The 113,912-nt window shown below is 68.5% G+C and carries 108 protein-coding genes and 18 pseudogenes (2 of these 126 only partly in view); 65 read left to right on the top strand and 61 right to left on the bottom strand.

All coding sequences use genetic code 11. The features are described from left to right. From JIX56_RS47530 to JIX56_RS47520, 3 genes are all read left to right on the top strand, one after another. Positions 1–132 carry the final stretch of a TnsA-like heteromeric transposase endonuclease subunit gene (locus JIX56_RS47530; RefSeq protein WP_257536691.1) on the top strand. 603 nt of this gene lie to the left of the window's left edge, so 132 of the gene's 735 nt are visible here — the last part of the coding sequence; its start codon lies off the left edge, out of view; it ends in the stop codon at positions 130–132. Next, entirely contained in the window at positions 129–737 is a 609-nt protein-coding gene (locus JIX56_RS47815) for a hypothetical protein (protein ID WP_306819809.1), read from the top strand. The genes JIX56_RS47530 and JIX56_RS47815 overlap by 4 nt, the downstream gene beginning before the upstream one ends. Before the next feature lie 1,565 nt (positions 738–2,302). Next, positions 2,303–3,274, top strand: coding sequence for a TniB family NTP-binding protein (locus tag JIX56_RS47520; RefSeq protein WP_257550676.1), 972 nt, complete (start codon positions 2,303–2,305; stop codon positions 3,272–3,274). A gap of 230 nt (positions 3,275–3,504) precedes the next feature. Here JIX56_RS47520 and JIX56_RS47515 read toward each other — a convergent pair. The 3 genes and pseudogenes from JIX56_RS47515 to JIX56_RS47505 form a co-directional block, all read right to left on the bottom strand. Then, positions 3,505–4,074: pseudogene (locus JIX56_RS47515) on the bottom strand (NAD-dependent epimerase/dehydratase family protein); the annotation flags it as partial. 106 nt (positions 4,075–4,180) lie between these two features. Further along, a pseudogene (locus JIX56_RS47510) lies at positions 4,181–4,513 on the bottom strand (helix-turn-helix domain-containing protein); the annotation flags it as partial. A gap of 161 nt (positions 4,514–4,674) precedes the next feature. Then, positions 4,675–5,409, bottom strand: coding sequence for a prepilin peptidase (locus JIX56_RS47505; RefSeq protein ID WP_257536692.1), 735 nt, complete (start codon positions 5,407–5,409; stop codon positions 4,675–4,677). Positions 5,410–6,428: 1,019 nt separating this feature from the next. Here JIX56_RS47505 and JIX56_RS47500 point away from each other — a divergent pair. Further along, positions 6,429–6,572, top strand: a complete 144-nt coding sequence (locus JIX56_RS47500; protein WP_257536693.1) for a hypothetical protein — start codon at positions 6,429–6,431, stop codon at positions 6,570–6,572. A 38-nt stretch (positions 6,573–6,610) separates the two neighbouring features. Here JIX56_RS47500 and JIX56_RS47495 read toward each other — a convergent pair whose 3' ends face one another. Next, positions 6,611–8,014 (bottom strand): NF041680 family putative transposase, encoded by a 1,404-nt coding sequence (locus JIX56_RS47495; RefSeq protein ID WP_306819932.1) that lies wholly within the window; start codon positions 8,012–8,014, stop codon positions 6,611–6,613. A 274-nt stretch (positions 8,015–8,288) separates the two neighbouring features. On the opposite strand from JIX56_RS47495, the gene JIX56_RS47490 reads away from it, so the two are divergent. Next, on the top strand, positions 8,289–8,444 hold the full coding sequence (locus JIX56_RS47490; protein WP_257550674.1) for a hypothetical protein: 156 nt from the start codon (positions 8,289–8,291) through the stop codon (positions 8,442–8,444). Here JIX56_RS47490 and JIX56_RS47485 read toward each other — a convergent pair. The 3 genes from JIX56_RS47485 to JIX56_RS47475 form a co-directional block, all read right to left on the bottom strand. Next, positions 8,431–8,781: a hypothetical protein gene (locus JIX56_RS47485; RefSeq protein ID WP_257550672.1), complete on the bottom strand. Its 351-nt coding sequence runs from the start codon at positions 8,779–8,781 to the stop codon at positions 8,431–8,433. The genes JIX56_RS47490 and JIX56_RS47485 overlap by 14 nt on opposite strands. A gap of 40 nt (positions 8,782–8,821) precedes the next feature. Next, the gene (locus JIX56_RS48310) at positions 8,822–8,965 is read right to left on the bottom strand and encodes a hypothetical protein (RefSeq protein ID WP_443032098.1); all 144 of its coding nucleotides are present in this window, start codon (positions 8,963–8,965) and stop codon (positions 8,822–8,824) included. A gap of 264 nt (positions 8,966–9,229) precedes the next feature. Further along, the gene (locus tag JIX56_RS47475) at positions 9,230–10,897 is read right to left on the bottom strand and encodes an IS1182 family transposase (protein WP_257550670.1); all 1,668 of its coding nucleotides are present in this window, start codon (positions 10,895–10,897) and stop codon (positions 9,230–9,232) included. Positions 10,898–10,976: 79 nt separating this feature from the next. Here JIX56_RS47475 and JIX56_RS47470 point away from each other — a divergent pair. The 8 genes and pseudogenes from JIX56_RS47470 to JIX56_RS47440 form a co-directional block, all read left to right on the top strand. Continuing rightward, a pseudogene (locus JIX56_RS47470) lies at positions 10,977–11,433 on the top strand (transposase); the annotation flags it as partial. A gap of 129 nt (positions 11,434–11,562) precedes the next feature. Beyond that, positions 11,563–11,763, top strand: a pseudogene (locus JIX56_RS47805) (SDR family NAD(P)-dependent oxidoreductase); the annotation flags it as partial. 121 nt (positions 11,764–11,884) lie between these two features. Next, entirely contained in the window at positions 11,885–12,286 is a 402-nt protein-coding gene (locus JIX56_RS47800; RefSeq protein ID WP_306819931.1) for an SDR family NAD(P)-dependent oxidoreductase, read from the top strand. 279 nt (positions 12,287–12,565) lie between these two features. Beyond that, the gene (locus JIX56_RS47460; protein WP_257550668.1) at positions 12,566–12,736 is read left to right on the top strand and encodes a hypothetical protein; all 171 of its coding nucleotides are present in this window, start codon (positions 12,566–12,568) and stop codon (positions 12,734–12,736) included. 79 nt (positions 12,737–12,815) lie between these two features. Continuing rightward, complete coding sequence (locus tag JIX56_RS47455; RefSeq protein WP_306819930.1) at positions 12,816–13,337, top strand: nuclear transport factor 2 family protein; 522 nt, start codon at positions 12,816–12,818, stop codon at positions 13,335–13,337. A gap of 58 nt (positions 13,338–13,395) precedes the next feature. Further along, complete coding sequence (locus tag JIX56_RS48305) at positions 13,396–13,914, top strand: Mu transposase domain-containing protein (RefSeq protein ID WP_443032014.1); 519 nt, start codon at positions 13,396–13,398, stop codon at positions 13,912–13,914. A gap of 4 nt (positions 13,915–13,918) precedes the next feature. Beyond that, positions 13,919–15,100, top strand: a complete 1,182-nt coding sequence (gene istB, locus JIX56_RS47795) for an IS21-like element helper ATPase IstB (protein WP_306819929.1) — start codon at positions 13,919–13,921, stop codon at positions 15,098–15,100. Between the two features lie 226 nt (positions 15,101–15,326). Further along, positions 15,327–15,515 (top strand): hypothetical protein, encoded by a 189-nt coding sequence (locus JIX56_RS47440; protein WP_257550666.1) that lies wholly within the window; start codon positions 15,327–15,329, stop codon positions 15,513–15,515. Positions 15,516–15,761: 246 nt separating this feature from the next. Here the strand turns inward: JIX56_RS47440 and JIX56_RS47435 are convergent, their stop codons facing one another. Then, the gene (locus JIX56_RS47435) at positions 15,762–15,989 is read right to left on the bottom strand and encodes a hypothetical protein (RefSeq protein WP_257550664.1); all 228 of its coding nucleotides are present in this window, start codon (positions 15,987–15,989) and stop codon (positions 15,762–15,764) included. 150 nt (positions 15,990–16,139) lie between these two features. Then, on the bottom strand, positions 16,140–16,475 hold the full coding sequence (locus JIX56_RS47430; RefSeq protein WP_257550662.1) for a hypothetical protein: 336 nt from the start codon (positions 16,473–16,475) through the stop codon (positions 16,140–16,142). A 265-nt stretch (positions 16,476–16,740) separates the two neighbouring features. Between JIX56_RS47430 and JIX56_RS47425 the strand changes: the two genes are divergently transcribed. From JIX56_RS47425 to JIX56_RS47415, 3 genes are all read left to right on the top strand, one after another. Then, positions 16,741–17,049 carry a transposase gene (locus JIX56_RS47425; RefSeq protein ID WP_257550660.1) on the top strand — a complete coding sequence of 103 codons (309 nt, stop codon included), beginning with the start codon at positions 16,741–16,743 and terminating at the stop codon, positions 17,047–17,049. After that, a complete protein-coding gene (locus tag JIX56_RS47420; protein WP_257550658.1) occupies positions 17,046–17,966 on the top strand; it encodes an IS3 family transposase in 921 nt (306 codons plus the stop codon). Before JIX56_RS47425 ends, JIX56_RS47420 begins: the two co-directional genes overlap by 4 nt. A gap of 141 nt (positions 17,967–18,107) precedes the next feature. Continuing rightward, the gene (locus JIX56_RS47415) at positions 18,108–19,160 is read left to right on the top strand and encodes a winged helix-turn-helix domain-containing protein (RefSeq protein WP_257550656.1); all 1,053 of its coding nucleotides are present in this window, start codon (positions 18,108–18,110) and stop codon (positions 19,158–19,160) included. Positions 19,161–19,439: 279 nt separating this feature from the next. On the opposite strand, the gene JIX56_RS47410 is transcribed toward JIX56_RS47415, so the two are convergent. Next, positions 19,440–20,120 (bottom strand): isochorismatase family cysteine hydrolase, encoded by a 681-nt coding sequence (locus JIX56_RS47410; RefSeq protein ID WP_257550654.1) that lies wholly within the window; start codon positions 20,118–20,120, stop codon positions 19,440–19,442. 171 nt (positions 20,121–20,291) lie between these two features. Here JIX56_RS47410 and JIX56_RS47405 point away from each other — a divergent pair, with 171 nt between their 5' ends. Both JIX56_RS47405 and JIX56_RS47400 read left to right on the top strand, forming a co-directional pair. Continuing rightward, positions 20,292–20,810: a winged helix-turn-helix transcriptional regulator gene (locus JIX56_RS47405; RefSeq protein ID WP_257550652.1), complete on the top strand. Its 519-nt coding sequence runs from the start codon at positions 20,292–20,294 to the stop codon at positions 20,808–20,810. 121 nt (positions 20,811–20,931) lie between these two features. Then, positions 20,932–21,486, top strand: a complete 555-nt coding sequence (locus JIX56_RS47400; RefSeq protein WP_443032012.1) for a transposase — start codon at positions 20,932–20,934, stop codon at positions 21,484–21,486. Between the two features lie 150 nt (positions 21,487–21,636). Here JIX56_RS47400 and JIX56_RS48300 read toward each other — a convergent pair whose 3' ends face one another. Next, positions 21,637–22,020, bottom strand: a complete 384-nt coding sequence (locus JIX56_RS48300) for an IS3 family transposase (protein WP_443032011.1) — start codon at positions 22,018–22,020, stop codon at positions 21,637–21,639. Between JIX56_RS48300 and JIX56_RS47390 the strand changes: the two genes are divergently transcribed. Together JIX56_RS47390 and JIX56_RS47385 are read left to right on the top strand one after the other, a co-directional pair. Continuing rightward, positions 21,952–22,422: a transposase gene (locus JIX56_RS47390; protein ID WP_443032010.1), complete on the top strand. Its 471-nt coding sequence runs from the start codon at positions 21,952–21,954 to the stop codon at positions 22,420–22,422. The two genes, JIX56_RS48300 and JIX56_RS47390, sit on opposite strands and share 69 nt — an antisense overlap. Positions 22,423–22,655: 233 nt before the next feature. Beyond that, positions 22,656–23,030 carry a hypothetical protein gene (locus JIX56_RS47385; protein ID WP_257550650.1) on the top strand — a complete coding sequence of 125 codons (375 nt, stop codon included), beginning with the start codon at positions 22,656–22,658 and terminating at the stop codon, positions 23,028–23,030. A 516-nt stretch (positions 23,031–23,546) separates the two neighbouring features. Here JIX56_RS47385 and JIX56_RS47380 read toward each other — a convergent pair. Both JIX56_RS47380 and JIX56_RS47375 read right to left on the bottom strand, forming a co-directional pair. Next, positions 23,547–24,251 (bottom strand): alpha/beta hydrolase family protein, encoded by a 705-nt coding sequence (locus tag JIX56_RS47380; protein ID WP_257550648.1) that lies wholly within the window; start codon positions 24,249–24,251, stop codon positions 23,547–23,549. Positions 24,252–24,590: 339 nt separating this feature from the next. Further along, positions 24,591–24,941: a winged helix-turn-helix transcriptional regulator gene (locus JIX56_RS47375; RefSeq protein ID WP_257550646.1), complete on the bottom strand. Its 351-nt coding sequence runs from the start codon at positions 24,939–24,941 to the stop codon at positions 24,591–24,593. 87 nt (positions 24,942–25,028) lie between these two features. On the opposite strand from JIX56_RS47375, the gene JIX56_RS47370 reads away from it, so the two are divergent. Further along, positions 25,029–25,496 carry an ester cyclase gene (locus tag JIX56_RS47370; RefSeq protein WP_257550645.1) on the top strand — a complete coding sequence of 156 codons (468 nt, stop codon included), beginning with the start codon at positions 25,029–25,031 and terminating at the stop codon, positions 25,494–25,496. Between the two features lie 331 nt (positions 25,497–25,827). Here the strand turns inward: JIX56_RS47370 and JIX56_RS47365 are convergent, their stop codons facing one another. Further along, positions 25,828–26,925, bottom strand: a complete 1,098-nt coding sequence (locus JIX56_RS47365; protein ID WP_257550643.1) for an NmrA family NAD(P)-binding protein — start codon at positions 26,923–26,925, stop codon at positions 25,828–25,830. A gap of 665 nt (positions 26,926–27,590) precedes the next feature. Between JIX56_RS47365 and JIX56_RS47360 the strand changes: the two genes are divergently transcribed. Continuing rightward, entirely contained in the window at positions 27,591–28,469 is an 879-nt protein-coding gene (locus JIX56_RS47360; protein WP_257550641.1) for an alpha/beta fold hydrolase, read from the top strand. Positions 28,470–29,259: 790 nt separating this feature from the next. Here the strand turns inward: JIX56_RS47360 and JIX56_RS47355 are convergent. Further along, positions 29,260–29,730 carry an Lrp/AsnC family transcriptional regulator gene (locus tag JIX56_RS47355; protein ID WP_257550639.1) on the bottom strand — a complete coding sequence of 157 codons (471 nt, stop codon included), beginning with the start codon at positions 29,728–29,730 and terminating at the stop codon, positions 29,260–29,262. 185 nt (positions 29,731–29,915) lie between these two features. Here JIX56_RS47355 and JIX56_RS47350 point away from each other — a divergent pair, with 185 nt between their 5' ends. The 3 genes from JIX56_RS47350 to JIX56_RS47340 all read left to right on the top strand — a co-directional run bounded on the left by JIX56_RS47350 (position 29,916) and on the right by JIX56_RS47340 (position 32,984). Next, positions 29,916–31,223 (top strand): pyridoxal phosphate-dependent decarboxylase family protein, encoded by a 1,308-nt coding sequence (locus JIX56_RS47350; protein WP_257550637.1) that lies wholly within the window; start codon positions 29,916–29,918, stop codon positions 31,221–31,223. A 247-nt stretch (positions 31,224–31,470) separates the two neighbouring features. After that, a complete protein-coding gene (locus JIX56_RS47345) occupies positions 31,471–32,397 on the top strand; it encodes a hypothetical protein (RefSeq protein WP_257550635.1) in 927 nt (308 codons plus the stop codon). Positions 32,398–32,510: 113 nt separating this feature from the next. Next, a complete protein-coding gene (locus JIX56_RS47340) occupies positions 32,511–32,984 on the top strand; it encodes a hypothetical protein (RefSeq protein ID WP_257550634.1) in 474 nt (157 codons plus the stop codon). Between the two features lie 165 nt (positions 32,985–33,149). On the opposite strand, the pseudogene JIX56_RS47335 reads toward JIX56_RS47340, so the two are convergent. Next, positions 33,150–33,588, bottom strand: a pseudogene (locus JIX56_RS47335) (pyridoxamine 5'-phosphate oxidase family protein). A gap of 48 nt (positions 33,589–33,636) precedes the next feature. After that, a pseudogene (locus JIX56_RS47330) lies at positions 33,637–34,146 on the bottom strand (MFS transporter); the annotation flags it as partial. Positions 34,147–34,148: 2 nt separating this feature from the next. Between JIX56_RS47330 and JIX56_RS47325 the strand changes: the two are divergent. Next, a pseudogene (locus JIX56_RS47325) lies at positions 34,149–35,624 on the top strand (IS200/IS605 family accessory protein TnpB-related protein); the annotation flags it as partial. A gap of 20 nt (positions 35,625–35,644) precedes the next feature. On the opposite strand, the gene JIX56_RS47320 reads toward JIX56_RS47325, so the two are convergent. Then, positions 35,645–36,691, bottom strand: a complete 1,047-nt coding sequence (locus tag JIX56_RS47320; RefSeq protein ID WP_257550632.1) for a WD40 repeat domain-containing protein — start codon at positions 36,689–36,691, stop codon at positions 35,645–35,647. Positions 36,692–37,019: 328 nt separating this feature from the next. On the opposite strand from JIX56_RS47320, the gene JIX56_RS47315 reads away from it, so the two are divergent. The 6 genes and pseudogenes from JIX56_RS47315 to JIX56_RS47295 all read left to right on the top strand — a co-directional run bounded on the left by JIX56_RS47315 (position 37,020) and on the right by JIX56_RS47295 (position 44,302). Next, positions 37,020–39,866, top strand: coding sequence for a helix-turn-helix transcriptional regulator (locus JIX56_RS47315; protein WP_257550630.1), 2,847 nt, complete (start codon positions 37,020–37,022; stop codon positions 39,864–39,866). A gap of 60 nt (positions 39,867–39,926) precedes the next feature. Further along, positions 39,927–40,241, top strand: a pseudogene (locus tag JIX56_RS48295) (helix-turn-helix domain-containing protein); the annotation flags it as partial. Between the two features lie 239 nt (positions 40,242–40,480). Further along, complete coding sequence (locus JIX56_RS47310) at positions 40,481–41,410, top strand: ABC transporter ATP-binding protein (protein ID WP_257550628.1); 930 nt, start codon at positions 40,481–40,483, stop codon at positions 41,408–41,410. Further along, positions 41,410–42,243, top strand: a complete 834-nt coding sequence (locus JIX56_RS47305) for an ABC transporter permease (RefSeq protein WP_257550626.1) — start codon at positions 41,410–41,412, stop codon at positions 42,241–42,243. The genes JIX56_RS47310 and JIX56_RS47305 overlap by 1 nt, the downstream gene beginning before the upstream one ends. Before the next feature lie 26 nt (positions 42,244–42,269). Next, positions 42,270–43,637 carry a sensor histidine kinase gene (locus JIX56_RS47300; RefSeq protein WP_257550624.1) on the top strand — a complete coding sequence of 456 codons (1,368 nt, stop codon included), beginning with the start codon at positions 42,270–42,272 and terminating at the stop codon, positions 43,635–43,637. Beyond that, positions 43,634–44,302, top strand: coding sequence for a response regulator (locus JIX56_RS47295; protein ID WP_257550622.1), 669 nt, complete (start codon positions 43,634–43,636; stop codon positions 44,300–44,302). Before JIX56_RS47300 ends, JIX56_RS47295 begins: the two co-directional genes overlap by 4 nt. Here JIX56_RS47295 and JIX56_RS48290 read toward each other — a convergent pair. From JIX56_RS48290 to JIX56_RS47265, 7 genes are all read right to left on the bottom strand, one after another. Beyond that, positions 44,286–44,543: a transposase gene (locus JIX56_RS48290; RefSeq protein WP_443032097.1), complete on the bottom strand. Its 258-nt coding sequence runs from the start codon at positions 44,541–44,543 to the stop codon at positions 44,286–44,288. The genes JIX56_RS47295 and JIX56_RS48290 overlap by 17 nt on opposite strands. A 27-nt stretch (positions 44,544–44,570) precedes the next feature. Further along, the gene (locus tag JIX56_RS47290) at positions 44,571–46,703 is read right to left on the bottom strand and encodes a glycoside hydrolase family 127 protein (protein ID WP_257550620.1); all 2,133 of its coding nucleotides are present in this window, start codon (positions 46,701–46,703) and stop codon (positions 44,571–44,573) included. A gap of 62 nt (positions 46,704–46,765) precedes the next feature. Beyond that, a complete protein-coding gene (locus tag JIX56_RS47285) occupies positions 46,766–50,917 on the bottom strand; it encodes an Ig-like domain-containing protein (protein ID WP_257550618.1) in 4,152 nt (1,383 codons plus the stop codon). Beyond that, complete coding sequence (locus JIX56_RS47280) at positions 50,914–52,881, bottom strand: glycoside hydrolase family 127 protein (protein WP_257550616.1); 1,968 nt, start codon at positions 52,879–52,881, stop codon at positions 50,914–50,916. The genes JIX56_RS47285 and JIX56_RS47280 overlap by 4 nt, the downstream gene beginning before the upstream one ends. Before the next feature lie 54 nt (positions 52,882–52,935). Continuing rightward, a complete protein-coding gene (locus JIX56_RS47275) occupies positions 52,936–53,757 on the bottom strand; it encodes a carbohydrate ABC transporter permease (RefSeq protein ID WP_257550614.1) in 822 nt (273 codons plus the stop codon). Between the two features lie 29 nt (positions 53,758–53,786). Then, positions 53,787–54,752, bottom strand: coding sequence for a carbohydrate ABC transporter permease (locus JIX56_RS47270; protein WP_257550612.1), 966 nt, complete (start codon positions 54,750–54,752; stop codon positions 53,787–53,789). A gap of 69 nt (positions 54,753–54,821) precedes the next feature. Next, a complete protein-coding gene (locus JIX56_RS47265) occupies positions 54,822–56,138 on the bottom strand; it encodes an ABC transporter substrate-binding protein (RefSeq protein WP_257550611.1) in 1,317 nt (438 codons plus the stop codon). A gap of 222 nt (positions 56,139–56,360) precedes the next feature. Here JIX56_RS47265 and JIX56_RS47260 point away from each other — a divergent pair, with 222 nt between their 5' ends. The 4 genes from JIX56_RS47260 to JIX56_RS47245 all read left to right on the top strand — a co-directional run bounded on the left by JIX56_RS47260 (position 56,361) and on the right by JIX56_RS47245 (position 62,285). Next, a complete protein-coding gene (locus JIX56_RS47260; RefSeq protein WP_257550609.1) occupies positions 56,361–57,389 on the top strand; it encodes a LacI family DNA-binding transcriptional regulator in 1,029 nt (342 codons plus the stop codon). Between the two features lie 151 nt (positions 57,390–57,540). Beyond that, positions 57,541–58,530, top strand: a complete 990-nt coding sequence (locus tag JIX56_RS47255) for a hypothetical protein (protein WP_257550608.1) — start codon at positions 57,541–57,543, stop codon at positions 58,528–58,530. Between the two features lie 27 nt (positions 58,531–58,557). Further along, complete coding sequence (locus JIX56_RS47250) at positions 58,558–60,792, top strand: discoidin domain-containing protein (RefSeq protein ID WP_257550606.1); 2,235 nt, start codon at positions 58,558–58,560, stop codon at positions 60,790–60,792. Continuing rightward, positions 60,789–62,285, top strand: coding sequence for a family 43 glycosylhydrolase (locus JIX56_RS47245; RefSeq protein WP_257550604.1), 1,497 nt, complete (start codon positions 60,789–60,791; stop codon positions 62,283–62,285). The genes JIX56_RS47250 and JIX56_RS47245 overlap by 4 nt, the downstream gene beginning before the upstream one ends. Positions 62,286–62,516: 231 nt before the next feature. On the opposite strand, the gene JIX56_RS47240 is transcribed toward JIX56_RS47245, so the two are convergent. The 11 genes from JIX56_RS47240 to JIX56_RS47190 form a co-directional block, all read right to left on the bottom strand. Further along, entirely contained in the window at positions 62,517–62,930 is a 414-nt protein-coding gene (locus JIX56_RS47240; protein ID WP_257550602.1) for a hypothetical protein, read from the bottom strand. Next, entirely contained in the window at positions 62,927–63,961 is a 1,035-nt protein-coding gene (locus tag JIX56_RS47235) for an FG-GAP and VCBS repeat-containing protein (protein WP_257550600.1), read from the bottom strand. Before JIX56_RS47235 ends, JIX56_RS47240 begins: the two co-directional genes overlap by 4 nt. Positions 63,962–64,103: 142 nt before the next feature. Beyond that, positions 64,104–64,400: a hypothetical protein gene (locus JIX56_RS47230; protein ID WP_257550598.1), complete on the bottom strand. Its 297-nt coding sequence runs from the start codon at positions 64,398–64,400 to the stop codon at positions 64,104–64,106. Positions 64,401–64,495: 95 nt separating this feature from the next. Further along, entirely contained in the window at positions 64,496–64,636 is a 141-nt protein-coding gene (locus tag JIX56_RS47225) for a hypothetical protein (protein WP_257550596.1), read from the bottom strand. Further along, positions 64,633–65,391, bottom strand: coding sequence for a replication-relaxation family protein (locus tag JIX56_RS47220; protein WP_257550594.1), 759 nt, complete (start codon positions 65,389–65,391; stop codon positions 64,633–64,635). Before JIX56_RS47220 ends, JIX56_RS47225 begins: the two co-directional genes overlap by 4 nt. 149 nt (positions 65,392–65,540) lie before the next feature. Continuing rightward, positions 65,541–65,861 (bottom strand): hypothetical protein, encoded by a 321-nt coding sequence (locus tag JIX56_RS47215; RefSeq protein ID WP_257550592.1) that lies wholly within the window; start codon positions 65,859–65,861, stop codon positions 65,541–65,543. A gap of 284 nt (positions 65,862–66,145) precedes the next feature. Next, entirely contained in the window at positions 66,146–66,694 is a 549-nt protein-coding gene (locus tag JIX56_RS47210) for a transposase family protein (protein ID WP_257550590.1), read from the bottom strand. A gap of 51 nt (positions 66,695–66,745) precedes the next feature. Next, on the bottom strand, positions 66,746–67,006 hold the full coding sequence (locus tag JIX56_RS47205) for a helix-turn-helix domain-containing protein (protein ID WP_257550589.1): 261 nt from the start codon (positions 67,004–67,006) through the stop codon (positions 66,746–66,748). Further along, on the bottom strand, positions 67,006–67,497 hold the full coding sequence (locus JIX56_RS47200) for a DUF2975 domain-containing protein (RefSeq protein ID WP_257550587.1): 492 nt from the start codon (positions 67,495–67,497) through the stop codon (positions 67,006–67,008). Before JIX56_RS47200 ends, JIX56_RS47205 begins: the two co-directional genes overlap by 1 nt. A gap of 409 nt (positions 67,498–67,906) precedes the next feature. Further along, entirely contained in the window at positions 67,907–70,060 is a 2,154-nt protein-coding gene (locus JIX56_RS47195) for a CHAT domain-containing protein (protein WP_257550585.1), read from the bottom strand. Between the two features lie 2 nt (positions 70,061–70,062). Next, positions 70,063–70,356 carry a hypothetical protein gene (locus tag JIX56_RS47190; protein WP_257550583.1) on the bottom strand — a complete coding sequence of 98 codons (294 nt, stop codon included), beginning with the start codon at positions 70,354–70,356 and terminating at the stop codon, positions 70,063–70,065. Between the two features lie 246 nt (positions 70,357–70,602). Between JIX56_RS47190 and JIX56_RS47180 the strand changes: the two genes are divergently transcribed. The 4 genes and pseudogenes from JIX56_RS47180 to JIX56_RS47165 all read left to right on the top strand — a co-directional run bounded on the left by JIX56_RS47180 (position 70,603) and on the right by JIX56_RS47165 (position 73,059). Next, positions 70,603–71,457 carry an IS5 family transposase gene (locus JIX56_RS47180; RefSeq protein ID WP_257550581.1) on the top strand — a complete coding sequence of 285 codons (855 nt, stop codon included), beginning with the start codon at positions 70,603–70,605 and terminating at the stop codon, positions 71,455–71,457. After that, positions 71,454–71,810 carry a hypothetical protein gene (locus JIX56_RS47175; protein ID WP_257550579.1) on the top strand — a complete coding sequence of 119 codons (357 nt, stop codon included), beginning with the start codon at positions 71,454–71,456 and terminating at the stop codon, positions 71,808–71,810. The genes JIX56_RS47180 and JIX56_RS47175 overlap by 4 nt, the downstream gene beginning before the upstream one ends. 145 nt (positions 71,811–71,955) lie before the next feature. Then, positions 71,956–72,108 (top strand): annotated as a pseudogene (locus tag JIX56_RS47790) (IS630 family transposase); the annotation flags it as partial. 291 nt (positions 72,109–72,399) lie between these two features. Further along, entirely contained in the window at positions 72,400–73,059 is a 660-nt protein-coding gene (locus tag JIX56_RS47165; protein ID WP_257551534.1) for a hypothetical protein, read from the top strand. Positions 73,060–73,086: 27 nt separating this feature from the next. Here the strand turns inward: JIX56_RS47165 and JIX56_RS47160 are convergent. Continuing rightward, positions 73,087–73,269: pseudogene (locus JIX56_RS47160) on the bottom strand (DUF3459 domain-containing protein); the annotation flags it as partial. On the opposite strand from JIX56_RS47160, the pseudogene JIX56_RS47155 reads away from it, so the two are divergent. Beyond that, positions 73,268–73,453: pseudogene (locus JIX56_RS47155) on the top strand (IS3 family transposase); the annotation flags it as partial. The pseudogenes JIX56_RS47160 and JIX56_RS47155 sit on opposite strands and share 2 nt — an antisense overlap. Positions 73,454–73,629: 176 nt before the next feature. Then, positions 73,630–74,649: a S66 peptidase family protein gene (locus tag JIX56_RS47150; RefSeq protein ID WP_257550577.1), complete on the top strand. Its 1,020-nt coding sequence runs from the start codon at positions 73,630–73,632 to the stop codon at positions 74,647–74,649. Between the two features lie 307 nt (positions 74,650–74,956). On the opposite strand, the gene JIX56_RS47145 is transcribed toward JIX56_RS47150, so the two are convergent. Further along, positions 74,957–76,012, bottom strand: coding sequence for an IS630 family transposase (locus JIX56_RS47145; protein ID WP_257550575.1), 1,056 nt, complete (start codon positions 76,010–76,012; stop codon positions 74,957–74,959). Between the two features lie 336 nt (positions 76,013–76,348). On the opposite strand from JIX56_RS47145, the gene JIX56_RS47140 reads away from it, so the two are divergent. Further along, positions 76,349–77,743, top strand: a complete 1,395-nt coding sequence (locus tag JIX56_RS47140) for a hypothetical protein (RefSeq protein ID WP_257550573.1) — start codon at positions 76,349–76,351, stop codon at positions 77,741–77,743. 22 nt (positions 77,744–77,765) lie between these two features. Here JIX56_RS47140 and JIX56_RS47135 read toward each other — a convergent pair whose 3' ends face one another. Continuing rightward, positions 77,766–79,226, bottom strand: a complete 1,461-nt coding sequence (locus JIX56_RS47135; RefSeq protein ID WP_257550571.1) for a Yip1 family protein — start codon at positions 79,224–79,226, stop codon at positions 77,766–77,768. Positions 79,227–79,430: 204 nt separating this feature from the next. Here JIX56_RS47135 and JIX56_RS47130 point away from each other — a divergent pair. The 3 genes and pseudogenes from JIX56_RS47130 to JIX56_RS47120 all read left to right on the top strand — a co-directional run. Further along, positions 79,431–80,021 (top strand): annotated as a pseudogene (locus tag JIX56_RS47130) (transposase family protein); the annotation flags it as partial. Between the two features lie 291 nt (positions 80,022–80,312). Then, positions 80,313–81,272, top strand: coding sequence for a transposase (locus JIX56_RS47125; protein WP_257551532.1), 960 nt, complete (start codon positions 80,313–80,315; stop codon positions 81,270–81,272). Positions 81,273–81,323: 51 nt separating this feature from the next. Further along, on the top strand, positions 81,324–81,818 hold the full coding sequence (locus JIX56_RS47120; protein WP_257550570.1) for a transposase: 495 nt from the start codon (positions 81,324–81,326) through the stop codon (positions 81,816–81,818). Here JIX56_RS47120 and JIX56_RS47115 read toward each other — a convergent pair. Next, complete coding sequence (locus JIX56_RS47115; RefSeq protein ID WP_257551592.1) at positions 81,780–82,097, bottom strand: hypothetical protein; 318 nt, start codon at positions 82,095–82,097, stop codon at positions 81,780–81,782. The genes JIX56_RS47120 and JIX56_RS47115 overlap by 39 nt on opposite strands. A 221-nt stretch (positions 82,098–82,318) precedes the next feature. Beyond that, positions 82,319–82,711: a hypothetical protein gene (locus tag JIX56_RS47110; protein WP_257550568.1), complete on the bottom strand. Its 393-nt coding sequence runs from the start codon at positions 82,709–82,711 to the stop codon at positions 82,319–82,321. 959 nt (positions 82,712–83,670) lie between these two features. Between JIX56_RS47110 and JIX56_RS48285 the strand changes: the two are divergent. Further along, positions 83,671–83,855, top strand: a pseudogene (locus JIX56_RS48285) (ISKra4 family transposase); the annotation flags it as partial. 44 nt (positions 83,856–83,899) lie between these two features. Here JIX56_RS48285 and JIX56_RS47105 read toward each other — a convergent pair. The 6 genes and pseudogenes from JIX56_RS47105 to JIX56_RS47080 form a co-directional block, all read right to left on the bottom strand. Then, positions 83,900–84,445 carry a hypothetical protein gene (locus tag JIX56_RS47105; protein ID WP_257550566.1) on the bottom strand — a complete coding sequence of 182 codons (546 nt, stop codon included), beginning with the start codon at positions 84,443–84,445 and terminating at the stop codon, positions 83,900–83,902. Between the two features lie 177 nt (positions 84,446–84,622). After that, the gene (locus JIX56_RS47100; protein WP_257550565.1) at positions 84,623–84,826 is read right to left on the bottom strand and encodes a cold-shock protein; all 204 of its coding nucleotides are present in this window, start codon (positions 84,824–84,826) and stop codon (positions 84,623–84,625) included. Positions 84,827–84,914: 88 nt separating this feature from the next. Continuing rightward, positions 84,915–86,060 (bottom strand): hemolysin family protein, encoded by a 1,146-nt coding sequence (locus tag JIX56_RS47095; RefSeq protein WP_257550564.1) that lies wholly within the window; start codon positions 86,058–86,060, stop codon positions 84,915–84,917. Further along, complete coding sequence (locus JIX56_RS47090) at positions 86,057–86,455, bottom strand: transporter associated domain-containing protein (RefSeq protein ID WP_443032009.1); 399 nt, start codon at positions 86,453–86,455, stop codon at positions 86,057–86,059. The genes JIX56_RS47095 and JIX56_RS47090 overlap by 4 nt, the downstream gene beginning before the upstream one ends. Before the next feature lie 157 nt (positions 86,456–86,612). Then, a complete protein-coding gene (locus JIX56_RS47085; protein WP_257550562.1) occupies positions 86,613–87,413 on the bottom strand; it encodes an alpha/beta fold hydrolase in 801 nt (266 codons plus the stop codon). An 86-nt stretch (positions 87,414–87,499) separates the two neighbouring features. Further along, positions 87,500–87,640 (bottom strand): annotated as a pseudogene (locus JIX56_RS47080) (transposase); the annotation flags it as partial. Here JIX56_RS47080 and JIX56_RS47075 point away from each other — a divergent pair. After that, positions 87,630–88,565 (top strand): site-specific integrase, encoded by a 936-nt coding sequence (locus tag JIX56_RS47075; protein ID WP_257550560.1) that lies wholly within the window; start codon positions 87,630–87,632, stop codon positions 88,563–88,565. The pseudogene JIX56_RS47080 and the gene JIX56_RS47075 overlap by 11 nt on opposite strands. A 71-nt stretch (positions 88,566–88,636) precedes the next feature. On the opposite strand, the gene JIX56_RS47070 is transcribed toward JIX56_RS47075, so the two are convergent. The 4 genes from JIX56_RS47070 to JIX56_RS47055 form a co-directional block, all read right to left on the bottom strand. Next, a complete protein-coding gene (locus JIX56_RS47070; protein ID WP_257550558.1) occupies positions 88,637–89,419 on the bottom strand; it encodes a sulfite exporter TauE/SafE family protein in 783 nt (260 codons plus the stop codon). A gap of 174 nt (positions 89,420–89,593) precedes the next feature. Then, entirely contained in the window at positions 89,594–90,055 is a 462-nt protein-coding gene (locus tag JIX56_RS47065) for a GNAT family N-acetyltransferase (protein ID WP_257550556.1), read from the bottom strand. A 65-nt stretch (positions 90,056–90,120) separates the two neighbouring features. After that, a complete protein-coding gene (locus tag JIX56_RS47060; RefSeq protein WP_257550554.1) occupies positions 90,121–90,648 on the bottom strand; it encodes an aspartate carbamoyltransferase in 528 nt (175 codons plus the stop codon). A gap of 150 nt (positions 90,649–90,798) precedes the next feature. Further along, a complete protein-coding gene (locus tag JIX56_RS47055; RefSeq protein WP_257550552.1) occupies positions 90,799–92,193 on the bottom strand; it encodes an MFS transporter in 1,395 nt (464 codons plus the stop codon). 105 nt (positions 92,194–92,298) lie between these two features. On the opposite strand from JIX56_RS47055, the gene JIX56_RS47050 reads away from it, so the two are divergent. Then, the gene (locus JIX56_RS47050) at positions 92,299–92,913 is read left to right on the top strand and encodes a TetR/AcrR family transcriptional regulator (protein ID WP_257550551.1); all 615 of its coding nucleotides are present in this window, start codon (positions 92,299–92,301) and stop codon (positions 92,911–92,913) included. 505 nt (positions 92,914–93,418) lie between these two features. Here JIX56_RS47050 and JIX56_RS47045 read toward each other — a convergent pair. The 4 genes from JIX56_RS47045 to JIX56_RS47030 all read right to left on the bottom strand — a co-directional run bounded on the left by JIX56_RS47045 (position 93,419) and on the right by JIX56_RS47030 (position 95,968). Beyond that, positions 93,419–93,790 (bottom strand): fic family toxin-antitoxin system, toxin component, encoded by a 372-nt coding sequence (locus JIX56_RS47045; RefSeq protein ID WP_257550549.1) that lies wholly within the window; start codon positions 93,788–93,790, stop codon positions 93,419–93,421. Further along, positions 93,787–94,041 carry a hypothetical protein gene (locus JIX56_RS47040; RefSeq protein WP_257550547.1) on the bottom strand — a complete coding sequence of 85 codons (255 nt, stop codon included), beginning with the start codon at positions 94,039–94,041 and terminating at the stop codon, positions 93,787–93,789. Before JIX56_RS47040 ends, JIX56_RS47045 begins: the two co-directional genes overlap by 4 nt. 237 nt (positions 94,042–94,278) lie before the next feature. Next, the gene (locus JIX56_RS47035; protein WP_257550545.1) at positions 94,279–94,725 is read right to left on the bottom strand and encodes a hypothetical protein; all 447 of its coding nucleotides are present in this window, start codon (positions 94,723–94,725) and stop codon (positions 94,279–94,281) included. Positions 94,726–94,846: 121 nt separating this feature from the next. Next, a complete protein-coding gene (locus tag JIX56_RS47030; protein WP_257551530.1) occupies positions 94,847–95,968 on the bottom strand; it encodes a M20/M25/M40 family metallo-hydrolase in 1,122 nt (373 codons plus the stop codon). A gap of 204 nt (positions 95,969–96,172) precedes the next feature. On the opposite strand from JIX56_RS47030, the gene JIX56_RS47025 reads away from it, so the two are divergent. From JIX56_RS47025 to JIX56_RS47005, 5 genes are all read left to right on the top strand, one after another. Next, positions 96,173–97,057, top strand: coding sequence for a LysR family transcriptional regulator (locus JIX56_RS47025; protein ID WP_257550543.1), 885 nt, complete (start codon positions 96,173–96,175; stop codon positions 97,055–97,057). Between the two features lie 336 nt (positions 97,058–97,393). Next, complete coding sequence (locus tag JIX56_RS47020; protein ID WP_257550541.1) at positions 97,394–97,573, top strand: hypothetical protein; 180 nt, start codon at positions 97,394–97,396, stop codon at positions 97,571–97,573. Then, positions 97,570–97,968, top strand: coding sequence for a hypothetical protein (locus JIX56_RS47015; RefSeq protein ID WP_257550540.1), 399 nt, complete (start codon positions 97,570–97,572; stop codon positions 97,966–97,968). The genes JIX56_RS47020 and JIX56_RS47015 overlap by 4 nt, the downstream gene beginning before the upstream one ends. After that, positions 97,965–98,156 (top strand): helix-turn-helix transcriptional regulator, encoded by a 192-nt coding sequence (locus JIX56_RS47010; RefSeq protein ID WP_257550538.1) that lies wholly within the window; start codon positions 97,965–97,967, stop codon positions 98,154–98,156. Before JIX56_RS47015 ends, JIX56_RS47010 begins: the two co-directional genes overlap by 4 nt. Positions 98,157–98,312: 156 nt before the next feature. Further along, positions 98,313–98,873 carry a hypothetical protein gene (locus JIX56_RS47005; RefSeq protein ID WP_257551590.1) on the top strand — a complete coding sequence of 187 codons (561 nt, stop codon included), beginning with the start codon at positions 98,313–98,315 and terminating at the stop codon, positions 98,871–98,873. Here JIX56_RS47005 and JIX56_RS47000 read toward each other — a convergent pair. Continuing rightward, positions 98,775–99,795, bottom strand: a pseudogene (locus JIX56_RS47000) (transposase); the annotation flags it as partial. The gene JIX56_RS47005 and the pseudogene JIX56_RS47000 overlap by 99 nt on opposite strands. Positions 99,796–100,029: 234 nt before the next feature. Here JIX56_RS47000 and JIX56_RS46995 point away from each other — a divergent pair. The 5 genes and pseudogenes from JIX56_RS46995 to JIX56_RS46975 all read left to right on the top strand — a co-directional run bounded on the left by JIX56_RS46995 (position 100,030) and on the right by JIX56_RS46975 (position 104,536). Then, positions 100,030–100,482 (top strand): hypothetical protein, encoded by a 453-nt coding sequence (locus tag JIX56_RS46995; RefSeq protein ID WP_257550537.1) that lies wholly within the window; start codon positions 100,030–100,032, stop codon positions 100,480–100,482. Positions 100,483–100,672: 190 nt separating this feature from the next. After that, positions 100,673–101,629, top strand: coding sequence for a hypothetical protein (locus tag JIX56_RS46990; RefSeq protein WP_257550535.1), 957 nt, complete (start codon positions 100,673–100,675; stop codon positions 101,627–101,629). Between the two features lie 65 nt (positions 101,630–101,694). After that, on the top strand, positions 101,695–101,883 hold the full coding sequence (locus tag JIX56_RS46985; RefSeq protein WP_257550533.1) for a hypothetical protein: 189 nt from the start codon (positions 101,695–101,697) through the stop codon (positions 101,881–101,883). A 61-nt stretch (positions 101,884–101,944) separates the two neighbouring features. Continuing rightward, positions 101,945–102,945 (top strand): annotated as a pseudogene (locus JIX56_RS46980) (IS5 family transposase). Between the two features lie 49 nt (positions 102,946–102,994). Next, positions 102,995–104,536: a tyrosine-type recombinase/integrase gene (locus JIX56_RS46975; protein ID WP_257550531.1), complete on the top strand. Its 1,542-nt coding sequence runs from the start codon at positions 102,995–102,997 to the stop codon at positions 104,534–104,536. Positions 104,537–104,569: 33 nt separating this feature from the next. Here JIX56_RS46975 and JIX56_RS46970 read toward each other — a convergent pair whose 3' ends face one another. Next, the gene (locus JIX56_RS46970) at positions 104,570–104,971 is read right to left on the bottom strand and encodes a hypothetical protein (RefSeq protein WP_257550529.1); all 402 of its coding nucleotides are present in this window, start codon (positions 104,969–104,971) and stop codon (positions 104,570–104,572) included. Between the two features lie 51 nt (positions 104,972–105,022). On the opposite strand from JIX56_RS46970, the pseudogene JIX56_RS46965 reads away from it, so the two are divergent. Continuing rightward, positions 105,023–106,006 (top strand): annotated as a pseudogene (locus tag JIX56_RS46965) (Mu transposase domain-containing protein); the annotation flags it as partial. Next, complete coding sequence (istB, locus tag JIX56_RS46960) at positions 106,003–106,764, top strand: IS21-like element helper ATPase IstB (protein ID WP_257550528.1); 762 nt, start codon at positions 106,003–106,005, stop codon at positions 106,762–106,764. The pseudogene JIX56_RS46965 and the gene istB (JIX56_RS46960), both read left to right, overlap by 4 nt. A gap of 270 nt (positions 106,765–107,034) precedes the next feature. On the opposite strand, the gene JIX56_RS46955 is transcribed toward istB (JIX56_RS46960), so the two are convergent. Further along, positions 107,035–107,487: a leucine zipper domain-containing protein gene (locus tag JIX56_RS46955; RefSeq protein WP_257550526.1), complete on the bottom strand. Its 453-nt coding sequence runs from the start codon at positions 107,485–107,487 to the stop codon at positions 107,035–107,037. Positions 107,488–107,600: 113 nt separating this feature from the next. Further along, complete coding sequence (locus JIX56_RS46950; RefSeq protein WP_257550524.1) at positions 107,601–108,413, bottom strand: class I SAM-dependent methyltransferase; 813 nt, start codon at positions 108,411–108,413, stop codon at positions 107,601–107,603. Between the two features lie 773 nt (positions 108,414–109,186). Between JIX56_RS46950 and JIX56_RS46945 the strand changes: the two genes are divergently transcribed. Next, the gene (locus JIX56_RS46945; RefSeq protein ID WP_257550523.1) at positions 109,187–109,819 is read left to right on the top strand and encodes a hypothetical protein; all 633 of its coding nucleotides are present in this window, start codon (positions 109,187–109,189) and stop codon (positions 109,817–109,819) included. Between the two features lie 573 nt (positions 109,820–110,392). Here JIX56_RS46945 and JIX56_RS46940 read toward each other — a convergent pair. Then, entirely contained in the window at positions 110,393–110,752 is a 360-nt protein-coding gene (locus tag JIX56_RS46940) for a hypothetical protein (protein WP_257550521.1), read from the bottom strand. Between the two features lie 302 nt (positions 110,753–111,054). Here JIX56_RS46940 and JIX56_RS46935 point away from each other — a divergent pair, with 302 nt between their 5' ends. From JIX56_RS46935 to JIX56_RS46925, 3 genes and pseudogenes are all read left to right on the top strand, one after another. Then, positions 111,055–111,288, top strand: a complete 234-nt coding sequence (locus tag JIX56_RS46935; RefSeq protein ID WP_257550519.1) for a hypothetical protein — start codon at positions 111,055–111,057, stop codon at positions 111,286–111,288. A gap of 746 nt (positions 111,289–112,034) precedes the next feature. Then, on the top strand, positions 112,035–112,592 hold the full coding sequence (locus JIX56_RS46930) for a GNAT family N-acetyltransferase (protein WP_257550517.1): 558 nt from the start codon (positions 112,035–112,037) through the stop codon (positions 112,590–112,592). A gap of 135 nt (positions 112,593–112,727) precedes the next feature. Continuing rightward, a pseudogene (locus JIX56_RS46925) lies at positions 112,728–113,606 on the top strand (transposase); the annotation flags it as partial. A 173-nt stretch (positions 113,607–113,779) separates the two neighbouring features. Here the strand turns inward: JIX56_RS46925 and JIX56_RS46920 are convergent. Beyond that, positions 113,780–113,912: the final stretch of a salicylate synthase gene (locus tag JIX56_RS46920; protein ID WP_257550516.1), read on the bottom strand. Its footprint extends 1,157 nt past the window's final position; only the last 133 of its 1,290 coding nucleotides appear in the window; the start codon falls outside the window, past its right edge — the gene reads right to left on this strand; it ends in the stop codon at positions 113,780–113,782.

The raw sequence follows: 113,912 nt of genomic DNA, 5'->3' as shown, positions 1-113,912 counted from the left end.
GTCCTCCCCGCCGTCTTCCACGCCCTGTGGCACAGACAGCTGACAGCAGACCTGGAAACGCCACTGCACGAACGCGTCCTGATCGGCCCGCAGGGCTGGAGCGGCCCCGGCAAGACGGAAGGTGCCGGGTGAGCGCGCGGCGCAATGCCCGGCCGGCCGTGAAGGTCGGAGCTCACGTCCGCTTCCGCGGCGTGAAGTGGCAGGTGGTCGCCCTGTCCGGGCAGGACATCCACCTCGTCGGCCCGGACGGCGGCGGCCAGGCCGTGCTCGCCGGGCACCTGTTCGCCGACCCCGGCTTCACCGTCATCGGGGCTGATGTGCCCCAGGCGGCCCCGCAGTGGGGGCTGTTCGAGACCGCCCCCGCCGCGGCGCGCGAGAAGGCACTGGCCTGGCAGCGGCACGTGAGAGAGGTTGAATGCGGCCTTGCCGGCGGACCCGGCAGCGACGGCGCGGTGCGGCCGCAGTACGACCCCGAACAGTACACGCTGGCCCAGCGCGAGCAGGCCAAAGCCGAGGAACTGACCGCGCTCGGCTTCGCCGCGTCTCACGCACCACGGTGCAGCGCATGCGGCTCGCCTACCGCAAACAAGGTCTGTGGGGGCTTCTCGACCACCGCAGCACGCGCGCCCCCAGTCCCACGGGGCGGGCCGACGAACGGGTCGTCGCCGCCGTCCGCGAGGCGCTGCGCCGCCGGCGCGGCCGCTCCAAGGGCACCATCAACGGCCTGTTCCCGCTGATCAACCAGATCCTTCAGGACCGGCACGGGCCCGGTACGGTGCCCGCGCCGTCCCAGGCCACCCTGTACCGGCTCGTCACCACCCTCGCCCGCCCCGGCGAACTACCCGCAGGGCCCGTGCGGCAGACGCCCGCGAGCTTCGACGGGCGGGCCTTCACCCCCACCACGGCCTTGCGGCCCGGCGAGCAGGTCCAGGTCGACACCACCCGCCTGGACGTCCTCGCCCTCTTCGACGACGGCACCCTCGCCCGCCCCGAACTCACCATCGCCATCGACGTCGCCACCCGCGCCATCCTCGCCGCCGTGCTGCGCCCGAGTGCGACCAAGGCCGTCGACGCGGCCCTGCTGCTGGCGGAGATGGCCGTCCCGCACCCCGCCCGCCCCACCTGGCCCAACATCCTGCGCATGGACCACGCCCCCGCACTCCCCTACCAACGGCTGACCACGCTCGATGAGCGCCTGGCGGGGGCGGCGGCTAGGCCGGTCGTCCTGCCCGAGACGATCGTCGTCGACCGGGGCAAAGTTTTCGTCTCCCGGGCGTTCACCGCCGCCTGCGAAACCCTCGGCATCAGCGTCCAGCCCGCCCCGCCCTTCGCTCCCACCGCCAAAGGCATCGTCGAGCGCGCCTTCGGCACCATCAACCATCTGTTCTGCCAGCACCTGCCCGGCTACACCGGATCCGACGTCACCCGCCGCGGCCCCGACGCCGAACAAGACGCCTGCTACAGCGTCGCCCAGCTGCAGGACCTGCTTGATGAGTGGCTGGTGCACTACCACCACCGCCCCCACGAAGGCCTGCGCCACCCGATGATGCCCCGCAAGGCCCTCACTCCGAACCAGATGTGGGCCGCGCTCGTCGCCGTCGCCGGATACGTCCCCGTCCCGTTGACCGGCCACGACTACCTCGAACTGCTGCCCGTGCGCTGGCAGGCCATCACCGCCTCCGGCATCCGCATCCACCACCGCACCTACGACGCGGACCTCCTCGCCCCCTACCGCGGCCAGCCCTCCCCCCACACCGGCCGAGGCGGGAAATGGGAGATCCACTACAACCCCCAACGTCCGCCAGATCTGGATCCGCCTGCCCGACGGCCAGCTCACCGAGATCGGCTGGATCCACCGCGACCACGTCCACCAGCCGTTCAACGACCGCACCTGGCAGCACATCAGAACCCTCACCCTGCACGGCAACCACCACGACGCCGAGCAGTACGAAGCCGACCTCGCCGACGCTCTCGACCAGCTCATGCGACGCGTCCACAGCGGCCACGCCACCAAAGCAGAACAGGCACTCGTAGCCCGCACCGCCGCCCTCCCCCTCCCCGCAGCCCGCCGCCCAGAACACGACACGGGCCAGAGCGCCGACGACCCAGCGCAGTGGGACGAGGACGACAGCATCGACGACCTCCCCCACGACGACACCCACCCCGCCGCGGCCACCGGATTCGGGCTCTACGACGCATACGAGGAAGCCGACAAGTGGTAAGCCCATGCCCACAGAGCCCAAGCAGCACAGCAGCCACCGCCGGCGGCGCGGACGGCGGTGCCGCCGAGCCGTCGTGGCCCCTGACCACCTGGCAGGGCTGGCACCGCTTCGCCACCGCCGCCCCCGTCACCCCGCCCCAGCCCGGCGCCCCGCCCCGCAGTACCGAAGAGCGCCTCGCCTACCACTCCAGCTTCGTCACCATCCGCACCCCCGCGATCAGCACCCTCGCCACCCAGGTCCGCACCCTGATGATCCTCGGCCGCCACCAACAGGCCACCGCACGACCCTCACTGATCGTCACCGGACCCGCCGCAGCCGGGAAAACCACCGCCCTCCTCCACGTCGGCCGCGCCTGCCACCTCGCCCACACCCGCAAAAACCCCGCACCACCCGGGTCAACCCACGCCGCGGTACCCGTCGCGTACGTCCTCGTCCCGCCCGGCGCCACCGCGAAAACCCTCATCACCGAATTCGCCCGCTACCTCGGCATCCCCACCACCACCCGCATGACCCAGACCCAGATCACCGACGCCGTCTGCCACACCTACACCCAGGCGGGTGTCCAACTCGTCCTCATCGACGAAATCCACCGCCTCAACCCCCGCACCACCACCGGCGCGCAGGCCGCCGACCTCTTGAAAGATCTCACCGAACGCCTGCGGGCCACGTTCGTCTACGCCGGCATCGACGTCACCGACACACCTCTCTTCTCCGGCACCCGCGGCGCCCAGCTCGCCGGACGCGCCACCCTCATCACCTGCGGCCCCCTCCCCGCCCGCCACGGATCACGTGAACCCTTCCGCGACGTCATCACCGACATCGAGAACAACCTCGACCTCACCCACCACAAAAACGGCGCCCTCCCCCGCCACGCCCCCTACCTCCACCAGCGCACCGCCGGCCGCATCGGATCCCTCACACGACTCATCCGCCAAGCCGCCATCACCGCCATCAGTGACGGCACCGAACGCATCACCAAGCAATCACTCGAGGCCATCCGCCTCGACCACCTCGCCGAAACCCACCACCGCCCCCGCACACGAGGCCGCTAACCCCACCACCCCGCCAGCACAAACAGCCCTGACCAGCACAAACACCGGCCGATCCTTTTCACGCCAGAGCTACCAACGACGAACCAAGCCAGACTCAGCACACAACACACAACCCCAGCTCACACACCCCGGCCACCCCGCTGGAACCGGTCACCCGGCCTCTCAACAAACCAGCAACACACCAGGCCAGCCGCCACCCTGTACACCAACAAGCCCTCCCTCGAGCGTCAGCCGCGGGTGGCGCGGTGGAGCCACCACGGGAGCCGGCCGACGTACTCGCCGGGCCCGAGGATGACGCCTGGGCGCAGTATCACCGCCCGGTCTTCACCGAACGCTGCGGTGGTCGCCCTCTCCGCGCCCGCCTTCTGCCTGCCGTAGTACCAGTCCGGGCCGTCCCAGTCGTCCGGGAGCCGCCCGTAGTCGGCGTCGGCATCCGGCGGGCCGTCCAGGACTTCAGAGTCCTCCGTCAGCGGATCGTTCGGCCATCCACGGTAGGCGTTCACGGTGGAGACGTACACGTACCGGCCGGATACCGGCTCCAGCGCGCGGGCGCCGGCGAGGACATCGCGCGGCGCCATCTCGGAGGCGGACGTGTCCACGACGGCATCCCACGGGCCTTCACCGGCCAGGCGCGCGAGGTCTGCGGCGTCTGTGCGGTCGCCGCGGACCGTCCGGGCTCCTTCTGGTGCGGAGCCGGAACGGCCGCGATTGAACACCGTCACTTCCCAGCCGCGATCGAACGCGGTCTGCGCGACCGCCCGCCCCAGGAACCAGGTCCCGCCGAGTACAAGAATTCTCATGGCGGCGATCCTGCCGTGTCGAGTCGGCTTGACGGAAGAAAGGTCAGTCGGGCACGCCCGACCGTGCTCGGATAGCCGTCAGTCTTCTGTGCCCGCCGCTGGGTTGTGCGGAGAAAGAGCTGTGGCTCGAAGCACCGACCTTGCGGTCGTGGACCGGGACAAGTGTGCCGTCCACGATCCACAGCCGGTCCGCGGCATCGACCGGACGGGAGGCCGGCTCAAGCGCGAGGAGAGGTCGGAGCCGCTGGATGACCCAGCACACCGTGGCAGGCGAGAGCCCGAACAGCGGCGCAAGCTGCCGCATGGTCAGGTTCGTCCGGTAGTAGACAGCCACCACCAGCACCCGGTCGGCAAGCGGCAGACACCACGATCACCCGATCCGCGGCCCGTCGCCACCCCGCTCCCGCACCATCTTCAGCAACCGCTCGAACTGCTTCATGCGCAGCACCGTGAACGTCTCCACCCACAACGGATCAGCCCTCAACACCCCAGTCGCACAAGGGAAATGCCCTGATCACGGCCTTCTGCACCACGCTTTACAGGGCGTTCCCGGACTCCTTCAGTTCGCCGCCGCGTAGCCGGGGGCAGACCGGCCCAAGGTCACTGGGCGCACGAGCCAAGAAGCGTGCCCACAAGCGTCCCGGCGAGAACGAACGGCCCGACCGGGATCGCCTTGGTACGGCTCGAGCGGCGAGTGAGGATGAGGCCGATCCCGTACAGGGAGAACAGCAGGTATCCGGCGAAGGTGCCGGCCAGCAAGATTCCCCAGCCGCGCCAGCCCAGAACAGCGCCGAGGGCGAGGGCGAGCTTCACATCGCCGAACCCCAAGCCCCGGGGTGCGATCAGGAACATCGCGAAGAAGCCCGCGCCCAGCGCGACCGAGCCGAGCAGCGCGGTCTTCCAACTGCCGTCGGCCCCGGGCAGCAACGCGACAACGCCGAGCAGAACGAGCACGGCCACGGCAAGCGGCAGCGTAAGCACGTCGGGCAGCCGGTGCGCCCTGGCGTCGACGATGGCGAGCAGCACCCCGGCCGGGGCGAGCAGCAGCCAGACCACCAGCTCGGGGCGCACACCCGTGGCGGCCGCCAGGACGGCGCAGGCCGCAGCTGAAACGGTGGCGAGGACGGGCATGCTGGGGCCGTACGAGTCGCCGTCGGCGCAGCGGGCTCGCCCCAGCCAACCGTTCCCGGCACCGGCGACGGGGTGTCCAGCAGGACACACCGCCCGCCACGGCTCACCGGGCGGTACGGAAAGCCGGTACGCGGCGCGCGGTATGAGCAGGCCCGTGCCGACACCCCACAGGACGGCAGCCGCAGTGATCCAGAACGTCTCCACCGGACGGAGCTTAGGCTCAGCCCCGTCCGGTGTTGCGGACGGCCTGCACCGTGCCGTGTGACGAGCAGGCAGGACAGCGGACGGTCAGGGTTTCCAGGTGCGCAGCAGGGAGGCAATCTGGGTAGCGGTGCAGCGCGGGTTGTCCAGTTCAGCGTTCAGGCTGCTCCTCGGGACCCCTCCCCGCCTCAGATTGTTACCGTGCTGGTCCGTCTCATGGAGCGCAGAGGAGGAAGCAGCAAGTCGGCTACGCGGCGTTCGACATGCTGAGCCATGAACAACAGTCGGCGTGATCGGGACGGTGCTGGCCGTCGCGATCGCGGTAGAGACGGACGATCAGATACCTGGCGGCGGCCCTCCGGTGGAACTTCTCGGTCTCGGAGGCCACGCGCCTCGTCGGCCCTCGCGGCGAAGGGTGCGCCAGCGAGCTCGAGCGGATGGACGGTGAGATGAGGCGATGAGGCGTCTTGTGATCCCGGCCGTGGCAGCAGTCGTGGCCCTGGTCGGTGGCTGCGCCGACGAGCCGAGCGGCTGCGATGCGAAGCCGAAGCTCTCGGAGGCAGAGGGCGAGAAGCGGCCGGTGGAGATCGAACCGAGCCAACGGCATCCCGGCATCGTCGACTCCGAGTTGGAGGACGCCCTCCCGTCGCCGGAGCTCGAGGCGGAGCCCGTCGAGAAGGTGCTCAACCACCTGCGGCAGGAGACGCTGCGCATGGCCGGCGTCATCGGCGAGACCGGTCCCGGCAAGTGCGATGGCGAGGTCATGCGGCCACGCGGCGAGACCGTCCGCTGCACCGTGTCCTTCGAGGGGGTGACGGTACCGTGGCTGGTCACCAGCAAGGGCAACACGTCGGGCAGCGCCGGGGCCTTCAGCCAGGACTTCGTCTACACGGCCCAGCCGCTGAAGACCGTTCACACCGCCCAGTCGGTCTACGACAGGTTCGCCTGGGAGACCGGGAAGAACGGGACGACGGAAGGGCCCAACGGCACCGGTGGATCCGCGGTGCGACCGGCTTCCGAAGGTGTTCACCGCAGAGCCCGGCGAGGAAACCGGCTACTTCTGCCAGGACATCGATGTGGGCTGCACCGACGACGTCCAGCACGTCGAGTGGTCCGACCATGCCATCCACGTCGACAAGCTCGGGCGGCTGTCGTTCCTCGCCTAGCTCCACTGACCGGCCCATCAGTCACAGAACGTCACAGATCACCGGATCTGACACAGCTTCTCAGCTTGTTCCTTATCGTCGGCTGTCACGCAGAGCGACGAGTGTTTCGGGTCGTTTGACGGTCTTGCCCACGTCGTAGCGGGTGGCGGGCCGCCGGTTCTTCGAGCCGAGCGGCCGTCCCGGACCCGGACGGGACGGTTTGGGTGCACGGGCCGGACAGCGCAGGTGTGGGCGGAGGTTCCGAAACCCTCGGGGACCCGGGCCGGAGCGAGCCGGCCATGCTCGGCGGGCTTCTCCCACGGCCGCCGCAAGTCGGCGGCGGCGTCGCGCAGAAGACGGATCTGGGTGTGCGCGGCGATGATCAGCCAGGTCCAGCCCTCGCTGGCCTCGGGGGTTCGCAGCTTCGGACGGGTCCACCCGAGAGTCTGTTTCATCATCCTAAAGAGGTGTTCGATGTCGAATCTCCTCAGGAACGCCTGCCAGCACACATCGACGTCCCCGCTGTTCAGGCCAGTGGCCGACGACCACAGCCAGAGGGGCAGCGGGTCTCCGCCGCCGGGCAGGCGGTCGACCTGGAGGCGGATCAGCGTGCCTTCGATGATGGGGAGCTCGCCGGTGTGGTCGATCCATGCGGAGCGGGTGGTCAGGCGGGGGTGGATGCGGTCCCAGGCCATCGCGCGGGCGGTGCCGTACCGGTCGGTGACCCGCACCGTGGCCGCGTCCGGATCACCCCAGGTCTCAGGCTTGGCGAAGCGGAACTCCTTGCCGTGCTTGGGCGGTCGCCCGCCCTGGGGATAGGCCAGGGCGTACTCCTTGAGCGAGGGCGTCGGCCGTCGCATCACCCGGTCCGAGCGCATGCGTCCAAGGACCTCGACCGGCAGCCCGCGCAGGAGGTGGGCCATGCGCGGGGCGTCGTAGCCGGCGTCGAAGACAACCAGGATGTCGCGGTCGCCGACGTGCCACCGGCCCATCTCGATCAGGTCCGTGACCACCCGGCGGAGTTGGGTAGCGGTGGCCTCGGCGAGGTCGTCCTCGGGGCCGAGACGGACGGCGTCCAGGAGCTGGCACCAGGACGTCCGGCCCGATTCGAGGGCGGCGACGAACGAGTACGGCCAGCCGGGCACGAACTGGTCCGAGGACCGTCCGCTGCGGCCGTAGACATGACAGAACAGGCGGTCCGCGCTGGTCGGCGCGTCGGGGCGGAGCCAGTTGCTGACATCGACCGCCAGGACCAGGCGGCCGTCGGCGGCCCGCGGCATGGGCAGGCCGGCCAGCACCTGCCGCAGCCGGGGCACGTCGATGTTCCCGCTGTTCAGGGCGTCGTACATGGCGCCGTGCCCACGCCGGTGCTCAGCCACCAGCGTCAGGTCCACCGGCGACGTCACCGGGCCATCCGCGCACAGCAACGCGTCCACGAGCTCGAACAGCTCGTCCCCACGCATGGTCAGACAGTCGAATAAGTCCTCCCGGAAGCGTGACGCTTGCGCGAACGCTTCTGCGGGACCGGCGTCAGGCAGCAGACTCACCCTCACGGCCTTCGTCTCGATCGGTGCACCTTGGTCGGAGCACAGGATCAGACGAAGGCCGCTCCAGCGTCCGGCGAACGCCCAGGTCAGCGGCCCAGTTCGAGGCCCAATTCGACCTCAGACCATAAAGAACAAGCTGACACCGCCTGTACCTCCGGCCGGCGAGTCCCGGTCGCCTCGGCGGAGGGGCGTGGTTCCCCTACGCCGCGCCATCCCTGTGGACAGGCATGGGCGGGCCGACGCCGCGGCCGCCGTCGGCCCGCCCCACCTGCTGCTTACCGCGGCGGTCGCCCCGCTCGCCACCGCCGCCGTCGTGCACGCCTGGCGGCGCCTTACCAAGGTGTGATCCCCGCCTGCCGCTGCTGCCGCACACGCCGCGTCATGGCCGCACCGGGGATGGCGACCGCGAGCAGGACTGGGATCGCGGCGGCGATCCCGACCCAGAGAACGATGGCGAGGTAACCGTAGGCAGCGTTCCGCGTGTCCGCGTTCGCCTTTACAAGGAGGACAACGCTCACCGCGAACGCAACCACCATGAGGACCGCGATGATGACTGCGAGCCAGATGAGAATGCCGGCCCATCGCCGGTAGCCGGCGCTGACCGGCCAGGCTTGCGGTGGCGCGTACGCCCAGGGCGCACCGGGCATCTGGGCCGGGTGAGGGGCTGGCTGCTGTTCAGACATGGGGCCCAGTTCTACTGTGCGCGGCCCCGAAACACCACCCTCACCGCCGCAGCGCGCGCCGCGCCAGAGCGTTCCGCAGCCAGTACTCGGCCCATCCGGCCAGCTCGGAGCGCTTGACGGTCTCGCGTGAGCGGCCGCACTCCACCGGCGTGGAGTCCACGATCCACACGGAACACTGTGGCACCGGGGCCTCCTCCTACTCGATGATTCGACACCAACGAGCTGTTCAGGAGGCCCCGCCCGTATGCGCCCGGCACCCCGCGACCACCCAATCGGGACTCCCGTTCGACGCGCATCTCTCAAAATCGGAACGACAACAGCTCTCTTGAAAATCACCTGAGCTACTCAACGGGCTCGACGTTCGGCACCAAGCTGACTCGACGTCCTCCAGACGGGCACACGCCCCCGATTTCCCCGGCCACGGGGATCCTGCTGGCCAAATGTGAGGTCATGCCGCAAGGTTGAGGTCGAGGCGTGCGAGGTGGCTGGTGCGTGTGTGGTCAAGGGGCTGGCCGTTCCACCAGGCGTCGAGGCGGATCAGGTTGAGAGCGACGGCGCAGTAGACGTGCTCAAGATGAGTCTTCGCGGGCCCGCGGTAGCGGGCGCGGCGGCTGCCGGTGACCGCCATGGCCTGGCGGATGGTGCCCTCGACGCCGGCCCGCAGGGCGTACTCTGCCCGCCATTCCTGGTTTTCCTGAGCGGTGTGGTTTGCGTGGATGAGTTCTTGCAACGGCCGTGGCCGCAGGGTGAGTTGGCGGCCCCAGCGGGTGGCGTTGGTGCATTCTGCTCTGACGGGGCAAGGGCCGCAGTCAGCCTGGTCGAAGCGGACCACGATCACGTCGCGGCCCTTCTGTTTGGCCGGGCTCCAGAACCGGCTGGTGGCGCCCTGGGGGCAAGTCGCCCTGTGGGCGTCCCAGTCGATGGCGAAGGCTTCGCGCTGGTAGCCGGCGTTCTCTCGGTACTGGCGGGACGTGCCCGTCAGCAACGGCGTGACCAGCGTGACGCCGAAGGCGGCCCGGGCTCCGACGACGAGTTCGACGCTCGCGTAGCCCGAGTCCAGGTAGTGCTCGGCGGGCAGCAGGCCCCGGCCGGCGAGGGCTTGGTGGACGGGCTCGACCAACTTCACGTCGGGCACGGTCGCATCGGTGGTTGCGACATGCATGATCAGATTCGGGACGGGAGGCCGTGCCCGCCGACCGACCCGCGAAACCCCGTCATCGGGCCGGGGCAACTGGCAGATCTCGCTGATGTGCAGCTTGTACCCGGTCCAGTGCAGATCTTCCTTGGTGCCGTAGCGGGCATCGAGGTCATAGGGCGAGGTCAGACGCACTCTGCCGGGCGGGAGACCATCCTTGTTCGCCTCCCGCCGCTTGACCACCTCCCGCCCATGGCTGTCGGTGGTGATCAGGTAGTTCTGCACGATGATCTGCCGCAGCACCTGGACCGCGGGCAGCTCCCGCAGCCAGACCGGCGCGTCCGAGTGGTAGACCGCCCGCAGCAGAGCCACAGCGTCGCGGCCGTAGCCCAGAGCGAGTTCGTCCCGCTGAGTCTGGGAGCCGGGCGGGCGCCAGTACGCGTCGATCCGTCGCCCGTAGCGTCGGTTCCACTCGCCGACCTCCAGCACCTGTGCCACCCAATGCGGGGCCGCGGCGGACAGGGTCTCCAGCGCGGCCCGTACTGTCTCCCCGGCCAGCTCCAGCCGGTTCAACTCCCGTACCGCCGCCAGCACATGAGTGGAGTCAGTGCGCTGCTTGCCTCCTGCCTTGACCAGGCCCTTCTCCTTCAGCGCCGCCGGCAGCAGATCCAGCACCCGTTCCTCCAAGCCGTGGTCGACCACCGGGGTGCGGAACTCCGAAAGCACCGAGGCATCGAAGCCGACGTCCTCCAGCTCCAGGCCCAGGCAGTACTTCCACGACAGATCGAACCTGACTCGCTGAACTGCGGCGCGGTCGGTCAGGTTCTCCGCCATCTGCAGCACGGTCACCATCGCCAGACGTCCCGGCGACCATCCACGCCGGCCCCGGCGTCCGAACGCCTCGGCGAACTCCGCATCCGCGAAGAGCCCGCCCAACTCGTCCCGCACCCGCATCGCCAACGGCGGTGCCCCGCGTCCCACCGCTGCCCGCGCGACCTTCGCAGTCGCCTTGGGAACCTCGGGCCACTCTTCCGGCCGCAACGACATAACCCCACCCCTGGCGGCCGACACTGATGGTGAACTGCGCGAACACGCCGAGGTCTGCGAGTTCACCGGATCGTTCGACGCGGCCGGCTGGCCGCAAGGCACCCGGTTCCTGGTCCGGCGGGAACGCCCGCATCCCGGCGCTCAACTGTCGCTTTCGACACCATCGAGGGCTGGCGGCATCAGGTCGTCGCCACCGACACCCCACCCGGCGGCGGCAGCATCCAGTTCCTGGAGGCCCGGCATCGGGCGCACGCCCGGGTCGAGGACCGCATCCGCACCGGCAAGAACGGGACGGCGACCTCGCCAGCGCCGAACCCAAGAAACTGCGATACCGGCTGCTGCACGTCGCCGCCCGGATCACCCGCACCGCCCGGCGGACCCGCCTCGCTATCGCCGCCAACTGGCCCTGGAGCGACGCCCTGACCAGCGCATTCAGCAAGCTCGCCGCGCTACCCAGGCCCACCGGCTGACCCCAAGGCTCACGCCCCGACCAGCAAAACGGAGGAAACCGGCCTCGCGCCGGGCCCTCGGCATGCCCTCAACCAGCGACAAATACGCGAATCGCGTCCATCGAACAATACCTATGGACCGACGCTCAAATGACCGGCGGCACCTCGGGTATCGGGCTCGGACTGGCCCTGCGCCTGCACGAGGCCGGCAACACGGTGATCGTCGCCGGCCGGCGTAAGGACCTGCTCGACCAGATCGCCACCGAGCACCCGGGCATCGAGACGCTCGTCCTGGACGTGGCGGACCCCGCCTCGATCACCCGCGCCGCAAGCACCCTGGCCGCGAGCCATCCTCAGCTCAACGTGCTGGTCAACAACGCCGGCATCATGCTGCCGGAGAACCTGCTCGATCCGGCCTGCCTGTCGACCGCCGAGGACCACGTCACGACCAAACCTGCTCGGCCCGATCCGGATGACGTACGCCTTCCTGCCGCACCTGGTGACCAGGGACGACGACGCCGTCCTGAACGTCACCTCGGCGCTGGCGTTCGTGCCGTGGCCGGTAACCCCGACCTACAACGCGACCAAGGCCGCCCTGCACTCGTTCTCCGAGAGCCTGCGCGTCCAACTGGCCGGCACGCCCGTCCAGGTGATCGAGGTGGCCCCGCCGGGGGTCCGGACCGGACTGATGGGCCAGCAGGACAACTGGCAGGCCATGCCGCTGGACGAGTTCCTGACCGAGACACTGACACTGCTGGACGCCCAACCCGACGCCAAGGAAATCGTCGTGGAAGGCGCCAAGTTCGCCCGCTACGCCGAGGCCACCGGCACCTACGACCAGGTCCTGACCATGCTCAGCAGCTTCAAAGCCTGACCCGCACAACCCGCGGCCCTGTCCAGCACGCAGATCGAAACGCTCGATGTGATCGCCGGGTACTTCTCGCTCATTGCTCGGTGAGCGTGAGGCGGGTGTTGAGCATGGCCGCCCGTGCGGCCGATGCGACAGCGAATCGGGAGTTGGTGATCCAGGAAACGACGACCTGATCGCTGGTAGCAGACCTGCTACCGACGGAGGACTGACCATGACCCACGAGGGAACGACCGACCCGGTCGACACCTTCGCGATGAACACCTTGGCCGTTGCGCTGCTCGGTTGCTGCTCGACGCTGGACTGCCCGCGCCGTTCGCCGCCCTCCTGGTCGACTCCGACCTCGGCGTGAGCCGCGGCGAACTCTTCACCGCCAGCACCGACCTGCAACGACTCATCGGACGCCCGAGCAAGCCGCTCACCGACGTCGTCGCCGCCGCGGTCAAGACAGCCTGAACCGGCCGCAGCACCAACCGGGCAGCCGTCTCAAAGTGTCCCGGCCTTCTGTCCCATTCTCCTTAAGGAGCGCCACCCCGTGACCCCTACCACGCGTGCCCGCAGCGCACTTGTCGCAGTCCTCGCCTCAACCGCCCTGCTGGGTGCCGCCGGCATGCCCGCCGCCGCGGTACCGCCGACCGCCTCCGCCGACCACGCCGGTTACGCCGGTAACGACTCCTTCGCCCGCCTCGGCTACCAGAAGGCCGTCGCCGTCCGCGTCCTCAAGGGCGTGTTCGAGCAGGGCGACACCAACGTCGTCGACCGCTACGTACGCCCCGACTACATCCAGCACAACCCGTTCGCACCGGACGGCGCCGAGACGCTGAAGAATCTGGGCGTCGGCTTTCATCAGCAGTTCCCGGACGCCGAGTACGACGTCAAGCGGGTGATCTCCGAGGGCGACCTGGTGGTGGTCCACTCGAACATGGTGACGACGCCGGGCACGCGGGGCGCGGCGGTGTTCGACATCTTCCGCTTCCAGGACGGGAAGATCGCCGAACACTGGGACGTGAGCCAGAACGTGCCGGAGACCTCCGCGAACGACAACACCATGTTCTAGCCCCGTTTGAGATCTTGGTTCAGGCCCGGGTTGTAGGGCGGCCACCGCGTGATCGTCTGTGTGTTGTGGACAACACTCGAATCTCGCGGTGGCCGCTGGTCACCACGCAGACGTCGCCGGAGGGCGGCAGGTCGTGGCCTCGCTGGCCGCGAAGGCGGCCGGGGTGAGACCGGTGCGGTCGTGTCTGTGTGCTGGCGGGCGCCGTCTACGGCCTCAAGCGCCTACGGGCCGGCACCGACGTGGGGGCTCAGTGCGGATCGGCCGGGACCACTACATCCGCCTGGACACCTGCGACTACTCCGTCGACCCGGCCGCGATCGGACGGATCGTGCGGATCGAGGCGGACACCGAAACGGTGCGGGCTCATCTGGACGGCCGCCTGGTCGCCGAGCATGCCCGCTGCTGGGCCCGCCACCAGACGCTGACCGATCCCGACCACGCCGAGGCCGCCACCGCGATGCGGCACAAGTACCGCCAAAGCGGGGCCGTCGCCGCGGCGGTGGAGGTTGCACCCCCGGACCTTCCGGCCTACGACCGCGTCTTCCATCTGATCGAGGGCGGCGGCGGACAGGAGTGAAGCCATGGCCACCCGCACCACCACGTCCCGGGACATCGCCGCCGAACTGGCTTTCCTCAGCCGTGCGTTGAAAGCACCGGCGTTGCTGGATGCTGCCGACCGGCTCGCCGAACGCGCCACCGCGGCGTCCTGGACACACCAGGAGTATTTGGCTGCCTGTCTGCAGCGCGAGGTCGCCGCCCGCGAGTCTCACGGCGGAGAAGGCCGCATCCGCGCGGCCCGTTTCCCCGCCCGCAAGACCCTGGAGGAGTTCGACTTCCACCACCTGCGCGGGCTGAAGCGGGAGGCGGTGGCCCACCTGGGCACTCTGGACTTCATCACCGGCAAGGAGAACGTGGTCTTCCTCGGTCCGCCCGGCACCGGCAAGACCCACCTGGCCATCGCCCTGGGCATCCGTGCCTGCCAGGCCGGGCACCGTGTCGCGTTCGCCACCGCCTCCCAGTGGGTCGACCGCCTGGCCGCCGCCCACACCACCGGAAAACTCCAGGACGAGCTCCTCCGCCTCGCGCGCGTCCCCGTTTTGGTGATCGATGAGGTCGGTTACATCCCGTTCGAGCCGGAAGCAGCGAACCTGTTTTTCCAGCTGATCTCGGGCCGCTACGAACGTGCGTCCGTGATCGTGACAAGCAACAAGCCGTTCGGACGCTGGGGCGAGGTCTTCGGCGACGACACCGTCGCCGCCGCCATGATCGACCGCCTCGTCCATCACGCCGATGTGCTCTCCTTGAAGGGAGACTCCTACCGGCTCAAAGACCGAGACATAGGCCACCCACCGGGTGAACAACTGCACACGGGGTCAAAACTCACCGACCCCGAAGGGGTCCAGGTTCAGAGACCGCCGACAGCGCACTCACCATCCGCACCAGGGGGTGTCGGGGAGAACGTTGTCCGGGTAGTCGACGTAGTAGCTCGCCATCCAGCCGTAGAAGTTCGGCGTACGAATTGCTACCCAGTAGGGATTGCCGCCGATGGTGGCTCCCTCCTTTTGGCACAGCACCTCAAACCAGACGCCCGGGTTCACCTGGCCGACCACATTGGGGCAGGCGGAGGGGGATGGCCAGGCCTCACACTCGACGAAGTCGGCGTGGTTGTTGCGGACATTGACGTTCGTGGCCCACGTGGTGAATGCCCGCTTGATCGATGGAGTGCCCGTCTCAGCCTGGACAGCTACCCCCTGAGAAGTTGACCGGTCCACCGGCTGGACTTCCGCCGCAACGGCCGGGGCGGTCATGCCCGCCGCCGCCATTATCCCCGCTGCTGCTGTGGTCATGAGCTTGGTCATCGTGCGCACGAAAATCTCCCCCTCGTTGGTCATCTATCGGGTTTTGCTCTTTCGATGCTGCTCGAAAGGCACTCGCACCCTCCCCCCAGCCTCCGAAGCGATGGTCATCCTCAAAAGGGGCAGGGTGAGCGTGCCGGACCAGCCTGGCCTGGCGAGCGGGCCGGGCAGCGCCTCGGAGGCGACTGTGCGGCTGAACCACATCGAGCGTGACGGCCTAGCCTCGATCCTCAGCGTGATCCTGTCGGTGCCGGACCTCGGCTGCCGAGGTCCCGCTCTCGCCGACCGCCAGAAGGCCCTCGCTGGAAGCGACAACCGGTGAGCGCCTCTTCCCACCTACCCGTTCACTCCAGGCGATCTCCCGGCCGGTGACGAGTGGTGGCGCGGCTGTCAGGGCTGCCACCTGCCGATCCAGGGCGGGGCCGCCGGCCTCGCCGCGCACCGCCGCACCGTCCACACGGGCGCCGGTGACCCCCGGCGCCCGATCACGATCCGCCTGGAGTTCGGTGTTCTTCAACAGCGCCACGTCGGTGGGGCTGCCCGGAACATGGACCGCCGCGCCGGACGGTCAGCCCAGCGGGCTTGGGTTGTTCAGCGCATCGCCGGTGCGGTACGGCGCCTGGAACACGGCTTCGGCCACCGTCTCCTCGGTCGGCTTGTAGGGGCCTCCGGCCACCGTCTCCTCGGCCCCCGGGACGCTGTGCGTCTGGTGATGGCCCGCTTGGGCCGCACCGGCGGTCAGGGCGACAAGAGCGAACGCTCCGCCTATCACTGCTGCGACAGTCTTGGCACGCATAGTCGTTGTGCTCCCCGTTTTGGTATTGGATGAAATGAGCCGTGTCGGTCTGGCAGGAGGCCGTAACCGATCAAGCGAACTGGCCGATGGGACAACACGGCCCGGGCGACGGTGCGCTCATGGACTTGTGTTGCGGCTACGGCGCCGCAACTACCACCTGCCAGCGTTGAATGTCCCGTACTGGTTGTTCGGGTTGTGGGCCTCGTAGGCCCCGGCAGTGTTCGATGCTTCCGACGGCTGCGCGAGCTGCCCGCCCGCAACTGCATCCGCGCAGCCGCCGCCGCTGCAGAGGATGGTGTACTGCCCTGCCGTCGATGCGTCAGTGCTCGATGCCTGCGACGGCTGTGCGAGCGCTCCGAAATCAACCGAGGCAAGCCGACTCTCGCCGCTGCTGTCGGCAAGGGCAACGCCCGAACCCACAGTCAGCGTTGCCACGGCCGCCGCCGTGGTGAAGACACCCGCGAAGAAACGCTGCCGAGCACGCATAAACCCTCCAGGATCATTCGGTTTCATATCGACGCGGCCCACGCCTTCCGTGGCGGATAGCCGCGTCAGACATCACCGCTCGGTGGGCAGTGCCACTCCCTGCGCTCTGATGCTCACTCATGCTCTCCTGGCAGAGAAGCTTTTCGATCCTGTTCGAAAGGCATTGACAGACAGGCTTCTCACGCATCGCCGATACTGAGGTTCCCCCGAGATGCGGGGAAAGGTGACAGCAGGTCAGATGGGTCTCATGAGAGGAGCCCAGACGATGCCTGCCCCGAGGAAGTACCCGCTGGAGTTGCGTGAGCGTGCGGTGCGGATGTACCGGACAGCCGAGCCGAAGCCGGTGATCCGCCGCATGGCCGAGGAACTCGGCGTGCATCACGAAGCCCTGCGGAACTGGATCCGGCAGGCCGAGGCCGACGCCGGCGAACGGAACGACCTGCTCACCACCGAAGAGAAGAACGAGCTCGCCCAGCTGCGGCGCGAGGTGCGGGACCTGCGCCGGGCGAACGAGGTCCTGCGGACGGCCTCGGCTTTTTTCGCCGCGCAGCTCGACCCGACCCGGCCCAGGTGAGAGCACTCCTCGACGAGCACCCGCACCTGGGGGTCGAGCCCGTACTGCGGGAACTGCACATCCCCTCCTCCACCTACTACCGCTGGCGCCAGGCCGAGAGGGACCCCTGCGAACGGATCCGCCAGGACACCGAGCTGACCGGGCAGATCCGGCAGATCCACCAGGACTCCGGCGGGATCTACGGATCGCCCAGGATCCATGCCGTCCTGAAGCGCGAGGGTGTCCACGTCGGCCGCAAGCGGGTCGAACGGCTCATGCGCCAGTCCGGCCTGGCCGGGATCAGCCCCCGCAGGAGCAAGGGCTTCACCCGCCGCGACCCGGACGCCGACCTCGCCCCTGACCTGGTGCAACGCGACTTCACGGCACACGCGCCGAACAGGCTGTGGGTCACCGACCTGACCATGATCCCCACCCTGGAGGGGCCACTGTGGCTCTCGGCGATCCGCGACGCCTTCTCCCGCAGAGTCGTGGCCTGGGAGACCTCCGCCCGCGCGGACGCCGACCTGGTCCTCACCTCCCTCGAGTACGCGCTGGCCAGCCGCGAGGCCGCCCCTGGCGAACTCGTCCACCATGCCGATCACGGCACGCAATACACGTCTATCAAGCTCACAACACGCCTGGTCAGAGCAGGAGTTCAGGCGTCCATGGGCTCGGTCGGCGACTCCTTCGACAATGCCCTGGCGGAGAACCTGTGGATGCTGACCAAGACCGAGTGCATCCGCGGCCGCGTCTTCGTGACCAGGGCCGAGGCGAATCTCGCGCTCTTCGAGTACATCGACGGCTTCTACAACCCCCGCCGCATCCAGAAGCGGCTCGGCTACCGCAGTCCCATCGAGTTCGAAGAGAAGCACTACGCCGACCAGGCAGCGGCCGAACCAGTGAACCTGAAACCACGTCAACCCGCCCTGACCTTCTAGTCAGCCACTCCCGCACAGCGGGGGAACCTCAATACTCAGGCCGACATCGATGTCCATGCTTACGCCGAGGCGGGCCTCGGCTGCTGCCGCCCGACGCCTGGGCGCCGTGGAATCGGCGGTACGGCGGAGCTGTTGAGAGACGTGGCACCAGCCGCATACCGTCAGCGCGGCGACGAACTGACCGATCGCCAGACGAGGGGGAAAGCCTTGGACGGGTATTCAGTGCGGGTCGGGCAGCTGGACCGCATACCGCTCACGGTCAGTCGCCAACCCGGAGCGACACTGTTCTCGCTGGTGTTCAATGTCCTCGGTCGCCGGCACCGACACGGCGTACCTGCGCCCCTGCGCGACCTGGTACGCAACGCCATGCCGCCATCGGGCGCCGAAGTGCTGCACACGGTGTTCGCCCCCGGAGTCTGGGCGCCCGACTCCCTGTCGCTGACGCGCGACCTCGACACTAGCGGTTCCTCAGCCGTGCTGGACGAACTGGATGCGCTGGATGCGGAAGACTTCATGGAGGAACTGCACCTCCAGCACGACAGCACCCCACCGCCGCACTGGCGTGCCGCCGCTGCCCAGCCGCGCGCCTTCCTGTCGGCCTACCGCGACATGCTGCGCGCGGTCTGGGACGCCCTCACCCCCCTGTGGCAGGAGGCTGCACCTTACCTGCGACGAGAACAGGAACGTGTCGGCCTGGCTACGGTGACCAACAACCTGGAAGCGCTCTTCGCCTCCCTGGGCGGTCATGTCAGTTACGCCGACGGCGCTTTCCACCTTCCCTATCCGTGTCCCAGCCACCTCACCACACTCGGACAGCGGCGCATCGTCCTGGTGCCCCTCGCGTCCGATTACGCCACGGGCACCTACAGTGCCGAACGCGACGACGTCCTGTGGCTCGGCTACCCGCTGCCAGGGCTGGCACAACTCATCTCCTCCTCGACGCCAGCCGCACTGACGGATACCGATCGGCTCGCCGTCCTCCTCGGACGCGCTCGCGCGGGCATCCTGCGCCATGCCCACCGACGCCCCTCGCTCTCCGACACCGCGCGGCACGTGGGTATCTCGGTCAGTACGGCGTCGTACCACTGCGACCAACTAACCCACGCCGGGCTTCTGGTGAGACAACGCCAGGGACAACAAGTCCGTCTGTACCTCACAGACAAGGGCAACGCGCTCATGGACCTCCTGGCCTGAGCAGCATGCGCGCTTCACTGATCCACAGGTCTTGACGATTACTCCTCCCAGGCGGGCCTGTCCCTATGACTAGGCCGAGCCCGGGGCAGCCTACTTCCAGCCGCCGTGCGCGCCGAGAGCGTTGCTGGTTCTCATCGACATTTCCGAGCCCTGTGATCGCTAACCTCCCCGTTTCACTTGGGGATGGCTGACTCTGGGGCGGAAATACGAAAGTGCCTCCCTGGCCTGGGACGATGAACCTTGCTGAGGGGTTCTGTCGGTCCAGCCGGAGGGCACCTTCTACGTGCTGGCTATCGGGTTGCCCCGATGAGCGGTTCTGCGATGAGCGTCAGACCTGTGGCCCTTGAACGCAGTGACGATCTCGTCGGCACTCACGATGGCGTGGGCGTAGGACGGGCCGTTCAACTCGTGGGCCGCGTGCAGCATCTCCCGGGTCCACGCGGCGGTCGCTCCGCGTACCAGGGTCACGTGGTAGCCCAGCTCCATGGCGTAGCGGCTGGTCGACTCGATGCAGGTGTTGGCCAGCATGCCGACGGTCACCACGTGGGTGATGCCGTGCTTCTTGAGCTGGAAGTCGAGATCGGTGTTGGCGAACCCGCTCTGTCCCCAGTGCTCGTGGACGACGACATCGTTCTCCTGGGGAACGAAGTCCGGGTGCCAGTCACCGCCCCAGGCTCCGTCTTCGAACACCCGGTTCTGGTTGCCGCCGGCCTGGTCCGCGGTGAGGAAGTTCCAGTTCGCGTAGTTGCCCTCGCGCCAGCGACGGTGCGGGACGACGAAGACCTGGATGCCGGCCGCACGCGCGGCGGCCGTCACCGCGCGCAGGTTGTCGAGCAGGCCGACCTCCGTGGCGACCTCTTCGACCAGAGGCCACAGCTTCCCCCCTTCGGAGAGGAAGTCGTTGTAGGGGTCCATCAGAAGCAGGCCCGTGTGGGCCGGCTCGTAGTGCGTATCGGTCATGAGTGGTGCCTCCAGTAGCGCCAAGGAGTCCGCGTCTTGTGCGACGGCCGCTCGCTCGGCCCGTTCACACCGTAACTCAAGAAATCATAGCTACCAACTCATTTTTTCATAGCATCTCGTTCGATCTCTGCGATGATGGGGACGGAACGAGTGCACGAGGAGGACGTTGGTATGAGCGGCTGGTCGGAGATCACGAGCACGGAGTGCCCCATCGCGCGTTCGAGCGCGGTGATCGGGGACCGCTGGACGCTGGTGATCATGCGGGAGCTGACAATGGGCAACCGCCGCTTCGACACTCTGCAGATCCAGACCTTGACGTCGCCGCAGATGCTGACCAATCGCCTCAAGCGGCTGGAGGCCGACGGCATGATCGAACGCCGTGCCTACAGCGTGAAACCCCGCCGCTACGAGTACCACCTCACCGCCAAGGGCGAAGCCTTCGCCTCGGTGCTGCTCGCCCTGCGGGCATGGGGCGAGACATGGTGCAAGGAGCCCGGGGAAGAGATTGCCGTCCATCACATCCACAAGACATGCGGTCGCGAGGTGGGCCTGAGCGGCACCGTGTGTGAAGGGTGCGGCGAGCCCTTCACCATGAACGAAGTGATAGGTGAACTCAGCGCGGCCTTCGCACAGGAACGCGAGGACAGGAGCACAGCCGCCAGGCGGGATGCCGAGGCCCGCCGAACCTAACCAGCGTGTTTCACTTGCTACCGTGTCCGGATCTTGAGCGGAAACACGAAAGTGCCTTCTGAGCTGCGGATGATGAGGCTTGCTAGGGCTTCTGTCACCACAGCAGGAAGGCACTTTCTGCGTGCTCACTACCGGGTCGCGTCCCAAGCTCGTCGTCTCGGCCGACGGTCGCGGAGTGGTCAGCCACGCCGGATCCCGCCTGCTGGCCGATCTCGCCGACGCCACGGGCCTGACCGGCTCCTTCGCCAACGCGCTGCACTGGTTGCGGCCGCGCGGCACCGGCCACGATCCCGGCCGGGTCGCGGTCGACCTGGCGGTGATGCTCGCCGACTGCGGCGAGGCCATAGCCGACCTGGCCCTCCTGCGCGACCAACGCGAGGTATTCGGTCCGGTCGCCTCCACCCCCACCGCGTGGCGCGTCCTGGCCGACATCGACACCACCACACTCGCGGCACTGCGCACGGCCCGCGCCGCCGCCCGGGAGACCGCCTGGCTGCAGGCCGCCGAGACCCGGCGCGGGCTACCGAGCTCCCGCGCGGGCGGACGCGACCTGCCTGGCCTGGTCCTGGACCTCGACGCCACCCTCGTCACCTGCCACTCCGAGAAGGAACGGGCAGCCGCCACCTACAAACACGGCTTCGGCTTCCATCCGCTGCTGTTGTCGGCGTACGACTGAACGTGCTCAACCCCGTACAGGTGAACGTGCTCAGTTGATGATGCGCTGACCACGGGTTCTCGTCAGTCCGCAATGGACGGTCGACAGCGTCAGACGGCCGAGCACTTCTCATGCCACCTTGAGGTTCCCCCGCTGTGCGGGAGTGGCTGACTAGAAGGTCAGGGCGGGTTGACGTGGTTTCAGGTTCACTGGTTCGGCCGCTGCCTGGTCGGCGTAGTGCTTCTCTTCGAACTCGATGGGACTGCGGTAGCCGAGCCGCTTCTGGATGCGGCGGGGGTTGTAGAAGCCGTCGATGTACTCGAAGAGCGCGAGATTCGCCTCGGCCCTGGTCACGAAGACGCGGCCGCGGATGCACTCGGTCTTGATCAGCATCCACAGGTTCTCCGCCAGGGCATTGTCGAAGGAGTCGCCGACCGAGCCCATGGACGCCTGAAGGCCGGATATCCCGACGGCACCCGCATCATCGTGCGACGTGAGCGCCCGCATCCCGGCGCCCAGCTCTCCCTGTTCGACCTCGACGAGGGCATGCGCCACCAAGTCTTCCTCACCGACACTCCCCTCGCGGGCGGCCGCGGATCCATCCAGCGCCTCGAGGTCCGCCACCGCGCGCACGCCCGCGTCGAGGACCGCATCCGCTGCGGCAAAGCCACCGGCTTCGACCGCTTCCCCTCCCGCCTCTTCCAGGTCAACGCTGCCTGGCTGGAGCTGTCCCTGACCGCAATCGACCTGCTCGCCTGGACCCGCACCCTGCTGCTGGACGGCGAACTGGCCACCGCCGAGCCGAAGAAGCTCCGCTACCGACTGCTGCACGCCGCCGCCCGCATCACCCGCGGCGGCCGCCGCCTCCACCTGCGGATCGCCGCCACCTGGCCATGGAGACATGAGCTGGCGAACGCTTTCGCCTGCCTCGCGGCCCTGCCGAGACCAGCAACCTGACATCGGCGCTGCCTCTGCCCACCCACAACCCGAGGAAACCGGAGCACCCGACCCGAGCGCCGGGTCCCAGGCATACCCGCCCGCCGACAGCCACGGCCCATCCACAGTCAGCCCAGCTCGGCCGAACCAACTGAAACGGGGAGGCCAACTTCACTTCCCAGGCCCGCGCTGCCGGACTGAGCGCCGCACAGGCCCGCGCCCTGCAGCAGGAAGTTGACTCCTACCTGGCCAAGGTGGGCGGAACCCAGGTTTCCGCGAACCAGATCGACCTGCACGGAGCTGCCACGATCTCGATCCCCGTGCCGGGCGAGGCACGCCCCCGCTCGTTCACGGCCACCGCCGACCTCTGCACCGGCGGAGCTTGGTGGCTGTACATCTGCGCCTACTCGCGCCCCAACCTTGAGGGGGCTCAGATCGCGATGACGGACTGCGGGGTGAAGACATTCATCCCGTGGTCCACCGTGGGCTCGTGGGACAACAACCAGACTCCGGGCACACGGGCGAGGTTCTACTATGTGGACGGCAGTTCCGCTCTCAGAGGCGCCGCACCTGCCACGAAGATGACCGGTGAGAACTGGGCGAACGTGCGCCACATCAAGGCGTGTTGATTGACGAGCTCGCTCGGATGAATAGCCGGTCGGCATGGCTCACATCGTGCCTGCCGCGCACGCCGAGGGCCTTCACGGCACGTGGCGCCGGTCAACGCTGGTGGGTCGAAGAGAGCGATGGCCGGCCCAGGATCCTGGGATCCCGGCGGGAGATTGACAGCCTCCGCCAGCCACCGGCTGACACACCCGGCCCGCCGGGGTCACAGAGAGCGTAAGCGGGATCGTCCTCACGGCCATTGGAGCGTGCGGGAAGGCCGCTGTGTGGCCCTTGGGCGTCAACACGGACGAGGAGGAGCTCCCGCTCTCCTGAGTGCCTGCCGAAGAAGCGCCTTGCGAGCATGAGGGGTCACGAGTCTGCTCGTGCCGAGCGGTGGCGGGGCGTTCAGTTCGGCGGTACTCGGCCTGTCGGCGCTGTCGCGAGGGTGAGCGGGGCACATCCCCGGCGCGCGGGGTTCGGCCGTGTGCTCGTGCCCTGCCTGGAGGCCGCCGACCGCTGGCTCACAGGGGCGCGAACGCTCACCCCTGGCCGTGGCTCAGCCCATGGGCGATATCGGCGATGACGGCGGGGTCGACATGCTGCGGAGTTCCGTATTCGGCGGGGGTGGATGGTCCTGCGCCGGAGAAGAACAGGTGATTGTCGGCGTCATTGACACGGATATCGGCTTCCGGGCGGCCGGCCAGGCCCGTCCGCCATCGCACCAGGTCGTTGGCGACGGTGACCTGGTAGTCGCGTCCCCCTTGGAGGATGAGCACCGGCTTGCTGAGTCCGGCCGCGATCGCAACCGGGTCGTAGTCACGCAGTTCGAGCCAGTACGGCGCGGACAAGCCGAACGGCAGATCCGCTGCGAAGGTCGAAGGCGTGAGCTCCGCACTGTCGACCAGGCAGGCCTGCCGCTGGAAGGTCTCGATGACCGCGGGTGGGACCTGGTCGGGAAGCACGGTGGCGAGGTAACTGACGACGCGGACAGCGGCGTGGTGCATCGGCTGCGTGTCACCGGCCATGATCACCAGGCCTGCCACCGTGGGTGCGGCGACGGCGGGGGCGATCTTGCCGCCCATGCTGTGGCCGAGGACGAAGACCCGCTCGGGGTCCACCGATCGGTGGCCACGGAGCAGGCCGACCGCGTCAACGGCATGCGGCACGTATTCCTGCGTCATCGTCAGGTCCGGCGCCGCGGCCGCCTCGGCGTGGGCGTATGTCGCCTTGTCGAAGCGCAGCACCGTCGCCCCGCGGCTGGCGAGCCCCCAGGCCAGGTCCTTGAGCGGTTTGTTCTGGCCCGCTGGTCTCGTCGCGGTCAAACGGCCCACCACCGGCGAGCAGCACCACGCCGGGACCGGGAGCCTGCCCGCAGGGGACGCTCACTGTGCCTGCCACCGCGAGTGGGCCGGTGCCGACGGTGACCTCGTACTGTGCCGCTGCGTCAGTACCTGTCTGCGGGCCCGGATTCTCCAAGCCGCGCCAGCCAGCCCTTTTCGGCCTGAGATGTCCTGTCAGGCACCGTTTCGGTCTCCCTGACCACTTCTCTTACGCTGAGCGCCCAGGCAGTCGGTGGGCGCTGGTTACCGATCTTCGATGGGGAACGCGCCAGTGCGGGGAAGGTCTTGTTCGGCCCAGGCGCCCATGGTGGCCAGCACGACCTCGAGTCGTGCGCCTGCCGGGGTGAGTTCGTACACCACGCGGGGCGGGATCTCCGGATAGGCCGTGCGGGTGACCAGCCCTAGGAGTACGAATCGTCGCAGCCGTGAGGACAGGGTCTTGGGGCTGATCCCCGGCAGCCCGGCGCGCAGCTCGGTGAAGCGTTTCGGGCCGGTCAGCAGCTCCCTCACGATCAGCGTCGCCCAGGGCCCGTCCAGCACGGTCAGGAACCGGGCGATCGGACATTCCGGCAAAGGGTGATCCAGCTCACTCATGCTCCCCCCATTAGTTCATTTGAGGGAACTGATTCCCTCAGGGAACTGTAGCCGGAGCAGCCCGCACCCCACACCATGGAGGACCTCATGACCGCGATCAGTACGGCCAACACCTCAAGCGAGATGGTGCGCTCGGCCACGAGCACCGCGTTGCGGGTCGCCGCGCGCAACCTTGAGCTGTACGACACCGGCGACGTCGCCGGGGCGGACGAGGTGTTCGCCCCGGATGTGATCGACCACAACCCCGCTGGTGACGCCGCCTCGGGCATCGACGGCATGCGAGCGCTGATCGCCGCGGTCCGCGACGGCTTCACCGGCACGCAGCACCGGATCCTGTTCCAGCAGGAGCTTCCCGGCGGCTGGGTGGTCCTGCACTGGCGGATGACCGGGACCCACACCGGAGACGCCTTCGGGTTCGCCGCCAGCGGCAACCCGGTCGACATCACCGGCACCGACATCGTCCGCGTGGCCGACGGCAAGATCACCGAGATCTACCACGTCGAAGAACTGCTCAAGCTCACCCAACAGATCGGCACCGGCACACAGTCGGCGTGAAGACCGAGGCCTTCTCGGACAGCGCCCGTTCCCGAGCCCCGATCGGCAACCGCCGCCTCGACGCGGCGCACTCGTTCCAGGGGCCAGTCTCCGGGAAAGGCATGTCGGCGGCCATGAGTGGGTGGGGCCGGCCATCGGCACCGCTGGAGCCTCCGTCCTTACCGGGGATGAACGCAGCCTGCCGCGGCGCGTTCGGCCTGCGCCGACACGGGCGTCGCCGTCGGGACGAACCGCCGCGGAGCCGTACGCTCCCCGGCAGCAACTCCCGGCGAAGATCGCGGACACGCAACTCATCGCTCAGCTTCTACCGAGCCGCCATACCGCTCACCGTTCACAACTTGCCCGTCCTCATATCCGCACTGCTCTTGAGGATCGCAGAGTCGAGACTCCAGTTCTCCGGTTGGACCCTCTCCCAGAGACTGCCTTTACCGAGTTCCCTTCCCACCTGGTCCTCCCGGCGGAACCACTCCTCAGCACTTCTGATCCTGTTGGGGTGGATTTCGTCGAGTAGAGCGTAATCCCTGGTGATGATTCCGTGCTTCCATGTATTCCAGAAGCCCGTGAAATTATCCCGGAAGCTCATGGTGCTTTTATCGTCGGGATCGGCGTTGTAACCGGCAGGCTGATCAGCAATGCCCTTCACGTCCGGCGCGTTCCAGTATGCGTCCAGATCAGTGTCGATGTACTGCGCCGGATGCCCGGTGACCTTCTCGAACGCCGCAGCCATGTCGGCATAGGTCATGTGCTCGATGGCGACTTCGAGGTCCATGCCATTCGCGCGCTCCGGATGGTCGAAGAGCCAGCGAACGTAGAAGCCGCAGTCTTCAAGAGCCACGTGAGGAACAGCTCCCTCGCCGAGAGGGACTCGCCACGTGACGACACCGTCCTCAACGGTGGGCGTCATGGGCGTGAGCGGTGAGATCACCATCTCAATGTAGGGACCCGACGTGAAGACCGCTGCACCCATCCGGTCCCTGTTCTTTTCATTTTGAAACAACACCCATTCGGCCATGCGGCCTTTACCGTCATAATGGCCGGTGCGGAACCTCGAGTCGTAGCCGGACTTCTTGAGGGTGTAGTCAAGATTTCCGTAAACGAAGAACTTGATTCCTTCTTCAATCGCTATCTCGTAACTGCGGATCGCCCAGTAGGTCTCCGTTTTCTCACCGGTGTTGAACCCATCGATGTTGATGAATACCCCGTCACAGCCGCGGAACCCTTCCCGCAGCACGTCCTCATCGGCGAACGACCCTTCAAGGAGGGAGACGTTGCCGAGTGCGACGAGCGCTTGGGCTCGGGGGGAACTGGAATCGCGGGTGAGAACCCGGACGGAGTATTTCTTGTCGGCGACAAGAGAGCGGACGATGGGCATCCCTTGAGCCCCTGTACCGCCGATCACGAAGATACTGGAGGTGGCGTGAGAAGACATGGAACACGACTCCGGAGGTTGAGTACGTACGCGATCAGTACGCGATGGACGCGGTGCGTTCGAGACTGATCTCTAAATCAGCCCGGCGATCGAGACTCCCGGGAAACCGATCGGTTTCGAGCAGGGTACACCGATCGGTTTCCGAGTGGCAAGCGTCTCGGGCGGTGACACCTCGACGACCTCACGATCCTGGGCACGGAGGCGCCCATCACGGTCGGCCGGGACAGACGCAGGTCGCAGGCGGCCTGGACAGATACAGGTCGCAGGCGGCCTGGATGACCGGAAGCCCGGCACCCCCTCACCGGCGCCCGGCCGTCGCCCGCAACCCGGCAAACGCGCGTCGGCCAGCACCGGACTCTTCGCAACGGGTTGAACCCGCGCGGCCGACGGGCCACTTCGGCCATAGGTGGCCGGGCCATCCCCAGCAACCCTTGAGCGCAAACTCGGCGACCGCTGCGCGGATGACACTTTCACGCCTCTCCTGTGCGCTACCCCTGTTGCCGGGGACGGCAACTCAGCCTTGCGCACGGAAACCGACCGGTTTACGATGACGGAAACCGGTCGGTTTCTCAATGAGTCCATGGGCTGGTGCGTGGTCACCCCCTCCGAGCGGTCCCTATCCGAATCACCTGTCGCAGCAGTTCACACAAAGGGAAACTGACGAGATGCCCAGCCCAGAGCCACGTCCCACGATTCACATTCCGGGGACCACCAGCCACACCATCGCCCCGCGCACAGGCCACCGCAGCGACGAGGGAACCCTGCGCTACCTCAAAGCGGGCACCGGCACTCCCGTGGTCCTGCTGCACACCGTGCGCACCCAGGCCGAGCACTTCCGCTCCCTCATCCCCCTGATCTCGGACCAGTACACCGTGTACGCCCTCGACCTACCGGGGATGGGCTACTCCGAGATCGTGCCCGGCGCGTCGTACGACGAGCCGGCCATGCGCGCGGGCGTCAAGCGGCTCCTCACCGAACTCGACCTCCACGATGTGACCCTGGTCGGGGAGTCCATGGGGGCGGTGCTCGCCCTGACCACCGCGGCCGATCTGCCGGAGCGGGTGCGGCGCGTCGTCGCGGTGAACACGTACGACTTCCCTGGCGGGATCACCCGGTCCAGTCTCCTCGCCCGTGTGGTGGTCACCGGTGTCCTCACTCCGGGGGTGGGCCCGGTGATCGCCGGGGTGGAACCCAAGGCCGCTCTTCGCAGGATCCTTCAGGGCGGGCTGGGCGACAAGGCCGCTTTGCGGGCGGACTACGTCGACGAGCTCCTCCAGGTGGGCAGTCGCCCCGGCTACCCGACCGTCGCCAGGGCCGTGTACCAGAGCCTGCCCAGTCTCATCGCCGCCCGCTCGCGCTACCCCGAGGTCAAGGCACCCGTCCACCTCGTCTACGGGGAGAACGACTGGTCCCGGCCCTCGGACCGGCAGGCCGATCAGGAACTGCTGCCTGCCGCCGATTTCACACAGGTGCCGGGAGCGGGCCACTTCATCGCGCTGGAACGGCCTGGCATCCTCGCCGATCTGTTGAACGCGGTGGCGTGACCGCCGCCCGACGTCCCGGCACCCAGATTCTCCACGTCAACTTCGGCACCGCCCAGGGACAGACCTGGGCGGTGTTCGCCAGCCACTGGCCCTCCCGCAGCGGCGGCCGGCTGGAGTCGGCGGCCTACCGGGCCGTGGCCGGGGGGGGGAACACTCGCCTGCTTCCACGAACGCGCCCTCGAAGTGCATGGATGGGACGCCCCGGTACTCGTCATGGGCGACTTCAACGACGCACCCTTCGCCCCCTCACCGACGCAGCACGTCCTGAGCAGCCGGCAGCGCAAGAAAGTCCGCAACTCCACCGCCGCGCGCCGACTGTTCGACTTGATGCGGCCGCTGCTGGGCACCGACGACCAGCCTGGCCCTCACCCCCGCCCGTCCGGCACCTTCTCCTTCGAAAACCAGGCCAACGTCCTGGACCAGTTCCGGGTCAACGAGAACATGCTCGCCACCAGCGCCCCACTGCGCGCCGAACCCGGCTCGGTCCCCATCGTCACCGGTCCGCCGGCCATGGTCGGCACCGGACGGGTACCGCGCACCCGTCCTCTTCGGCGGCATGGGTCAAGGAGGCCAACGAGGGCGGCTGCTGCGGCCACTGTCCCATCGCCGTGCACGTCCGCACAGCCGACTGAGTCCGAGCCAGTGCCCCAAATTCACCTGCGGACGCTTCGAGGAGGCCCTGAGCGTCACGCTCGACTCGGTGTTGTTCCGCTCATGCGGACAGGATTTGTCACCGTCGGCACGTCGCGTCTCAGCCGCTGTCCCGAGTTGGGGGCCACCGCGTGCGAGGTCAGGGGCTGGCGTGTCGCTCCAGCAAGGATCGGAGACTGAACGGCTGTACCTCGAGCAGGACGATGGTGGTGTTGGAACGGACCACGCCAGGCGCTTCGAGCAGCAGACCCGTAATGCGGTGCAGGTCCTTGGTGTCCTGGGCGACAACACGGGCGAGGAGGTCACCGTCGCCGGTGGTGACGAGCAGCTCGACCACCTCGGGGATACGCAGGATCGCCTCACGGGTGGGCTGCCCCACGCGCTGGCTGATCGACAACGTGATCAAGGCCAGCAGCGGATAGCCGAGAGCTGCGGGGTCCACACGCCGGCTGGGCTCCCTCAACAGGCCGCTTTCTTCAAGTCGCTTCAGACGAGCCTGCACGGTGTTGCGGGCCAGACCGAGTCGGTCGGCCAGAGCAATCGTCGTGGCCCGCGGATCCGCGTCGAGAGCCAGGAGGATTCGGGCGTCGAAGGCGTCGGCGTTTCGCATGTTGCCCAGCATCGCACATCAGACGCAGGCCGAATTGAGCATTCTGCTCATGATTTTCTCCGAATATTGCGCAGTTCGATACGTCTCTCTAGGTTCACGCCATGCAAAAAGCGCAATGCGAAAGCACCTCGGCGAATAGGGCCTCTCGTGTCGGACGCCGGGTGTGGGGTGACGAGGACGAGGTCGTGGCGACCGCCATGGACTACGCGTGGCGGCGCATCATGCAGGCTCCTGATCCGGTGACAAGCGCCCGCTCCGCCAGGGACCTCGCTGTCGCGGCCGGTGCGGCCATCACCCCCCGGGGAATCGGCAGCGTCGCAGTCCTCAAACTGTTCGACCAGGTCCTGGCCCCCGCCACCCGTGCCCAGAACGGGCCGACGAACCTCGCGTACATCCCCGCAGCGCCTACTCGTGCCGCACTCGCCTTCGAGGCGGTCACCGGAGCGGCGAACATCTTCGCGGGAACCTGGGAAGCCGGAGCCGGAGCCATCCACGCCGAGAACGAGGCGTTGACCTGGCTCACCCAGCTCCTCGGATGGCCACCCGCCGCAGCAGGATGCTTCGTCAGCGGTGGCACCATGGGCAATCTCTCCGCTCTCATCACGGCCCGCGCCGCTGCCGACGCCTCGCGGGGCCGGCCGGCGGACGGCTGGAAAATCGTGTGCGCCGACAGCGCCCACTCCTCGATCACATCCGCCGCACGCGCGATGGATGCGGAGATCATCACCGCTCCGGTGGACCAGCGGGGGCACCTCACCGGATCCGCCGTAAACGCGATACTGGAGTCCGCCACCGGCGTCTTCGCCGTGGTCGCAACGGCCGGGACCACGAATGCCGGCCTGGTCGACAATCTCGACGACATCGCCGACGCGTGCGAACGCCACGACGTGTGGCTGCACGTCGACGGCGCCTACGGCGGAGCAGGCCTGGCGGCGCCCAGCGTGCGGCATCTTTACACCGGCATCGAACGCGCCGACAGCTTCATCGTCGATCCCCACAAATGGCTCTTCGCGCCCTACGACTGCTGCGCACTGCTCTACCGGGATCCGACCTCGGCGCGCGCCGCGCACAGTCAGTCGGCGCACTATCTCGACACCATCGACCGCGATGCACACAATCCGGCGGACCTGGCCCTCCACCTCAGCCGCCGCGCCCGCGGCCTGCCGTTCTGGTTCAGCCTGGCCGTCCATGGAACCGACCGGTACGCGCAGGCCGTGGAACGGACACTGGCCACCAGCCGGCTGGTCACCGATGCCATACGCGCCAGTGACCATCTACGCCTGACGATCGATCCCGAGTTGTCCGTCGTTCTCTTCGAACGGCCGGGGTGGAGCCCGCAGGACTACGCGTCATGGTCCGCCCGGGCTGCCGAAACGGGCACCATCCTGTGCGTGCCGACACTATGGAACGGCGCAACGGTTCTGCGCATGGCCTTCGTCAACCCGGACACCCATGCCGACGACGTCATCCACACGCTCCACACACTCCGCTAGCCGGTAATCCCGAGCCACTCTCTCGCGATCCGCATGGGCTCGGATGACGTATCACGCTCAGGGGCAGGCCGAAGCAGCTCCCACGCACTGGTCGGGGCTGTCCAATGCCACTGCCGCAACTCCGCGGCCGGCGAACATACGTAGCCGATTGCGTAGTTCTACTGATCTTTTCAGCGTCCGCTTAGGGAAGGGTCTTGATCGAGGGTGAACCGTGCGCGACGGGTAGAGCCAATGAGCACAGGTCGGGATGATGACGTTGCTGGAGTCTGCAGGAGACCGGGTACGGTGGCTGGCCCGCGCCGTCGCCCCGACGGGACGTAACCGGCCGGCTCGGTATGCCGCCGCTCCGGTCACCGCCTTGCTGGCGGCCGTCGCGCTGCTGACGGCCGGCTGCTCGGGCAACGGAGACGGCACCGACGCATCGGCCGCCACGCCCTCCGTGACCGGCACTGCCACCGCTGCCCCGACCACCGCTTCGGCCACGCCCTCCCCGCTTTACCCGACCAACGCCAAGGGCTGCCACCCCAACGGGGGGTGGACGACGGAACAGGTGGTGAGCTGGGTGCGAATAGGGGCCGATGTCCCCGCCGCAGGCGTCGACACCTCCAAGGACCCGGTCACGATCGACGAGAGCGTGGAGGGCTACTCCGGCCCGCTGTGCGAAACGGTCACCGTTCAGGTGGAGTTCTGGAAGCTCACCTACGGCTCGGCGGGCGCCGGAGAGTACACGACCAGCGCCACGGGGGCCCCGCCGGACTACTACTTCGACATGGACTCCGTGAAGCGGACCGAGCTGCGCGTCGACGGTCGTAAGGAGCACCTCGTGAAAACGCCGGAGAGGCTCTACGCCGGCGACCGCAGCGTCTGCGCGGGGGCCCTGGTCGCGGTGTACGTCGGCAGGCCCCTCAAGAGCAAGGAACTGCCCGAGCACATCAGCACCGAGTCCGGGGGCCTCAACATCTCCGGCGGGGACGTGAAATTCAGGACCGAGCGGGTGGCCGAGTACGAGCTGTCGCCTCCAGCGGCGCCGCACGTCTGCAGCCCCGAGGGCAAGCCCACCGCCGACCCGTACGACGTACCCGACACCACGGGTGTGCCCGACCCGCTGTACCCGACGCCGACGTTCAGCTTCGACGTGAACGACGTCCTGCGCTCCCCGAGTTACGGAGATTGAGCATGTGAGGACCCGGCGACCGACGGGGCCGTGGGTTCACGGAATAGCTGGCGGGGGAAGGACTGACCGATTGTCGGGACGGTCCGACAGATATCTGATATAGGGAGGCTGCTATGGGTAAGCGGGAATTGGGGCCGTATCCAGGTCTGAGATATGCGCACATGGTGTCCAAGGACATCCACAGCAGCCATGTCGTCCGCCAGTTTGCTCTCTATCCGATCGACATCGAGCGGCCGGAGAAGGGCCGACGGGTGGAGGCGCTGGAATGCGGGAGCTGCCAGAAACCGCTGAAGTTCAAGGTGCTCAGTGTCGCGGCGACCAGGAGCCGCCGGTGGGCGTGGCTGGTGCTGGGCCTGGCCGGGGTAGCGGCGGCGCTCGGGTTCGGGGTGGCGATCTTCGAGGTAGGCGGGCAAGTGGCCGAGGAGGGGGCCCCCAACCCGGTGGGCCCGCTGGCGCTGGGCTTCCTCGCCGGGTTCCTCACCGGGACCTTCGGCCTGAGCTACTGGCGGTACGAGGACGGGGTGCGCGGACCCGGCTCGCCGCTGATGTCGTTCGGTGGGCACACTCTCCGGTGGCCGCCCAGCTAGCGCGACCCCCTGGCGAGATGCCTGATCTGCGAACCAGTCACCACCGCAGGACCAAGCGCTCGTTAAGCTTAGATCATACAGTCATGAACGCCTCAAAGCCAAGCTGACCTGCAGCGATGCCCTCGAAGATCAACTTATCTAGGAAGCGTACGCACTGAGTAGTCCTCAGTCCTGGGCGGGGATGTCCAGGGCGGTCCCGTACAGGCGGGACCCGGATCAGGATCGTCACGCGCCGGTCGGGCAGCGGCTGCTCGCCGGGGGCCGCCCCGTCGGCCGGGTCCACTATCTCCGCCTCGCCCTCCGCCACGGCGAACGACCAGACGTCCGGGCCGCTGACGTGCAGTGAGGTGTGCGGGTCGCGGCGCAGCTGGCGGACCTTGAGGCGGTCGGCGGTGGAGGAGACGCGCAGTACGCGCTCCTCGGCGTTCCAGTCGTAGAGGACGGTCGACAGGTGCGGGTGGCCCGTGCTCCTGACGCTCGCGAGCACGCCGAACTGCTGCTGTCGCAGCAGCTGGGAGAGCTCCTGGTCGGTGAGCACCCGGGGGGCCGGGCCGTCGTTCCTGGTGGTGCCGGTGGTGGTCTCGGTGGCGGTGTTCTCGCTCATGGGGATCAGCCTTTCGGTGGTCGGGGTGTGGGTGGGTGAAAGGGCGGTTCAGGCGGCGGCGTGGGCGGGAGCCGGTGTGTCGGCGGCCGGCTCCTGGGCGGCCTGCCGCTCGGGGCGGCGCAGCATCGTGAAGGCGACGGCGAAGGCGATGACCAGGAGACCCGCGCCCACCGCGAAGGCGAGCCGGTAGCCGCCGGTCAGTGCCTCGGCCGCCGTCCGGCCCTCCGCCGCGAGGCTCTCAGTACGGGAGGCGGCCAGGGTGGACAGGACCGCGACACCCAGCGCCATTCCGATCTGCTGGGTGGTGTTGAACAGGCCGGACGCGAGACCGGCGTCCTCCTCGTTCGCGCCGGACATACCGAGTGTGGTCAGTGCCGGCAGCGCGAGGCCGAAGCCCGCGGCGAGCAGCATGACCGGGAGGAGGTCGACGGCGTAACTGGCCTGCACGGGGACGCGGGCGAGGAGGGCGAGGACGCCGATGAGGAGCACGACGCCCGCCAGCAGGACGTTGCGCTCACCGAAGCGGGCGTTGAGACGGGCGGAGATTCCCAGGGAGAGGGGCGCGTTGCCGGGACGGTCTGGAGCATTCCGCTGATGCGTGGGCGGTGCGTAAGCGTGAGCTGACGCCGTTGTCGTCGTCACGCTGGGCGGGCAGTATCACCAAGGCGTCGCACGACCAGTGGGCGCTGGCCCGCCGTAGCCAGTGGGCGTACATCCAGGGCCTGGAAGCGGGCATTACCACCATCACGCACCGTCTGTCCCTGCCCGTCGGGCAGAAAGGCTCCAAGCAGGCGCCGGGTGGTTACCGGTCCCGGCGGGAGTGGCATGCCAAGGCGCGTCGCCTGCACGTGCTGCAAGACCGCCTGGATGCCGAGCGGGCCGACCGGGAAGCGGGCGTCGTGCGTGTGGTGCGTGGCGGCAAACGTCTGGCCCGCACCCGGCACCATCTGGAGGCCGCCGGGCTCACCGGGGCCGGGTGGCGTCGGCGGTGGGAGGCCGAGCGCTGGTTCCTCGCCGCCGACGGTGAGTCCGGCAAGCGCTACGGCAACGAGACGATCCGCGTCAGCCCTGCAGACGAGGTGAGTATCAAGCTGCCCGCTCCGCTCGCGTATCTGGCGAACGCCCCGCACGGGCGGTACGTCCTCGCGGGCCGGGTCGCGTTCGCGCATCGGGGCGCCGAGTGGGCTGACCGTGTCGCGGCCAACCGGGCGGTCGCCTACCGCATCCACCTGGACGTCGACCGGGACCGCTGGTACCTGACCGCCTCGTGGCAGGTCCCGCCCACCCCCACCCTCCCGCTGGCCGCCGTTCTCGCCCAGGGGGTGATCGGTGTCGACATGAACGCCGACCACCTCGCCGCATGGCGCCTGGACACGCACGGCAACCCGGTCGGCGACCCGCGCCGCTTCTTCTACGACCTGTCCGGAACCGCCCAGCACCGCGACGCCCGGATCCGCCACGCCCTGACCCGCCTGCTGCACTGGGCCAGGTCGTGCGGGGTGAAGGCGATCGCGGTGGAGGACCTGGACTTCACCGCCGAGAAGACCCGCGAGAAACACGGCCGCCACAAACGCTGTCGGCAGCTCATCTCCGGCATGCCCACCGCCCGCCTGCGCGCCCGGCTCACCTCCATGGCCGACCACACTGGCATCGCGGTCATCGCGGTGGACCCGGCCTACACCAGCCGCTGGGGCGCCCAGCACTGGCAGAAGCCCCTCACCCGCACCACCCGCACCACCACTCGCCACGGCGCGGCCGCCGCGGCGATCGGAAGACGCGCCCAGGGACACCCGATCCGGCGACGGACGGCACCGCCCCCACACGACCAGAGTGATCGTGCGGGGCATCGGACCGCCCAGGCCCGACCAGGCATCCCCGGGCGTGAGGGAACCCGCCCCCGCATCCCCGGACCACGCACCAGATGCGTGCCGCCCGGACGCGGAGCGAACGCGGGCAACCAGAACACCCAGCACCGTTCGGCGTGTTCGGCTGAGCATGAATCCTGGCAACAGGACTCACACCCGCTCAGTCCTTAGGAACGGTTACGGGTGGGCGATCAGGACGCTCTTCTCTCCGGAGGAGGCGAACCGATCTGCTTCGCCACGTCCCACACGCGTACTCCGTCGTCGTACCCCGCGGTGAGGATCAGCGGTGGGCCCTGCGCAGGCCGGACCTGGCAGGCGGCGCGTACCCAGCCGTGGCCGCTGACGAAGCCGGCGAGGTCCATGCCCAGGTCGCCGGCGCGCTCGCCGGTGAACGGGTCCCAGACAGCGGTGCCCGGCCCGTCCCCGCCGGCGACGAGGAGCGTGCGGTCCCCCGCCTCCGCCTGGCACAGGGCGTACACGGGCCCGACGCCGGCCGTGAACGCCCGTTCCTCCCGCGGTGCCTCCACGTCCCACAGTCGGACGACCCCGTCCCAGCCGGAGGTGGCGAGCAGGGCGCGGTCACCGTCGGACACCTCGCACAGGGTCCACACGGCGCGGTTGTGCGCGGTCAGCTCCAGTGCCGCATGCCCGGACTCGGCGTGCCACAGGGTCACTGTGCCGTTGCCGTGCCCAGCCGCGAGCAGCGTTCGCCCGCCCGTCCGCACCTGACACAGGGCGAAGGTCCACCCCCTCCGGGGGCCGGTGTCGATCGTGCGCACCAGCCGGCCGTCGCGCGGGTCCCAGATGCGTATCGCGCCGTCCCGGCCCGCCGAGGCCAGCAGGTCGCGCCCCGAGACCCGCACCGTGCACAGTCCGTACACCCAGCCGCGGTGACCGGTGAGGGAGGCCACCAGCGCGCCTCGGTTCTCCAGATCCCAGAGCCGGACGACCCCGTCCCGGCCGCCGGACGCCAGCAGGGGCCTGCCGTCGACGTCGACCTCGCACAGCGTACGGATCCAGGTGCGCGAGTCCGTGAGGACCGCCGTGTCCTCGCGCGTGGCCGGGTCCGCGAGGCGGATCACCTTGCGGTGCCCGGAGTACGCCACGAGTCTTTGGCCGCCGACCGTGACCTCGCAGGCCGCCTCGAACGACGGCCGGAACCGGTACCGGCCGTCCGACCGCCGGACCACCCATACGACGATCAGGACGATCCCCGCCACTACGCCGGCGATCAACATCCGCCCTCCCCGAGATCCCCGGAGCCTTCCCGTTGCGGCAACGGCCGCGGCCCCTACGGGTCTTGATTCTTCCCCGGGCGTCGGGCCGGGACGATCGTGTTGTTACGTAGATCAGTTACGTAGTTTCCGCATCGGTTCGGCCCACCCGTCCCACCCGGACGAGGGTTGCCCGTCCCGCGCTGATCGACGCCCACCCGCTCGGGCCGGCGGCTCGCCGTCGACGCGTAGCCGTCGACGCGGTGTGAGATCGAGGACACGAAGCCACAGGTTGTCAGTGGCGTACGACAGGATGTGCGGGGGCACCAACTGTCGCGGGGGGCGTGAGGGTATGACGACGGAACGGACACCGCTGGTCGGCAGAGAGGCGGAACTCGCGCGGCTCGACCGGCTGCTGGCGGAACTGGTGGGGGACGTGCCCGGCCGCCCGGCGGTGCTGGACGTCGGCGGTGAGGCGGGCATCGGCAAGAGCCGGCTGGTCCACGAGCTGTGCCTGGCCGCGACGCGGCGCGGGGCGGCGGTGCTGCGCGGCCGGGCGACGGAGTACGAACGTCACATCCCGTTCCAGCCGTTCACCGACGCCTTCTCCGACCTCGCCCCGGAGGCCGTCGAATCCTTCCCGGAGGCTGCCGAGGTCGCCCCGGTGCTGAGCGGCGCTCCCCGCAGCACGGACCGCTTCCACCTGCACCGGGCCACCGCCGCCCTGTTGACCCACGCCGCGGCGTCTGGGCTGGTCGTGGTCCTGGACGACATGCACTGGGCGGACGCCGCGTCGCTGGAGCTCCTCGACCATCTCGTACGGCACCCCGTGCGCGCCCGCGTCCTGCTGGTCCTCGCCCGCCGCGACCGGCAGAGCCCCGCGCCGCTTGCCGCGACCCTCACCCGCGGCATGGAGACCGGCACGGTACGGCGGACGGTCCTCGGCCCGCTCGCCGAGCGGGACTGCGTCGAACTGCTCACCCCTGACCTGGCCCGCGACCAGGCCGTACGCCTCTTCACAGCGAGCGAGGGCAACCCGCTGTACCTGCTGACCCTGCTCCAGGCGCACCGCGAGGGCGCGTCGGTGAGCCGACTGTCCACGACCGGCCTCGGGGCGCTGCTGCTCGACGAGCTGACCCCGCTGACGCCGTCGCAGGGCCGGCTCGTCCAAGTGGTGGCAGCTCTGGGCGACCACGCCACGCCCGCGCTGCTCGGCCCGGTGACCGGCCACGAGCCGGGGCAACTGGCCGACGATCTCGCCGTACTGACCCGGCGCGACCTGCTGCGCACCGGCACGCACGGGCGGATCGCGCTGCGTCACCCCGTGCTGCGCAGCCTCGTCCGCGACGGCACCGCCCCCTGGCAGCGCACGGAGATCCACCGGCTCGTCGGCGCCGAACTCGCCCGTACCGGCGCCCCGTTGGCCGGGCGGGCGCACCACGCCGAGCAGTCGCTGTCCGGCTGGGACCCGCGGGCGGCGGCGGTGCTGGACGAGGCCGCCGAGCAGGCCGCGCAGACGGCGCCCGCGAGCAGCGCGCACTGGCTTGAGGTGGTGCTGCGGCATCTTCCGCATACGCCGGAACACGCGGCCAGACGGCGCGAGTTGATGCTGCGGCGGGCCCGGGCGCTGGGCGTCGGCGGCCGGCTCCGGGAGAGCCGGGACCTGTTGCACCAGGTGATCGCCCTGCCCGACCCGGGCGACGGGACGGGGTCGCGGGCGTCTGCTGTCGTGCTGTGCGCCGTCATGGAGCGCCATCTGGGACGTTACTCGGAGGCGGTCGCCCTGCTCCGCCGCGAGTTGCACCGCACTGATCCCGCGCCGTCGCTCGCCGACCAGGTGGCGCTGGGCCTGGAGCTGGGCTCCTCGGCCCCGCACGACACCTCGTACCCGGCGGTGCGCTCCGAGGTGGCACACACCCTGGAGGTGGCTCGCTCCCTCGGGGACGAGACGGGGGTGGCGGGTGCGCTGAGTGTTGCGGCGCTTGGGGAGGCGTACGAGGGGGAAACGGCCGCTGCGGACGACTTCACCCGCCGGGCGGCGGCCCTCGTGGACTCGCTGCCGGACGGCGATCTGGCCGGCCTGTGCGAGCCGCTGGTACGGCTGGCCTGGGCGGAGGCGTTCCTGGAGCGCTTCGCCGACGCCGAGCGGCACGCCGATCGCGGCCTGGCCATTGCCCGCCGCACCGGCCAGATCTACCTCCTGCCCCACCTTCTCCTGTGCAAGACACACGTGCGCACCCAGACCTGCCGGCTCGCGTCGGCGGTGGAACTGTCCGAGGAGGCCGAGGACATCGCCCGCGGCATCGGCAGTGACGAACTGCTCGCCTTCGTCCTCGCCACCAGGGCCCACGCCCTGGTCGACGCCTGCCCACCCGGCGATCCGCGGCCACTGGCCACCGCCGAGGAGGCGGTGGCCGCGGCGGGTCTGAGCGTCAACTGGTGGGCGTCCATCGCTTGGTGTGTACTCGGCTACGCGGCGCTCACTGCCGGCGACCCGGCTCGTGCCCGGGAGGCGGTCCTGCGTGCCGGCGGCCCCGGCCTGCGGCGGATGCAGCCCTCCATGCGTCCGCTGTTCATGGAGGTCCTGGTGACCGCCGCCGTCACCATGGGTGACCTGGACGCGGCGAAGGACTGGGCCGAGCGGGCCCGCGAGGAGGCCGAGCGGCTCGATCTGCCTGTGCAGCGCGCCTCTGCCATGCGCAGCGCCGCGCAGATACGCCTCGGTCTCGGTGACGACAAGGCGGCGGCGGACCTGTTCGTGGCGGCGGCCGACGAGAGCGCCCGCAGCGGAGGGGTGTTCTGGGAGGCGTTCTCCCTGCTCTTCGGCGCCTCCCTGTCGGCGGCGGACCCGGACGGCTCGCGGCGCGGGCAGGCGGCCTGGCACCGGGGGCGGCGGCTCGCCGTGGCCGGGGGCTGCGGGATGCTGACCGGTCTTGCCGAGGCGGTTGGCCCGGCGGTGGCCGCCGCCGCTGACGGGCCCGAGCGCCGCCTCGCCGAACTGACCGCCCGCGAACGGGAGATCGCCGACCTCGTCGCCGACGGCCTCACCAGCCCGGCGATCGCCGAACGACTCTGCCTGAGCCGCCGCACGGTCGAGACCCACATCTCCCGGGTCTACCGCAAGACGGGAGTCTCATCGCGGGCAGCTCTGGCGGGCCTGATGGCGGGGCGCACGCCGAGGCCTTCCTTGAGTGGATGAGCCACGCACGGTTCGAGCCGCGGATACCGGCGGTCCTGTGCATCAGCCACAAGTCACAACCGCGGTCACGAGCGCCTGGTGGCCCCTGGCACAGGAGCCAAAGCCAAGCTCACCCCAGCCGACCGGGTCCTGGTCACCGTGCTCCACCTGCGCAGACTCGCGACCATGGACCTCCTCGGCGAACTCTTCGGCGTCACCGCCCCGACTATCAGCCGCGCGAAACAGGAGGTCCGCCCACTCCTGGAAGCACACGGCCACCACATCAACCCTTCAACCGCCCGCCTTCGCACACCAGCCGGCGTTGCGACGTACCTCGCTCCCGACTCCACCCAGACCAAGGTCAAAAAGACGAGTCAAAGATCTGCATGCCCATAGCGGCTCGGTGACACCCCGCCAGGCGTCAAGAAAGCACTCCGCCCCCAGCCTCGACAGGGCCAACAAGCAGGTGAATTAGCACCATATCGCCACAGATGGCGACACCCGAGTGGTACCGCGGTACCACTCGGACGCCGAAGTGTCTCCCGTGGTCCCAGGCCCGCGACCGACCACCCCCTTAGCTTCGAAGCAGATGCCGCGGTACGTCCGTGGGCGAGTTCGAGGCAAAGGCCAGACGCATGATCGAAGCACGTGAGCTGACGAAGCGGTACGGGGACAAGACGGTCGTCGACCACCTGTCCTTCACCGTCAAACCGGGTGAGGTGACCGGCTTCCTCGGCCCCAACGGCGCAGGCAAGTCCACCACGATGCGCATGATCATCGGCCTGGACTTCCCCACCGGGGGTTCGGTCACTGTCAACGGACGCACCTACCTGAAGCACGCCGCACCGCTGCAGGAGATCGGCTCCCTGCTGGAGGCCAAGTCCGTCCACCCGGGACGTACCGCCGTCAACCACCTGATGGCGCTGGCGCACACCCACGGCATCGCGCGAAGCCGGGTGGAGGAGGTGATGGAGCTGGCCGGGCTGACCAGCGTGGCCGACAAGCGCGTGGGCGCCTTCTCGCTCGGCATGGGCCAGCGGCTCGGCATCGCCGCGGCCCTCCTCGGCGACCCGGCCATCGTCATGCTCGACGAACCGGTCAACGGTCTCGACCCCGAGGGCGTGCTGTGGGTGCGCAACCTGCTGCGCCGCCTGGCGGACGAGGGGCGGGCCGTGATGCTCTCCTCGCACCTGATGAGCGAGACCGCGCTGATCGCCGACCACCTGGTGATCATCGGACGCGGCCGGCTGCTCGCGGACACCACAGTGGACGACTTCACCCGCGCGGCCGGCGGCGGGGGCGTCAAGGTCTCCACCACCGAGGCCGGCAAGCTGCGTTCGCTGCTGGCCGGCCCGGACGTCACGATCAGCTCCTCCTCCGAAGAGGAATTGCTGGTCTCCGGACGCGACGCCCGTGAGATCGGGGCGATCGCCGCTCAGCACGGGGTGGCGCTGTACGAACTGACCCCGCAGTCCGTCTCCTTGGAGACCGCCTTCATGGAACTCACCAGCGACGCCGTCGAGTACCACAGTGCTCCCGTCGACGCCCCTCGAAAGGCCGCCTGATGACTGCCACCACCCTTTCCCCGGGCGCTGCTCGCACGACGGTGCACAAGGTGACCGGCCGCCGGGTGCTGCGCTCGGAGTGGGCCAAGTTCTGGTCGCTGCGCTCCAGCTGGATCACTCTGGCGGTCGCGCTGCTCCTGCTGATCGCCCTCGGGTCGATCGCCTCCGCCACTTACAGTCCCGACGCCGTCGCGAACCAAGGACCGCCGGGATCTGACCCCGGCGAGAGCGACGCGGTCAGTCTGGCCCTGCTCGGCGTGACCTTCGCGTCGCTGGCCGTGGGCGTACTCGGGGTGCTGATCTCGGCGGGCGAGTACAGCACCGGCATGATCCGGTCCACGCTCGCCGCGGTGCCGCGGCGGTTGCTGGTGCTGTGGTCGAAGAGCGCCGTGTTCGGGGTGGTCGCGTTCGTCTTCACCACGATCGGTGCGCTGGTGGCGTTCCAGCTGGGCACGCTGGGCCTGGACGGCGAGAAGATCGCGCTGTCCATGGGCGACGACGGTGTGCTGCGCAGCCTGGTGGGCGCCGGACTCTATCTCGGCCTGGTGGGTGTGTTCGGCGTGGCGCTGGGAGTGGTGCTGCGTTCCTCCGCCGGGGCCATCGCGGTCCTGGTCGGCGTCCTGCTCATCCTGCCCGGACTGGCCACGCTGCTGCCCAACTCGTGGGAGGACTCGGTCATCCCCTATCTTCCCAGCAACGCGGGGTCGGCCATCTACGCCCTGCACGAGTCGTCGAACTCCCTCTCCCCCGGGGCGGGACTCGCGGTCTTCGCCGGCTGGGTGGCGCTGGCACTCGCCGGGGCGGCCTACCGGCTGGCCCGGACCGACGCCTGACCAATACACCAAGGACAATCGGGCTCATGACTCCTCAAGGGGCGTCGGCCGCCGAGGACACCGCCCAGGGGACGCCGCTCCAGCCGCCCCCTGGACTCGACGCCGCCTGGACACACCCGTTCCTGGGCCATCTGCTGCGCGGGCAGAGCCGACAGCAGCGACTGGACCGCCGGCATCCGTGGCTCCACGACACGGCGGTCGTACTCGTCGTCGCGCTCCTCAGCCTGCCCGACCTGCTCTCCAGCGGCAGCGACAACGGACCCTTCGGGGAAACGAGCCAGCGCGGCGAGCTGCCTTCCGGCGTTCCCTTCCTCTTCACCGCCGCCCTCATCATTCCGCTGTGGTGGCGGCGCAGGGCTCCGGCCGCCACCTTCTTCGTGATCGCGCTGCTCAACCTCGCCCAGTGGTCACTGGGCCTGTGGCAACAGGCCGGCATCAGCGCGCTCGTCGCCCTGTACAGCCTGGCCCTGCATGGTTCCCTGCGGGCGCTGGGCTGGGCCGCCGCGCTGACGGTCGTCCACCTCACGCTGGCGATCGGCGTCCTGGTGGAGGTCGACCATCCACTGCTCGGCCTCTTCTTCATGCTGGGCACGGCGACGGCCGCCGTCGCCATCGGCCTGACGCTCCGCATCCGCCGGATGTACCTGGCCGCGCTGGAGGACCGTGCCGGGCGCCTGGAGATCGAGCGCGACCAACGCGTCCGGCTCACCGCCGCCGCCGAGCGCTCCCGGGTCGCACGCGAGATGCACGACATCGTCGGCCACAACCTCTCCGTCATGGTCAGTGTCGCCGACGGCGCCGCCACCCTCGCCACCAACCGGGGCGAACAGTCCGCCGAGGCCCTGCGCATCCTCGGCGACACCGGCCGCCAGGCCATGGGCGAACTGCGCCGCGTCCTGGGCGTCCTGCGCGAGGAGCAGGACGACGTACGCACACTCAGCCCGCAGCCGGGGATCCGCGACCTGGACCCCCTGCTGGCACGGGTCCGCTCAGCGGGGCCGACGGTGACCTACCGGAGCGTGGGCGATCTCGACACGCTGGGCAGCGGCGTCCAGCTCACCGTGTACCGCATCGTCCAGGAAGCCCTGACCAACACTCTCAAGCACGCCGGTGCGGGCACCGCCGCCGAGGTCACCGTGACCGCCGACGCCGGCATCGTGCGGGTACGGGTCACCGACACGGGAACACCGCCGGGGGCGCCCGTGCGGGCCGAGCCGGAACCGCGGCCCGGCGACACGGGACACGGCCTGGTCGGCATCCGCCAGCGGGCCGCCATGTACGGCGGAGACGTCACCATCGGCCCCCGCGCCACCGGCCACGGCTGGATCGTGGACATCGTGCTCGACATGCCGGCCGCACCCACCCCGTCGGCATCAGGAGAACACCTGCCATGACCACCGTACTGATCGCCGACGACCAGCCCCTGCAGCGCATGGGCTTCCGCATGCTCATCGAGGGCACCCCCGGCCTCACCCCGGTCGGCGAGGCCGAACACGGCGCCGAGGCCGTCCGCCTGTCCGCCGAACTACGGCCCGACGTCGTCCTCATGGACATCCGCATGCCCGGCATGGACGGCCTCGAAGCAACCCGCCGCATCACCGCCACCGGCGGCCGCACCCGCGTACTCATCGTGACCACCTTCGACCTCGACGAGTACGCCCACGACGGCCTGCGGGCCGGAGCCAGCGGCTTCCTGCTCAAGGACGCCCGACCCGAGGAACTCGTGGCCGGCATCCGGGCCGTCGCGAGCGGTGACGCCATCGTGGCCCCCAGCCTCACCAGGCGTCTGCTGGACGCCTACGCCCACCAGGTCCTCGCCCCCTCCGGCGCCCCCGCACCCACGGACCCCCGGCTGCGGACCCTCAGCGACCGCGAACGCGAGGTCCTGGTCGCCATCGGCCGGGGCTGGACCAACGCGGAGATCGCCGAACGGCTCCACCTCACCGAGTCCACAGTGAAGAAACACGTCGGACGAGTGCTGGCCAAGATCGGGGCACGCGACCGCATCCAGGCCGTGATCACGGCGTACGACGCCGGGCTGGTCAGAGCCGGGCAGTGACCGACCCGGCATCCCATGCCACTGCGGTTACACCAGACATCCCCCGCCGGGAATGCGCAGAATCTCGCGCTCTTTCCTCCAACTCGCTCCTGCGCAGGGCAGCGTTCTCCGCCTCCAGGGGCGTGGGCCGCTCTTCGGGTACCTCCGCCCGCCGGCCCCGGGGCCGACTTGTCCCGGCCGCCCGTACCCAGTTCCGCAACGTCTCCGGGTCGACCCCCAGATCAGCGGCAACCGACCTGATCGTCGCTCCCGGGCGCGGCCCGCTGTCTCAGGGCCTCAGGTTCGCGCCGACCGCGGCCGCGACGACGCGGTCCCGCTCGGCGCGGGTGAACAGTCCCTCGGACAGCCATCCGTCGGCAAGACTGCGCACCGCGCGTACGAAACGCCCGGAGGTCGTGAACGGGGCCTGCTGCCACAGCACGTCGAGGAAGGTCAGACCGTCGGCGCGGGCGCGGTTCGGTACGCCCGAGTCGGCCGTGCCGAACACGATGGCGGGCTCGGAGCGCCTGAAGTAGGCGTGGTAGCGGGTGTCGTCCGCGATGTGGAACGGGGCGAGGGTCAGTCCGTGCGTGGTGAAGTGCAGCGGGCGGCCCTCGGGGCGGATCACGTCGGCGAGATCACCGCGGAGCGTGAAGTCCTTGTAGAAGGAGAACGGGCGGAACCCCGATTCCGGGCTCCGGGCGACCAGCAGGACCGGTCCGTGGAACAGCGACTGGACGGTGGGATCGTCGAGGGCCCTTTCGATGCGCAGGCGGTAGGGAGCGGAGACCCCGACCCGGTCGCCGGGCCGCCAGCTTCTGCTCAGGGTGAGGTAGCTTCCCGGCACCGCATCAACTCTCTGCCGGACCCCGTTGACGGTGACGGTGAACCCTCCCGTGGCCCAGGACGGAACCCGGAGTTTCAGGTCGAGCCTGCCCCGGCCCTCCCGGAACGTCAGGGTGCGTACGCCCTCCGCCGGGTAGTCGCTCGTCTGCTCGACGACGAAGCCCCGCTCCGGCCACCGCAGCGTCGAGGCGAGGTAGAGGTTGACGTACAGGGTGTTGCCGTCGGCGGAGCGGAAGTAGACCGAGTCCTGGTACTTGGTGTGGTTCTCCATGCCGGTGCCGCCACAGCAGGTGCCGGTGTTGTCGTACTGGCGCACGACACCCGGGCCCATCCCCACGAAGTACGTGACCTCGGGACTGGTCGTGCTGGGGGTGTCCCGCCGGGAGGCGAGGATGTGGTTGGTCAGGCCCCGCTCGTAGTAGTCCATGTACGCGGGGTCCGGCTCGCGGAAGAACAGCTGCCGGCTCAGCTTGAGCATGTTGTACGTCGCGCAGGTCTCGGCGTTCTTGTCGTCCAGGGTCGCCGCGATGGCACCCCGGGCCCGGAACATCTCGCCCTGGCCCGTGCCGCCGAGGCTGTACATGCGGGGGCCGGCGACCATGCCCCAGAAGTTGCGGGCCGCCTCCGCGTACTGCTCCTGCCCGGTGTGGTCGAACAGCCTCAGGTAGCCGGTGAACTGGGGGATGTGCTGGTTGGCGTGTCGGCCGTCGAGGATGTCGCGGTCCTCGGCGCAGGCGTCCAGCAGCGCGGTGTTGTCGAAGCAGCGGGCGGCGGCGAGGTGCTCCGCCCGGCCGGTGAGGGCGTACAGGTCCGCCATCACCTCGTTCATCCCGCCGTACTCACCCGCGATGTAGATCGACCACATGCGCTCCAGCTGCGCCTTCGGCAGGCCGCCGAGGCGGCTGTGCACCCAGTCGCCCATCTTGGAGGCGATGGTGAGTGCCTGCGCGTTCCCGGCCAGGGTGTGCGCGTCGAGAAGACCGCGCATGATCTTGTGGCAGGTGTAGTACGGCGCCCAGATGGTCGGGTAAGTCGTGTAGCTCTCCAGCAGGATGAACTGTGTCTCCGGGTACGCCGCCAGGTAGCCCGGGTGGCTCGGCTTCGGCGAGCCGTGTTCCGCCAGCGCCTGCTGGCACTCGCCAAGGGCGGCGACCAGGTGGTCAAGCTTGGTCTTCAGCGCGGCCTCCCCCGTGCCGGCGTACGCCTGGGCGACGAGGGTGAGGAAGTGGCCACCGTAGTGGCCGCGCAGGTTGCCGTCGGAGGTCTCCCAGCCGCCCGGCGGCCGGGCGCCGCGGGTGTCGAGTCCGGCGTTGGCCCGGAAGACGGCCAGGACGCGGTCGGCCGGGTAGGACCTGGCGTAGTCGAGCATCAGGTCGCGCTTGCGGCGGAACACGCCGTCGCCGAGGGTCACCTGGGAGAGGGGGAAGGGAAGTACCGACCAGCTCGGCGGGGTGGGCGCGGCACCGGGCAGGCCCGGGACGGCATGCGCCGGGGTGGCCGCGTGCACGAGGGGTGCGGCGGCCGCCGTACCGGCGGCGATGCTCAGCACACGGCGCCGGGTGGGGGGTTGGGACATGCTCGGACTCCGATCGTCAGTCGTCGACGGGCATGGGCGGTGGGGGTGGCCGATGGGCGGCGTCATGAGGCGGCGGTCACGGTGACGGTCGCCGTGGCCCGGTAGGTGGTGCCCGCCACGGTTCCCTTCACCTCGAAGGTCCCCGGGCCGGCGTAGCGGTCCGGATCCACCGGGTCCCAGGTCACGGGGACACGGCTGTCCTTGGAGCCGTCGTTGTAGGTGGCGACGACGGTGTCCGGAAGCGTGGGCGCCCGGCCGGCCCGGGTGGTGACCCGCTCCTCCGCGAGGCTGGTGATCTCGACCGCGTCGGTCTGGCGCACCCACACGGTCGCGGTGACGGGCTGTGCGGTCCGGTCGGCGAGCCCGGTGATCCGTACGCTGGTGCCGCCCTGGGCGACCTGCTCCTCGGTGAGGGCGGGCCAGGCCACGGGCGAGCGGGCCGTGGAGCCGTCGGAGTAGACCAGGGTCACCTCACCGGGCAGTTCGGGGAGCTTGCCGCGCGGGGTGGGGACATGGACCTCGCGCACGGCCTCCGGTGTCTCGGCGTACACCTTCCACTCCTGCACGCCGAGAGCCAGGTCGGGGTGTCCGGTCAGCCGGGCGCGCAGGGCCGTGGTGGTGACCGGGGTGAAGGTGGTCCGGTTGTAGCGGTCCTCGTCGGTGCCGTAGCCGCTGGGCGAGGCGACCTCGCGCCAGGTGTCGCCGTCGCGGTACTCGATGACCCAGGAGGCGGGGACTCCGACGCCGTCGGCCGCGCCCGGCTGGGCGTCGCGGAAGAAGTACAGGTCGGAGCCGTCGACGCGGACGGGGTCGTCCCAGGTGTACTGGACCCACTGGGTGCCCTTCTGGGGCCAGCTGCCCCAGCGCGGTGCGTCGGAGGACGAGGCGGGTTCGCGGCCGTCGTTGATCGCGGCGACCGACTCCCAGCCCGAGGTGTAGGACGCGGTGGGTGTGGCGGACTGCGCCACGTTGACCTGGCCCTCGGAGAGACCCTCCGCCTTCACCACGACCTTCTTCGACGACTGCGAGGCGCCGTCGTCGGCGGTGAGTTCCAGGGTGTAGGTGCCCGCCTTGGTGAATCGGGCGACGGTGGTCGGGGCGGTCGGGGTGTCGAGGATGAGGGTGCCGTCCTCCGGGCCGTCCACAGCCTTCCAGGAGGCGGAGAGCTTGCGCTCCGGAAGACCGTCGTCCTCGACGATTCCCGTGAGCCTGACCTGGCCCGGCCGGCTGTACGTGGTGTCCCGCCACGCCTCGACGTACGGGGGCTGGTTCCGGGCCGCGGGGAGCCTGACTCCCGTGGCGAACGCCTGGATCTCCTTCAGTCCGCTGGTGTGACCGTCCCGGTGGCGCATCAGCACCCGCAGCTTCTCGGTGGTCACCTTCCGAAAGCGCACCTCGTTGAGGTTGGCCCTCGGGTTGACCGGCGACTTGACGGGTCCGGTCACGTCCTTCCACTGCCCGCCGCCGTCCTGGTACTGCACGGTGTAGAGGGCGGGCTCGGCGTATCCGCCCGGCCGTTTGTCGCTGTAGAAGTACAGGCGGACGTCGTCGACCTTGCGAGGCCGTCCGAAGTCGATCTCGTACCAGTCCTCGGCGTTGCCCGAGCCGCGGGCGCCCCAGAAGGGCTCGTTGACGGTGAAACCGTCGACCGCTCCGGACACTCCCCTCCCCTGAGTCTCATGAGAGGCGCGGGCGGTGGCGCCGGCGGCGAGGTTGTCCTTCGCCGTGCCTGTCAGGTCGCGGCCCGCCTTGGCGAAGAGGTCGGTGACCCGGTCCTTCGGGCCGTACGCGACATCCCTCGGCTCGGCAACGGTCGTACGCAGACCGGTGGTCCGGGCCGTGGCCCCGCCGCCGTCGGGGAAGGTGACCTTGCGGGTGACGGGGTCGTAGACGAGGTGGGTGAGGCGGTCGGCGGTGAGGGCGAGCTTCCCGTCGAGGTAGAGGGAGTACCCCTCGGGGACCCGCTTGCCGTACGGCCGTTTCCCGTCGCCGGGTTCGTCCCACAGCACGGCCACGTCGGTGCCGCGATAGTTGATGTCGGTGACGGCGAAGTGGGGCCAGTCGACGTCGATCGGCCACAGCTCGATCTTGCGGTCGTCGCGCGGCCGGAAGCCCATGGCGTCCTCGATCACGGTCCAGTTGGTGGTGCCGAGGATGGTGTGGTGGATCCAGGACCGGTAGCCGATCTTCTGCGGGTCGGCACTGCCGTCGGACCAGAACTCGTTCTGGTCGGGCCACCGGTTGTCGCCGTCGACGTAGTGGGCCCAGGCGTTCCACGACAGCAGCTTCTTGTACCAGCTGTTGTCGATGTACTTGTTCGGGTACTTCCGCAGCACCGAGGAGAGGAAGCGGAAGGTGACGGTGGAGTTGATGACGGAGAAGTTGTTGCTCCCCGGGTGCCCCTGCCCGGCCGCCTCCGCCTTGTCGGCCTGGTTGGCGGTGAAGAACGGGAAGACCGGGTACTGCTTGTCGTCCGCCCACAGCCGCAGGGCTTCGAGGTACTGCGGGTCCTCGTCCGCCGTGGGCATCAGGCCCACGCTGTACGGGTAGTAGTTGTTGATCTCCTTCCAGGGCACCAGGGTGTCGCTGGCCACGTGCCGGTGCTTGAGCAGCTTGTCCTTGGGATCCCACAGGTACTTCAGGACGCCGTCCTTGACGCGCTGCGCGATCTGGCGCATCTCGTCGGCCTTCGCGCTCTCACCGAGCAGGTCGTACGCGCGGGCCGCCGCCGTGGCGTTGCTGTGGACGTACGCCGACTCGGCGCGGTCCAGGTTCCCCGGCTTCCAGTCGAACGACACCGCGTCGGCGTCGTTGCCGGTCATGGCACCCCAGTCGTACTCGATCAGCCCGTTGCCGTCGTGGTCGTAGTTCTCCAGCTGGCCTCGGACGTCGTTCTCCGCGTACCGCGCGAGGTTGCGCGCGATGCCGTCGGGCCCGCCGTGCACCTGGTAGGAGCGCCAGGCCGCCTCGGAGATGTACTGGGTGTAGCTGTTGGACCAGTTCTCCGGGTCGCCCGGGTTGTCGATGTACTTGTTGCTCTTCGAGACCTCGCCGGCCGACACCCAGGGGCCGTACGCGTAGCCGGGGTCGCGCAGGTACTTGAGGTCGTCGACGAACATGCCGACCGTCAGGGCGATGGCGTTGTTGTAGCCGAGCACGCCCTCCATGGAGGTGGGGAACTGGTAGTCGTTGCCCGGGATGTCGGCGTCGAGGTAGTTGTAACGCAGCAGCCACCAGCGGTAGTACAGCGTCTTCTCGATGTTGTCGTCGGGGACGTCGAGGTAGGGCAGGTTCTGCGCCCACCAACGGTTGTAGGCCTGTACGTGGTCGCGGAAGGCGGTGGCCGCGGTCGCGGTGCGCACGGCGGCGTACTCGGTGCGCGAGCGGGCGATCTCCTCGGTGACGAAGCCGAGTTGTACCTTGGTGGTGAGCGTGCGGCCCGCGGGCACGGTGAGGGTGCGGGTCAGAGCCTCGCCCTCGGGGCCCTCGGGTGCGAAGCCGTCGCCGCTGAGCCGGGGGTAGACGGTGGTGAGGTTGTTCTTCGCCGCCACGGCGCCGGTGAGTTCACGGCCTTCGGCGGTCGTCGTGTACGGGGACGAAGCGCGCAGGACGACCTGGTGACTCGCCGAACCGGTGTTGCCGACGGCCAGGTTGGTCACGGCGACGTTGGCGTCGGTGATGAACTTGGTCTGCGTGATCTTCAGCCCGGTGGCCTCGTGGGTGAACTCGCTGCGCCAGTGGCTGGGGGTCTGTGTGCGGGACTCGGTGTTCTCCCGCAGGGTCAGGTTCTCGCCGTCCACGGACAGGTTCACGGTGTACGCCGACCGGTTGTCGATGCTCTCCCAGTACGCGACCTTGCCGGCGAACCCGAGCCGCGCCGGTTCGTGTTCCTTCATGAACACCGCCCGGCCGCGCGTGAACAGCCAGTCTCCCGCCGGGTCCTCGCCCTTGCGGGCCAGCATGCGGTCCATCCAGAAGTCGGTGCCGTTCCCCGCCTTCCGGTCGGCCTCGTACTGGGCGCGCAGCGTGCGGTGGGTCGTGAAGCCGGCCGGTAACTCCGGTACGGGGTCGGCGGATCCGGAGTAGACCGGGTAGCCGATGTCCGCGTTGTCCGCCGCTGCGGGCGAGACGGCGGCGAGCGAGGCCAGCAGCCCCAGGGCCAGCGTTCCGGCCAGGGCGGTGCGGTGGTGCCGTCTTCTCCACGGTCCGTTCATGACTGTCTCCCGGGAGGCGTTGCGCGCGGTTCGGTGGTCGGCAGCCACACCCGCATCGTCGAGGGGCCGCGGTTCGCCCAGGAGTGGTAGGGCACCAGGACGATCCCCGCCGTGCCTTCGGCGGCGGAAGCGGATGCTTCGGCAAGCGGCCTGTACGGCCAGGCGGCGCCGTCCGGTTGACCGGGTACGGCGAGTTCACCGGGTGCGACAACGGTGTCGTCCGGCCCGTCCTCGGGTTCGGCGGACGGATCCACCCGTACGGCGTCGACCTCGCGCCCTCCCGGCAGGTCCACGGACTCGGCGCAGTACACCAGCGGCCCCCGCTGGACGGCCACCGTCCCGCGCACCGCGTCGACGCGCGGGTCGGCCCCGATCCAGCGCGGGGCCATGGGCAGGTCGAGCCGTATCTCGTCGCCGGGCCGGAAGACCCGGGTGACCTCCGCCGTGCCCGGCGCCACGGCTCGACGTACCCCGTCGGGGTCGGCCAGCCACGCGGTGGTGCCCCGCGTCCACGCGGGGACGCGCAGGGACAGCGTCCACGGGTGGGCCGGGGACCGGCCGATCCGCACGGTCACGCAGCCGCCGGACGGGTAGTCGGTGCGGACCCGCAGCGCGACGTCCCGGCCCCCGGCGAGGGAGGTGGCGATCTCCGCGTCGGCGTACTGGTGCAGCTGGATGCCGTGGTCATCGGCCGTGGCGAGGTACGCGGGGAGCTGGGCCAGGGTCCGGGCCACGTTGGTCGGGCAACAGGACACCGCGAACCAGGGAGCGCGCAGGCTCGACTCGGCGCGCGGGCTCTCGGCGTCCGCCGGGGACACGGTGCCCCGGCGGCGCCGGTGCAGGGTGTTGGCGTAGAAGAACGCCCGGCCGTCCTCGGACGGGGAGGTCGCCACCACGTTGAACAGGGTGCGCTCGGCGAGGTCGGCGTAGCGCGGGTCACCGGTGGCGAGCAGGAGCCGCCAGCTGAGCATCACGGAGGCGACGCCGGCGCAGGTCTCCGCGTAGGCGCGGTCGGGTGGCAGCACGAAGTCGTCGCCGAAGGACTCGTCGCGGTGGTGCGAGCCCATGCCACCGGTCAGGTAGGTGCGGCGGGCGACGGTCGTCTCCCACTGTCGTACGACCGCGGCGAGCAGGTCCTCGTCGCCGGTCTCGACGGCCACGTCGACGGCTCCGGCCGCGAGGTAGAGGGCGCGGACGGCGTGCCCGCGCAGGACGGTGGCCTCGCGGACGGGTACGTCGTCCTGGAAGTAGGCGCGGCCGAACTCGATGTCGGCGAGCGCGCCATGGCCGCGGCGGTCGACGAAGAGCGCGGCCTGGTCGAGGTAGCGCTGCTCCCCCGTCGTCCGGGCCAGTTCGACCAGGGCCGTCTCGATCTCCGGGTGCCCGCAGACGCCCTCGATGCCGCCGGGGCCGAAGGTGGCGCAGACGTGGTCGGCGGCACGTCGGGCGATCTTCGCCAGCTCGCTCTCGCCGCGGGCCCGCGTCTGGGCCACGCCCGCCTGGATCAGGTGCCCGTAGCAGTACAGCTCGTGGCCCCATGGGAGGTCGCTGTAGCGGGGCTGCTGCCCGGGGCGGCCGAAAGCCGTGCTGAGGTAGCCGTCGGGTTCCTGGGCGGGGGCGATGGTCTCGGTGAGTGCGGCGATCTGCGCGTCGAGCCCGGTGCCGGCGCCGGAACCGGCCGCCCACGCCATCGCTTCGAGCAGCTTGTAGACGTCGGAGTCGGCGAACTCGCGGCCGCGCCGGTCCCGGTGGATGCGGCCCTCGACGGCGGCGGAGAAGTTGCCGATCCAGCCGGCGCGTTCCATCCAGTCACGGCAGTGGTCGAGTGTGGCGATCGCGTTGACCTGCCGGCGCCGGTCCCAGAAGCCCCCGGTGATCTGGACCTCGTCGAGTCCGAGCGGCCGCAGCCGTCCCCGGCTCGGCGCCACCGGCAGGACGGATGACCGCTCCGTGTTCTCCCTCACCAGTTCATGCCTTCGGTTCGTCCCTTCGGTCGTCTGTGTGTGTCGGCGGGTGCTTCAGCCCTTGAGCGCGCCGGACATGAAGCCGCGTACGTAGTGCCGTTGCAGCAGCAGGAAGAGCAGGAGGCAGGGGACGGCGAGGACCACCACGCCCGCCTCGGTGGCGCCGTAGTCGACGGCGCCCATGCTCTGCTGGCGCAGGTTGGCGACGGCCAGCGGCAGGGGCGCCTTCTCACTGTCGGAGATGAGGATCAGGGGTGCGATGAAGTCGTTCCAGGCCGCGAGGAAGGCGAACAGCCCCACGGTGATCAGCCCCGGCCGCACCGCCGGGAGGAGGACGCGGCGCAGCGCGCCCGCGGTGCCGCAGCCGTCGACGAGCGCCGACTCCTCCAGTTCGCGCGGTACCGCCTCGAAGGAGATCCGCATCATGAAGGTGGCGAACGGCAGTTGGAACATGGCGAGCACCAGGCTGAGCCCGATCAGTGAGTTCTGCAGGTGGAGCCTGCCGAGCAGCACGTAGAGCGGGATGAGCAGGGTGGCGTACGGGACCATGAGGATCGCCAGCGTGAGCAGGAACAACAGGTTCTTGCCGGGGAAGTCGAAGCGGGCGAAGGCGTATCCCCCGAGCAGTGACACCCCGAGGGTCAGGGCGACGGTCAGCGCGGAGACGACGGTGCTGTTGAGGAGGTACCGCCACAGGCCGGCGTCGTAGTCGAGCAGCGTGCGGTAGTTGCCGAAGCCGTAGCCGGACTCCTGCGCGGTGCCCGGCTGTGCGCTGACCGACGCCCAGGCGTTCCACAGCAGGGGGAAGAGGAAGATGACGGCCAGACCTCCGGCGACGACGTAGTACGGCGTCCGGCCGAGGGCGCGGGTGGGCACCGTGGTGTCCCTTCGTCGAGTGGGGGTGGTCATGACGCGTCGGCGCGGCGCAGACCGCGGAACTGCGCGGCGTTGAGCAGCAGCAGCGCGGCGAGCACGACGATCGACAGGGCCGCCGCGGTGCCGAGGTCCATCCGCTGGAACGCCTCGCGGTAGATCAACTGCACGACGGTGACGGTGCTGTTGTCCGGTCCGCCCTTGGTGAGGACGAAGAACTGGTCGAACGCGAGCAGCGACCCGGTCACGCACAGCAGCAGCGACAGGGCGAGCGAGGGCCGCAGCAGGGGCAGGGTGATGCTGCGGAAGATCTGGGCCCGGCTCGCGCCGTCCATCCGTGCCGCCTCGTAGACCTCCTGGGGGATGCGCTGGAGGCCCACGAGCAGGATCAGCATGTAGAAGCCGGCGAACTTCCAGACGACGAGGAACACCGTCGACAGCAGGGCGGAGGTCGGCGTGCCGAGGAAGGAGAGCGGGTCGTCGACGAGGCCGAGCTTCTCCAGGGTGCTGCTGAGCGGGCCGGTGGTGGGGCTGTACAGGCCCCAGAACAGCAGGGACGCGGAGGCCAGTCCCAGAGCGCCGGGCAGGAAGTAGACCGTGCGGAAGAAGCCGGCGCCGGGGCGGGACTCCTGCACCAGCAGGGCCAGCAGAAGCGCCAGGCCGAGCAGGAGGACCGTGACGATCGCGGTGTAGAGGAGGGTGAAGCGGACGGCGGGCCAGAACAAGGGGCTGTCGGTGATGTCGCTGTAGTTCTCGGGGGCGTTGCCCCCCTGGTCGCCCGCGAGCAGCGGCCAGTCGCTGAGCGACATCTGCCCGACGAGCAGCAGGGGCAGCACGAAGAACACCGCGACGAACAGGGCCGTGGGTGCGGCGTAGCCGAGCCCCTGGACCTTGCGGGACCGCCACCACCGGGCCACGGACGGACGGGGGCGGCCTGCCTGGCGTCGCGGTGGGGCCCGGTGCTCGGCGGCCGCTCGGTCGGGCGCCTTCAGCTGCATGGCTCTCCTCTGCCGTGTGAGGTGGGAGGGGTGTGCCTTGGGACCGGGGGTACAGGTGCCGGGTGCCGGTCAGTCGGCCAGCGAGGCGGTGACCGCCTTGTTGTCCTTCTCCACGGACGACCCGTCGCCGAAGACGGCGTCGCGCATCAGGCTGAGCCAGGGCCCGTTGGGGTCGTTGAAGGTCTGCCCGAACTTCAGCGCGTACGGGGTGCGGCCGTCCGCCACCAACTGGTTGATGGTGACCAGGCGGGGGTCCGCGTCGGAGTACTTGTTGGACGCGAGGTCGGTGCGCGCCACCACGTCCTTGTGCGCGGCGACCACGTCGACCTGGGCCTCGTCGCCCAGGGACCAGGCGAGGAAGTTCCAGGCCTGGTCGGCCTTCTTGCTGGTGGCGGAGATGCCGACGGCGTCACCGCCGACGAAGGTGGACTTGCCGCCGTCGGGTCCTGGGATGGGCGCGACACCGAGGTCGAGGTCCTCGGGCATCAGGCCCAGGGTGGTGGACGGCATGGGCATCACGCCCACCGTGCCCTTCGGGAAGACACCGGTCCAGGTCGCGCCGGTCTCGTCGCGCGCGCCGGGGGCGACGATGTCGTCCTTCACCCACCCGCGGTAGGTGTCGTAGACCTTCTTCGCGGTGTCGGAGTCGAGGTTCGCCTCGGTGCCCTCCTCGTTCAGCACGTCCTCGCCCCCGGCCCAGATGGACGGCCACCAGGTGAAGACGCCGCAGCCGCCGCAGTTGCCGCCGAAGAAGGTGCCGTCGACGTCTCCGCCCAGCGCGTCCACGGCCCGTGCCTGCCGGTCCCACTCGGCCAGGGTGGTGGGCGGCTTCGCGGGGTCGAGCTTCGCCTTCCGGTACAGCTCCTTGTTGTAGAAGAGCACCGACAGGTCCAGGGTGTGCGGGACGACGTACTTCTTGTCCTCGTACGTACCGGCCTCGATGTGCGACTGGGCCAGTTCGTCGGCGAAGGGGAGGGCGTCGACGCGTTCGGTGAGGTCGGCGAAGAGCCGGCTGGATGTGTAGTTGGGGACGAACACCACGTCGGAGGCGAACAGGTCGGGGAGGTCGCGGGAGCCCGCGGCGGCGCCGACCTTGGCCTGGTAGTCGTCGGTGGGGATGACGGTGAGTTCGATCTTGTTCTTGTGGCCGGCGTTGTACGCCTTGACGAGGGCCTCGCTCTGCGGTCTGGTGGCGGCACGTGTCCACATCGTCAACGTGCTGCCGTCGTCGACACCCGTCGCGTCCGCCGCTCCGCCCCCTCCCCCGCCGCCCGAGCCGTCCTCACCCGAGCCGCATGCCGTGACGAGGCTCGCGGCGGCGAGCAACGCGACGGCACCGGTGAAGAGTCGGCGTATCTGTCCACGTGGTGCGGTCGTGCTGCGCATGACGATCCCCCTCGACAGAAACGAACCGAAAAGGCTTTCTGAAAGCTAGATCTCTGCTTACTGCCCGTCAATCCCCTTGAACGGAACGGCAACACGGGCCGCACCGAAACCTGCGGAAACGCACTCGGCACACCTGGGCCGAAACTTCTCGCGTACGGTTTTAGGCGCGACGTGCCGCCCGTTACGGTCCCGGCACGCGACGCGAGACAGGAGAGAACCCTCATGACACAGGCCACCGGCCCCTCTCGTTCGCATCCCGCCACGCTCGGCGACGTGGCGCGGCTGGCGGGCGTCTCCATGGCCACCGCCTCGAAGGCCCTCAACGGCCGCAGTCAGGTGCGCGCCGAGACCCGGCAGCGGGTGATCGAGGCGGCCGAGCGGCTGTCGTTCCGGCCCAACCAGCTGGCCCGCGGCCTGCTCGCCGGCCGGACGGGCACCGTGGGCCTGCTCACCAGCGACCTCGAGGGCCGCTTCAGCATCCCGATCCTCATGGGCGCCGAGGACGCCTTCGGCGCGGGCGAGGTCGCGGTCTTCCTGTGCGACGCCCGCGGGGACACGATCCGCGAACAGCACCACGTGCGAGCGCTGCTCGGGCGCCGGGTCGACGGCCTCATCGTGGTGGGCAGCCGGACCGACCCCCGGCCCTCGCTGGGCCGCGAGCTGCCCGTCCCGGTCGTGTACGCGTACGCGCCGTCGGACGATCCGGCGGATCCGTCCATCGTCTGCGACAACGTCGACGCCGGCCGGATCGCGGTGGAGCACCTGCTCGCCTGCGGCCGGACCCGGATCGCGCACATCACCGGCGACCTCGGATACCTCGCGGCGCGGGAACGGGCCGAGGGCGCCCGCTCCGCGCTCGCCGACGCCGGTCTCACCCTGGTCGGCGAACCGCGGTTCGGGGCGTGGTCGGAGGGCTGGGGGCGAGCGGCCACCGCGCTGCTGCTGGACCGGCACCCGGACGTGGACGCGGTGCTGTGCGGCAGCGACCAGATAGCCCGCGGTGTCATGGACGTGCTGCGCGAGCGGGGGCACCGGGTGCCGGAGGACGTGGCGGTGATGGGCTTCGACAACTGGCAGGTTCTGACGTCCTCCTCCCGCCCGCCGCTGACCAGCGTCGACATGAACCTGGAACAGGTCGGACGCGCGGCCGCGCACGCGTTGTTCACCGCGATCTCCGGGGCCCGGCGCTCGGGGATCGAGTCGCTGCCCTGCCGCGTGGTGATCAGGGGGTCGACGGCGCCACTGTCCTGACATCAAAGGCCGCCGCTCCCCGTCCCGCGCCCTCTCTTGACACCTCATCAGCGCGCTCCTACGTTGCGAAAACCTTTTAGGTCAGTTTCCTCGCACGTATGTCAGGCACATGACAGCGCCCGTTATCCGTCAACCGGAGAGGGAGCCCCTCATGAAGCGCCTCCTCGTCGCCCTCGTGCTCATCCTGTGTTCCGTCTGCTCCGTGACCCCGGCCTCCGCCGCGCAGACCATCGGGTTCCCCACCTTCAGCGGACCGGCGATCCCGGCACCGCCCGTCGCCCACACGACGGGCGACATGATGAAAGCCATCTACGACGCCGAGAGTTCGGGAACCGACTTCTGGATGGACCGCCTGCTGGCCCGCTCCGGCAACGACCCGGCCGGCCCCTGGCTGATGAGCCGTGGGCGGGCCGTCTTCATGAAGGAACACGATCCTTCCAGGCTCGGGTTCGGCGGCAAGGTCGCCTACTGGGAGAGCGTCAACGACAACAACGCCTACACGGTCGCGATCAGCCCGGGCACCTTCACCGAACAGGTCTCCCAGCGTTGGCAGGCGCCCAGCCACTGGAAGAGCGTGCACACCAGCGGCTCGATCACCGTCGACCAGACCAAGTTCATCACCGACAACAACGTCGCCGTGACCAACCTGTCGATCAAGAACAACGGCAGCGGCTCCACCACGCTGCAGTTGCGGGCGACCTCCCCGTACGCCACCACGGGCACCGGCAGCGAGCTGACCGGGCAGGTGAACGCCTTCAACAACCTCACCTCCATCCGTCCCCGGCTCACCGGCGACGGTTTCTCCGTCTCCAGCGGCGGCCTCAACCGGTCCGTGACCATCGCGGCCGGAGCCACCGTGACCGCCAAGGTGGTCATGGGCTTCGTCACCGACGAGATCCCCGAGTCGCTCACCGAGTACAACGCCTACGCGGGCCACTCCCCCGCGACCGCGTTCGCGACCCACGTCAAGGCCTACAACCTGTGGTGGGCGCGGAACGTGCCCTACATCGACGTGCCCGAGGCCGCGATCAAGAAGAGCATCTACTACCGCTGGTGGCTGATGCGCTTCAACAACCTCGACGCCGACATCCCCGGGCAGACCTTCCAGTTCCCGACCTCCACCGAGGGCGTCCTCGGCTAAAACAACGCGATCGCGCTGACCCAGCCCATGCACATCGACGACCTCAAGTACCTACGCAACCCGGCCTACGCCTACGGCGACTGGCTCAGCGTCGGCCAGACCTCCAAGGGCGGCCGGTTCCTGGACAACCCGGGCGACCCGGAGAACTGGTCCAACAGCTACACCCAGTACATCGCCGAGGCGGCCTGGAAGAGCTACCAGATTCACGGCGGCCAGCCCGCGATCGCCGGCAACCTGGCCCGCTACGCAGAGGGCGACGTCAAGGGCCAGCTCGCACACTACGACCACGACGGCAACAAGCTGATCGAGTACGACTGGGGCGCCCTGACCGGCAACGACGCCGACGCGGTCTCCTTCCACTGGAAGCCCGGCAATATGGACCGCGCCGAGTCCGCGTACCAGTACAGCGGCGCGCTCGCCGCCGCGCAGGCGTACGAGGCGATGGGCAACACGGCCAAGGCCACCGAGATGCGCACGCTGGCGACGCAGATCAAGGACGCGATCGTCAACGTGCTGTGGAACCCGAACCGGCAGCTGTTCGAGCACCGGCTGAAGTCGACCAACGAGTGGGTGCCCTGGAAGGAGATCAACAACTACTACCCGTTCTCCGTCGGCGCCGTCCCCAACACGGCGACGTACAAGCAGGCCCTGCGCCTGTACGACGATCCGGCGCAGTACCCCGTCTTCCCCTTCTACACGGCCAACCAGGTCGACAAGAAGGCGGCGGCCGACGCCGGGGAGCCCGGCTCCAACAACTTCTCCACCATCAACTCCACCGTCCAGTTCCGGCTGTACTCCTCGGTGCTGCGCAACTACCCCAACTCCTGGATGAACGCGACCGACTACAAGAAGCTGCTCTACTGGAACGCCTGGGCGCAGTACGTCGGCGGCAACACCCAGTGGCCCGACGCCAACGAGTTCTGGGCCGACTGGAACGGCAGCTCGGTCAACTACCGGTCCTGGATCCACCACAACATCCTCGGCAGCAGCAACTGGACCGTGATCGAGGACGTCGCCGGTCTGCGGCCCCGCAATGACGCCAAGGTGGAGCTCTCGCCGATCGACATCGGCTGGAGTCACTTCACGGTCAACAACCTCCGCTACCGGGGCGCCGACCTGTCCATCGTCTGGGACGACCCGGCCGACAAGGTCGTGCGCTACCCCGGGGTCCCGGAGGGCTACTCGATCTACGTCAACGGCAACCGGGTCGCCACCGTCGGCTCGCTGGTGCCCTTCACGTGGGACCCCGCCACCGGTGACGTCACCACGAACGGCTCGGTCACCCACCACACCGCCGTCCCCGGGCTCAAGGCGCCCAACCAGGTCGTGCAGGACAGCCCCCGGCTGGTGGACATGTTCGCCAAGGCCGGCGTCGACCTGACCGCCGACCTGACCAACCTCGCCGCCGGGGCGACGGTGTCCGCCTCCCACACCGGCTCCGGCAGCAACGTCTCGGGGGCGGTCGACGGCTACCCCACCAACGAGCCCTTCTGGGGCGCCGGCGGTTCCGCCAACAGTCAGGACTGGTACGAGCTCAACCTCGGCACCGCACGCACGTTCAACGAGGTGCGCCTGCACTTCAAGGACAGCCGCCCGGCGAGCACCACCTACCGGGCCCCGTCCGCCTACGACATCCAGTATCACAACGGCAGTTCGTGGCTGAACGTGCCTGGCCAGACCAAGGGCCCGGCAACGCCACGCGCCAATTACAACCTGGTGCGGTTCCCGGCGGTCAGCGCCCAGCGCGTTCGTGTCCTGGCCACCAACGCCTCCGGGGCCAAGACGGGACTCACCGAGGTGAAGATCTTCAACCGTGGCGGTCTCCAGCCACCGGCCAACCTGGCGACGTCCGCGACGGCGTCCGCGTCGTACACCTCCTCCTGGGAGAGCGTCACCGCCGTCAACGACGGGATCGACCCGCCCTCGTCCGACGACACCGTCAATCCGCGCTGGGGCACCTGGCCGGAGACCGGGCAGCAGTGGGCCGAACTGACCTGGCCGTCGGCGAAGACGATCGACAGGGCCGAGGTGTACTTCTTCGACGACGACCAGGGCATCGACATGCCCGCCTCGTGGAAGCTCCAGTACTGGAACGGCAGCGCCTACGTCGACGTGCCCGGCGCGAGCGGCTACCCGCTGGCCAAGAACCAGTACAACACCGTCACGTTCACCGCCACGAACACCACGCGACTGCGTGTGCAGCTCACCAGTAACGGCACCAACTCCGTCGGCCTCCTGGAAGCAAAGGTGTACGGCCCGTGACTCGTTCAAGATGCCTGTCCGCGCTCATCGGCGTACTCACCATGGTGGTCGCCTTCCTGGTGGCGCCGCCGCCCGCCGCCGCCGCTGTCACGTTCACCTCGACGGGCGTGAACCAGCACGGCGGCAACTGCCTGGATCTGCCGAACGGTTCGTCGGCCAACGGGACTCAGCTGCGCGCCTTCACCTGCGGTTCCGAAGCCGGCCAGGCCCTCGGCTTCACCCCGGTCTCGGGGACGGGCGACACCTACACGGTCACCACCCGGTCCGGCCAGTGCGTCGACGTCTCAGGCGCGTCCACGGCCGACAACGCGGCGATCATCCAGTGGCCCTGCCACGGCGCCACGAACCAGCAGTGGCGGCTCGTGGCGGTGTCGGTGAGCGGCGCCGACAAGACTTTCAACCTGGTCTCCGTCAGCTCGGGCAAGTGCGTCACCCCGAGCGGCGGTTCGTCGGCGTCGAACACCAACCTGGTGCAGCTGCCGTGCGGCACCGCGAACGGCAGGGTGTGGCGACTGCCCGGCTTCACCGGGGGCGGCACGAGCCCGGGCACGTTCACCAACCCGCTCGCCCAGCGCGGCCCCGACCCGTGGCTGACGTACCACGACGGCTCCTACTACCTCGCCACCACGACGTGGAACTCGACGATCACCATGCGCAAGTCCCCAACCCTGGCGGGGCTCGCCACGGCCGACGAACAGGTGCTCTTCAACCTGACCCGGCCCAACGGGGCCGGCACGATGTGGGCCCCGGAGTTCCATCTGCTCGACGGCCCGGGCGGCAAGCGGTGGTACTTCTACTACACGGCCGGGCGGGAGCCGTTCGACCTGGGCACCCAGCGCATCCATGTACTGGAGAGCGCCGGCCTGGACCCGATGGGGCCCTACACCTTCAAGGCCGACCTGCTCGACCCGACACAGGACAACACCTGGGAGCTTGATCCCGGCATCCTCCAGCTCAACGGCAAGCTGTACCTCCTCGGCACCTTCTACAACGGCTCGCAGCCCATGTTCATCCGGCCGCTGTCCAACCCGTGGACCGCGAGCGGCACCCGGCGTGTGCTGTCCACACCGACCTACAGCTGGGAGACGGTGGGCGGCGCGGTCAACGAGGGCGCCGAGGTGCTCCAACGGAACGGCAGGACGTTCATCGTCTACTCCGCGAGCCACTGCTCCACGCCCGACTACAAGCTGGGCATGCTCACCTACAACGGCGGCGACCCGCTCAGCTCCTCCTCGTGGGTCAAGTCACCGAACCCGGTCTTCCAGCGCTCCCATGCCAACGGCGTGTACGGCCCCGGCCACAACGGCTTCTTCAAGTCGCCCGACGGGACCGAGGACTGGATGGTCTACCACGCCAACAACTCCGCGAGCGGCGGCTGTGACATGAACCGCTCCACGAGGGCGCAGAAGTTCACCTGGAACGCCGACGGCACGCCGAACTTCGGTACACCGGTGGCTCTGGGCGTCCCGCTGACGGCCCCGTCAGGGGAGTAACCGTCACCGTCATCAGCGGGGCCTCCGGTGCGATGCCCCGCTGGTGCTGGTGACCTGCCTCGAACGGCTTCCGGCTGCCCGCCCGGGACCTCGTCCACGCCGTGCCCGGAGTGCAGGTGTGGCGGCCGACCGAGGCGAGGGCGGCGTTCACCGCGTGGTGGCATCCGGCTGCGCGCGCCCCGGGCATGGAGAGACGCAGTGCGCCCGGCGCATGGACCCCGCGAGGGAAGCTCAGCGGGCCAAGACGTCCGCGAACTTCCGGCCCGCCACCACCGGGTACCCGAAGTCCGTCGCGTTGAAGGACGTCGCCGAGGTCGTCGTAAGGCCGGAGGCCGCGCCCCGCAGTACCCCCGCCGCGCCGTCGTCGTAGCCGGCCGGCAGGACGTCCTCGCCGAACGCGCCGATCGCCAGGTCGGCCTTGCCGTTGCCGTTGATGTCGCGCAGGCGGAGCGACGAACCGAAGTGGTCTCCGGCCTCCGCCGCGCCCGGCACACCCGCCGTGGCCTGGTGGAAGGACTGTGCGCCGGCCGTGGTCAGGCCGTCCGGACCGCCCTTGAGGAGCACGACATTGCCGACGTTGCGCTTGCCGTTCACGTCCTCGTACGGGGCGCCGACCGCGAGGTCCGCGCGGCCGTCGCCGGTCACGTCGCCCAGGGCGAGCGCCGAGCCGAACGCGTCGTAGACCTCGTCGGTGCCCGGGACGCCGGGGCTGGCCTGGTGGTACGTGCGGCCCTTGAGCGGCAGACCGGACGCCGAGCCGTACCGCACCATGAACGAACCGCCCTCGAGCCCGCCTCGTCGGCGGTGACCAGGTCGTCGTACCCGTCGCCGTTGATGTCGCCCGTCGCGACGGCCGACGACCACCACGCGGCGGAGCCGGTCGTCCCGTCGTCGCTGAGGACCGTGTGGGAGGAGCCGATGTCGCCGGGGCCACCGCGCAGCACGCCCACGTAGCCGGACATCGGGGAGCCGTCCAGATCGTACTGGCGGCCGTGGAAGACGTAATCGAAACCGTTGCTGCCGTCCTTGGAGGAGAAGTGGCCGGCCACGATGCCGTCCAGTTGTACGCCGTCGGGCAGGAACTCCCTTTCCGGGCCGAACGCGCCGTCCTGCGTGGGCTCGCCGTCGGCGTACCACCAGAAGGTGTCGGTGCCGACGACGGTCAGGTTGCCGTTGCCGTCCCCGTCGAGGTCGGCGAAGGCCGCGCCCTCTCCGAAACCGGCCGCGCCGGCGGTCGGGGCCGTGAGCGAGATGCCGCCGGAGGTGAACGGCTTCGCGCCGCCCCAGACGATCGTCACCGAGCCGCGCGGCTTGCCGGTGACCTCCTCGCCGGGCGCACCGACGATCAGGTCGGCGTACCCGTCGCCGTTCACGTCGCCGCTGGTGACGTTCTCGCCGAACTTGTCCACGCTCTCCGAAGCGCCGGGCACGCGGGGGGTGTTCTGGGTGACGTTCACGAACCGGGTCCGGCTGACGCCGGCGGCCGAGCCGAAGAGGACGGTGACCGTGCCGCCGCTCGCCTTGGGCGTCCCGATGGCGAGGTCGCGGTAGCCGTCGCCGTTGAAGTCGTCGGCCAGGCCGGAAGGCGCGGCGACGGCCGTGGGCGCGTTGAGCCCGGCGACGGCAAGGGCGAGTGCGGCGGCTGCCGTGGCCACGGGCAGGGTACGAAGCGCCAAGGTGATGCTCCCGTCTGATGATCCGACGCCCGTACGACCCTCTTGGTGCACAAAGGGTTGCACGAGGCTGAAGAGGGCCTTGACCCGGAATCTTGGACACGGGCTATGCGGCTTGAGCCAGGGTTGTGCGGTCGTTGTGCGGTCAGGGTGTGTCGCCGGAGTGGTAGAAGCGGCAGCTCACACCCGGGCCCGGCGTACGCGCCTCGCCGGGGCGCGGGTCGTAGAGGGCGCGTCCGCCGGGGAACTGCCCGAGCTCGGTGGCCAGGGCCACCCCGTCGTCGACTTCCACGGTCCGCCATCCGTGAATGTCCAGCAGCAGGCCGTCCAGCGGTCCGCCGACCAGTTCGGCGTAGGTCCGGTGCGGGAGCGGACCGGGGTTGGGGTCCTCGTGGTCGTGGCCGTAGACCCGGCCGTTCAGCAGCTGCTCGTCTCCGTTCATGCCGTCCAGCCTCTCAGCCGCCACTGACAACGCCCGCGCGGCGGCGGGCCCGGCCCGTGCCTCCGCTCCCTCAGGCCGGGCCGGGCCCGCCGCGCTCACCGCGCCTTCGGCAACGCGTCCAGAGAGCAGCGTTCCTCCCCCACGCCGCGGCCGGCCACTCGCCACACCGGCTCATCGGGCCCCTGCCGGGTCAGCTGCGCCAGCGTCGTGGTCGCCACGATGAGCCGGTAGTTCACGCCCGAGCGCGTTGGGCGCGCTCGTGGAAGGCGGCCTCACTCGTTGCCGGGGCCGCGCGGCGCAGGGCGGGAGCGAAGACGAACAGCACCGGCGGGAAGGGCCTGTCCATGGACGGCCCGGCGTAGGTCTCCTGCCAGTGACTGCGTGGGGCGCGGGCGGCGTTGCCGCGCCCGGACGGCGGCGGCTTGCGGTAGGCGTCGTAGCGTTCCAGCTTGACGACCAGGCGGGCGGAGGACATGGTGCGGTCGATCTCCACGAAGGCGCTGGAGCCGTCGGCCAGGAGCACCACGGCGTCGGGCACCAGGTTCCCGGCCGGGGTGGGGTGGGCGACTTCGAGTTGCCAGTCGGCGTGGTCGGCCATCTTCGCCTGGTGGAAGGCGATGACGGTGTCGACCAGGGCGAGGTCGTGCTCCCGCAGGCGCGTCCTGCTGGCGGCGACGCGCTTGCCGGTGGCCCGACCGGCCGTCGGCGCGAGTTCGCCGGAGGCGGCGGCTTCGGCGAGGCCCGCCGGGGCGAAGTACCAGTAGCTCTGCTGGGCGCGGTTGGTCCGGCCGACCAGGGCCGGGGATTCGTCGCGCAGGTTGCGCAGCACGCGACGGACGTGGCCGGTGTCCTGCTGGCGGGGCAGCAGCGCCTTGAGCTGGCGGCGTGTGGCCAGGCGCAGCTGAGCGAGAGTGAGCAGGACCTCGCCACGGATCTCCGCTCCGGCCTTCGCAGCGACGGCTTTCCGCGGCCGGGACGCTTCTCCAGGCACATCAGTGCTGGGAGAAGAGGAGGTGCAACCGGCCGGGGCAGGCGAATCGGGGGTCTGGTCAGCGACAACCGCCAGACGGCGGCTTGAGGCTGCGGGGCTCAGCCACCAGCTCAGGGCCTCGGCGTAGTCGCGTGACGTCTGTTTCGTGATCAAGTGAGTCCGAGGAGGGTGAGCGGTCGGCTGGCGTCGCGGGCGTTGTGCCGGAGGCCGGCGGCGATGCTGCTCTTCCCGGCGAGGCGAAGGGCGGCGATGGCGAGGTTGCGCCAGGTCGCCATGGCGCGGGGCTCGGATCCGGTTCGCAGGTGGGAGGCGTCCTCGGTGAACGTCACGTCTCGGACGTGGTGCAGGGCTTCGATCTTCCAGTGGCTGCGGATCAGCCGAGCGAGCTCAGCGGGTGTGGCCTGTTCCGCAGTGAGGCTGGTGACCGCGTAGACGGTCTTGATGCTGACCTTGCCGGTCTTGCGGTCCACTCGGCGGCGCTTGAGCTGGACAGCCTGGCGGGCGCCGGGAAAGAGCAGGCTGGCTGTTCACCGTGCATACCTTGATACGGCGGATCTCGCCGCGGCCGTGGTCGGCGTCGCGGGTGCGGCCCTGCAGCGGGATCTGCTTCCAGGGAAGGGACGTGAGCTGCTTGTGGAGCTGCTTCTGGTTCCCCTTCACGGTCACGATGTAGTGCGCGCCTCGGCCGAGCAGATAGCTGGCGTGCTCACGCTGGGTGTGCATGGACTCGCTGGTGACGACCACGCCCGCTAGCTCAGCGAGGGTTTCCAGCAGAGGCTGGGAAGCAAGTGATCTCGTTGGTCTTCTCGCTTACGGCGAGTTGGGCGAGGACCAGGCCGGAGAGGTGGTCGCAGGCGGCGAGCAGGTGGATCTTGCGGCCCGTGGCCCTGGCCGCTCCGCGTAGGGTCTTGCCGTCGACCGCCACTGCGTGCAGTTGACCGTCGGCCCCAGCGCGCCGGTCGGCCGGCCACCGACCCACCGCCCGGTCCAACGCGTCGCCGTCGATGCGGCCCAGCAGCCGCCGCACCGTCGCCTCCGCCGGCAGGCACCGCTTCGGGGACAGCGGGTCGGGCCGTACGCCAAGGCGCTCCAGGACGGACGGCGGGGCGTCGGTGATCCACTCACCCACCGCCAGCAGGGAGGTCGATCCGGCCAGAACCGCGCACGCGGTCAGCGCGAGCACGACGACCAGAGCGTGCCGTACGCCGCGCGGATCGCGAGGGTGGGGAACCTCGGCCAGTCGCTCCAGCAGGCCCGGGATCTCCTCGGGCACGGCCCCGGGATGCTCGCGGAGTTGGTCCAAGGCAGGCGGGATCGGCGATGATACGTCGGCAGGCACGGTCTTCCACAAGGATCACGGGGCGTCGAGAACTCCATGATCTTGGAAGGGCACGTCAGTCAGCTGCGCGTCCTCAGCCTCCCAGCGCAGCAGGTCGCCCGGCTGGCACTTGAGCACCTCGCAGAGCGCGGCGAGCGTCGCGAAGCGCACCGCCTTGGCGCGGCCGTTCTTGAGGACCGCCAGGTTGGCGGGCGTGATCCCTACGCGGTCCGCGAGCTCGCCCACGGACATCTTCCGCCTGGCCAGCATCACGTCGATGTCGACGGCGATCGGCATCAGATCACCTCGTCCAGCTCGGCCTGCATCCGCGTCGCTTCGACGTCGCGCGCGACGGCCTGGGCGAGCAGCATCCGCAGCACGAGCACGATGAGCGCGACCCCCAGGATGGCCACGCCAACCCCGCCCATGATGACGGTGACGCCCGGGTCGTCCCTCTGGCCCGGCGCATTGATGGCCGTGACCGCGAACCATACGAGGGCAGCCGCCACGATCGCGCCGATCACGCCGTCCACGTACCGGAAGGCGGCGTGGGAGAACACGGTTCCGCGTCGCACCATCGTCACCAGCCGCCATACGCAGACCAGGGCGACCTGGACCGACACCATGCCCAGGATCGTGATCACGCGCAGCGCGGTCAGCGGGAGCGACCCGTCCTCCGGGTCGCTCCCGCTGACCAATGTCCACACCATCAATGCCTGCACGAGCACGGTGCCGGCGAGCACCACCACGAGCAGGGCGCGCAGCGCACGCACGGTCAGCTTTCCCATGACCCATCCTTCCATCGAATCACGATGGGAATCTATCGTAATTCGATAGGTGAAGCAAGGGCCGAGGCAGAGGGTGGGCGGCAGTTTCGCACAGGGGCGGGACGTCGCCGCCTCCCATGGCATGGCGGTTGCGGGAGCCGTCTTGATCTTGTCGAAGCCGGCCCCACTTGAACACAAATCGGACGCCACCCGACTACGCCGAAGCTCTGGGTGGCGGTGGCCCGGTCGGCGTCCTGAATGACCGGAGGAGGCACCGTCGGGATCTTTCGGATCGCCTCGACTCCCACACGATGCGTATGGATGAGCTGAACCGATTACCTCGCGAAGGTGGTTTGGCCGGTGCCGGCGTTGGTCCGAGCAGTACGGCCCCGACGTACCGGCGGGAGCGAAGGGTGCAGGAGCCTGGCAGCTATCGCCCGGGGCACGCTTGTTCGGTCAGCAGCTCCAGGGGTGTGAGGTGAATGCGGTCGGGACGACCGGCGAAGATGTAGAACAGCGATTCGGGGACGTAGCCCGGCCTGCGGAACCAGTTACGTACGCGGTCGCCCTGGCCCTGCTCGTCGGCGATCTCGCCCAGGACACGTTCGGTGTCTTCGTAGACGTGTGGCGGACGGATTCGGCCGACGGCCCGGCTGCTCATGAACTCGACAAGGACAGGCCGGCCATTGATGGTGGTGCTGGTGCCCCATGCCCTGAGGCTGGGGCTTCCGTCGATGATGTCGTTGACCGCGTTCGACGTCTGCACGTGATGCCACACGTCCAGGATGGTGGAGAACTGTCCGGGCTTCGTGTTCTCTTTGGCGAGATACACCATGAAGCGGACCATCAGCATGGCGTTACGTCTGACGTCGACTGGGACTTGTGTGCCGAGTACCGCCAGGGCGCCTTCCCGTAGCAGGAGATCGGTGATGGCCACGGTGCCGGAGCCGCGGGGGGCGACGTGGCAGGCGCTGAGGATAACCACCGGCGGCATACGGTCCAGGCCGAGGTCCAGGTGTGGCGCGTCACCAACCACAAGCGCGGCCATGTTGCCGACCATCGTTCCGTGCGCGCTGATGATGAGGATGTCGGGGCGGTGTTCGGCCACGGATTGCCGGAGAGCTTCAAGGGTGAGGGTCTCGGCTTGGATGATGGTGAGTGTGACCGAGTCGGGTGCGACGGTCTCGCGGGCAATGTCCCATCCCTGTCTCGACATCCGTCCGACCGGGTCGCTGACAGGGATGCACTCGGCCACCAGGACTTTGATGCTGCGGTCCAGGCTCATGGCCGGTGGGGCGGACAGCTGCTGCTGCACCATCCTGGTCAATGGCTGCAAGGGCCTGTACATGACGGGCAGGCGTGCGCACAGCGGGGCGCTGTCTCCGGGCATGGTCAGCAGGCCGAGAGGAAAGTCGGAGAACACCGTCAGGTACGAGGCTCGCTGGATGGCGGCCTTCAGTTCTTTGCTCCATAGCGGCTGGGCCGCGTCATTGAGCCGGGTGAGCAGACGTCTCACGGCGGCGCTGCTGTGGGGGGTGTGGAAATGCCGTTCGAGTTCGGCAAGAGTGATGAAAGCGTCCGGGGGCATGGTGGGCAGCATGAGGCCCAGTCCGCTGCTCGCGACGGACTGGTGCGTCACTGCGAATTCGATGGCTGCTCGTTCGACCATGTGATCGGGGCGTTCGTGGAGCGTGACCGACCATGTGTCGTTCGGGTTGACGGCGGACTGGGGTCCCGTCCGGCGCCGTAGCTCACTGTCGTAGGCGATGCGGGCGTAGGCCGGTGCCGTACCCGGCAGGGCCAGTGCAACTGGTACCCGCAGTCGGGTTGCTTCTTCCTCGAATGTCTGGCGGAAGCGTCGGTCAGCCTCGTCGTGGGATGCCCCCTCCCGTTCCAGGCGCGTCAAAGCGGCCAAGAAGGTCTGGCCACGGAGGGCCTGCGCGAATGCTTCGCTCGCGCTCGTGTCCTGGACGACCGACTCTGCAGTTGGCCATCCCATCTGTCGGGCCAGCCTGCGGTGAGGCAGGGTGAGGGGGGCCAGATCCAGGCGGTGAGTGAGGGGCACCTCCCCCGTCAGCCTCGGCAGATCGGGGATGAAGTGCTCGTGAACGGCCTTCCACTGAGCGGTGAGGGTGGCGTCGGACAGCTGGGAGTAGGGAGTCGTAGGCAGCGCGAATCCCAGTGTCGAGGCCCGCTGCCGGGCTTCGTCCAGCAGTTCGTCCGGGCAGATGGTGACCACGGGATGGTGGTACTGCAGATGACGACCGAGTACGTCCTCGTCGAAGCAGTCGATCGGCACCAGCAGGATGTTGTGCTCAAGGCTCAGGTTCTGGGCTGCCTTGAGCATCCAGATATCGACGTCGATGAGGTCCGAGAGCGCGGCGGGTAGGTGCAGGCAGTACCAGAGCCCGGGCAGCGCGGTGGCCACCGTTTTGGCCAGACCGTGGGGGACGGTCGACTCCACAGCCTCCGGGCGCTCAAACAGAACGGGTGCGTAGGCTGACTGGTCCTGAGCCCGGCCCTCCGCGGCTCCCGGAGTGAACGGGACCACGTACAACGGCGGCTTCTCGAACGGTGACGACATCGTCAGGGAACCTCGCTGCTGCAGGCGCTGATCTCCTCAACCAGCTCCTGCAAGCCCGGTTCCGCCGGAATTCCGGCAGGCTCAGGCATCGACTGGTTTGCAGGCCGGACTGCCGCGTAGGCGCCCTCCGGCCATCGGTTCGGGCGGAGCAGTGCGGGACGGAAGCGGTCTTCCAGGTGAGCGAGGGCTGCGGCGGTGGCTTGCAGCGCCGAGGGGGCGGGGCCGTCGGCGAACACGTCGAGGATTGCCCAGGGCAGGGTGAATCGCCACCTGGGTCGTGGCTTCTCGTCGTCCATGGTGCCGCCCATTCTGACGTACGCCTTCCGACACCGGCCGCGGTGATGTTCACGGGCACCGAGAAGGCCGCGCGTCCCAGCGGTGGGTCTTCCAGGAGCGGCGGATGAGGCCGCGGACGGTGATGATCGTGTCGGCGAGGTCGAAGAGGGCGTTAAGTCCGATCTTCCTCGGTTCGTGATCGCTCGATCGTGGTACTGATCGCCGTACGAGCCGACCGTTCGCCATGCGCATGCTGGGATGCGGGCATGGATCGAAGACCGTATCCGAGCGACTTATCGGACGAGCACTGGGTGTTGATCGAGCCGATGATCACGGCCTGGAAGCAGGACCGGGTGAGACGGTCGGCGACCGGAGACCCCGGGACCCGCGATCTCCGGGAGGTCGTGAACGCGATCTTCTACCAGAACCGGACCGGCTGTCAGTGGCGCTACCTGCCCCATGACCTTCCCGCCTGGTCGGCGGTGTTCTACTACTTCACGCTCTGGCGCGAGGACGGCCTTGACCAGCGGATCCAGGAACTCCTGCGCTGTCAGGTACGGGAGAAGGCCCGCCGATTAGAGGACCCGTCCCTCGTGATCATCGACACCCAGTCCGTGCGTGCGGCCGCGGGTGTCCCGAAGACCACGACGGGACTGGATGTGAACAAGAGGACGCCGGGGCGCAAGCGGGGACTGGCCGTCGACGTGCTGGGCCTGATCATCGGCGTCGTCGTCCTGGCCGCCTCCGCCCACGGCAACGCCGCCGGCACCGCCCTGCTCGATCTGGCGGCCGAACGGTGCGGGAACCGTCTCGAGAAGGCCCTCGTGGACCAGGGCTTCAAGGACGAAGTCATCATCCACGGCGCACTGCTGGACATCACCGTCGAGGTCGTCCGCCGCAACCCGGCCGACCAGGGCAAAGGCTTCGTCCCACAACCGAAGCGGTGGGTGGTCGAGCAGGTCAACGGCACCCTGATGCTGCACCGGCGCCTGGCTCGCGAGTACGACCACCGGCCCGACACCTCCGCCTCGTGCGTCTACTGGGCCGCCACCGCGAACATGTCCCGTCGCCTCACCGCACCCAGCCCGGCCTGGCGCGACACCCTCCGAGCGGCCTCGTGAACATCACCGAGCTCCTGACCGATCTCCAGGCCCGCCACGACGACGCCGCTGCCCGGGCTGATGAACTCCGCAGACAAATAGAGGACTTGACCGGCGCACTCACCGAGACCGAAGCGCATCTCGCGGACCTGGCCACCACTCGAAAGATCATCGCCGAACTCGCGCCGACCGGCGAAGGAGGCGAGCACGGTCCGCCCGAACAGGCCACCACCTACCAGGCCATCGTGAACGCCTTCAACCAGCACCCCGACCAGGCATTCCGGGTCCGAGAACTCCACGAACTCCTCGGCATGCCCACCGACGACCCGGCCATGAACGTCACCCGCAGCCGCCTCGCGACGACATCGAAGTGACACTGGCCGCCGCGGGTCACTGGTTGCAGACACGCTCTTGATCCCGAGCGACCAGTACCCAGGGGGCTCCGCGACACCGCCGACATCACGAATTCAAGTTCAGTATTGATCCGAAACGCTTTGTGTTCGCGCTCGTTGGTGGTGTGTGAGTGATCTGGTGGGGGATGCGCGGGCCTGGTCGCCGGACGCACAGGAGGCTGTACGTCTGCTGGCGGTGTCCGCGCTGGTGGACGGTCGGGACCGGTCGGAGGTTGCGGCCCTGTTCAGAGTGTCGGTCAGGGCCGTGGACAACTGGTGGGCGAGGTGGCAGGCGGGTGGCCGAGACGCGCTGATGTCCCGCCCGCGGGGCCGGCGCGCGGGTGCGAGGCCGCGGCGGCGCACATCGACAGCCAGGCCGGTCACGCGCGCGGGCGCCGGGTCATCGTCGTCTGAGCCGTCTCCCGCGCGTCGGCACGGCGTCGCCGGGCGAAGACCCTTACTCGGAACGCGAGTTGCCCGGCCCCAGCGGCACAAGCACCCTCACGGCCGTAGGATCCGTACGCTCCTCGCACCGGCGAGGACCGTACGAGGGGGAAGCCGGATGGTCGGCATGCTGACGATGACTCACCCGAGGCGACAGGAGGGGGTCACTCCCGAGCCGGTCGCCCGCAAGATCAACCTCTTTGTCAAGCCGGGACCGTCCTGGACGGTCGGCCACGTGGAACGGGAGCTGCCGCCGGGGGGCGTGCCCGCCTATCTCGCGGCCCGGGGCAGCGGCGCACGCTCCTTCGTCCTGTGGGCGGACGAGTACCGCGGGGCGCGGGTCGCCACCGTGGTGACCGCCTCCTGCGCGAAGGGCGTCTCGGTCTATCAAGTACTCGGCGCGCAGGGTGAGCTCCTCTGCACCGTCGTACGCGAGAAGGCGTTCAGGAGGGGGCTGCGTACCCGGTGGACGGTGAGCCGGCCCGGCGCACCCGACGCGGTGGGATACAAGGGCCGGATCGTCTGGTGGTGCGTGTGGTGGCTGTTCTCGCCCCTGCTGCCGTTCCTCTTCGTGGCGGCCGTGCTGGGCGGGGGCGGCGACCTTCCTCGTGGACCGGGCCGCATCATCTGGCGCGAGGGCGGCCGGGTGCCACTGGAATTCAAGGCGCACGGAAACCAGGTGCATCTTGAAGAAGCGTTCCTGGACCCGCGGTCAGGCGCCGCCGTACTGGCCCTGGTCCGTTCCTTCGACGGCATGCTGAACGCGTGGGACCGGGGGAAGATCTGACGGCCGCCCGCAGGAGGCGCGGTCTCGGTCGTCGGCCAGCACCACGCACGACTCCGGCGGCAGGTGCAGCACCCCGTCGCCGCCCGGGGCCTCGGCCGGCTCCCAGGCGGCCAGCACCCTCCCCCCGCCGGCCCGGTGCCGGCCGGCGCCCAGCGGGATGGCGGCGGGCTTCCCGGAAAGGTTGACCGCGACCCGCAGATCGCCGCGCTTCGCGCTGCTTCAGAAGAACGTCTTCGACCGCCGTACCTGGGCCACCCGCCAGGAACTGCGGATCGCGATCGTCACCTGGATCGAGCGCACCTACCACCGACGCCGGCGTCAGAGACGCCTGGCCCGATTGACCCCCGTCGAGTACGAGACCATCATGACCCCAGCCGCAGCCCTGGCTGCATAAACCCCGCTGTCACCCACCCCTGCAGCAGTCCCCTTTCTCTAGCAGATGCATGGTTCAGCACGGTTCGATGCAGGTCCGGCCTCATCGCTGACAGTCGCAGCGAGAAGGGCAGCCGCTGGGGCGGGCGACCGGAAAAATCGCGTGACCCTGCCCATGGCACCGGCGACACTCACGCCATGACGGGTACTGCACGGCCCCAGCTGCTTCGACCGCGTGCCCTCAGGCCCGGAGACCTCGTAGTCATCGCCGCGCTGTCCGGCCCGCTGCCGACCGCCTACGAGCCCAACGTTCAGCGAACGGTGGAACTGTTCGAGCGAATAGGTTTCCGCGTGCGGCGGGCTCCGCTGCTCGAATTAGGACGGCACCATTGGTGGAGCGCGGCCACGCCGGCCGAGATCGCCGCAGAACTCAACGGACTTCTGCGTGATCCCGAGGTGCGCGCGATTATCGCGAGTGACGGCGGCCAGACGGCGCTCGGCTACCTCGACCTCATCGACGTCGACGCGATCAAGACCGACCCCAAGCCGATCCTCGGCTACAGCGACATCTCGCTGCTGCACCTGGTGCTCCATGGGCGCACGGGCCTGGTCGGGTTCCACGCCGACATGGCCGTCCCCGGCTTCGGCGGCCAGTGGCCGTCCGCGCCCACGGCGCGCCAGGCGGAACTCGAGCAGCTCTACTGCAGGCTGCTGACCGGTACCGCGGCGATCGGGGCGCTGCCGGCGAGCCCGTCGTGGGAATGCTGGCGTCCAGGTCGCGCCGAAGGGCCGCTGATCGGCGGGGTGATCAACCGCATCGTGCTGGCGCAGGCGACACCCTTCGCGCTGCCGCTGGAGCGGTTCGACGGTGCCGTGCTGTTCTGGGAGGAGATGGGCGGCCTGGCCTCGTACGTGTGGAGCTATCTGCAGGTGATGCGGCACTGCGGCATCCTCGACCGGATCTCCGGCATGGTCGTGGGCGTGCCGCGTGAGATCGGCGGACTTGAGCCCGGCGCGTCCCCATCCCTGCGCGAGATCGTCCTCGACGTCCTCGGCGACCGTGACATCCCGGTCCTGGGCAACGTCGAGTTCGGGCATGCCGGCCCGAACCTGCCGATGCCGGTCGGCATCCGTGCCGGCCTCGATGCGCAACGGCGGACGTTGTCGCTACTCGAACCGACGGTAGGACCTCTCGCGATGACGGGACCGGTGAGCTGAGCGACGCGGAACAGTCAGCCGATGGCCCCGGCAGCACCCCTGGGGCCGATTCACGCTTTGGTGACTGCCGCTATGAGTCGCTCGTTCGGCCTGTGGGAGGGGCCATGAACACCTGGCGGCTCGTGTTGATCTAGAGGCCCACCTCCCGACCTCAGGGATCACCAACCCGGTGAACGTACGCGGTCACAGCACTGGCGTCGTGTACTGGACATATCGAACAAATAGGCAATTATTCGGCCACTGAGCGCGCGGCGGGTGCGCTGATCACGCCGCCGCGATCAGCGCCATGCCGCTATTGATCAAAAACTCATGGGGTCCACTCGTCGATGACGTAGCGGACGTGTCGGCCGCCGAAGTATCCACGCACAATGTGAGGTTGGCGTTGTCGACGGTGGAAGAACCGCCGGGTTTCGGAGGCGAGTTCAGTCTGGTTCCTGGCCCGGTGGGTGTGAGGCAGGCTGCGTTTGAGGTCGGCGTTGACCAGCTCGTCCGGGTTGAGTTCGGGTGAGTACGAGGGCAGGAAGTTCAGTTCGACCTGGTCCTTGTGGTCGGCGAGCCACGCCCGGACGGCCTTCGAGCGGTGGGCCGAGTGCCGGTCCACGACCAGGTGGACCTTGCGGTCGAAGTGGCCGACGAGCCTGGCCAGGAAGCGGCACATGACCGTCGCGTCGAACGACTCGGTGAAGACCATGAAGTGCATCCGCCCTTTGGTGCTGATCGCGGACATCGCGTTCACCGAGAACCGGTTCCCGGTGCGGTGCACGACCGGCGTCGCGCCTTTGGCCCCCCAGGTCCGGCCGGTGACCTGGTCCGACCGGATGCCGACCTGGTCGGCAAACAGGACTTCACCGTTGTCCGCCTTCGCTCTGGCCCGGATCGCCGGCCAGGTCTCCTCGTGCCAGATCCGGACCGCCTCCGGGTCCTGCTCGACGGCCCGCTTGTCCGGCCGCTGGAACGTCAGTCCCCACCGCTTGAGGTACTTGCCCACTCCCGGCTCGGTGAAGCGGACCCGGTACAGCGTGAAGATCAGTTCGCCTATCAGCCCTCGCGTCCACAGCTGACCGGAAAGACCCAGTTCAGATGGAGTGTGGTCCACGACGGCCTGCCGGAGAGCGGCCTGCTCAGCCTCGGACAGAACCTGATGTTCACCCGCGCGCCGGCCCCGCGGGCGGGACATCAGCGCGTCTCGGCCACCCGCCTGCCACCTCGCCCACCAGTTGTCCACGGCCCTGACCGACACTCTGAACAGGGCCGCAACCTCCGACCGGTCCCGGCCGTCCACCAGCGCGGACACCGCCAGCAGACGTACAGCCTCCTGTGCGTCCGGCGACCAGGCCCGCGCATCCCCCACCAGATCACTCACACACCACCAACGAGCGCGAACACAAAGCGTTTCGGATCAAATAGCGCCCGCACGGTGCTCCATCCACTCCATCGCCGTCTGGGCATTCAAACCGCGGGCTTCACCGCCATCGACCTCGCCTCCACCCATTCGATGGCCGAAGGCCTGCACTCAGCCATCATCCGCGCGACCATTTCACCCGCGGCGTTCGCGTTGCGGAATACGACGAGTGGGTGAAGACTGGATTTGTGTGGGCTCTGCATTGTTTGAGCTCCAGATCTTCTCTGAGGACCGCCCGAAAAAGGCCGGATCCGTAACGGACGACGCAGCACAACGCACAGCGCATCTGGAGTCACCATGGCCAGAACCGCCCGGCGTCACGTCTTCCACATGGTCAACGCGTCCCTCTTGACTGCGGCGCTCACATTGCCAACGGGCCCGATAGGGGTTGCGGCAGCATCTCAAGCCGACGACGAGAGCCCTACTGAAGTACTCGCGCTAAAATCTCCCTCGCCGACACCTACGCCTACTTCGACTGATACGCCGGCTCCAACTGATGCGCCGACTACGGACACACCGGCTCCAACTGATACGCCGACGTCTTCGACGCCTCCTCCATCCACACCGAGCGAAACGTCGCCCCCTGCCGACCCCACGGATTCCGAGCCGGCGTCCGAACCCACGGCGGAGCAGAACAAGGAAATTGAAGACCTAACGAAAAGTCTGAAGGAGGAGCAGGGAGAAGTCCCCGAAGAGCTCACCCCGGCCGTGGAGAAATTGACTGCCACCCTGCAAGCGGTCCAAGACCCGGAGACGTCGCTCCAGGACAGGCAAGGGGTCATCGAAAGCGCGAATAACCTGATCTCGACGCTGGCGGTCATCAGCGACGACAGCACTCCTCGCGAGCTGCAGGAACAATTGACCGTGCTCGTGGAGCAGGTGACCGCAACTCTGGAGGTGGGCCACGACCTGAGTGTGCCGCCCGAGGACCGATCCAGGCTCCTCCTGGCTGTGAAGCGGACGACATCCGCCCTCGACATGATCTGCGCCCCCGAGACGCCAGAGGAGTTGCGCGAGCAGCTGATCAGCATCGTGGAGGACGGGAACTACGTCTTGGAGAAGAGCCAGGGCGCGCAGGACATAGGTCCGCAGGTGATGTGGGCGAGCACCTCGATGGACTGGGTCCTCGACTCGGACACACCTCAGGAGACGCGGGACAGACTCGCGAACGAGACACGTCACGTCAATCGCCTGCTGAGGAAGATGAGCGACCCCAGGACGTCACCCGAGGACCGAGCCGAAGCCCGGGAAGAGATGAAAGAGCGGACCGCTCGGATGAAGGATGAGCAGGAGGAAGCCGCCTCGGCCCAGGACCAGCCGGACGATCCCCTCGGCAAGGCGGCCGAAGTGTGCACGAACGCCGTATTCGAGTCCGTGTCAGAGGATGCCCTCACCGAGGAGCTGGAAGACCTGGTTCCCACGAGGTGGGACAGCGAAGGGGTCAAGGACTTCTGGAAGGCCGAGGAAGAGCAAAACGACTTGCTCGACGTCCTCGCCCAGTTGCAGAACGACGAGCACACCCACGCCCCCTTTGAAGTTGCGCCCCTCATCACAGACCTCGCCGAACTGGTACCGGGGAACGAACTGCTCGCGACCCTCGGAAAGCCGGCTCTCCATTGCAGGCAGGCAGCCGTATACCTGGACGAGGAGTTCGGGATCACAGCGGGTACCTGGCTCACAAAGGCAGGCTAGGGGAATGGCGCCGAAGCCGCCGTCAGCGATCGGCGGGTCTCAGCAACTTCGCGACGGGCACATCCACATGCGCGTTGACCCTCGCAGCCCCGTACCTGTCCAACTCCCTCTTCTCTTCCGAGTAAGAACCCTGCTCCTCCTCAAAACGAAACGACGAAATTGAGGAGATGGGCCGGACTCCGGGTTGCCAGATCGCCGTCACATAGCGCGGTTTTCGTGTCACGTTGATGAGATTATTGTTGTGCCATACCCTCCCGTGATATATGAGCTGCTGCCCGCACCCCTCCTCCGGAGCACAGTAGTACTGCTCGTCGTTCTTACTCCATGAATAATGAACGGTACTGAACTCCTCCACATCAAGCTTCCCTCGATCCTTCCTCATATATGAGACCTGCACGTTGACACTTACGATGTCGTACAGGGCGTCCTCAGGGAGTTGGAACACGCGCTCAAGAGCATATTCCTGCCCGACTTCGAGCCAGTTTCCGGGGCCGTAGAAATGCCCGCTACTTATTGCGGCATATGTGAGATGGTCGACATATAGTTCCGCCTCCCCCACGGGATCGCCCCGCTCACCCGCGCTCTCCCTCCACTCCTTTACCAAGTCCCTGTTCCTGGGGTGTTCGGAGTACTCGGCACCTCTGCCGTGGACCGTGTAGATATCATTGATGATGTAGACGGGGATCTCACCCGTATTCTTCATGTAAAGCATCAGCGGGACGTGAACAAACGGCAGCCCACGGTCCGGCCGCGCCGTCCCGAATTTCGCCCGTACCGTAAAGTGCATGGGTGCTGCCGCGGGCTGGTACACGGTTGAATACGCCAGGCTGACACCGGTCAGAAGTGCGGTGGCGAGCACTCCGGCCGCAAATCTCTTGGGCTGCGGGACTCCCTGCCACGATTTTTCACGCACAAGAAGAGCGAGCGCCCACAGGGACCAGCACCAGAGGGGCATGAACACCAACAGATGGGGCGTGTACTCCATCTCTTCCAGCCACATGAACAGCAGAAGGCTGTCCGTGGTCAGCGCAATCAGCACCCCAAGCAGGACGACCGCCCCGGAGATCTTGAACTGCCGTCGCCCCCAGTAGTCGAGCACCACGACTGCTGCCGCACCCTGGACCAGACCGGACAGAACGAAAAGAGCCCCGGTGATCCGTTGCGCGAAAGTCAGCGCTCCGGAGGCATCCGGCCATCCGATAACCGCATTGAGCACCATGGAAGCCAGCAGTCCGGCCATCATGAGCATCGTGGTCGCGTGCCTTCTCCATGCACGGTCAGGCCATTTCTTGCTGTCCCCGCCCCGCCAGCATATGGATGCCGGATCCTCCAGATCCATGTTCATGGGGTAACCGTGCCGGCCGAGGATTTTCCGCAGTTCACCCAATGACCAGGCACTACCTACCGTCTCGCTGCCTATCATGATCCGGCGAAGCCCACGACTGTCCGGTGCCTCGACGATGACCCATGGACGGATGCTCATGGGATCAGGTTCACACCGGAAGCAGCACCACGCATGCGGCGCTGCCCCGTTTGGCCTGCACCCGGACGAGGAGCGTCCTGGACGTCATTGAGCTTCTTCGAGCTGGCCACCGATCAGGTGACGGCTGACGAAGCGCAACGAGCGAGGCCCTCGAGCTGTTGATCGAGATGTCTGACGTCTCAACCACGTTGCACGGGGGCCTCGTTGGTCATCTGTCCTGCCGCACTCGACCTGTCGCATGCGCTCGTGGAGTGGGTGACGATGTTGATCGTCACCCGTGAGGGCGACCGGCGCTGCAAGCTCCGCCCGTCTCAACGCGCGATGGTGGCACTGGTGTACCTGCGCGAACACACCACCCTGGCGAAGATCGCTGCCGGGTTCGGGATCAGCGAATCCACCGCCCACGCCTACACCGGGGCAGTCATCCACCTGCTCGCCGAACGCGCGCCCGGCCTGCTGAGGGTCCTGCGCGAGGCCGATGCGGACTTCGTCCTGCTGGACGGCACACTCGCCGAGTGCGACCGGGTCGGCGACGGACGGGCCGACTCTTCCCACAAGCACCGCCGGCATGGGGTGAACGTGCAGGTAGTCACCGATCCAGGCGGCCGGCTGCTGTGGCTTTCACCCGCGTTGCCGGGCCGAGCTCACGACCTCACCGCAGCCCGCACCCACCAGATCATCCGCATCTGCGAGCGCCAGGGCGTCCCCATCCTGGCCGACCTCGCCTACCAGGGCGCCGGCCCCTGGGTGACCACGGCCATCAAACGCAGACCCCTGCAGGAGCTCAGCTTGACTCTGTCGGGGATCTTGGAGTTTCCCGGTGCGGCAGCAAGATCGACGGGCATGCTCGGGTAGTTTCGCCGACCGATACAGCTCTCGAGGTGCTCGTTGTCCCTTCGTCCCCGTTCCGGTGAGCAGGTCCCGTCTCTGACTGCGCAGGTTGCGCGGGCGAGCAACCCGGACGGCACGACGGCGATATGGGTACGTGACCGCCTCGATGGGCTGTGGTGCGACGAGGACTTCGCCGACTGGTACCCGCGAGACGGGCGTCCGGGTCTCTCACCTGCGCAACTGGCCACCGTCTGTGTGCTGCAGTTCCTGCTCGGCCTGTCCGACCGGCAGGCCGCCGAGTCGGTCCGCTGCCGCATGGACTTCAAGTACGCCATGGCCATGGAGCTGGACGACCCCGGTTTCCACCACAGCGTGCTGGCCGACTTCCGAGACCGTCTCGCCGAAGACGACCGCGCCGACCGCCTCCTCGACCTCGCACTGGCCCGCCTCAAGGAGGCCGGCCTGGTGCGCGAGCGCACCACGCAGCGCACCGACTCCACCCACGTCCTGGCCTCGGTGCGCGACCTGACCCGCCTGGAGATGGTCACCGAGGCGGTCCGCGCCGCACTCGAAGAAGTCGCCGGCACATCCCCGCACCTGCTGGACGAGCTGGTCGATGAGGACTGGGGGCTCCGCTACGGCCGGCCGGTCCGCCTGGGCAAGAACCCCACCAAGCCCAAGACCAGGATTCTTGCCACCGGAAACGACGCCGTCCGACTCCTGGAACACCTCTACCGGCACGGAGCAGACCGCACATCCGGTCCTCGTATCCGGCCCTGCGCCAGATCATGGTGCAGAACTACCACCGCGACGCCGCAAACACCTGCGCTGGCGCACCGCCGAGAAGGAAGGCGGACCCGGACTGCCGCCCTCGTCCCGGGCGGTCGTCTCGCCCTACGACACCTCGGCCCGCTACGCACGGCACGGACACATCATCAGCTGGAAGGGGTTCACCGCCCACCTGACCGAGACCTGCGCTCCCGACGGCCCCAACGTGATCACCGACGTGGCCACCACCGCGGCCACCACCCACGACAGCAAGGTCCTGCCCGGCATCCACACCCGCCTCTCCCGCCGCGGACTGCTGCCCGCCGAGCACCTGGTCGACGCCGGCTACACCTCCCTGCCCCACCTGGAACAGGCCACCCGCGAATACCAGGTCACCGTCTCCGGGCCGCTGAAGAGCAACCCCACCCGCCAACACCGCCGAAATGAGGGCTTCGCCCGGGACGACTTCCGCATCGACTACGACCATCAGCAAGTCACATGCCCGCAGGGGCAGGTCAGCGCGGGCTGGCACGGCCCCTACCCGACCTCCTCGCCCACCGCGGCCCCGCTGATCGTGGCCAGGTTCGCCAAGAGCCAGTGCCGCCCTGCCCGGCCCGCGCCCAGTGCACCACCACCGCCGATAGCGCCCGCACCGTGGGATTTCCTCCACGAGAGCTCCGTGACCTGCAACTCCGTGTCCGCGCCGAGCAGCAGACGCCCGAGTGGAAGACGCGTTACGCGGTCCGCTCCGGAGTGGAGGGCACGGTCAACGAGTTCGCCCATGGCCACGGCATGCGGCGCTGCCGCTACCGAGGGCAGGGAAAGGCCCACCTCCAGCACGTCCTGACGGCCATCGCCGTCAACATCGAGCGCCTCAGCGGATTGCCACCGGCCGAGGAAGCCCCCATACCCCGCCGACCGACTGCCTTCCAGAGCTACCTTGACCAGCGCGAGTTACCTCGGCTGAAATCCTGGCGAACCCTGGGCAGTTGACCTTGTCAACCCCAAGATCCCCGACAGAGTCAAGCTCAGCTTCGAACGGAACCCCTCCACCTTGTTCTTGTCCGTCGACAACCCCAGCGCGGCGCACAGATGATGCGCCCGCATCGGATGCACCGCGTCCTGCAACACCTCGACGACGTCCCGGTACGAGCGCGGCAGCACATCCGCCTCACCCCCCGGCTCCCACTGCGGCACCAGCCGCACCCCGACCGGCGATCCCGCCCCGCTCCGGTCCACCGACACCGGGACTTCCCCCGCCGCCTCGTCCACGGACACCGTCGCCGGACAGGTCGGGGAGCCGTCCAAGGGCTATCTCGGAGCACTGGAGCGGACCGAGGGTTACAGGGCCGCAGCGGTCCCGCAGATCGGAACCTACCTCATTTGCATGGAACGGGCCGGGAACGACGACGGCGCCCTCCTGATCTGGAGAGCGCCGTGGTGGTGCGGGCGGGGCGGCGGTTCAGCCAGCTAGCCCGAGGCCCGGATCGAGGTTATCTCGCGACGTAGCCCTGCGAGTAGCCGCTGGTTCGGAAGCGGAACCGGAAGAGAACGCCGTCGTTGACGTCGCTGGCTATCACGGTCCACTGGCTCGCGGTGGTGGTGGTGTAGTTGGCCTGACAGTAGTTCAGGCTGTAGTCGCTCTTGTAGAAGCAGACCTTGATGTCACGGCTCATGTTGGTCGAAATGTTGATGTCCGCGCACTGGTTGGTCGTCTTGTAGAAGGTTGGGCTGTCCGGAAGGTAATAGTCCCCCGCGTCCTTGTTGAAGACGACACGACTTTCGTAGCAGGTGGCAGCACTGGCGGTGGGTGCCGCGCTGATCAGTCCTGCCGCGGCGATCCCGCTGGCCAGCACCAGCGCCGTGATCTTTTTGCGGATGTTCATCGGTCCCCCGTTCACCGGTTTCCTTCGAATCGTCGGCACATATCCAACCCTATTAGTCATGTACACGCCAAGTAGACCGGGCAGTGATCGCCTGATCGGCGAACCCTTTCGGCGTCAGCGGCGGACACGGCTCCCTGACGTATACACCCCTCTGCTTTCGTGTAGCGCTGAAGCCACAGCCCACACGGCCCACTGACCCAATGTGGATGAGAGCACCCCGAAGACCAGTGGAGCTTCCATCCCGGCGAAGCCAATCTGGGTCACCAGCGCCGCATTGGGAACCTATAAGTTTCCAGGATCCTGTCATTGGGGTGCAGGCTTCGCCATCTCTGATGGGGCCCGCGCCCGTACTTGCGTACGCCCTGGCGAAGCTCTCCGGTGGGCGCACGATGGGATGGTGGGCGAGGACAACGAGGACCAGGGCGACATCGCCGGACCGGTGCCGGTGCCACTGGACGCTGCGCGGGCCCGCGTGATCACGGCCGGGCTGCGAGAGGCGATGGACGATGCCCGTCGTACGGTCGCCGTCCTCGCCGCCCGGTGTCGGCGTACATGTGAACGTCCCCGCCCGCGTACGGACGAGTATGGCTAGCCTGCGAGGCTGAAGGACTGCGTCATGGTTCTCGACGGCGAGCACGCCACGGAGTGAGCCGGGGACGCTCGTCCGCACGTACCTGGGGAATTGAGCCCGTACGCCGACAGCACGTGAGCGACCGACTTGGATCAGCCGTCATCAGCCCTCGACCAGCGATGCTTGCCGAGAGTGGCTGCCAAACCGAAGCATCCAGCTCCATGAGTTCTGTCCTGTGCGAGAAGATGGTTTTCGCCCGCCTCACGCCGAGGAGTTGCTGTATGTCCGTCGGCTCCGCCCCAGAGCCCACGGCGCCCGCCCCATCGCCACCCTGGACCCGCCCCGATCGTCGGGCGGCGACTGAGTGGGCTTCACGCTGGTTCAGATAATGGTCGCCGACAGACTCGACATCACCGGCAGCAGGTGGACCGTCCCCGGCGCCGAAGCCGTCCTCACCCTCCGCACCGTCATCAGCAACGGCGCTTCCCCGACTACTGGATCTTCCACGCGCGGAAAGAGCGCGAACGGCTCCATCCTTTACCCGACCAGCACATCTACGCACTTCAAGCCTGACGCGGGAACTCACTCAGACAGAGCCGCACCCAAGTTCCTTAGAGTCAGCACAGCTTCGCGAGATTCGGCCACCAATCTGGATGAGCCCGCACGAAGGCGAGCATCGTGGGGCTGTGGAAAAGGATGAAACGGCTGTAGGACAGCCAGTCCTCGTACGATTCTGAGGCCGGGATGCGGCGCGTAGACATCAGGCCAGCCTCCAGGACATCGGCATACATGCCTGTGAGGATCAGGACACGTTCGCGCTCGCGACCGCGTCGGGGACACGGCTTGTTGTCATAGAAGTAGGCCCGCAAGCCCGGGTATTGCAGTGTCACCCTATCGACGTCGCGATCGCTCGCCATGGCATTACCGAGGACGGACGCGCCAGCGATGTCATTGCTGATCTTCGTCTGCCATGCCAGCAGCAAAACAGACGTAATCAGTGCCACCAACCCGCCGGCGGCACCCGCGCCCACCCCGGCACCCGCCCAGTCGGCCAGGAGGAAGCTGAGGCAGGCTCCGCTACTCACCACGCAGACCAGCACCGCGGTGATCATCACATACATGCGGATACTGAGCGGGATCGTTACTGCCAGCAGTATGCCCACGCCCTCGGGGGCTGTGGCCGGGGCCCTCGTGTCGTCTGCGAGCCGGGGTTACAGCTCGCTCGCCGGGCGATGCGTAGCCACTCGGGTGGCGGACATGGAGGGTGGAAGGACTCTCACCTCCATGAGTGAGGCGGCTGCCGGTCCGGCAGCCGCCTCGCTCTGCATCCCTGCGCCTGGTCAGCCGCGGATGATGTTCTGGGCCTGCGGGCCCTTCTGGCCCTGGCCGATGTCGAAGGTGACGTGCTCGCCCTCGTTCAGCTCGCGGTATCCGCTGCCCTTGATTTCGGAGTAGTGCGCGAAGACGTCCGGGCCTCCGCCGTCCTGCTCGATGAAGCCGAAGCCCTTTTCGGCGTTGAACCACTTCACGGTGCCGCTGGCCATACTGGTCGATCCTTCGTTCATGCCTGGGAACAGCCCCTTCAGCGGGGCGTGCTCCAGCTCTCTGCAATCCCAGGAGCCAACAGCCGTTCTACCCCCGGAACGCGGCGCTCACCCAGCCGGCGACACAGGGCTTCACGCATCGCAAGCTCGCCGGGCACCGACGCTTCCACGTCTGGTGGCAGACCACGCCGGCATCCCCGCCCCTTGGGCCCGAGCGATCATGCGGGTGTCGGGCCACGAGTTCGGACAGGACGTCCTCCATGGTGACGAATCCGATCACGGTGCCCTTGTCACCGGTGACAGCGGCGAGATGGGTGCCGTTGGCCCGCATCGCGGTGAGGGCGTCGTCGACCGGAGTGTCGATCTGCACGCGAGTCACGGGATGCAGGGCGGTACGGGGGAACGGCTTGTGCCGTTCAGCAACGCCGATGACGTCCTTGATGTGCAGGTAGCCCATGATCGTGCCGCCCGGGCCCAGGACGGGCATCCGGGAGTAGCCGAGGCCTGTCGCGGCCTTCTCGAGCTGTGCGGGGGTGACGCGGTGGTCGACTGTGCTCAGCCAGGCCAGCGGCACCAGGACCTCGCCGACCGGGCGGGTGCCGAGCTCCAGGGCGTCGCGCAGCCGTTCGCCGTCGGCAGGCTCAAGCAGGCCGGCCTGGCTGGAGTCGGCGACCAGGCGGGCGAGTTCGTCGTCGGTGTAGACGGCGGCGACTTCGTCCTTGGGCTCGACTTCGAGCAGGCGCAGCAGGGTGTTGGCGAAGGCGTTGATGCCGAAGATGACGGGCTTGAGCGCTCGGGTGAGCGCGACCAGCGGCGGGCCCGGGAACAGCGCGGTGGGCACCGGGGCGGCCAGGGCGATGTTCTTGGGCACCATCTCGCCGAAAAGCATGTGCAGATACGTGGCGAGCGTCAGGGCGATGACGAAGGCGATCGGATGGATGAGCCCCTCGGCCACGCCGATGGCGTGGAACGGGGGTTCCAGCAGGTGAGCGATGGCCGGCTCAGCGACGGCGCCCAGGACAAGGGAGGAGACGGTGATGCCGAGCTGGGCGGTGGCCATCATCGCCGACAGGTGCTCCACCCCCCACAAAGTGGTCCTGGCGCGCTTGCTCCCAACCTGGGCCTGGGGCTCGATCTGGCTGCGGCGTACCGAGATCAGGGCGAATTCGGCGCCGACGAAGAAGGCGTTGGTGAGCAGGGTCAAGGCGCCGATGAGCAGTTGGATGGTGGTCATCGGGCACTCTCCTGCTCGGCGCGGTCCGCCGCGGGGGCGGTGAGGATGAGGCGGTCGGCGCGGTGATGGTCGACATCGCGGACGATGATGTCCCACCCGTCGGAGTGCACGGTGTCTCCAGGCTTCGGGATGCGCTCAAGGAGGGTGGCGGTCAGGCCGGCGAGGGTTTCGTACGGGCCGTCCTCGGCACTCAGGCCGATCTCGGCGAGCTCATCGGTGCGGATGCTGCCGTCGGCCTCCCAGACATGCCGGCCGTCGTCGGTGGCGGGCTTGAGCCACCGGACCAGGTGCCGGGGCCGTGGCGGATGTAGACGATGAGCAGCCCGGATACGTCGCGGATAGTGACGCCGTACTCGTGCACCAGGTGCGGGAGGCGCTGCCGCCCTGGAGCGCACTGCGTCTACCGCCGTCTGGGCAGCCGCCCGGGCCTCGGCGAGCGCGTTCGGGTTGTCCTGGTCGTCCAGGAGTCGCAGCGCGCGGTGCAGGGCCTCGCGGGCTGCCGTACTGTCGGGGCGCGGCGGGCGGAAGGAATCGTCAAGACCTGTGGATGGTTCAGGTAAGTGCCGCCAGGAACTCCAAGAGCATGGTGTGGAGGAGTTCCGGTCGTTCGAGGTGCAGGTCGTGGCCCGTGCCGGGAACGCTCATCGCCACAGTTGTGGGCCGCTGCTGGAGCATCTTGTCGACGTCCGGCTCGGAAAGGATGCTCGACTGGGCGAGCACGACGAGGGTAGAGCAGGTGATCTGCCGCCACTCGTGGTCGAAGGAGTACTGGGCGTTTTCCGCCAGTGCGGCGACCATGACGTCCCGGTCGAAGCGCGGGTGCCAGGTGCCGTTGTGCTCTTCCAGTCCCGCTGCCCAGCCCGCGCCCACTGGTCCGCCGCCGAAGAATTCGGCCGCCGCTGCACGTGAGGGGAACGGGGTCGGCCATGAGTCGAACCAGTCGCCGATCTCCTTGGGGACGTTCGGATTCGGGCCGCCGGGACCGGCTTCGACGAGCACAAGTCCGCGCACCATTTCGGGGTGGGAGGCGGCGGTAAGCATCGCGGTGTGGCCGCCGAGCGACTGGCCGACCAGGACCGGTCGTTCCAGCCCCAGTTGCTCGGTGATGGCCACCACGTCGGCGATGTAGGCGGCGCGCGAGACATCTTCCGGATACCGCTCGCTGGCGCCGTGTCCGCGCTGATCGACCGCGACTACGCGAAACCGTTCACTCAGGCGTCTTGCCAGCACGTCCCATTCGCCTGCGTGACCGGCCAGTCCGTGCAGCAGCAGGACGGGGTGGCCCGGCCCTCCCCAGTCACGACAGACCAGCCGGACGCCGTCCCGCAGGACGAGCCGCTCGGACCCCCTCATCTCAACTCCCAACGCAGTCGCCATCCCGATCATGCCGTACGGGTCTGGCCGCGCTCGACGAGCCGGCCTCATTCGAAGAGGGCTCCGGTGACCTTTGTTCGTAGCCGGACGGTTGCGAAGGTCGACTCGACGGGGTTCGTGGTCCGCAGGTGGATCCAGTGCTCGGCGGGACAGTCGTAGAACGCCAGCAGCTCGTCTTCGTCGTCGACGATCTTCTTGACAGCCTTGGAGATCGTCCCACGGCTGCAGATCGCGCCATCAAAAACTGACGAGGAGCGTGCACTGCTCGTCAGCCCTGAACTCGCCGACGTCCTGGGCACGATCGTCTGGCGAGTGCGTGAACGGTCCGGCGCAGTCCCCCTGGTCGCGTCGTTCGACGACAGGGAGAGGCTCTGGAACCCACCCCTTCCGTTGCTGTTCCCATGGGAATCTGCTGGCCGCCGCTGGCCCGTCTCGCCAGCGAACATCCGCAAGGGCCTCAACGAGGCTCTGGCCGCCACCGGCTTCGACGAGAACGCCAAGCCGCTGCGCTTCCAGCCGCACGACTTCCGCCGGATCTTCGTCACCGACGCCATCGCCAACGGCATGCCTCCGCACATCGCCCAGGTCATCTGCGGCCACAAGGACATCAACACCACGATGGGCCACAACGCGGTCTATCCCCATGACGCGATCGAAGCCCACCGAGCCTTCATCACCCGCCGCCGGGCCCTGCGACCTGCGGAGGAATACCGGACGCCCACCGCCGAAGAGTGGGACCAGTTCCTCGGGCACTTCGAAAAACGGAAGCTCTCGATCGGCATCTGCGGACGCTCCTTCGGAACGCCCTGTATCCACGAGCATGCCTGCGTCCGCTGCTCCTTGCTCCGTCCCGAACCCACCCAGCGCCCGCGTCTGGTCGAAATCCGCGACAACCTACTCGCCCTGATCATGGAGGCCGAACGCGAGGGCTGGGTGGGCGAACTGGAAGGACTCAAAGTCAGCCTTGCCGGAGCCCAGGACAAACTCGCCCAGCTGAGCGCCGAACAGGCCCGCCGCGGCACCGCCGTGGACCTCGGCATCCCGGTCGTCCGGGACGTCGCCGACGAGTCGGCCGACCAACTCGCCAAGTGGACGGCAGTATCGACGGCTGCGGCAGGTACGGCGTCATGAGCCTGACGGGCCAACCACTGGGGAAGCGCCCGCCTCGGCGACGGTGTTGCAGGGCAGGAAGACCCTCCGGTTCAGCTCAGGGTCTGGGCTGCATACAGGGTGCCGAGGGCAGTGGCGAGGGTGCCGAGGAGGAGGCGTAGAGCGCGTTCGGGCAGGCGGGGTTGGAGGCGGGCGCCGAGGTAGCCGCCGATCAGGCCGCCGATGCCGCAGGCGAGTCCGAGGCACCAGTCGGGGGCGACGTCTCCGGGGCTGACGAGGGACAGCAGGGCGTAGGTTGCGGCGCCGGCGAGGGACGTGGCGAAGGTGGCGGCGAGCGCGGCCGGGGCGACGCGGGCGACGGGCAGGCCGCGGCCGACGAGGATCGGGCCGAGGAGGGAGCCGCCGCCGATGCCGTAGATGCCGCCGACTACGCCGACCGCCAGGGCAAGGCCGGTCAGGGTACGCGGGGGCAACTCGCTGGCCGATGGCCGGTGACGGGACGGGGCGAGGGTGCGCAGACACAGCCACAGGCCGAGCGGGAGCAGCAGGGCGGCGATCAGGAGGCGGAAGACTCCGGGGCCGGGGAGGGCGAAGACGCGGAGGGCAGCGCCGAGGACGACGCCGGGCAGCGTGCCCAGCACCAGGCGCCGGGCGAGGCCGCCGCGCAGGGCGCCGTCGTGCCGGTAGCGCCACAGGGCGCCGGGTCCTGCGGCGACGTTGAAGAGCAGATTGGTTGGGGTGACTGACGGGTTGGGCACGCCGAAGACGCTCAGCTGGATGGGGAGGAGGAACACTGCGCCGGACACGCCGACCGGTGCGGTCACGGTCGCGATCAGTAGCCCGGCGACCAGTCCTCCTGCCACCGTCCAGTCCACCGTCGCCCCCTGCCCGTTGTTCGCCTGGCCAGTATCAACGCCTCGGAGGACAGTGAGATGACCTGCAACGAGATGTTCACGATCGGCCAGGCGGGGTGCGGTGCCCTCGCCCGACCGTCGCGGTCACCGGACGGGTAGGCCCGGTGGGAGTTGCGGTCATGGGACCGGCAACGTCTAGAGCTGCGCCGGTGGTCGGCTGGCCCCAGGGGGTTTGCCGATGACGCGGTACATGCCGATCGAGTCGTGGGTGGCGGTGTCGGCGAAGCCGAACTTCTCGTAGAGGAAGCGGGCCGGGCCGTCGGCGATCAGTGAGACGTAGGCGGTAGCGGGCGCCCGGCGTTCCAGTTCTTCGGTGAGTGCGGCCATGAGGCGCTTGCCGAGCCCGCGGCCTTGGTGGGCGGGATTGACGCACATGTCGACGATCTGGAAGGTGGTGCCGCCGTCCCCGATGATGCGGCCCATGCCGATGGGCTCCCCTTCGTGGTGGAGGACCACCCCGTGCCACGTGTTGGGCAAGGCGAGCGTGACCGCTTCGGGGTCCTTGTCGGAGAGGCCGGCGTCGGTGCGCAGGCGGCGGAAGACCTCAACGGAGGGCACACCGACGCTCAACTCGTACGGATTGTTCAAGCTGTCCACTTCCGATCGTGCGTCGTTGCGGTGGCGGTGGCGGTGGCGGTCTACCGTGGTGCTCGGCTGGTGGGTCAGTGGCCGGTTTCAGCGTGGTCGCCGTGGTCGCTGAGCTGTGCTTCGAACCAGTCGTGCAGGGCGTCGACCAAGGCGGGTTCGTCGGTGGTGTACGTCAGGGTGGCTCCGTCGGTCCGCTCCTTGTATCGGACTTCGATGCGCTCGTAGCCCTCCTCCAGTGTGGCCAGTCCCGGCATGCTGTCGCCGTGGATCTGGGCGGGGTCGCCGAAGTCGCCCTGCCCGAATGCTTTGGCCTCCTGCTTCAGGTGGGTGCGGATGAGGGCGACCTGCTTGCCGTCGTCGGGCTGGTCGGCGACGACGTCCTGTACGCCGCCTGTGTCGGTCGGGGTGAAGTGGTGGGTGGTCTCTTCGAGGTCGAAGGGCATCACGGTCCGGCCACGTTCGGCGACCGCTTCCTGCCGGTCGGTCCGCCCCTCGCCGCCGTCCTTTTGGGGGCCGCCGATCCAGAAGGCTGCGCTCACTGCCGCGCCAATGCAGGCCGTGGTGATGCCGGCCGTCAGCAGCCGACGCTTTCCGATGTTCATCCTGTGCCTCCGTGAGCATTTCGAGGGCGTGTGGCGAGCCCGCGCCGTTGTGGGTGGGATCGCTGCGATGCGGTGGCCGGGGCGTAGCGCAGTCCTTCGGCTTCGCCTGCGCGGCCCGCCCCTTTCGGCCCTGAGGTATGTGGCCTGGGCTTACTGCTGCTTGGCGGGGATCAGCCACCAGACGATGACGGCGGAGACTGCGGCCAGGCCGGTGGCGACGAGGAACGCGTCGTCGAAGCCGGAGGCGCTCTGGGCACCGGTGCGGGCGGCGATGCTCGTAGCGGCGGCGCTGGAGACGGCCGCCGCGCCGGCGGAGGCGCCGAACTCGTGGAAGGTACTCACGATGCCCGACACGACCCCGGCCTCGTGGGCGGCGACGCTGGCGAGGGCGGTGGCGGAGGCGACCACGAACAGGCCGCCCAGTCCCGCCGCAGCCACGCTCACGCCGGTGACCATCGCGGCCGTTCCGGACCACAGCACCGGCACGAGGAACCCGGCGGCCGCCACAGCCAGCGAGATCACCGCCAACAGCCGGGCTCCGAGAACGCCGATCACACGGCCGGCGGCTGCGGCGGCGGCCATGGTCAGCAACGCCACCGGCAGGAACAGCACACCGGTCGTCAGCGCCCCGTGGCCTTGAAGGTTCTGCAGGTAGAAGGAGCCGAGGAAGAAGGCCCCCACCATCAGCGCCGTCGTGACGGCGATAACGAAGGTGCCCGCCACCACCGGCCGCCGGGTGAGCAACCGCAGGTCCATCAGCGGCGCCGCCGCCCGGCGCTGCCAGAGGGCGAAGGCCGCGTAGCCGGCTGCCGCGGCGAAGGCCAGGGCCACGGTGACCAGGTCGAGCCAGCCGTGGTCACCGGCACGGATCAGGGCGTAGATGAGGGCGCCGGTCGCGGCGGCGACCAGGACGGCGCCGGGTATGTCCAGGGTGCCAGTGGCCGCGCGGGGCAGGGTCGGCAGGATCCGGGCGAGTGAGACGAGGACGGCCAGGCCAACGGGAACGTTGACGAAGAAGACCCAGGCCCAGCCCGGCCCTGCCGTGATCAGCCCGCCCAGCAGCACACCGAGGGCGGCGCCCCCGCCGCCGAGCGCCGACCAGATGCCCAGCGCGCGGTTGCGTTCGTCGCCGTCGAACAGCCGCACCACCACCGACAGTGCGGCGGGCGAGAGCATCGCGGCGCCCGCGCCCTGGGCGATGCGGGAGGCGAGCAGCAGCGGGGCGCCGGTGGCCAGTCCGGCGGCCAGGGAGGCGGCGGTGAACACGGCGAGCCCGGCCAGGACGACCGGCTTGGGGCCGAAGAGGTCTGCGGCCCGGCCGCCGAGCAGCATCAGACTCCCGAACGTGAGGGCGTAGCCGCTCACCACCCAGGTCAAAGCCGCGCGGTCCAGGTCCAGTTCGGCGCCCATGTCCGGCAGGGCGATCGCGACGACGGTGATGTCGAGGATCAGCATCAGCTGGGCCAGCCCCAGCAGTCCCAAGGCCGTCCAGCGCAGCGGACGCGGTGCATCCGGTGCGCGGGTGGTGGTTTCCGAGTCGCTCATGGCGCTTGCCCCTCATCAGTAAGTCGTACAGAGCTGTTCACGTTATACGCCCTGGGGGTATAAGCCAAACAGTGCTGTACGACTTACCGGGGTAGAGTGGGCGCCATGGGCAGCAAGAACTCCGCGACCGCCAAACGCGCCGATGCGCTACGCAGCATCGAGGCGATCGTGCAGGCCGCCGCCGAATGCCTCGGGCGCAACCCGGAGGCGAGCCTCAGTGAGATCGCGCGGGCCGCAGGCGTGGGCCGGGTGACGCTGTATGGCCACTTCGCCTCACGGGCGGAGGTCGTCGACGCGGCGATGAGCCGCGCTCTCGACCGGGGCAACGAAGTCCTGGACATGATCGATATGACCGGTGACCCACGGCTCGCCCTGTCCCGGTACATCGACGCCGGCTGGCACCTGGTGGACCAGGCACAGGCGCTGCTCACCGCCGCACAACGGGAGCTGTCCGCTGGACGCATCCTCGAACTGCATGCCGGGCCCGCAGCCCGAGTCGAGGCACTCGTCGCCCGCGGCCGCGCCGAGGGGGTCTTCCGTACGGACCTGCCGATCGCCTGGATGGTCAACGTCTTGCACGCGGTCATGCATAGCGCAGCAGAAGAGATCCGCGCCGACCGGCTCACCTCCGACCGCGCCGCCGACCACATCACCGCCACAGTTCTCGCCGCCTTCACACCCCCGGGCAAACCAGTACCTGAAACCAGCGGCGGATCATAACGGCGACAGCATTGACGTCTTCCACCGTGATCAGGCGGTGATGAGCGGCGTCGCCCGCCCAACGGACACAGAATGGACCTTGTGCACCGTCAGGTGTACGACTCGAGTGCTGGTTCAGAGAAGGTCGGTGTACAGCTTCGTCGTCAGCTGGAGGCCACAGCCTCCGAGCAGCAGTCCGCACCAAAACGTGTCGTCCGTGACGGCGGCGAAAGGCATCCAGCTCGATCGCCTCCAACGGCAGCATCAGCGGATCCTCCGAATCCGAACCTCCCCGAACCGCCGTCTGAATCTGCCGTCTTCACCCTGCACGAAACCCCACCTTTCGCCCCAACTCATCGCGCCACCAACGACGTTGGCATCACAGACGGTCGGCGACGGCGGGCCGCGGGATCGAGGGCGAGGACAAGCCCGAGGACCCCGAAACAGCTACTGGAAGGACTCCAGGCTCCATGACCACCAGGCCGAGAGCCGGCGTGGCCGGAGGCGATCCCCGCCCGGTTCGGGATCAGGGTTTCCAGGTGCGCAGGAAGGAGGCGATCCGGTCGGCGGTACAGCGGGGGTTGCTCAGCTCGTAGGCGAGTGCGGTGAGCTGTTCGCGGGTGGGGTTGACGGGGATGTTGCTGGCCTCGAGATACATGACGGCGACGGCACAGGCAACGGTGAGGTTGGAGCGCTCCAGCCACCGGCAGCGGCCCAGGGTGTGTACCAGGGCGGCGGCGCGGGCGAAGGCTCCGCCGTAGACGGGAGTGTCGAGGAGTTCGCCACGGTGGCGGGCGACGGCGGCGATGGGCACACCGTAGTCGTCGGCGGCCGGATCGCGGTGCCCGGCCCGCTCCGCCACTTCGAGGATCCAGGATTCGTCGACGTGCAGGATCACGCGGCAGCGCCCGGCTGCTGCTGGGCGTACGGGGCGTCGAGCTGCTGCTCCAGGTCGTCGAGGAATGTGCCGTGCTCATCGATGAGCCGCTGGGCGGCCGCCATGCCGGCGGCGCGGGCGCCGGTGGTGTCCTCGATGATGAGCCGTTCCACGTACTTGTTGAAGTCCAGCGAACGGGAGCGCGCGGCGGCTTTGCCGGCCTCCAGTACGTCCTCGTCCAGCCGGACCTGCGTCTGCTTCCTCGTGGTCACACCTCATGGTAGCAGGGTGGTAGCAGGGGTGGGCCGTGCCCGGGAGTGGCCGTTGCCGGTGCCTGGTCACTCGTGGCGGAAACCGCGGGCGGGGTTTCGGGCCTGCTCAGGATCGAAAGTGTCGAACCAGTCCTACGTCGCGAGGGTGACCATGCCGAGCACCTGGGTGACCTGACTGCCACTGTCCTCGATGCCGTCGGCTGCCGCTGCCCAGGCTGCCGGCGCCCGGCATGCTCCTCAGCAGCGCACGCCGTTCCGTTTCGCCTCGTCATACAGGGCGTACGTCAGTTTGGGGTTCATTCCCAGGGCCACGAGGCGCAGCGGTTTGCCGCGATCGCGTCGCCAGAGTTCGAGCCGGTGGAAGCTGAAGACGAGGGACTGGGCGCTGAGGCCGTCCAGCTCCCTCACGTTGCGCCACGACACGCAGTCCTGCACACGGCCGAACCAGTTGGTGACGACCACGCCGTCCGTGTAGAGGTAGCACCTCCTGAGCCCCAGCCGGGCTGTCAGACGGCGCCACGCCAGCAGGTATCCGATCAGGCCGACCAGCACGGCCGACATGGCGGCGCCCCTGGTGAGCATGTCCGGGGGCCTGTCGACGAGCAGGACGATGACTATGGCGATGTAAAACGCCATGATCCCCCGCCGCGCGAGCTGCGCGAAGAAGCCCGAGAGTCCGGCCACGGGGTAACTCCCACGTCTTTCCCCGAGATCGAGCTCGTCCACTTTCTGAAACATGACCCATCGCCTTCCTTGGAACAGACGCATGATTTCCAGCCGGTGGATGCGTGATCCCCTCATCCCCTCATCCCCGTGTCCGTGCGACGAGTTGGGCGAGGAGGCGGGCCCGGGGCACCATCCACGCGACCTCCACGTGCTCGGTGTCCGCGTGCGCGCCACCACCCACGGCGCCCAGGCCGTCGAGGGTCGGACACCCCGCCGCCGCGGTGTGGTTGCCGTCCGAGGCACCGCCGACGGCGATGCCGCGCGGTGGTTCCTGGCCCAGTTCGGTGGCGAGCCGGGAGGCCAGGGTGAACAGTTCGGCGGAGGACTCCGGTTCCATGGGCGGCCGTTGTCGGCCGCCCAGGACCTCCAGCCGGGCTCCTGGCAGCCGGGCGGTGAGTGCGTGCATGAGCTCGTCGATCCGGTCCTGCGCCACGGCGGTCGGTACACGTACGTCCACCGACAACCGGGCCAGCGCGGGCACCGTGTTGCGTGAACTGCCGGCCGACAACAGGGTGGGTGTGACGGTCACGCCGCTCGGCAGGGAACCGGCACCGCCATCGGCCGCGAAGGTCACGACGGTTTCCGTCGACGCCCCGAGCTCCGCGATCGACAGCACCTGGTGCGCGGCCTCGACCGCCGCGTTGACCCCCTTCTGCGGTTCAAGACCCGCGTGCGCGGACCTGCCGTGCACCACGACCTCGTACCGCGAAGTGCCCTTGCGGGCGGTCTTGAGCGCACCCCGCTCATCCGCGGCCGCCTCCAGGACGAAGGCGGCCGCGCACCCCCGGGCGGACTCCTCGATCAGCTGCCGGGAGGTCGGGGAGCCCACTTCCTCGTCCCCGTTGACCAGGACGCCCACCCCCTCCAAAGAGGGCAGCGAGGCCAGCGCGTGGAACATCTGCACCAGCCCGGCCTTCATGTCCAGGACCCCGGGGCCCCGGGCGATCCCGTCGGCCACCGACCAGGGATGGGTCCGCAGCGAGCCCATGGGCCACACCGTGTCGTGGTGTCCCACCAGCAGCACCCGAGGGCTGCCGAAGGCCCACCGCAGATGGGTCACGCCGTCGATCATGATGCTCTCCGGCTCGGCCCCCAAGAGCCGCGCGCCGAGGGCGCCGACCACCTCCGCGCTGCGTGCCACCGCGGCGTGGTCGGCCGAGAAGGACTCGCAGAGAACGAGTTCCTCCAGATCGGCCAGCATCGACGGCAAGGGCATGAGTCTCGTCGGCAACAGCACACTTCCCCCTCGGATTTCGTGAGCCATGGGAGCGGCGGCGTTCGCTCCCTCTTGCCGGGCGCCGCCATGCGATCGACGTTAGAAGCGGACGTGGCATTCCACCAGCGACTAGATTGCATGGGATCAATGCGCCACAGGAATGTCTCTAGCAGGGTGAGGAGGACGGCTGTGTTCGAAACCGACGCGCTGAGGCTGCTCGTGGCCGTGGCCGAGACCGGCTCGTTCACGAAGGCGGCGGTCCGGCTCAACTACACGCAGTCCGCGGTGTCCCGCCGCATCGCCGCGCTGGAACAGCAGGCGGGCGGGCCACTGTTCGAACGGCTCCCCCGGGGCGTACGGCTCAATCCCGCCGGCCGGACCCTGCACCGGCACGCCCTGGACGTGCTGGAGCGGCTGGCGAGAGCGGAGCGGGAGCTGGCCGTGCTGCACGCGGGGCACGGCGGGCTGCTGCACGTGGGTGCGTTCGGTACCGCGAACGTCTCGCTGATGCCCGCCGCCTTGCGGGCGCTGCAGGAGGTCCGGCCGGAAGTCGAGGTCATCGCGGTCGAGGGCCCGACCGACACGTTGATGCGGCGCCTCGCGGACGGCACGCTGGACCTCGCCGTGGTCAGCGACTATCCGTACGGTCTGCCGTCGGCCGACGGTGTCACGACGACCGAGCTGTTCGAGGACGAACTACTCGTCGCCCTCCCGCGCGAACATCCCCTGGCAGGCTCCGGCGGCCCGGTCGACCTGTGTGAACTGCGTGACGAGGCCTGGCTCCAGAACGCATACGGCGACCGGCCCACCATGCTCGCCGACGCCTGCGCCCGTGCCGGCTTCACCCCCAGGAAGGTCATCAGGATCGCCGAGTGGACCGGGAAGTTCGGCTACGTGGCCGCCGGTCTGGGAGTCGCGATGGTCCCCTCGCTGGCCGCCCGCGCCGTCCCCGACGAACTCGTCCTGTGCCGCCTCGCCGACCCGGCCCTGCGCCGGACCGTACACGTGGCCCTGCCCACCACCCCCCTACCGGCGGCGCTGACACTTCGGGACCTGCTCCGCGCAACCGTATGACGACATGCGACATGTGACATGCGACATGGACGTGGGACGAGGGATGTGACGGCTCACGGGCTTTCACCGGCCGGGCGCCCATCGGAGTGTCCCGGGAGGGCCGGAGTACGGCCCTCCCGGAGGGGCTGGGGAGTAGAGATGGCCAAGCGGTGACGACCACGGGGTGGCGGTCAGGGGGCCGGGACCATCCCCGGAGGCGCGGGGAGCACACGTTCGACCAGGCTGAGGTACCCGTGTATGCGGGACCATCCCCGCGAGAGCGGGGATGGTCCGTTTGCAGGGCCCCACCACCGCGACGGCGGGTGTTCCCCGCACCCGCGGGGATAGTTCCTTCGCATGGGCGCGGCCGCCAGGACGGCGACATCGTCCGGCAGCCTGCCCCACACCCACCGCGCCAGGAACCAGACCGAACTCGCCGCCGAAACCCGAAGGTTCTTCCACTGCCGACAACGCCAACCCCACGTCGTCACCGGCTACTTCAAAGCCCCGCACGTCCGCTACATCCTCGACGAGTGAAAGCGCATAACGAGATCAAGGCGAGCGCTCGGCTCGTGCTCTGGACATTCGCCTGGGCGGCGACCCTTGCCCTGGCCAAGTTCGGCCCGCAACTCCTATGGGATCCGCCACAGCGGGTGGCGGGCTGGGCCGCCGTTGCCGTCAATCTCGCCGTCGGCATCGGCTGGATCGTCGCCTTCACGCGCTTTCTCCGCGCGCTCGATGAGCTGCAACGGAAGATCATGCAGGATGCGCTGGCGGTCACCCTCGGCGTGGGGTGGATCCTCGGATTCGCCTATGTCGTTACGGACGACGCCAGCCTCGTCGCCCGCGACGTCGACATCGCCGTCCTCCCCGCGCTCATGGGAGTCGTCTTTGTGGTCGCCTTCGTCGTCGGCAAGATCCGATACCGATGAAGAACCGCATCACGGACCTTCGCGCTGAACGGGGCTGGACGCAGGCCGACCTGGCTCAGCGTACGGGCGTGTCCAGGCAAACGATCAACTCCATCGAGACAGGGAAGTTCGACCCAAGCCTTCCTCTCGCCTTCCGCCTCGCCAAGCTCTTCGACCTGAAGATCGAAGAGCTCTTCCTCCACGAATGAACTCAATGCGTTTCTGATCAATATGTGAATGTGAAACAGGCACGAAGGAATTGGTGGTGCGGCCGGGCGGGTGATTGGAACGTCCGCGCCGGGCTGGCTACCGCGTCCAGGTAGGCGTATCTGCGAGGATCGACCCGCCGGGAGGAGGCCGAAGCTATGACGAGCGATGCCGGGCACGGACAGGCACCGGCCCCGGATGACCTGCGGACGACCGCCAAGGGCTGGCAGGGCGTCCAACTGGCCGTCCTCGGCTTCGTCGGCCTATGTGGGGTACTCAAGGACAGCGGCCCGGCGGGAGTCCCGTGGGGCATCCAGGCAGTGGCCGGGGTGCTGGCGCTGAGCGCCCTGGCCGTCGCCTGCTGCGCCATCTTCCTCGTCGGCCTCGCTGCCTGGCCCCTGTACCGGACCGCGGCCCGCCCTACCGACCCCCAGCGAACGAGCCGTGCCCTGCGCACTGGAATCGCCCTGACTTTCACTGCCGTCGCACTGCTCGCCCTGTCGGCAGCCACTTCCTGGTGGCCCGTGAAAGCGGATAAGGCTGAGAGCACGGGCAGCGCGACGCGGAGTCTCGTCCGCGTCAGCACCGAGGCCGGCACCATCTGCGGACCTCTGAGCGAGAGCGACTACGGGTTTTTGACCCTCAAGGCGGACGACCGCACCGTCACCATGGCGCTCACTGAGGTCACGGACCTGCAACCCGTGTCGTCCTGTGCGTGACAGGGGATAGCAAACAGTCCAGTGCTCGCCGGCCTCGGGGGTTCGCAGCTTCGGTCGGGTCCACCCGAGAGTCTGTTTCATCAGCCGGAAGGTGTGCTCCAGGTCGAATCTCCGTAGGCATGCCTGCCAGCGCACGTCGACGTCCTCGCTGTTCAGGCCGGTGGCGGATGATCAGAGCCAGAGCGGGAGCGGGTCTCCGCCGCCGGGCAGGCGGTCGACCTGGAGGCGGATCAGCGTGCCTTCGATGATGGGGAGTTCGCCGGTGTGGTCGATCCACGCGGAGCGGGTGGTCAGGCGGGGGTGGATGCGGTCCCAGGCCATCGCTCGGGCGGTTCCGTACCGGTCGGTGACCTGCGTCGTGGTCGCGTCCGGCTCGCCCCAGGTCTCCGGCTTGGCGAAGCGGAACTCCTTGCCGTGCTTCGGCGATCGCCCGCCCTGGGGGTAGGACAGGGCGTACTCCTTGAGTGAGGGCGTCGGCCGTCGCATGACGCGGTCGGAGCGCATCCGTCCCAGCACCTCGATCGAGAGGCCATCGAGGAGGTGAGCCATGCGCGGGGCGTCGTAGCCGGCGTCGAAGACGATGAGGATGTCGCGGTCGCCGAAGTGCCAGCGGCCCATCTCGATCAGGTCCGTGACCACACGGCGGACCTGGGCGGCGGTCACTTCGGCGACGTCGTCTTCGGGTCCGAGACGGACGGCGTCCAGCAGCTGGCACCAGGACGTCCGGCCTGATTCGAGGGCGGCGACGAAGGAGTACGGCCAGCCGGGCACGCACTGGTCCGAGGAGCGTCCGCTGCGGCCGTAGACGTGACAGAACAGACGCTCCGCGCTGGTCGGGGCGGAGCCAGTTGCTGACGTCGACCGCCAGGACCAGGCGCCCGTCGGCGGCCCGCGGCATCGGCAGACCGGCCAGCACTGTCGACGGTCGTGCAATTCCCCGCGAATCGCGCTTTCGTGTCGGCGTAATTCCCCACCCCCGCGGTCACGAGTCCCCATGAGGACGGTGACCGTGGCAGTGCGCGATCGAACGCGTACTCGGTTGTGACTCCCAGGTAGCGACGCCCCCGGCTGGGATGGGCTGCGTCGACCAGGCCGCGAGCCTACGGGGAAGGAAATGCAGGTGCCGGCTTCCGGGCCGCGCAGGCAGGATCTCAGTATGTCGACCGACGTCAGTGGAATGATCGAATGCCGTCCGGGAGCCCGGCTGTGGGGGCCCGACGACGAGGACTCCGTGTGGCAAGCCGCCATCGACCTGTTCCTGCTCAACAGGGGCAACGCCTACGACGGCCTCGCTTGCCTCTTCGGAATCCGCAATTCCTTTGGCTTCCGCCCCCTGGCTGAGGGCCGCGGCTTCCCGGACGACGCGTCGGATGGGCTGCGTGGTGATTTCGCTGCACACGGCGGTCCCGGCGACGTACACGGAACCACATGGCTGACCTGGGCTGAGCTGGCCGACGCCGACTGGCAGGAGACAGACGCCTCTGGCACACGAAGCCGCGCCTCGGCCGCAGGCTCCGGCAGCGACTGGGGTCGGGTCTGGAGCGTCATGCGCATACTCGGCGAAGTCCATGGCGCGGAGAACGTACGACTCGTCGTCTGGTTCTACTGACCCAGCGCCACAGTTTTCCTGTTTCGAGCAGTTTGGACTTTAGATAGCTATTCCTTGCGAATCGGTCTGGTTCCCCCTGGGCATGCCAGTGCCGGGTTGAGGGTCCTGGCCATCTCGGTGCCGCAGGCGTCCCTCGACCTGCGAGCCGAGAGGCCGACGGACACACCGGATGGCAAGGAGAACCTTCACCGTGGTCGACATCGTCGAGATCTACGTCCACTGGTACGCGGGCCGGTCGAAGAGCCAGGTGGCCACTTCGCTGGGAGTGGACCGCAAGACGATCAGGAAGTACCTGGCGCCGGCGGAGGCGGCCGGGATGACCCCGGGCGGGCCGCCCATGAGCGAGGCGGACTGGGCCAAGCTGATCAAGAGCTGGTTCCCGGAGCTTGCCAGCCGGAGGCTGAACCAGCTGACCTGGCCGGAAATCGAGCAGCACCGCGACTACATCAAGCAGTTGCTGGAGACCACCACGGTCACCACGATCCACCAGCGGCTGCGGGACGAGCGGAAGCTGAAGGCATCGCTCACGTCGCTGCGGCGGTGGGTGCACGAGAACCTTCCCGAGGAGGCGGCCCGGTCGAAGGTGACGGTGCTGCGCGAGGAGGTCGAGCCGGGCTCGGAGGCCCAGATCGACTACGGCTTCCTGGGGCAGTGGATCAACCCCAGGACCGGCAAGCGGCACCGGATCTGGGCATTCGTGATGGTGCTGCCCTGCTCGCGGCACATGTTCGTTCGCCCCGTGACACATATGGACCAGCACGCCTGGACCCTGGCCCACGTGGACGCGTTCCGCTACTTCGGCGGTTATGTGGGTGACAACTCTTCCGCGACATCGTGTTCCCGGCCAGGATGGTCGCTCCCGTCGAGGAGCTCGGATGGCCTGGCAGCCCCAGTTGGTACGACGCGTCGACGCCGCGGGGAACCCTGCGGCATCGCTCGGGCACGCCCTGGTCGACGACTACTTGGAGTTCGTGGCGGCACGCTGTCGGCCGAACACGTTGCTGGCCACCGCCTACGACCTGAAGGTCTTCTTCTCGGTGGTGCCCAAGGAGCCGGCCGACATCGTCCCTGCGGACGTCTTCGCGTTCATCACCGCTCAGAAGAAGCCGCGGCGAGGCCCGAAGGTCGTCCGGCTCGAAGACGGTGAGGCGGGGCTCTCGGCCCGAACCATCAAGCGCCGGCTCGCCAGTCGCTCACCGGGCAGGGCAGGGTATGAACACCGATCACAAGGTCCGCTGGGGCGCTCGTGCTCTGCTCGCCGCAGTGCCCGACCTGACGGGCTTCCGTCGCCTGCCGCTGGAGTGCCAGCTCGCCTTCAACCATGAGACCCACCGGTTCATCAGCTGGCTCTCGGTGACGGGCCGGATGCAGCCGGGGGCGGACTATCTAGGGCCTGTGTGAGGTCGTGATCAATTTCGGGTTCTGGTCCCGTGCGGGGGCAGAACCTGGTAGAACGCTGGGTGTGACACGCAGGCAACTCACCGACGAGCAATGGGAGTTCATCGAGCCGTACCTCCCTATAGGCGAGTACGGTCCGTACCCCGAACGGCTGCGGGAGCAGTTCGAGGGGGTGATCTGGCGGTTCCGGTCCAGCGCCCAGTGGCGCGAGATGCCCTCCGAGTTCGGACCGTGGCCGACGGTCTACGGGCGCTTTCGCGTCTGGCGGGACGCCGGGGTCTTCTCCGCTCTTCTGGAAGGCGTGATCGCGGAGGCCGCCCGCCGGGGACAGACGGACTTGTCCCTGGTCAGCGTGGACTCCACCACTGCCCGCGCCCATCACGACGCCGCCGGGATGCGTATCGGCAAGGAGGTCATGGACGCCCTTGAAGAAGCTGCCGCCGAGCAGGAGCGGGCCCGGCAAAAGGGGGCGGCACGCCAGAACAGATCGGACAGGACGGCAGGGACGGCCCCGAGCGGGAAGAGCGGCGGCGTGTCAGGCGGCGGCGCAAGCTCCGCTTGAACCAAGCCCTGCTCGGCAGGTCCCGTGGTGGGCTGACGAGCAAGGTTCATCTCGCCGCGGACCGCAAGTGCCGTCCGCTGTCGCTCGTCCTGACCGCAGGACAGGCCGCCGACAGCCCGCAGTTCGTCCCCGTGTTGCAGAAGGTGCGGGTCCGTCTGCCTGTCGGCCGCCCCCGGACCCGGCCCGACGCTGTCGCCGCGGACAAAGCCTACTCGTCCCGCGCTATCCGCTCTTACCTGCGCAAACGCAACATCAAGGCCGTCATCCCGGAGAAGAAGGACCAGGCCGCCAACCGGAAGAAGAAGGGAAGCCGGGGCGGCCGCCCCACATGCCACGACGGCGATCTTTACAAGGAGCGGAACACCGTCGAGCGGCTCATCAACAAGTTGAAGGCATGGCGAGGCGTCGCGACTCGATACGACAAGTCGCCCGAGAGCTACCTCGCCGGCCTCCACCTCCGTGCCTCGATGATCTGGATCAACGACCTCCTGAAGGCTGACTGATCACAACGTCACACAGGCCCTAGTCGCCCGGCGCCCGCGACTGGGCATCGTGCTGGCCCGCACGGAGCCGGAACTGCACCTGCGGTTCATGGAAACTGCCCGCACGCTCGGCTTTCGTGACACCGTGGCCATGACCCAGTTCAACCTGCTGGCCTACTTCATCGCGCTGTTCGGCAGACAGCCGCACGAACTGCAGCAGAGCGACTGGGACGAGGGACGCCGCCTACTGCTCGAGGCCGCCCGTCGCATCCCCAACCGCGGCGTCAAGGCCCTGTCGACCGCCCTATTCAACCTCGAAGCGACCTTGTTCCACTGCGAGTTGACCGATCAGCTCCCACGCCGACGCTCCCCGGACCACGCCGACATCCGGGCCCAGGAGTGGGCCCGTGTCCCGGCCGCGATGGCGGACACCATGCACCACTACCTGCAGCAGATCGCCGGAACACTACGGCCGGGCACCGTGAAGAACGCCGAACTGACGCTGCGGGAGTTCGCCCTCTTGGTCGCCGCCGAAGACGCGAACGTCACCTGCGTCGCCGCACTCAAGCGGCGGCATGTCGAACGCTACCGCCAGTGGCTGTTGGAGCGGCCGGCCGTCCGCGGCGGCTCACTGCACCGACACACCGTCCGCGATCGACTCAGCAAACTCCGCGGCTTCTTCCGCCGCCTGGACGAGTGGGACGCCGCCGACCGGCCGCCCCGCCAGCTGGTGTTCGACAGCGACTTTCCGATTGCGGACGAACCGCTGCCCCGATTCCTCGACGACGCCGCGGCCGCCAAACTGCTCGCCGCCGCCCGCCAGGACCCCGATCCGTTCACCCGGCTGGCCATCGAGATCCTCGCTCGCACCGGGATGCGCCGCAGCGAGATGCTCGGCCTCACCATCGACGCTGTCGTGCAGATCGGCTCCGCCTACTGGCTCCGCATCCCGGTCGGCAAGATGCACACCGACCGCTACGTTCCCCTGCACCCACAGCTGAAGACGCTGCTGGACGACTGGCTGCTGCACCGGCCCGAGGGCCTGCGCTCGAACCTGCTGTTCACCGACCACGGCCGCCCGGTCAACGCCTCCCGCATCGAGGCCGCGGTCCGCAAGGCCGCCGAAAGGGCCGGACTGGGCAGGGTCACCCCGCACCAGCTCCGCCACACTCTGGCGACCCAGGCGATCAACCGGGGCATGTCTCTGGAAGCAATCGCCGCCCTCCTCGGACACAAGTCGCTGTCCATGACGCGTGTTTACGCCCGGATCGCCGACCGGACCGTCGCCGACGAGTACTTCGCCGTCTCAGAGAAGGTCGAGGCGCTCTACGACGCCCCGCGCCAGCTGCCGGCCGACGCCGAGGGTTCGGAGATGGCCAAGCTTCGCCGGGAGATGCACCGCCGCATGCTCGGCAACGGCTACTGCGCTCGCCCCGTCGAGATGGACTGCCACTTCGAGTCGATCTGCGAGTCCTGCACCTTCTTCGTCACCACGATCGAGTTCCGGCCCACCCTCGAACGCCAACGAGACGACGCGGCTGCCAAGGGACAGGTCGCACGCGAGCAGATCTTCGACGGACTCCTCAGCCGCCTCGATGGAGAAGCCTCCTGACAATCTCCACTCGCCAAATCGACAGTTGCCTGTTCACTGGGCCTCCCCAGTGCCTGCTTGAGCTCTTGCAATCTCGGCATGGTGTGAGGCTTCGGCAGCGGCGTCCACGTGATCCAGGCGATTCCAGCGGTCAGTGTCATATCCGTCGCGGTAGTTCCACCAGCTCGCGGTGGTCCACAACCGGTTCCACTCGCGGAGCATGGTGGACCGTTCCTCCTGGCCACGTCCGCTCCGGTCGAGGAGTGCCAGCAGGAGCCCTGCCGAGTCGCAGACCAGGATCTCCAGGGAACGCAACGCGCAGAACGTGTCCCCGGTCTCGCCAGCTGCGTCTTGGACTGGCCGAAGCTGGGAGTAGATGAACGCCTCCAGCGTGAGGACGTCATCGCGGGTGATGTCATCCACATAACGCAGGCTGCGGAGCGGCTCAGTGCTCACGGGCGGCTGCCTCTTTCGACTATGGCTTGACATCGAGACCCGCATATTAGAGGTGTCCCGCGCCGTCTGGTGCCGGACAATCTGAAGACAGGAGTGGACAAGCCCGACCTCTACGACCCGCAGATCAATAAGTCGTACGCCGAACTCGCCTCCCACTACGGCACGTTGGTCGATCCCGCCCGGGCCTTGCATCCGAAGGACAAGCCCAGGGTGGAGCGGCCCATGCCCTACATCAGGCACTCGTTCTGGAGCGGGCGATCGTTCACCTCCCTCGACCACATGCAGGCCGAGGCCCTCACCTGGGCAAGGGAGACCGCCGGACGCCGCCAGTGCCGACCGCTTCAGGGGGCGGCGCCACTGGCGGTGTTCGAGGCCGCCGAGGCCGAAGCCCTCCTCCCGCTGCCCGAGACGCCGTTCGTGCTGGCGAAGTGGTCGACCGCGACGGTCGGCCCGGACATCCACATCAAGGTCGGCCGCACCCTCTACTCGGTGCCCTGGAAACTGATCGGCCGACGCGTGGACGTCCACTCCACCGCCACCATGGTGCAGGTCTTCCACGAAGGAGGGCTGATCAAGACGCACGCGGCTCTCGAGCAGGGCAAGCGCACCGATGCCAGCGACTACCCGCCCGAGAAGATCGCCTTTCAGATGCGGACGCCGATCTGGTGCCGCAGCCAGGCGTCCGAGGTCGGCGACGCCTGCCGGGAAGTGATCGACCAACTGTTGGAGGTCAACGCGCTCTACCGGCTCCGGGCCGCTCAGGGAGTGCTGGGCTTGCGGAAGAAGTACGGTGACCAGCGTCTGGAGGCCGCCTGCGTGAAGGCCATCTCGGTCGGCGATCCGTCCTACCGCACCATCAAGGGCATCCTAGTCGCCGGCACCGAGACCGACCCCGAACCCGACACCGGGGACGCTGGAGCCGCGGCCTTCCTCCACGGGCCCGAGGGCCTGTTCGGCGCCGGCATCCCCACCCAGACACCCGGCGAGCGCCACGATCACCAGGAGGACGGCGACGCTGAGGGGGCCGCGCGATGAGCGTGCTGGACACCGCCCTGCGTGAATCGCTCAAGACCCTGCGACTGTCGGGGATGCTGGAAACCCTCGACGCGCGCCTCGCCCAGGCCCACGGCGGCGAACTCGGCCACCTCGACTTCCTCCAGATCCTCTGCCAGGACGAAATCAACCGCCGTGAGACCGTCGCCTTCCAACGCCGCCTGTGCAAGGCGAAGTTCGAGCAGCAGGTCACCCTGGAGGGCTTCGACTTCAACGCCTCCCCGAAGCTGCCCGCCGCCCAGTTCCGCGACCTGGCAGCCCTGCGCTGGCTCCACGCTGGCGAGTCCGTCATTTTGTTCGGACCGGTCGGGGTCGGAAAGACACACGTCGCGCAGGCCCTCGGACACCTCGCCATCCGTCAGGGCGCAGGCGTCCGCTTCGCCAAAACCAGCAGGATCCTGGCCGAGCTCGCCGGCGGCCACGCGGACCGCACCTGGGACCGACGCATGCGAGAGATCGTCCGCCCCGACCTCCTCATCCTCGACGACTTCGCCATGCGCCAGATGACCGCCCCACAAGCCGACGACCTCTACGAACTCATCTCCGAGCGGCAAGGCCGGTCCGTGATCATCACCAGCAACCGGGCGCCTAGCGACTGGTATCCGCTCTTCCCCAACCCCGTCGTCGCCGAGTCCCTCCTGGACCGGCTGATCAACGCCAGCCACCAAGTCATCATGAACGGCCCCAGCTACAGGCCCAACAAACGACCGAAGAACCCCACCGAACCCCCGACCAAGTAGCCGGTCACCGCCAGGGGCTGGGGAATTACGCGACCACAGCCCCTGGGGAATTACGCCGTCGTCGACAGTGGTGCGGGTGTCCGCGTGCAGGGTCTGCTCAGAGCGGCCTTTCGGGCGCCGGACCGGGACGAGGATGCCGATCCCCGCGCCGATGTAGCCCTTGTCGGCGAGGGTGGGCAGGCCGTCGGCGGCTGCCTTGTACAGCGCGGGCAGTGCGTGGAGGCGTGCGGCGGTGATGTCGGGGGTGGAGCCGGGCTCGCCGTCGGAGACTCACAGCGGGGTGCCGTCCGGAGCGGACAGGAACTGCACGTTGCCGCCGAAGGCCTTGTGTGCCTGGCTGAACCACAGGTCGTTGCCGTTGTCGCGGACCCTGGCGAGGCTGTCGGACTCGATCAGCGTGCCGTCGAGTATCACGTGGGTCATGCCCTCACGACGGCAGCGGTCCAGGACCTGGTGCAGGTCCTGGACCTGGTCGGCGAGGACGTCGATGCCTTCGTGGAGGTAGCGGTAGCCCGTGGCCTGGGAGACGCCGGCGTCTCGGGCCAGGCAATGTACGCAGCCACGCTCGCGGAACCAGCGAAGGACCAGCACGGCCTGGCGGAAGGGGCCGAGCGCGCGGCTGCCGCGCGGGGTGCCGATGCGCCGTCGGTGTGCGGCCAGCAGGCGGGACAGGTACTCCACGACGTGGCGCGGGATGTCGAGCGTGGCAGCGTAGGTGACCAAGGTGAGGCCTCTGGCTCAGCAGACGATCTTGTGAGAGAGGCCTGTCCTACCAGGGGCTTCACGTCGGTCCGGGCACGGGGCCCGCATACCCGATCCGCGCTGGATCGAGTGGCTCAAGCCTTCTCGGCGCGGATCGAATAGGTGAGGGGGATGCGCGGAGCGCCCTCGGGATGCCGGTAGATGTCGCCGTCGTGGCGCTCAAGCGACTGGCGTTGGAGGTAGAAGGTGTGGTCGTGCTCGTGGAGGAACTGGATCCGTAGCCCAGCTCCGGCGATCGCCGAGACAACGGTCGACAGACTGTGCCGCCACTCGACGGTCTCGTCGTGCTCGGTCCTGGCCGCCTCGTCGGCGTAGGTGCCCGGGCCTCCCGAGGCTTCCGGACCTTCATCGAAGTAGTCGTGCGTGACCGTGCTTCCGGTCTCGTCGTCGAGGACGAAGCTGAAGGGATGGAACTCCGCGAGGTACAGGCACCCAGCGGGAGCGAGTAGTTCAGCGACCACCGACGCCCAGCGGCTGATGTCGGGAAGCCAGTTCAGCGCCCCGAAGCTGGCATAGACAATGTCGAAGGTCTCCCCCTCGACCGCCGAGACCGCGTCGTAGACATCCGCGGTCAGGAAGCGTGCCTTGATACCAAGTTCAGTCGCGAGTCGTGAAGCCGCTTTGATCGCGGGCGGAGAGAAGTCCAGCCCGGTGACCTGTGCTCCTCGTGCCGCCCAGGACAGCGTGTCCCGGCCGAAGTGGCACTGCAGATGGATCAGGCGCTTGCCCCTGACATCCCCCACCTCGGCTGTCTCGAAGTCCTTCAGCGAATCGGTCCGGGCGCGGAACCCCTCCCCGTCGTAGAAGGCAGAGCCCAGGTGAATGGGCACCCGCTCATCCCAGTACGCCTTGTTCAACTCCCGCCAGCGCCCTGCCAGGTCACCCATGAACCCGGACGATACACAAAGGCGGACTGGCGCACTACGCTGCCGGACTCGCCAACCCTTTGGTGGCCACCAGCAGCTCGAACGACTCTCGAAATCCGACTCCGGACGCGCGTGCGGGGACAACTCCGCCAACGCACGGTTGATCCTCGGCGCCCGCTGCGCGGCACGTGCGGGCTCTCGGCGAGCGACTGCCGCCGAGCTCAAGCAGCGATGACCCACCCCGCACGTCACGCTCAGCCCCAGCGGCGGCCTCACCCGCACTGCATGCTCAACCGACTCTGAAGCGATCATCGCTGAGAAAACCTCAGTGACATAGTTCAAGGAACATTTCGACGCTGGACGTCCCGTGGCACGGCCGCTGGACGAATTGCCACCGGAGTTCGACCGAGTAAGGGCCGGTAAGGTAGTGCTCTTCGGGCTACTCGGCTCCGGAGTCCTAGAGGCGACTGTCAATGAATCTCCGCCCCCTGGCTGCTGGTTCCGATGCTGCGATACACAACGTGTGGCGGCTTCCCGCTACTGACGCGATGCGGGGGCACCGAGCCCTTTGGTGGAGCGTCGGTCCCGCCGGGGAGCTTGCGGTCCTGTTGGTCCCCCGGCAATACCTTGATCACACCCGCTACATCAAGGGGTGGATCGGGTGGAGGCCGCGAGTCCCGTTCACGGGTGAGCTGGTCACCGTCACGGGACAGCAGGAGCGGCGCGTCCTGGTGAATGACATTCGGATTCGGCCCAGTCACTTGGCCCTCCTTCCGGATTCTCGATTCCTTCTGGTGAGCGGGCGCACGTTCCGCAACGAGACCGAGGGGCCCTGGGCGTCCAACGCTGTGGTGTTCTCCCCGTCCGGGACACCTGAGGCCGAGTTCTGCGTCGGTGATGACATTCCCGCCTTGGTCACCGACGTCCACGGAGGCATCTGGACGGCTTACGGCGATGAGGGCATCTACGGCGGCCACCCCGAGTCGGGAGCGGGCCTCGCGGGCTGGGACAGCCAGGGCCGGACCTCCTGGACGCCCAAGGGCCGGCTGCCCGACTACCCGCTGGAAGGCTGCACCGCCGCGACCGAGAACGAACAGGTATGGCTCGTCTGGTACTCCGGCAGCGGCAGCGGCGGCACCTTCCTGACACGGATCACTCCGTCCACCGGCGACATTGCCAGCTACCCCAGCCCCGTCCCCGCCCCGGACGGATTCGCGGTCTGTGACAACAGGGCAGTACTCACCCGCCGCGACCACAACAAGCGGTCCGTCGAGCTCATACGTGCCGAGCTCAACGGCACCACCTGGGCAGTAACCAGCCGCCGTCGGCTACGGCTGCCCGGTCGAGTCGTCATGCACTGCGGCCAAGGCCGCGACGGTTCCCTCTGGCTCCGCGCAGGCAACACCTGGCTGCGCATAGAAGCATGAACACCCCGGGCAACATCTCGGGCGTTCCAACTGCAGGGCCGTCACAGAACACCGGAGGTTAAAGAACAAGCTTCAGCTCTTCCTATGCTGCGCCGTATCCGGGCGACAGGGCCCACACGCGCATGACCGCGTCGATCAATTTCGATGCAAAGTGATCAGGTGTGGCGGGTCCGTCTGAACGTTTTGCGCCGTTCTATGTACCACCCTGCTGTGAGGTGCCTATTCCGTTGATGAGGAGGGCAACGCTCGACCGGCCCCATGTGTGCGTTGACCTGCATGCTTGGCTTCTTACGGGATGCCGGAGCCCAGTACATCGCTGCCTTGCTGTGCGCGCTGACCATCGGCGCAGTCGGCGCCGCACGGACAGCCTGGCGCCGCCACCGGTTGCACCGCGAACAGAACGCTGTCAGCGGAACCGACGAATAACGACACCCCGTCCAAGTAAAAATTCCTGGAGATAATTCCATGCCTGCATCGCATCTTGTCGCCTCACGGACGACAAATAGCGTCGTCACACAGACGACAAAGCCCGTACGCTCGCAAGCTGAGTACGACCGGCACCACGCATGGCAGTTACTGTTCACCCCCCAAATTCCGGAAGATTCGCCCAAGGCGCTCAACGGGGTACCAGAACTCCGCCTGCCCACCGGCCACCTCAGCGACGTCGCCGCGAAGTACGACCGCATCCGCACCAACGCTGAAGCCGGCTCCGGTGCACCATCGCTGACCGACCCTGAGCTGCTCGCCGCTCTCCTGGTCATCCGCAGCCTGCGCGACAAACTGCTCGAGCGCGAGCTCCACCTCATCGCCGCCCCCACCCCCGCCGCCCGCCGCCCGCCGCCCGCCGCCCGCCGCCGCAAGATCACCTGGGCGCGCCTCGCGGACGCCCTGGAACTTCGCAGCCGCCAGGCAGCCGAACGCCGCTACCTCCAACTACGCACCGGCATCGACGACCTCCACGGCACACCCCTGACCCAGCACGAGCGCGTCGAATACGCTTGCGACCAACGCGAACGCCGCACAGAACGCTCGTGGGCCATCGAACACGTCGCCGAAATTCGCGCTTTGGCCGACCGGCTGCTGGCTGTGAAGGACCTGCAGGAGCGCACTGACCGCTCACCTAGGGCGGTTGAGGCAGCCGCCAGGCCCGGGGCATCGCCCTGCCGCGCAGCACCTGGCCCGAGCGGCTCCGTGAAGCCGCCACCGCAGAAGCCGCACTCCGCGACAGCCCCGCCGTGCAGTCCGCTTCCGACCTCAACGCGCCCCGCCGCAAGGCAACCAGTCTCGCCAACGCCGTCCACCAGCTCTTCGGCCTCGTCGCCCACGCGGCCGACCCCGGCAACGTCAACCTCAGCGACCAGCCCGAACTGGCCGCAGATATCGCCGCCCTGTACCGGCAAGCCGAGCACCACACCCGGTCACCTCGAACCGCACGCCCAGAAAACGCAGGCGGGTCCAGTAACCGCTGAGCGTGACGGCACCGGACGGAGGATGAGGAGTTGCCGCGGCACCAGCGGCGCTGCGGTGCCTCACGGCCTTCGTCTCGGTCGCGTGCACCTTGGTCGGAGCACAGGATCAGACGAAGGCCGCCCCCACGTCCGGCGAATCCCCATGCGAGCGAATCCGTTCGAGACGCCATTCGAGACCGTGGCACCATGTACCGCATGACGACGAACCGAAGGGTCCATGCCGCGTAGACGACCAGGACAGATCCGTGCCGGCGTCCCCGCCAGCCACCGGACGACGGGTGCAAGGCCAGTCATCGACGGCCTGTCTTCGCGTGCACTGTCCGAGATCGCCCGTCTCGAGCACACCCGCAACTATCTGCAGCCAGGCGACGTCAGCACGGCTGTGGGCCTGTGGAAGAACTACGTCCACCAGCCCGAGCGGGATCTGTGGCACGACTACAAGTGGGGCAACGTGCACTGGTACTGCTGCGGCAACCCCCTCGAATCCCGAACCCTCCTCGACACCGTGATGCAGGCCATATCACCCCGAAGTGCCCGCGAACTTCAGAAGGTTGTCAGCCGGTCAGACGCCGTCTGGAACCGTCCATCCCCGCCCTATGACGCGGACGGTAGATAATCAGCTTGTCGTTTAACGTCCGGGGCCAAACGCGGCCCTAGCTTGGCCAGCTTGAAGTGCCAGGTCACAAGGGGTTTCAGGGGTTGGCGAATGTCTGGATTTCGCACGTTGCTGCGTGATCGAATAGGGGATGACATCGTTTTGGACTGGCAAGCGGGTACGTCTGCGCGGTATCGAGCCTGAGGACTGGACGGCGTTCATGCGCTTCGCCGTGGACGAGGAGCGGTTGGGGGACCTGCTGCAACCGCCTCGTTCCGCCGAGAGCTTCCGTACTTGGGCGAAGGAGCAGGCAGTTGCCAAGTCCGATGGCGACGGCTTCGGATTGGCAATCGAAGCCGTCGACACGGGTGAAATAGTTGGTGCTGTCGGCTCGCACCACGCTGATCCACGTGCGGGCTGGTTCGAATACGGCATCACGATGGGCGCTGAACATCGGCGCAAAGGTTTCGCGGCAGAAGCCGTGGTCATGCTGCTGCGCTTCATGTTCGCAGAGCGGCGCTATCACAAATGCCAGGCGCGGATCTTCGCACACAACGAGGCATCGCTGGCACTTCATCGACGGCTCGGCTTTGTCGAGGAGGGCCGTCTGCGCGATCACGTGTTCTTCGCCGGTCGGCACCACGATCTGGTCATGATGGGCATGCTCGCTGACGAGTTTGCCCAGCTCCACTCGGTGAGCGAACTGTGAGCCGCCGCCCAGGTCATGTGCCGAACGAGACTCGAACTTGATCGGCATTTTCGCAGTTCAGTGGACGTGAAGGCGGCCTTCGTCTGATCCTGTGCTCCGTCACAGAGGCATAGAAACAGCGCGAAGGCCGTGGTCGTGAGTTTGGTGCATCAGGGCGTCCTGCGGGATGCGTTCGCGGAAGTGTCACACTTCCGGTCGGAGCTGTACTCGTGTCTGACCGCACGAGGCGACGCGCTGTTCGAGTTATGCGACGCGCTGCTGTGCACGGACGGGCCGGTGCGGACGCTGGTCGATCTCGCGCTCGCGCCTGAACATCGCCGTGGTCACGGAGCTCTGTACGGCGGACTCAACCAGGGCCGGGTCGACGTCGCCCGGCTGCCTCATGCCCTGGTCGGGGTGCCGCTGCCGAGGGCGGCAGATGGCCGGCTCGTGCTGGCGGTGGATGTCTCGCCGTGGCTGCGACCGGACGCCAACACGTGTGCTGACCGGGCCTTTTGCCACACGTTCGGCCGAGGTGAGGGCAAGCATCAGATGGTGCCCGGCTGGCCTTACTCGGTGGTGGCCGCGCTGGAGACTGGCCGCACGTCCTGGACGGCGGTGCTGGACGCGGTCCGACTGGAACCCGGCGCCGACGTCGCCGCGGTGACCACGGTGCAGATCCGTGAGGTCGTCGAGCGGCTCGTCGTCGCCGGCCAGTGGCGACCGGATGATCCAGAGGTCCTGGTTGTGCTGGACGCGGGATACGACGCTCCGCGCATTGCTCATCTGCTGGGTGACCTGCCCGTCGAGATCCTCGGCCGGCTGCGTTCAGATCGGGTGATGCGGCGTCCGACACCCTCCCGCAAGGAGTTCAGCCTGGCCAACCCCAAGGGCGGCCGGCCGCCCAAGCATGGCGGCGAGTTCGTCTTCGGCGACCCCACAACCTGGGGCACCGGGCAGGCCACGACTGTCACGGACACCCGGCTCTTCGGGAAGGCAACCGCGCAGGCATGGGACCGGCTGCACGCGACCCTGGCCGCGGCCTGCCCGAACGAGCCGATCACCTACACCCCGGCCGACTGAACCAGCACTGAAACCAGCAGGCTGATGGCGTCCCGGGGCCGGCACCGTGCGGGACGCCGGACAGGATCAGAAGCAGCGCCGGGCCCGTCGCCGCAGTTCCTTCTCAGACAAGACAGCCACCGACCCTAGGGATTCCTGGCGGTGGGGTCAGAGGGGACGAGATGGTGGGCGACGCTTCGCAGTTTCTCGCAGGTCTCCTCGTGCTCGCGTTCGGGCTGGGACTGCCGTACGACGCCGGCCCCGGCTTGGAGCCAGGAC

It is taken from the genome of Streptomyces sp. CA-210063, assembly GCF_024612015.1.
In the GTDB taxonomy this organism is placed as follows: domain Bacteria; phylum Actinomycetota; class Actinomycetes; order Streptomycetales; family Streptomycetaceae; genus Streptomyces.
The sequence above is the reverse complement of the archived record's forward strand: the minus strand, read 5'-3'. Positions and strand labels throughout refer to the sequence as shown.

Excerpts from the sequence above, each read along its gene's own strand:
- JIX56_RS46930 (WP_257550517.1), top strand. The coding sequence starts at position 112,035 with ATGACATCGTTTTGGACTGGCAAGCGGGTACGTCTGCGCGGTATCGAG.
- JIX56_RS47100 (WP_257550565.1), bottom strand. The coding sequence starts at position 84,826 with ATGGCCAGCGGCACCGTGAAGTGGTTCAACGCCGAAAAGGGCTTCGGC.
- JIX56_RS47295 (WP_257550622.1), top strand. The coding sequence starts at position 43,634 with ATGACCACCGTACTGATCGCCGACGACCAGCCCCTGCAGCGCATGGGC.
- JIX56_RS47180 (WP_257550581.1), top strand. The coding sequence starts at position 70,603 with ATGGATCGAAGACCGTATCCGAGCGACTTATCGGACGAGCACTGGGTG.
- JIX56_RS47255 (WP_257550608.1), top strand. The coding sequence starts at position 57,541 with ATGAAGCGCCTCCTCGTCGCCCTCGTGCTCATCCTGTGTTCCGTCTGC.
- JIX56_RS47365 (WP_257550643.1), bottom strand. The coding sequence starts at position 26,925 with ATGTCTTCTCACGCCACCTCCAGTATCTTCGTGATCGGCGGTACAGGG.
- JIX56_RS46985 (WP_257550533.1), top strand. The coding sequence starts at position 101,695 with ATGAACACCGATCACAAGGTCCGCTGGGGCGCTCGTGCTCTGCTCGCC.
- JIX56_RS47010 (WP_257550538.1), top strand. The coding sequence starts at position 97,965 with ATGAAGAACCGCATCACGGACCTTCGCGCTGAACGGGGCTGGACGCAG.
- JIX56_RS47410 (WP_257550654.1), bottom strand. The coding sequence starts at position 20,120 with ATGACCGATACGCACTACGAGCCGGCCCACACGGGCCTGCTTCTGATG.
- istB (WP_257550528.1), top strand. The coding sequence starts at position 106,003 with ATGAGCGTGCTGGACACCGCCCTGCGTGAATCGCTCAAGACCCTGCGA.
- JIX56_RS47200 (WP_257550587.1), bottom strand. The coding sequence starts at position 67,497 with ATGGGAAAGCTGACCGTGCGTGCGCTGCGCGCCCTGCTCGTGGTGGTG.
- JIX56_RS47055 (WP_257550552.1), bottom strand. The coding sequence starts at position 92,193 with ATGAGCGACTCGGAAACCACCACCCGCGCACCGGATGCACCGCGTCCG.
- JIX56_RS47340 (WP_257550634.1), top strand. The coding sequence starts at position 32,511 with ATGGGTAAGCGGGAATTGGGGCCGTATCCAGGTCTGAGATATGCGCAC.
- JIX56_RS47050 (WP_257550551.1), top strand. The coding sequence starts at position 92,299 with ATGGGCAGCAAGAACTCCGCGACCGCCAAACGCGCCGATGCGCTACGC.
- JIX56_RS46950 (WP_257550524.1), bottom strand. The coding sequence starts at position 108,413 with ATGGGTGACCTGGCAGGGCGCTGGCGGGAGTTGAACAAGGCGTACTGG.
- JIX56_RS47370 (WP_257550645.1), top strand. The coding sequence starts at position 25,029 with ATGACCGCGATCAGTACGGCCAACACCTCAAGCGAGATGGTGCGCTCG.
- JIX56_RS47150 (WP_257550577.1), top strand. The coding sequence starts at position 73,630 with ATGACGGGTACTGCACGGCCCCAGCTGCTTCGACCGCGTGCCCTCAGG.
- JIX56_RS47495 (WP_306819932.1), bottom strand. The coding sequence starts at position 8,014 with ATGCGTGGGGACGAGCTGTTCGAGCTCGTGGACGCGTTGCTGTGCGCG.
- JIX56_RS47290 (WP_257550620.1), bottom strand. The coding sequence starts at position 46,703 with ATGTCCCAACCCCCCACCCGGCGCCGTGTGCTGAGCATCGCCGCCGGT.
- JIX56_RS47005 (WP_257551590.1), top strand. The coding sequence starts at position 98,313 with ATGACGAGCGATGCCGGGCACGGACAGGCACCGGCCCCGGATGACCTG.
- JIX56_RS47250 (WP_257550606.1), top strand. The coding sequence starts at position 58,558 with ATGCACATCGACGACCTCAAGTACCTACGCAACCCGGCCTACGCCTAC.
- JIX56_RS47430 (WP_257550662.1), bottom strand. The coding sequence starts at position 16,475 with ATGCGTGCTCGGCAGCGTTTCTTCGCGGGTGTCTTCACCACGGCGGCG.
- JIX56_RS47375 (WP_257550646.1), bottom strand. The coding sequence starts at position 24,941 with ATGAGTGAGCTGGATCACCCTTTGCCGGAATGTCCGATCGCCCGGTTC.
- JIX56_RS47020 (WP_257550541.1), top strand. The coding sequence starts at position 97,394 with ATGGGCGCGGCCGCCAGGACGGCGACATCGTCCGGCAGCCTGCCCCAC.
- JIX56_RS47195 (WP_257550585.1), bottom strand. The coding sequence starts at position 70,060 with ATGTCGTCACCGTTCGAGAAGCCGCCGTTGTACGTGGTCCCGTTCACT.
- istB (WP_306819929.1), top strand. The coding sequence starts at position 13,919 with ATGGCCACCCGCACCACCACGTCCCGGGACATCGCCGCCGAACTGGCT.
- JIX56_RS47205 (WP_257550589.1), bottom strand. The coding sequence starts at position 67,006 with ATGCCGATCGCCGTCGACATCGACGTGATGCTGGCCAGGCGGAAGATG.
- JIX56_RS47060 (WP_257550554.1), bottom strand. The coding sequence starts at position 90,648 with ATGAACATCGGAAAGCGTCGGCTGCTGACGGCCGGCATCACCACGGCC.
- JIX56_RS47360 (WP_257550641.1), top strand. The coding sequence starts at position 27,591 with ATGCCCAGCCCAGAGCCACGTCCCACGATTCACATTCCGGGGACCACC.
- JIX56_RS46995 (WP_257550537.1), top strand. The coding sequence starts at position 100,030 with ATGTCGACCGACGTCAGTGGAATGATCGAATGCCGTCCGGGAGCCCGG.
- JIX56_RS47305 (WP_257550626.1), top strand. The coding sequence starts at position 41,410 with ATGACTGCCACCACCCTTTCCCCGGGCGCTGCTCGCACGACGGTGCAC.
- JIX56_RS47120 (WP_257550570.1), top strand. The coding sequence starts at position 81,324 with ATGCCCGCAGGGGCAGGTCAGCGCGGGCTGGCACGGCCCCTACCCGAC.
- JIX56_RS47320 (WP_257550632.1), bottom strand. The coding sequence starts at position 36,691 with ATGTTGATCGCCGGCGTAGTGGCGGGGATCGTCCTGATCGTCGTATGG.
- JIX56_RS47485 (WP_257550672.1), bottom strand. The coding sequence starts at position 8,781 with ATGTCTGAACAGCAGCCAGCCCCTCACCCGGCCCAGATGCCCGGTGCG.
- JIX56_RS47310 (WP_257550628.1), top strand. The coding sequence starts at position 40,481 with ATGATCGAAGCACGTGAGCTGACGAAGCGGTACGGGGACAAGACGGTC.
- JIX56_RS47135 (WP_257550571.1), bottom strand. The coding sequence starts at position 79,226 with ATGAGCATCCGTCCATGGGTCATCGTCGAGGCACCGGACAGTCGTGGG.
- JIX56_RS47285 (WP_257550618.1), bottom strand. The coding sequence starts at position 50,917 with ATGAACGGACCGTGGAGAAGACGGCACCACCGCACCGCCCTGGCCGGA.
- JIX56_RS47110 (WP_257550568.1), bottom strand. The coding sequence starts at position 82,711 with ATGAACATCCGCAAAAAGATCACGGCGCTGGTGCTGGCCAGCGGGATC.
- JIX56_RS47190 (WP_257550583.1), bottom strand. The coding sequence starts at position 70,356 with ATGGACGACGAGAAGCCACGACCCAGGTGGCGATTCACCCTGCCCTGG.
- JIX56_RS47030 (WP_257551530.1), bottom strand. The coding sequence starts at position 95,968 with ATGCTGGCCGATCTGGAGGAACTCGTTCTCTGCGAGTCCTTCTCGGCC.
- JIX56_RS47405 (WP_257550652.1), top strand. The coding sequence starts at position 20,292 with ATGAGCGGCTGGTCGGAGATCACGAGCACGGAGTGCCCCATCGCGCGT.
- JIX56_RS47300 (WP_257550624.1), top strand. The coding sequence starts at position 42,270 with ATGACTCCTCAAGGGGCGTCGGCCGCCGAGGACACCGCCCAGGGGACG.
- JIX56_RS47345 (WP_257550635.1), top strand. The coding sequence starts at position 31,471 with ATGATGACGTTGCTGGAGTCTGCAGGAGACCGGGTACGGTGGCTGGCC.
- JIX56_RS47800 (WP_306819931.1), top strand. The coding sequence starts at position 11,885 with ATGACGTACGCCTTCCTGCCGCACCTGGTGACCAGGGACGACGACGCC.
- JIX56_RS47230 (WP_257550598.1), bottom strand. The coding sequence starts at position 64,400 with ATGAACGGAGACGAGCAGCTGCTGAACGGCCGGGTCTACGGCCACGAC.
- JIX56_RS47165 (WP_257551534.1), top strand. The coding sequence starts at position 72,400 with ATGCTGACGATGACTCACCCGAGGCGACAGGAGGGGGTCACTCCCGAG.
- JIX56_RS47140 (WP_257550573.1), top strand. The coding sequence starts at position 76,349 with ATGGCCAGAACCGCCCGGCGTCACGTCTTCCACATGGTCAACGCGTCC.
- JIX56_RS47355 (WP_257550639.1), bottom strand. The coding sequence starts at position 29,730 with ATGCGAAACGCCGACGCCTTCGACGCCCGAATCCTCCTGGCTCTCGAC.
- JIX56_RS47315 (WP_257550630.1), top strand. The coding sequence starts at position 37,020 with ATGACGACGGAACGGACACCGCTGGTCGGCAGAGAGGCGGAACTCGCG.
- JIX56_RS47085 (WP_257550562.1), bottom strand. The coding sequence starts at position 87,413 with ATGAGGGGGTCCGAGCGGCTCGTCCTGCGGGACGGCGTCCGGCTGGTC.
- JIX56_RS47425 (WP_257550660.1), top strand. The coding sequence starts at position 16,741 with ATGCCTGCCCCGAGGAAGTACCCGCTGGAGTTGCGTGAGCGTGCGGTG.
- JIX56_RS47095 (WP_257550564.1), bottom strand. The coding sequence starts at position 86,060 with ATGACCACCATCCAACTGCTCATCGGCGCCTTGACCCTGCTCACCAAC.
- JIX56_RS47435 (WP_257550664.1), bottom strand. The coding sequence starts at position 15,989 with ATGCGTGCCAAGACTGTCGCAGCAGTGATAGGCGGAGCGTTCGCTCTT.
- JIX56_RS47270 (WP_257550612.1), bottom strand. The coding sequence starts at position 54,752 with ATGCAGCTGAAGGCGCCCGACCGAGCGGCCGCCGAGCACCGGGCCCCA.
- JIX56_RS47265 (WP_257550611.1), bottom strand. The coding sequence starts at position 56,138 with ATGCGCAGCACGACCGCACCACGTGGACAGATACGCCGACTCTTCACC.
- JIX56_RS47260 (WP_257550609.1), top strand. The coding sequence starts at position 56,361 with ATGACACAGGCCACCGGCCCCTCTCGTTCGCATCCCGCCACGCTCGGC.